This is a genomic window from Pseudomonas sp. UBA6562 (genome assembly GCF_002434265.1).
In the GTDB taxonomy this organism is placed as follows: Bacteria; Pseudomonadota; Gammaproteobacteria; order Pseudomonadales; family Pseudomonadaceae; genus Aquipseudomonas.
In genome coordinates this window covers 85,757-178,781 of the sequence record NZ_DJJS01000009.1, presented here as the reverse complement: position 1 = coordinate 178,781, position 93,025 = coordinate 85,757, and the positions used below count along the sequence as shown (strand labels likewise).

Below are 93,025 nucleotides of genomic sequence, written 5' to 3'. Positions count from 1 at the left end.
CGACAAGGTCGTCGTCGTGGCTACATCAGTAATGGCTGTCGTAACTGGCGATTGGTCAGCAACCAAGTTTTCAAAATTACCACCCGTAGCCCCAGTGATGCTGACGCTGACCGGAGCCTGACCGGCGTAGGCATCGTCGGCCGGGGCCGGAGCATTGATGCTGGCGGTGGCTTGGCCCGCCTGGATGACCAGTGTCTGGCCATTGGACAGGGTGACGGTGACTGGGGTCTGCGCTGGGTTGTCCAGCGCCACGGTATAGGTGATCACGCCGCCTTCGGTCACGCTGGGCGTAGCGCTCAGGGTAAGCGTAGTGGTGTCGATGGTGTCGAGAATCTGTGTCACGGCCGGCGTGGTATCGGCCAGCACGGGTTCGCCGCCACCGCTGCCGCTGACGATGCTGGCCGAGACGTCGCGGTCGTCAATGTAGACGGTGTCGCCTGGATTGACGTTGACGTTGACGGTGCCTTGGCTTTGCCCGGCCGGGATGAGAATCACGGCGCCGTTGGACAGCGTCAGGCTCAGGTCCGAAAGTGGAGGGCGGTTGACTGTGGCGGTGTAGACGATCACACCGCCGGCTTCGCTAACGGTGGGCGTTGCGGCCAGCGTCACGGTAAGGGTGGTGGCGTCCGTACCGGTATTCCCGCTACCAGTGGTTCCCGTTCCGCCCCCAGTCCCGGTTCCTGCATCGGTCCCGGTTCCAGTCCCGCCCCCGGTCCCAGTCCCTGCATCCGTTCCAGTCCCAGTCCCGCCCCCAGCTCCGGTCCCTGCATCGGTTCCAGTCCCAGTCCCGCCCCCAGCTCCGGTCCCTGCATCGGTTCCAGTTCCAGTCCCGCCCCCAGCTCCAGCCCCTGCATCGGTGCCAGTTCCAGTTCCCACCCCAGCCGCATTCCCCGCGCTGGTATCCTGCCCGCCGGTTTGCACATCATCGGCGGCGGCTGCGAACTGCAGCGGTTCGGTCGGGTAGCCAATGGTCGGATCGACCTCGCCACCCACCTCGCTCAGCAACACGAAGCTATGGCCGCCACCCGCAGCGCCACCTGGGTTGCCGGTCTGTCCGGCGGCGGGCGCTTCCAGCTCGGTGGTCGGGTCGAGACCCGCGGCGATCGCTTGCTGCAACTCTTGCACCGACGGCGCGGACTGCGCGGTGGCCTCGCTGAGTTCGGCAGCCTGGTCGGGCACATTGGCGGACCATTGCGTGTCGCGGCCAAGGTCCAGCATGCGGCCATCGGTGAATTCGAGCGTGACGGCACCCGCTTCGCCCGTAAGGATCTGCTCGCCGGTATAGATCCGGTCGCCCTCGATCAAAAACCGCCGTACACCTTCTGCCGAGACGGCGACAACTTGACCCACGATGGTTTTGACGATGGCGACGACACTGCTCATTGGACCTTCTCCGGTTGGATCCCCTGTCGGCCGGTAGGCCTCGCACGTCCGCGTGCGCGTATGAACAGAAGAGAGTTGCAATGCCGCCGATAGCGGCAAACTGCTAAAAGTGTGGTTAACGCACTAAATAAGCGTGTCGTAGAAAAAAGCGTGACCGAGTCGAAATTTCACGCAAATTGGGAACATGACATATCGAAAATCTGGTAGCTGCCAATTCTTACTTTTGCACCTGCTCGGATGCAATAGCTCGGAGGGTGTAATCGGTAAGTAAATGACCCCCGCCAGCGCGCCAGGTTTCCCAGCATAGCCGCTCTGCAACGGGGCGTAAGGGCAGAATCGCTCGATATTATCAGCATGATGCCTCTATGATGGCCCTTGCAGGTGCGTTGCGTCGCGGTGAGATTGCGCACTCCCGAAAAAAATCGCCTTGCATCCAACCGATCTACGGTTAGGCTTGAGGCATTGCGTGACGGATATCTCATATCTCGGCATCGGCGCCTTGAAGTTTAGGCGCTCATAAATGGGCCCGCCTTTGCGCTTGGCGAGCCGTGGCGAGGTTTGAACTTTGCCGTAAAACGCAGCGTCTGCACTGTGCAGTCGTAATATGTCATGAGCCGAACCCTTAGGTGCTCGTGATTGGTGCGGTCCCCCTTTTTAAAGTCCCAGATTTCGCCGCACGTATTGCTCCGGCGTCTGGTCGAACCCCGCAAGCTTGGAGAGAGTGCCCGCGTGGAATCCGAAGTCAGTCGAGTGCACCTCAGCCATGACCCCCGCAGCCAACATGACGATCCGCTGCTCGACAGCCTGTTGACGCTGTGCGTCCTGCATCAGAAACCCGCCAGCCGCGCCATGCTCACTACCGGGCTGCCGCTTCCCGCGCAGCGCCTGAGCCCCGAGCTGTTGCCACGCGCTGCGGCCCGCGCCGGGCTGCAAGGGCGTCTGTTGCAGCGCAAGCTCCAGGACATTCCAACGATCGCCATGCCTGCCATGCTGCTGCTCAAGCGCGGGCGCAGCGCCGTGCTGTTGGGGTGGGAAGGCGAAGACACGGCCCGCTTGCTGCTCAGCGAGAGCGACGGCGGCGAAGTGCGCATCGCTCGGGAAGCACTGGAAGACGACTACAGCGGAAAAGTGTTTTTCGCCCAGCCCCAGCACAAATACGACGTCAACCACGGCAACCTCATCCCGCGTGCCAAATCCTGGTTCCGCGACACCCTGCTGCGCAGTAAATGGCTCTACGCCGACGCCATCGCCGCCAGCCTGATCATCAACATCATCGCCATGGCGGCGCCGCTGTTCGTGATGAACGTGTATGACCGCGTGGTTCCCAACCAGGCCACTTCGACCCTCTGGGTACTGGCGGTGGGCATCGGCCTTGCCTATGTCTTCGACCTGGTCCTCAAAGGGTTGCGCAGCCTGTGCCTGGACCTGGCCGGCAAGAAGACCGACTTGATCATTTCCGCCACGTTGTTCGAACGCATCGTCGGCATGGCCATGAAGTATCGTCCTGCGCGGGTCGGCAGCTATGCGCAGAACATCCACGAGTTCCAGGGGCTGCGCGACTTTCTGGCATCCTTGACCCTGACCAGTCTGATCGACCTGCCGTTCACCCTGCTGATCCTCATGGTGATCGCCATCATCGGCGGGCACCTGGTGTGGATTCCCGTCCTGGCCTTCCCGCTGGCGCTGGGCATCGGCTACGCCTTGCAAAAGCCGTTGATGGCGACCATGGAACGCACCATGGCGCTGGCCTCCGAGCGTCAGTCGAGCCTGATCGAAACCCTGGCGGGCCTGGACGCGATCAAGGTCAACAACGCCGAGAGCGAACGCCAGTACCTGTGGGAGCAGACCCTGGGCACGCTCAGCCGGCTCGAATTGCGGGTCAAAGTGCTGTCGGGCCTGGCCATGAACATCACTATGCTGATTCAGCAACTGGCCGGCGTGGCGATGATCTGTGTGGGCGTCTACCTGATCATCGCTGGCGATCTGAGCATGGGCGGCCTGGTGGCTTGCTACATGCTCAGCGGCCGTGCGCTCGGCCCGCTGGGCCAGCTCAATGGGCTGCTGGCGCGTTACCAGCAGGCCAAGGTCACCATGACTGCCACTGACCAGATGATGAGCCTGCCGCAGGAGCGCAATTTCGAAGAGCGTCCACTGAGCCGCCAGGTGTTGCAAGGCGCCCTGGAGTTCCGCGGTGTGGACTTCACCTACCCCAATCAGCAGAACAAGGCGCTCAAAGGCATCAACCTGATCATCCGCCCGGGCGAGAAGGTCGGCATCATCGGCCGTAGCGGTTCCGGCAAAAGCTCGCTGGCCAAGCTGATCGTGGGCCTGTACGAGGCCGAAAACGGCTCGTTGCTGGTCGATGGTGTGGACATTCGGCAGATCGATGTCAGCGAGCTGCGCCACAACGTCGGCTATGTGCCGCAAGACATCCAACTGCTGGCCGGCACCCTGCGCGACAACCTGGTCAGTGGCGCGCGCTACATCGAGGACGAGCTGATCCTGCAAGCCGCCGAGCTGTCGGGCGTACACGAATTCGCCCGCCTGCACCCGGACGGCTACGAGCTGCAAGTCGGCGAACGTGGGCAAAACCTGTCCGGTGGCCAGCGCCAGAACGTCGCCCTGGGCCGGGCGCTGTTGCTCAGCCCGCAAATCCTGCTGCTCGACGAGCCCACCAGCGCCATGGACAACACCGGCGAGGAACGCCTGAAGCAGCGGCTGCAGGCGGTCATCGAAGGACGCACCGTCTTGCTGGTCACCCACCGCGCTTCCTTGCTGTCGCTGGTGGACAGGCTGATCGTCATCGACCGTGGCAGCGTAGTGGCCGACGGTCCGAAAGCGGCTGTCATGGACGCACTGAAGAAGGGGCAGATCAGTGTCGCTTAAGTTCGATATCGGCCAGTTCAAGAACGGCCTGCGCGAGTACTTCAAAGGCAAGCGCTCGCTCGCCGGGCAGCCTCTTCCGGAGGTCAACAAGGCACTGATCGAGGATGCCCCTCGGGTGGTGCGTCTGACCATCTGGGGCATCCTGCTGTTCTTCCTGTGCTTCGTGCTGTGGGCCTGTTTCGCGCCCATCGACGAGGTGACCCGCGGCGAAGGCAAAGCCATCCCTTCCTCGAAAATCCAGAAGGTGCAAAACCTCGAGGGCGGTATCGTCGCCGAAATCTTCGCCAAGGAAGGCGAGGTGGTGGAAATCGGCCAGCCTCTGCTGCGCCTGGACGAAACCCGCTTCGTCTCCAACGTCGGCGAGACCGAAGCCGAGCGCGTGTCCATGGCCTTGCGCGTCGAGCGCCTGAGCGCCGAAGTCGAAGGTCGGCTGTTGCAGATCGACGAGAAGCTGCGCCAGGCCGCTCCGAGCCAGGCGGCCAGTGAAGAATCGCTGTACCAGAGCCGTCGTCAGCAACTCAACGACGAGTTGGGCGGTTTGCAGCAACAGCTTGTGCAGCGCCAGCAGGAGTTGCGCGAGTACGGCTCCAAGCGCGCCCAGTACGCCAACAGCTTGCAGCTGCTGCGCCAGGAGATCGGAATGTCCGAGCCTCTGGTCGCCAAGGGTGCGGTGTCGCCGGTGGAAATCCTGCGCCTGCGCCGCTCGGAGGTGGAAATCCGCGGTGAGATGGACGCCACCGCGCTGGCCATTCCCCGTGCGGAAGCTGCCATCAAGGAAATCCAGAGCAAGGTCGAGGAAACCCGCGGTAAATTCCGCAGCGATGCGCTCACCCAGCTCAACGAAGCGCGCACCGACCTGAATAAAGCTACCGCGACCAGCAAGGCGCTCGACGACCGGGTCAACCGCACCATGGTGACTTCGCCCGTACGCGGGATCGTCAAGCAGCTGCTGATCAACACCATCGGCGGGGTGATCCAGCCGGGCAGTGACATCGTCGAGATCGTACCGCTGGACGATACTTTGGTGATCGAGGCGAAGATCCTGCCCAAGGACATCGCCTTCCTGCATCCGGGGCAGCATGCCACGGTCAAGTTCACGGCCTACGACTACACGATCTATGGCGGGCTGGATGCGACCCTCGAACAGATCGGCGTCGACACCATCACCGACGAAGACAAGAAAACCACCTACTACCCCATACGCCTGCGTACCGAACGCAGCCACTTGGGCAGCGACGCCAAGCCGCTGCTGATCATCCCCGGCATGGTCGCCACGGTCGACATCAAGACCGGTAAGAAGACCATCATGAGTTACTTGCTCAAGCCGATCATCAAGGCGCGTGACGAGGCGTTGCGCGAACGTTGATGATGTCGTGAAGCGTCACAGTGAACGCCCCTGGATTGGGGCGTTTTCTTTTTCACCGGTATTGTTGGGTCGGTGCGATGTCGGCGTAAGTCCGGCTCAAGTGCCTGGTCGATATTGCAATGCCTCGCCCAGATGCGAGCGGGCAATGTGCGAAGCTCCATCGAGGTCCGCCAGGGTACGCGCCACCTTGAGCAAGCGATGCGCTGCGCGCAGCGACAGGGTCAGGCGCTCGCAGGCGTTTTCCAGCCAGGCCTGGTCGTCGCTGGCCAAGGCGCAATGGGCGTGCAGGCCCTTCATGTCGAGAAAGGCGTTGGCGCGGCCCTGACGCTGCTGTTGCAGGTCGCGCACTTCGGCCACCCGCTTGGCGATGTCGGCGCTGCGCTCGCCGCTGGGGGCTTGGCTGAGCACGGTGCTCTCGCGGGCGACGGTGAGGTGCAAGTCGATGCGGTCGAGCAAGGGGCCGGAAAGCTTGTTGCGGTAGCGCTGGACCTGCTCGGTGCTGCAACGGCAGCGACCGCCAGGGTCGCCCAGATAGCCGCAGGGGCAGGGGTTCATCGCCGCCACCAACTGGAAGCGCGCTGGAAAGCGGGTCTTGTCGCGTGCCCTGGCGACCACGATCTCGCCCGATTCGAGCGGCTCGCGCAACACCTCCAACACGCGCCGCTCGAACTCGGGCAACTCGTCGAGAAACAGCACGCCATGGTGCGCCAGGGTGATTTCGCCGGGCCGTGGCCGGCTACCGCCGCCGACCAGCGCCGGCCCTGAAGCGGAATGGTGCGGATGGCGGAACGGACGCTGTGGCCAGGCGTTGAGCGGGCCATGGCCGCTGACTGAGCGGATGGCCGCCACTTCCAAGGCCTCCTGCTCGTTGAGGGGCGGCAACAGGCCCGGCAGGCGGCTGGCCAAGAGGGTCTTGCCGGTGCCGGGCGGGCCGGTGAACAACAGGTTGTGCGCCCCGGCCGCCGCCACGGTGAGCGCCCGCTTGGCCGCCACTTGCCCTTGCACGTCGCACAGGTCGGGGTAGGGGTGGCTGTGCAGGATCAGACCGTTGGCGGCATAGGGCGTGAGCGGTGTCTGGCCTGTCAGATGACCGACCAACTCCAGCAAATGGCCGACCGCATAGACCACCAGGCCACTGGCCAGGCTCGCTTCCTCGGCGTTTTCCCTGGGCACCACCAACGCGCGTCCGGCCTCGCGCGCGGCCAGCGCTGCCGGTAGCACGCCCTGCACCGCACGCAATGCGCCCGACAATGCCAGCTCGCCGAGGCATTCGTATTCCCCCAGATGAGTGACCGGCACCTGGCCATTGGCGGCGAGAATGCCTAAAGCGATGGCCAGGTCGTAGCGGCCGCCATCCTTGGGTAGGTCGGCGGGGGCAAGGCTGAGGGTGATGCGCCGAGCCGGGTATTCCAGCTGGGAGTTGACGATCGCGCTGCGCACCCGGTCTTTGCTCTCTTTGACCGTGGCTTCCGGCAGACCCACCAGAGTGAGGGTGGGCAAGCCGTTGGCCAAATGGGTTTCGACACTGACGGCAGGCGCCTGGACGCCCACTTGGGCGCGGCTGTGGACGAGGGCTAGGGCCATGGACACTCCGTTGTCGCTGTAGGGAACCGCTTCCTGCGGCAGGGCAAGCATAGGCGGCGGAGCGATCGCAGGAGGGGAGCAATCGAGACAAGATTTTGCGCGTCTGCCGCAGTGCCTGGTCGAAGCGGGGCCGCTGCTCGATCAAGGCTGACCCATCGAGCGGCACCAGCGCGCCGGTGAGACGCCAAAGGCTTTCTTGAAGTGCCTGGCCATATGGCTTTGATCGAAAAAGCCCGCCTCCACCGAAGCATCGACCAGGGATGTGCCTGCGAAAACCGCAGCCTTCACGCGATCGAGGCGGCGCATGGTCAGGTAGCGGTGGGGGCTCGTCCCGAAATAGACGCGGTAATCCTTGGACAGGCTCCATTTATCTCGACCTGCGCACTCTGCCAGATCGTCCAGGCTGATCGGCCGTTGAAGATTGTCGAGCATGTACTCACGCGCGCGGTCCGCGGCCTTGAAACAACTGGCGCCCGTGATGGAACGTTCGCCGCATACCGCCTGCAGCGTGGTGAACAGTTGGAAAATGGCGTCGTCCTCTTCCAGCGGATCGAGCGGCTCATCCAACGCGCAGAGGAGGTTGTCGGTCGCGGCGGCGAACCGAGGATCGCTGGAAATGCCGCCTTTCAAGAAAGGCAGGGGCTTGCCATGCAGCACCTGCTGAGCCAGTTCGGGCGTGATGTACAGCATCCTGTAGCGGAAACCCGAATCGTTGCCGGCGTGACCGTCGTGCTCCTCATCGGGGTGCAGAACGAGGGTTTCTCCAGGCAGGCTGTTTCGCTGCTCGCCGCGATAGCGGAAGCTTTGTACGCCCGACAACGTTCGACCGATGGCATAGGTATCATGTCGATGGGGATCGAAACCGTGCGCGCTGAAAAACGCCTCCAACCGCTCGAGCTTCGAGGTGTGAGGCGCATGTCGTACCCAGTCCTTGGCGGAGGGAAGCTCGATCACGATGGTTTCTCCAAGCGTTCGAATGCTCTGGCAGGGCGACGATCGCCAGCCTGGCCGGATGTCAGGCAGTGTGGATTTCCCGCATTCAAACATGAATCCAGAAATCGTAGAGCATCAACGCCGCGCATATCGCCAACACCATACCCATCAAGCGATTGAACACATTGAAATAGGCCACCTCGGTGATCCGCTTGCCAAGCATGGCACCCAACAGCGAGTAGCTTCCGGGCGCGCCGGCGCCGCCAAGCGCAATCATCATCGATACCAACGCGAGGGTCGCCCCGGTGATGTGGGCAGCCGGAAACATCACGGTAGTGATCGGCAGCACCACCATCAGACCTTTGGGATTCAACGCCTGGAGCAGAAAACCGTTCCAGAACGTCAGTGGTTTTTCCGTCGACCCCATCCGCTCGGTGTCGCCAGGCAATACCACGTTCGAAGTGAACACCTTGAATGCCAGGTACAAGGTGTAAAGGCCGCCGACGAGTGCCAGGAAGGGCAATGCGCTACGCGACAACAAGGCTTCGCCGGTATAGCCGAACACCAGAAGCAACATGAACATCGCACAACCGACGCCCATGAAAAATCCGACGGTTCGGCGCAATTGCCCCGTCAATCCAGCGTTCAGCCCCATCACATTGACGGGTCCTGGGCTGTACATGACGCTGAAGGCGTACAGAAATAGTTCCATGTCGTGCTGTCCTGGTCGAGTGTCGTGCGCACACCTTAGGACGAGGCATCGAGCCTTTCTTGTACGTTCTTGGGTCGGGTGGGCAAGTTCGAGGAACTGCCGATACAGACTCGTCGCTAGACGGGCTTTGGTTTGGCAGGCGCTATGGCAACACACTCATCGGAGCGAGCACGATGCAACCTGTCAGTCCTGTTTCGGCGTGATGGGCGCGAAGCGTGCCTCGAGTTCGGCCACTTGCTGCTCCAGCTGCTCGAGACGGGCCCGCGTGCGTGCGAGCACCACCATCTGGCTGTCGAATTCTTCGCGACTGACCAGATCCAGCTTGCTGAACGCGCCTTGCATCAGCGCCTTGAACTGGCTTTCGATTTCGCCGCGAGGTTGTGTGGCGTCGCCGCTGAACAGGCGTGAAGCCTGGTCGCTGAGCGCATCGAGAAAGGCTTTGGGCGCGAGCATGATCGAGCTGTCCGTGAAGAGGAGAAGAGGCGCGAGTGTACCATGGCGAATTCCACGGCCCGGGCTGCACTGTTTTTGCGCGCAGGTGCTCTTCACCCTGCACCGCAATTGTGCATGTTCGGCCTCAGTCGCCAGCGGTCTTCTTTAGGTTTTGCGCCGCAATGCTCCTAACTCAAGGGCTTGGTCGATTTGGCAAGGTTTCTGCAACGCCTTCCCACGACAGGCACCGAAGTAGGCCTAATACGACGTCAATCGGTTACTGAGTCGGCAGTGAACAGGACGACGCCATCGACGCGTTACAAAGCCAGGCGCTGCGCTTAGACTTGAGACGGGTTTGTTTTCCTGGGGCAAGTCCATCACATCGGGAGAGAGTTGCATGAAACTAGTCACTGCCATCATCAAGCCGTTCAAGCTGGACGACGTCCGCGAATCGCTGTCGGAAATCGGCGTACAGGGCATCACCGTCACCGAAGTCAAAGGTTTCGGTCGGCAAAAAGGCCACACCGAGTTGTACCGCGGCGCCGAATACGTCGTCGACTTCCTGCCCAAGGTCAAGATCGACGTCGCCATCGACGACAAGGACCTGGACCGGGTCATCGAAGCCATCACCAAGGCCGCCAACACCGGCAAGATCGGTGACGGCAAGATCTTCGTGGTCAATCTGGAACAGGCGATCCGTATCCGTACCGGCGAAACCGATACCGACGCGATCTAACGCCGCAGCACCGCCTCAGCAAACCCCAACGCCCCAGGAGATAACAACATGACTCTGCGTCAGATCGCAGGGCTTGGCGCCCTGTTGCCGCTCGTAATACCAGGCCTTGCCTTGGCCGACGAAACTGCCCCGGTGCTTAACTCCGGCGACACCGCCTGGATGCTCACCGCCACGGCCCTGGTACTGTTCATGACCATTCCGGGTCTGGCGCTGTTCTACGGCGGCATGGTGCGTTCGAAGAACGTGCTGTCGGTCATGATGCAGTGTTTCGCCATCACCGGCCTGATCAGCCTGCTATGGGTCGTCTACGGCTACAGCATGGCGTTCGACACGACGGGCATGGAAAAAGGCGTGACCAACCTCAGTTCCTTCGTCGGCGGCCTGTCCAAGGCGTTCCTGAGCGGCGTGACCCCCGCCAGCCTGACCTCGGCCACGGCGCTGTTCCCGGAAGCGGTGTTCGTCACCTTCCAGATGACCTTCGCCATCATCACTCCTGCGCTGATCGTCGGCGCCTTCGCCGAGCGCATGAAGTTTTCCGCCATGCTGATCTTCATGGCCATCTGGTTCACCCTCGTCTACGCACCGATCGCGCACATGGTCTGGAGCGGTGACGGTGCGCTGATGTGGGACTGGGGTGTGCTGGACTTCGCCGGCGGCACCGTGGTGCACATCAACGCTGGTATCGCCGGCCTGGTCTGCTGCCTGGTGCTGGGCAAGCGCAAAGGCTACCCCACCACGCCCATGGCGCCGCACAACCTGGGCTATACCCTGATCGGCGCGGCCATGCTGTGGATCGGTTGGTTCGGCTTCAACGCAGGTTCCGCCGCCGCCGCCAACGGCACCGCCGGCATGGCCATGCTGGTCACCCAGATCGCCACTGCCGCCGCGGCGCTGGGCTGGATGTTCGCCGAGTGGATCGGCCACGGCAAACCAAGCGCCCTGGGCATCGCCTCCGGTGTGGTGGCAGGCTTGGTCGCCATTACCCCGGCAGCCGGTACCGTCGGCCCGATGGGCGCCCTGGCGATCGGTCTGATCTCGGGTGTGGTGTGCTACTTCTGCGCCACCAGCCTGAAACGCAAACTGGGCTACGACGACTCCCTCGACGCTTTCGGCGTACACGGTGTGGGCGGTATCGTCGGCGCGATTCTGACCGGCGTGTTCGCAGCACCTGCCCTGGGCGGCTTCGGCGCGGTCACCGACATCGCCGCGCAAGTCTGGGTGCAGACCAAGGGCGTGCTGTTCACCGTGGCCTACACCGCCGTGGTCACCTACGTGATTCTGAAAGTGCTGGACAAGGTGATGGGGCTGCGGGTCAACGAAGAAGAAGAGGCAGTCGGTCTCGACCTGGCTCAACACAACGAGCGCGGCTACAACCTGTAAGCGCGGCGCCACAAAAATCAGCCCGGCTCGCCGGGCTTTTTTTTGTCGGAGTGTTCAACAATCCGGATTGCGCTGCGCTGTGTGTCCCACTGCGCTCGTATAGTCAAAAAACTTACAAGTCATGGTGCCTTCAGAGCGCTTTGCTTTTTCTACGGGCGCGCTAGAATGCGCGCCACAGTGCATTTCGCGGTCCAGGCGAATGGTGTTGGCCAGTGCGCATCGGACGTTGAAGCGGGCGCTTCGAGCAGCCCCGAACGCCACGGCGATACGCATGCGCCATCTGAGACGAACACACCCCTTTTGCGAAAAAACCACCGCTCAGCGCCGTGCGCCCAACAAGTGCTGCTGACCGGGCAAATCGGACCGCACTGCGCGGAATTATTTCTGTGGATCGCCGGTCTACGGCGTCAACAGGCGAAAAAACCAACTACATCTGCTTTTCGCAAGTCATGAGGCACATATGAGCGACGACGATCTGGAAAACGACGAACTCGAAGTAGGCGACGAAGACGAGGCTGACGAGGGCCTCGAATCCGCTGCCGAAGATGGCGCAGAAGACGCGGCCGGCGACGACAGCCCCGCACCGGCTGCCAAAGGCAAGGCCAAAGCCGTTACGGTAGAAGAACTGCCTAGCGTCGAAGCCAAGCAGAAAGAGCGCGATGCGCTGGCCAAGGCCATGGAGGAGTTTCTTTCCCGTGGCGGCAAGGTGCAGGAGGTCGAGGCCAACGTGGTCGCCGATCCGCCCAAGAAGCCGGACAACAAGTACGGCAGCCGCCCTATCTGAGCCGTGCTGCACCCGAAAAGCCCGCCGTCGCTGCGGGCTTTTTCATGCCTGCCAGCTCTATGCCCGTCAGGCCCAGCGCGCAAGCACGTCCGGCAACTGCGACAGGCGCTGGATCTGCGCATCCGGCGCGACCGGCCCTGCCCAGGGCAAACCCCGTGGGTTGAACCATACCGCCTTGAGCCCGGCGCGCTGCGCCCCACCGATGTCGTCACCAGGGTGGTCACCCACGTGCACCGCGCCCGAAGCGGCCACGCCGCTACGGCGCAAGGCCTCGAGAAAGGGCGCCGGGTCGGGTTTGCCGATGCCGACGTCCTCGGCGCACAGGGCGAAATCGAAATAATCCGCCAGGCCCAGGCGCCGCACATCGGCGTTGCCGTTGGTGACCACACCCAAGGTGTAACGCTGGCCGAGCAGCTCCAGCATGGGCTGCACCTCGGGAAAAATCTCCAGTTGGTGCCGTGCGTGCAGGAAGGTTTCGAAACCCTCGGCGGCGAGTGCTTCGGCGGTCTGCTCGTCGTATCCGGCATCGGCCAGGGCATGGAACAACACCCGCCGCCTCAGCTCGCTGATGCGATGCTTGAGGCCAGGCTCGGCCAGCACCAGCCGAGCGCGCACGTCTTGCAAGTGCTCGACCGGCATTGCCGCAAGTTTGGGCGTGTTGGCCTGCAGCCAGTCGCGCAGGACGACTTCGGCGCTGGCGATCACCGGGGCGGTGTCCCATAAGGTGTCGTCGAGGTCGAAGGTGATCAGCTGGATGCTCATGGGTCTGTGCCTTTCGTGCGTTTGGCCCGGGGGTGGGCGCTGTCGTACACCGAGGCCAGGTGCTGGAAGTCCAGGTGGGTGTAGATCTGCGTGGTGCTGATGTCGGCGTGGCCGAGCATTTCCTGTACGGCGCGCAGGTCTTGGGACGATTCCAGTACGTGACTGGCGAAGGAGTGGCGGAGCATGTGCGGGTGCAGGTGTTGGCCCAACTCGCGCTCGCCGGCGAGCTTGAGGCGCATCTGGACCGCGCGCGGGCTGAGGCGTCGACCCTGGCGGGTGATGAACAGCGCGTCGTCCAGCGGAGCGCCGAGCCCGCGCAGTTTCAGCCAGATGTGCAGTGCTTCCCGGGCTTTGCGGCCCACCGGCAGGATGCGCGTCTTGTTGCCTTTACCGAGCACCTGGACCAGGCCGTCGCCCAAGTCCAGGTGGGCACGGTCCAGCTGGATCAGCTCGGACAGGCGCAGACCGGAAGAATAGAAGAGTTCGAGGATCGCTTGGTCGCGACGGGCGATGAAGGTGTCGTCGACGCCGCCGTCGAGCAGTTGCACGGTACGGTCGGTGTCCAGCGTCTTGGGCAGGCGCCGTTCGCCTTTGGGCGGCGACAGGCCGGCGGCGGGGTCGTGCTGGCACAGGCCCTCGCGCACCAGGTAACGGTACAGCCCGCGTATGGCCGACAACAGCCGGGCCAGGCTGGCGGACGACTGTCCGTCATGGTGCAGCCGTGCCACGAGCTGGCGCACCTGCTGTAACTGCAGGTCGGTCCAGCGTTCGATGCCGTGCTTGGCGCAGTAGTCGAGCACCTTGTGCAAATCGCGTCGGTAGGCCAGGCGGGTGTGTTCCGACACCTGACGCTCATTGCGCAGGTGTGCGCAATAGGCGTCCAGTTCGGCGTTCATCAGCGCACCGAGCGCAGGGTTTGGGTGAAGCGCGGGATCACGCGGCCCAAGACGTCGGCGATGTGGCTGAGAAACAGCGAGCCGACACTGCTCTTGTAATGCTGGGGGTCGCGGCTACCGATGGCCAGTACCCCATGCAGGCCCTGGTGCTCGAGGGTAGCGACGGCGCTGGAGCCGACGTCCTTGCGCTGTTGCTCGCCGAACAGGAACGCCAGCTCGTGCTCGCGCAGGTTGCCGCTGACCGGCTTGCCACCGCCCATCAGCGCGCCGATGGCCACCTGCGCTTCGCTGCTGGAGACCCAGCGACCCACGGGCGTGGCGTGCTCGCTGAACAGGATCAGGCTGACGAAGGGCACCTGGAAGTCCTGGCGCAGGCTGTCTTCGACGGCGATCACCACTTCTTCCAGGCTACTCGCGTCGAGCAGGTCGAGGATCAGGCGGCGAGTCTTGTCGAACAGCCGGTCGTTGTCGCGGGCCACGTCCATCAAATGCGACAGCCGATGACGCATCTCGATGTTGCGCTCGCGCAGCAGCTTGAGCTGGCGCTCCACCAGCGACACGCTGTCGCCGCGCTGGTGGGGAATATGCTGTTCGAGCAGCAGTTCGTCGTGCTCGGCGAAGAACGTCGGGTGTTCGCGCAGGTAGGCGATCACCGCTTCGGTATCGAGGCTGGCGGCCTGGGGTACTGGCTGATCGGTCATGGGCGCTTACTCGGTTAGAGGCGAACCTGTCCTTCATAGACACGCACGGCGGGGCCGGTCATGCGCACCGGCAGGCCCGGCCCGGCCCATTCGATGTGCAGGCGGCCGCCGGGCAGGTCGAGGCTTACCGGCGAATCCATCCAGCCCTGGTTGATCGCCGCTACGGCGGCGGCGCAGGCGCCCGTACCGCAGGCTTGGGTTTCGCCGGCGCCCCGTTCCCAGACCCGCAGGTTGGCATGGTGGCGGTCGACGACCTGGAGGAAGCCGGCGTTGACCCGTTGCGGGAATTGCGGATGGTGTTCGATCTTCGGCCCCAGGCTGTGCACCGGCGCGTTGTCGATGTTTTCGACGCGCAGCACCGCATGGGGGTTGCCCATCGACAGCGCGGCGATCGGATACGCCTGGCCGTCGATCTCCAGCGGGTAGCTCAGCGCCTGGGCCGGTGCCACGAACGGGATGTCGGCCGGCACGAAGCGCGGTGGCCCCATGTCGACGCACACCTGGCCGTCGTGCTGTACGTCGAGCTCGATGATGCCGCTTTTGGTTTCCACACGGATCAGCTTCTTCGCGGTCAGGCGCTTGTCCAGCACGAAGCGGGCGAAGCAGCGCGCGCCGTTGCCGCACTGTTCGACCTCGGAGCCGTCGGCGTTGAAGATCCGGTAGCGGAAGTCCACTTCCGGATTGCTCGGCGCCTCGACGATCAGCAGTTGGTCGAAGCCGATGCCGGTGTGTCGATCACCCCATTGCCGGGCATGCTTGGGCTGGATGTGCGCGTGCTGGCTGACCAGGTCGAGGACCATGAAGTCGTTGCCCAGGCCGTGCATTTTAGTGAAACGCAGCAGCATGGGTTCACTCCGGCAGCAGGCTTTCGCCGGCGAACAGTTCGGGGATGGTTTCACGGCGGCGCACTTCGAAGGCCCGGTCGCCATCGACCAGCACTTCGGCGCAGCGGCCACGGGTGTTGTAGTTCGAGCTCATGACGAAGCCATAGGCGCCTGCCGAACCTACGGCCAGCAGGTCGCCTTCGGCCAGGGCCAGGGTGCGCGATTTGGCGAGGAAGTCGCCGGTTTCGCAGATCGGCCCGACGATGTCGTAGTCGCGGCCCGGCTCCGCACGCGGAGCGACGGCGCTGACGTCCATCCAGGCCTGGTACAGGGCCGGGCGGATCAGATCGTTCATCGCCGCGTCGATGATGGCGAAGTCCTTGTGCTCGGTGTGCTTGAGGTATTCCACGCGGGTCAGCAGTACGCCGGCGTTGGCCACGATGTAGCGGCCCGGCTCGAACACCAGGGCCAGGTCGCGCGCGCCGACGCGCTCGCGCACCGCTTGGATGTAGTCGGCCACCAGCGGCGGCTGCTCGTCGCGGTAGCGCACGCCGACGCCGCCGCCGAGGTCGAGGTGGCGCAGGTGGATGCCGCACTCGCCCAGGCGGTCGATCAGCATCAGCAAGCGGTCGACCGCGTCGAGGAAGGGTTCCAGCGTGGTCAGCTGCGAGCCGATGTGGCAGTCGACGCCGACCACTTCCAGGTTCGGCAACTGCGCCGCACGCACGTACAGCGCTTCGGCATCGCCGATGGCGATGCCGAACTTGTTTTCCTTGAGGCCGGTGGAAATGTACGGGTGGGTACCAGCGTCGACGTCGGGGTTGACGCGCAGCGACACCGGCGCCTGCTTGCCGAGTTCGGCGGCGACCACTTGCAGGCGCTCGAGCTCGTCGGCCGACTCCACGTTGAAGCAGTGCACGCCCACTTCCAGGGCGCGGCGCATGTCGTCGCGGGTCTTGCCGACGCCGGAGAACACCACGCGGTCGGCGCGCCCGCCGGCGGCCAGCACCCGCTCCAGCTCACCGCCGGAGACGATGTCGAAGCCTGCGCCCAATCGTGCCAGAACGTTCAGCACGCCCAGGTTGGAGTTGGCCTTGACCGCATAGCAGACCAGGTGCGAAGTGCCTTGCAGGGCATCGACATAGCTGCGGTATTGCGCTTCGATGTGCGCACGCGAATAGACGTAGGTCGGCGTGCCGAAGCGCTCGGCGATGGCCGACAGCGCCACGTCTTCCGCGAACAGTTGGCCGTCGCGGTAGTTGAAAGCGTCCATGGAAATCCCTTAGTGCTGGTGCGACGTGTGCTTGCCTTGACCGTCTTTGCTGTCGTCAGGCAGGTACAGAGGACCTTTCTGACCGCAGGCCGAAACGAGGCAGGCCACCGCGACCAGCGCCGCGAGGGAGGAAATCAGACGCTTCATGGGCGAAATCCTTTGAAATAAGCAGTATTTGCGCCCGAGTATACCCAGCGCCCGGCACCTTGCCTATGTGAGCGCCCGTCGGTCTGACGGCCTGATCCGTGGCCAACGGCGCTATTCTTTGCATTCCCGGCAAAGCGTCCGTATCTTGCCCGGCTTGCCTGTCAGCCGCCCTTTCCGAGGTTCCCGCAATGAGTTTGAGCGAAGCACGTTTCCACGATCTGGTCGACGCCACGCAGCAGGCGCTCGAAGACCTGTTCGACGAAAGCGACATGGACCTGGACATGGAAAACTCCGCGGGCGTACTGACCGTGAAGTTCGAAAACGGCAGCCAGCTGATCTTCAGCCGCCAGGAGCCGCTGCGCCAACTGTGGCTGGCCGACCGTTCCGGTGGTTTCCATTTCGACTACGACGAAGAAACCGGCAAGTGGACCTGCGAAAAAAGCGAAGAGCTGTTGGGCGAGATGCTCGAGCGCATCGTCTGCGAGCGGGCCGGCGAGAAACTGGACTTCTCCGAGATCTGATATGAGCATGCCCGCCCGTCCACCCAAGCCCCTTTACAGCAACGTCAGCCCGGCAGTGAAGTCGCCGTGCATCAGCATCTGCCGGCTCGACGAACACAAGGTGTGCACTGGCTGCCAGCGGCCGGTGGAGCACATCCGCGAGTGGCGTTCGGCCGACGACGCCCGGCGCCGGGAGATCTGCCGCCAGGCCGAGGCACGCCGTCAAGCCTGAGGCGCGGGCTTGAGTATTCGCCCGGCTGTGTTAGGGTCGGTCGATGCGTCGCCGACGCCACACACTTCCACAAACCCCGCCCTTGGGCGGGGTTTTGCTTTATTCGCCGGATGATATTTCCGTTCAAAGGAGCCTGACTGGATCATGAGCACCAAACCTTCCCTCATTCTTACCCGACTGGACGTACAGCGTCTGGAGCAACTCATCGACAGCCTCGACGAATCCGTGCCGGGCGTGCTCGCCCTGCAAGAAGAGCTCGACCGCGCCGAGCAGGTGGTGGGGCATGGGGAAGTGCCGAAGGGTGTGGTGACCATGAATTCCCGGGTGCATTGCCAGGAGCAGGGCAGCGGCAAGGACTATCACCTGACCCTGGCCTACCCCAAGGACGCCGGCAAGGAACACCACGTGTCGGTGCTCGCGCCTATCGGCGGAGCGTTGCTGGGGTTGTCGGTGGGCGATGAGATCGACTGGCCGGCACCTGGTGGCAAGACCTTGAAGCTCAAGCTGCTGGCAGTGGAATACCAGCCGGAAGCGGCGGGCGATTTCGAGCTGTGACGGCGTAAGCGGCCCCGGTAGAAGGGCCGCCCCCGGCCAACCGCTTAGCCGCCGCTGAGCGACCGCGCGCGCAGCCGGCAAGCGTGGACACAGTTGTCGACCAGCCGGCTGCGCAGTGTCCAATCGGTGTTGATGATGGCGAATTTCTGGATATAGCTTTCCAGATCTCGGGATTCGAACCACAGGTCGACCTTGTCGCTGAAGTCGTCAGGGGTAAACACGACCTTGTTGTACTTGGCGCATTGGATCGACCAGAGCTTGCCACTGCGACTTTCGCTCGCCGCCTTGTCCATGAATGCCTTGAGCTCGTCGGTGGAAGGCGTGTTTTCGCCCATCCACACTTGCTCCACACCTGGCCAATGCTCACCGCGTTTGGCGTGGTGATAGGCGATGACCACGGTTTTTCCAGGGTGCTCGCGCCATAGTTGGTCCAGCGTGAGGTCGTGCAACGCATACGGGATCAGGCGTTGACCCATGTACTTTCGCAGCATGTCCTGCAGCCAGGTGTGTTCGCTGTCGCTGAAGTGGTCCAGTTCGTGGAAATCGAGGATGACGATTTCCCGTTGGTTGGCGACGTCGTCGTAAAAATGGTTGAGGCGGTTGATCACATCGCCGAGCACCGTGCGCCCTGAAGGGTTGGCGTGGTAGAGCTTGTAGCGGCCGATTTCGTCCGGCGTGTACTCATGGTTGGCGCGCACGCGCAGATCGAGCACCCGGACGCCTTTCTGGATCTGTTCGATACACGGCACGTCCTGGGTCACTTCCTGCGGGACGGTAAAACTGTCTGCCTCTTTGTCCATGCCCGAGTCGTGGCTGCCGGGCAAAATCAGTTGATCGATGCGCAAGCAGCCTATTTCGGGCGAGTCGCCCATCCAGTGTTGGTAATTCATGTAGCGCTCCTCAAGGATCTATGAAGGCGCAAGCATTGGGCTTCGCTCGGCAGAGGTGCAGCAGGAAACGGCACAAGGATAGCGTCCACTGCGTATGCTGCTGGCCAGCATGAGAGACTCAATGGGGGGCGTTCGGTGGCCGCCTGTGTGCGGGCCGCTACCCGAGCCCGAGGCTGTCTAGCAGCGCTGCGAGGCGATGTTCGAGGGTCTCTGCATGTGGATCACAGAAGCAGCGTACGTTCACACGCGGCCGCCGTCGGTCCTGCGTGCGCGCCTCGTGCAGGTCATGCAGGCATTGCGCAAGAGCACCCACGCCGTCATAGCGCTGCACCAGCACTTCGTTCCAGCTGTTGAGGGTGAGCCGATCGAGGCTCAGCACCCACTGCTCGAGTGCGCCGGCATTGTCCAGCGCGTCGAGTCGCGGGCTCGTCATCGGCACTTGGGAGGCGCGATCTGGATGCAGCGGGTCGCCCCCGACATTGACCAGCAATAGCACCTCGTTCGCCACGCTGGGCTGTAGCAGATCGGTGTCGCTGATGGCCGGCAGTGGCAGCGGTAGATGCTGGCGCAGACAGTCCAATACATCGGACAGCGTCCGCTCGTTCAGATCGTTGATGCCAGGGTGCAGCGTCAGGCGTGTGCTGCTGTCGATCACGCCGTTGCGGTGAGCCCAGGTGAGCAGTTCGACCAGCTCGTGGTTGCGTTTGATCGGTGTGGCGGCGGGCCATGCATGTACCGTTAGGTTGCCGGGATACAGCGTCCAGTGATGGCTGCCGGGCGCTTGTCGATCGGGCGAATGCGCCAGGGTCAGGGCGTCTTCGGCCAGGTCCGGCGCGATGCCGGGGTTGATGACTTCGATCTTGCCGGCGCGGCGTTCGAAGGCGGCGTACAGGCGGCGCCCCAGCACATCCAGGTCACGTTGTTCGGCATGGCTGTCGGCCGTGCTGTCGCGGGCATAGCGGGCCAGAAAGCGGTACGCATGGTTCAGCTCCATCACCAGTTCGCGGCGCGATTGCAGGACCTGGCCGACCTTCCACTGGCTGCGGCTGTCGAGCAGCCGTAGTGTGCGCTCGTCCCAGCCCCATTGTTCGGTCAGGCGCCGCAGCAGGCTGCGCTGCCAGCCGCTGCGGCCCTGTTCGGCGCTGCCGAGCTTCTGGTTGACCTTGAAGTAAAGGCTGCGCCGCACCAGTTCCAGACGCCGGGTTTCGCCACGTCGCAGCAGGTAGTGCTCGATGCGCCTGTACACCATCACGTAGGGGTCGAGCTCGTCCAGGTCGAGACGGTTGGCGTGCACCGCGGCCTTGAAGTCCAGGCTCAGGCAGCGCAAGGCGGGATGGTCGCTGGCATAGGCTTCGGTCAGGAGCAGTTTGAGCAATGACTTGTATGGCGATTCGAGGCCTTTGTAGAGCTGCCAGAGCCCGGCGCCGACGAACTCCTTGGGTGGAATCCGTGCCAGGTGGCCCAAGTCGAAATGTTCGTGGGGATGGATGAAGCGCTTGTCGAGCAGTGCCTGGACGTAGGCCTGGTAGCGGTCCTCCTCGTACACCGGTACCAGCCACCATACAGGTGTCTGCCCGGCCAGCCAGATGGCCGTGCGGTAGAACTCGTCGAGCAACAGATAGTGCTGGGTATGGCCGCAATCGTCGGAGCTCAACGTGCCCGTGCGCTCGCCACGGGCAAAGCCGGCGCTGTCGATCAGAAACAGGTGGGCGTCGGCGCCTTGGGTCGCGGCCCAGTCTTCCAGCGCCTGGCATTTGCGCCTCAGCTCAGCCAGCGCGCCGCCATCGAGGTCGGTGCGGTGACACACCCATACGTCCATGTCGCTTTGCTCGGCTTGCGCCAGGGTGCCGAGGCTGCCGATCAGGTAAAGGCCTAGAAGTGGGCGAGGGGCATCGTCGCGCTGCGGCCTGTATGTGAAGGCGCGGGTCAGGCGCTGGGCCTCGACCAAGGCGCCGAGGTCCGGCTCGAAGCCGGCGATGCCTGCGGGTGTGGTGCCCGACACGTAGCCGGGCAACCCTGGATGGTTGATGTGCAGCAGGAGCGGCAGCAGGGTCAACACCTGCTGCTGGCGGCTCGACAAGCCCTCGCGGGCACGCCACAGGCGTCCCTGACTGAGCTGTAGGAAGCGTGCGCGCAGAGTAGCCAGCACCTTGCGGTCGATGCCTTGGGCAAGGTCTGGGCGAATCTCGTGGCGATGATTCATTGCGCACTCGGCGGCGGGGGCTGCGCGAGTTTAGCCTGAGTGGCAGGTGGGAATAAGGGTCTGATGAAAAATTGGCGTCATTTTTACATCGATACGGGCCAGGCCGCTGTTGGCCGGCTTGGCCCGTTTTGCAGAGTGGCCCGTCAGGCCGGCTGCGCCACGCCCAGGATGGTCAGCAGTTGCTGCGCGCTTTGCGCGGCGTCGATGCCAAGACTGGTCAGATAACCGCCATCGGGCTGACTGAGCAGTTGCTTGTCATGCAGGCGCTGGGCTGCGCCGATCAGATCGGGGGACGCGTTGCTGTGAACTTTGATGCCTTCTTGAGTGCTATCGAGGTTGAACAGGGCGAGGACTTCGAGTTCAGCGATCAGGTCAGGGGTAAAGGACATGGCGACTCCAGACTTCCGAGGGTGGAGAGCGGCGCCGCCTACGGTTGGGCGGCGCCTGAGCCTGGAGTGTAGTCACAGTTATTCGTCGTCGCCTTGATCCATCGCAGCGGCCAGTTCCGGGGGCAGTTCGGGCAGTGCGCGCAGGGCCTGCTCATACCAGGCGGTGTCGAATGGGCGGTCGTCGGCGAGCATGTTCTCGATCTCGAAGGCCAGCACCATGGCCATCAGCATGAGGCTGTCTTCGCGCGGCACACCGACGAGGGTCAACTTGTTCAACGTGGCCTTGGTCGCCGGCGGTTCGCCGCTGGCGATCTGGTTTTCGATGACTTCGATCAGCGCGTCCTGTGCGGAGGATGGGTCGTCGTCGTTGTCGAAGTCGTCGGACTGGTTCATGGCGGTGCTCCTCAAAGGTGAAGGCACAGTCTGCCATGCCTGTCCTGGCAATGTCCGCCCATCGACCGCAGGCATGACGCTGGTCAGCGCCACGGCGGCGGGCTATAAACCCCCGATCCAACCCCACACGGCCTGGAGGCTGTTCCAATGCTCAAGCTGCATGGTTTTCCGGTAAGCAACTACTACAACATGGTCAAGCTGGCATTGCTGGAGAAGGGCGTGCCCTTCGAGGAAGTGCAGTTCTTTCCGGGGCAGACGTCCCAGGCGCTGTCGGTGAGCCCACGCGGCAAGGTGCCGGCGCTGGAGACCGAGCACGGGCTGCTCAGCGAGACCAGCGCGATCCTCGACTACATCGAACGCACCCAGAACGGCACGCCGCTGCTGCCGAGCGATCCCTTCGCCCAGGCGAAAGTGCACGAATTGATGAAAGAGGTGGAGCTGTACATCGAGCTGCCGGCACGGACCTGCTACGCCGAATCCTTCTTCGGCAAGCCGGTGGAGCCGCTGGTGAAGGAAAAAGCCCGTAGCGAACTGCTCGCGGGCTTCTCCACGGTCGAGCGCAATGGCAAGTTCGCCCCGTATCTGGCAGGCGAACAACTGACCCTGGCCGACGTGATGTTCGCGTTTTCCGTGGACCTTGCGGTCGCGACCGCGAAGAAGGTGCTGAACCTCGACCTGCTGGCCGATTTCCCGAAAATCGCCACTCTGCTCGCGAAACTGGGCGAACACCCGCACATGGCGAAGATCCAGGCCGACAAGGACGCCGCCATGCCCGGGTTCCTGGAGATGATGCGCAACAAGAAGTGACGCACCGCGCAAGCGTTGCGAGGGCGGGGGCGCTGGCGCCCCCGGGCTTCAACGCGCTGCCAGCAGCTCGCGGCCACGTGCGGCGGCGGCGCGCACCTGCGCAGGTGCGGTACCGCCGATGTGGTCACGGGCATTGACCGACCCTTCCAGGGTCAGGACCGCGAACACGTCCTGCTCGATCTGGTCGCTGAACTGGCGCAGTTCGTCGAGGCTCATCTCGGCCAGGTCCTTGCCGCTGTCGACACCGTACTTGACCGCATGGCCGACGATCTCGTGGCAGTCGCGGAACGGCAGGCCGCGGCGCACCAGGTAATCGGCCAGGTCCGTGGCGGTGGAGAAACCGCGCAGCGCCGCCTCGCGCATGATGGCATGGCGCGGCTTGATCGCCGGGATCATGTCGGCGAAGGCGCGCAGCGAGTCGCGCAGGGTGTCGGCGGCGTCGAACAGCGGTTCCTTGTCTTCCTGGTTGTCCTTGTTGTAGGCCAGCGGCTGGCCTTTCATCAGGGTCAACAGGCCGGTCAGGGCGCCGAACACGCGGCCGCTCTTGCCGCGCACCAGCTCCGGCACGTCGGGGTTCTTCTTCTGCGGCATGATCGAGCTGCCGGTGCAGAAACGGTCGGGCAGTTCGATGAACTGGAATTGCGCGCTGGTCCACAGCACCAATTCTTCGGAGAAGCGCGACAGGTGCATCATCGCCAGGCTGGCCGCCGCGCAGAATTCGATGGCGAAGTCGCGATCCGAAACGCCGTCGAGGGAGTTGCCCGACACCGCTTCGAAGCCCAGCAGCGAGCAGGTCAGGTTGCGATCGATGGGGTAGGTGGTGCCGGCCAGCGCGGCGCTGCCCAGCGGCATGCGGTTGGTACGCTTGCGGCAGTCGACCAGGCGCTCGTAGTCGCGGCTGAGCATTTCGAACCAGGCCAGCAGGTGATGGCCGAACGTCACCGGTTGCGCGGTTTGCAGGTGGGTGAAGCCCGGCATGATGGTGTCGGCTTCGCGTTCGGCCTGCTCCAGCAGACCCTGTTGCAGGCGGGTGATTTCCGCCAGGATCAGGTCGATTTCGTCACGCAGCCACAGACGGATGTCGGTGGCGACCTGGTCGTTGCGGCTGCGTCCGGTGTGCAGCTTCTTGCCGGTGATGCCGATACGGTCGGTCAGGCGCGCTTCGATGTTCATGTGCACGTCTTCGAGGTCGACGCGCCAGTCGAACTCGCCGGCCTCGATTTCGCCCTGGATGGTCTGCAGGCCGTCGACGATGGTGTCGCGTTCGGCGTCGGTCAGCACGCCGACTTGCGCCAGCATGCTGGCGTGGGCGATTGAACCCATGATGTCGTGGCGGTACAGGCGCTTGTCGAAGTCGACCGAGGCGGTGAAGCGGGCGACGAAGGCGTCGACCGGCTCGCTGAAGCGGCCGCCCCACGACTGATTGGTCTTGTCGATGGTCATGGATTCACTCATTGCAGGCGTGAAGAAAAGTGCCGCCGATGATATCAGGGGTTATCCGACCTGTCGCAGGACGCCGGGGGCGAACAATGATCGGCATTTATAGGGACCGACTTCACAACGATCGATTCATGGATTGAACGGCAGCGTTCCAGGGAGCGTCTACAGTTGCACAGAGGCTCGGCAGAAACTGTCCGGCCACTGAATCTTTGGCCATTGCATCGGTCTAGAGCGTGATTACGGTGGCGGTCCACCGCCACCTGTCTACGCCACCGCCCGTGCGAGACTCACTCAGGAATCCAGCGTAATCATGAATGTCCTGATCGTTGATGATGAATCCCAATCCCGCGACCGTCTCAATCGGTTGTTAGGTGAATTAGAGGGTTATTCCGTGCTGGAGCCGAGCGCCACGAATGGCGAAGAGGCCCTGGCGCTCATAGACAGTCTCAAGCCTGACGTCGTACTGCTCGACATCGGCATGAAAGGGCTCGACGGCCTGCAAGTGGCGGCGCGCCTGTGCGAGCGCGAAGCACCGCCCGCGGTGGTGTTCTGCACAGGCGATGACGAATACGGCAGCGAGGCGTTTTCCGACAGTGGTTTGAGCTATGTCACCAAGCCCGTCGAATTGGCCGCACTGCGTGACGCCCTGCGCAAGGCCGAACGGCCGAACCGCACGCAGTTGGCCGCGCTGACCCGCCCGGCCAACGAAGCGGGCGGCGGTCCGCGCAGCCACATCAGCGCGCGCACCCGCAAAGGCATCGAGCTGATTCCGCTGGCGCAAGTGGTCTATTTCATCGCCGACCACAAATACGTGACCTTGCGCCATGAAGGCGGCGAAGTGCTGCTGGACGAGCCGCTCAAGGCGTTGGAAGACGAATTCGGCGACCGTTTCGTACGCATCCATCGCAATGCGCTGGTGTCGCGCGAGCGTATCGAACGGCTGCAACGCACGCCGCTCGGCCATTTCCAGCTTTACCTCAATGGCCTGGATGGCGATGCACTGACCGTCAGCCGACGGCATGTCGCCGGCGTGCGCAAGATCATGCCGCAGCTCTGACGGTCGCAGCCTAGGGCCCCTCATGCGCCAAGGAAGGCGTGCCATGACCTGGGTCTGCTGGCCCAGTCAGGTGATTTGCTATCATCGGCAGCATTTCCTTTGCTTCGGTGTGCTCCATGTCTATTCGCGAAATCCGCATTGCCACCCGTAAGAGCGCGCTTGCCCTTTGGCAGGCCGAGTATGTGAAGGCGCGTCTGGAGCAGGCCTACCCCGGGTTGCACGTGTCCCTGGTGCCCATGGTCAGCAAGGGCGACAAGCTGCTCGACGCGCCGCTGGCGAAGATTGGCGGCAAGGGCTTGTTCGTCAAGGAGTTGGAAACAGCGTTGCTGGAAAACCAGGCAGACATCGCCGTCCACTCCATGAAGGACGTGCCGATGGATTTCCCCGAGGGCCTGGGCCTGTTCTGCATCTGCGAGCGCGAAGACCCACGCGACGCTTTCGTTTCCAACCGTTTCGACAGTCTGGATGCCTTGCCGGCCGGCAGCGTGGTCGGTACGTCCAGCCTGCGGCGCCAGGCCCAGTTGTTGGCACGTCGCCCCGACCTGCACATCCATTTCCTGCGCGGCAACGTCAATACACGCCTGGCCAAACTCGATGCCGGCGAATACGACGCCATCATCCTGGCGGCGGCGGGCTTGATCCGCCTGGGCTTCGAAAGCCGCATCACCTCCACCATCAGCGTCGAAGACAGCCTGCCGGCCGGTGGCCAGGGCGCGGTGGGTATCGAGTGCCGCAGCGAAGACACCGAAATCCATGCCTTGCTGGCGGCGCTCGACCACACCGACACGGCCGACCGGGTCATCGCCGAGCGCGCCTTGAACAAGCGCCTCAATGGCGGCTGCCAGGTGCCGATCGCCTCTTATGCCGTGCTCGAAGGCGATCGACTGTGGTTGCGCGGGTTGGTCGGCCAGCCCGATGGCGGGCAGTTGCTCACCGCCCAGGCCCACGCGCCGCGCGCCGATGCCGAAGCGCTGGGGGTGCAGGTGGCCGAGGCACTGCTGGCCCAAGGTGCCGGTGACATCCTCAAGGCCGTTTACGGTGAGGCCGGCCAACCTTGAGCGGCTGGCGTCTGCTGCTGACGCGCTCGCGCGAAGACAGCCAGGCGATGGCCGATCACCTGCGTGCGGCCGACATCTTTTGCAGCAGCCTGCCGTTGCTCGACATCGAGCCGGTGGCCCTGGCCGCCGCGCAACGGGATTGTCTGGGCAGGCTGCACGACTATCGCGCGTTCGTCGTGGTCAGCAAGCCGGCAGCGCGACTGCTGCTGCAGCATCTGCGCAGCGCTGGGCTGCAAGCGCCCATCCAGGCCTGGTTTACCGTGGGCGAAGCGACCGGGCGCGTCCTACAGTCCCATGGGTTGCAGGTCAGTTGGCCGAGCGATGGCGACGACAGCGAAGCGCTGCTGGCATTGCCGGCGCTGGCTCAGGTACTGGCGCAGGACCGGCCGCAGGTGTTGATCGTACGCGGGGTGGGAGGTCGCGAACTGCTGGCCGAGCGTCTTGCCGAGCAAGGTGCTAGGGTCGATTATCTGGAACTGTATCGCCGTAGCCTGCCGGCCTACGGCCCCGGTGTGCTGGCCGAACGGGTCGACGGGGAACGCCTCAATGGCCTGGTGGTCAGCAGTGGGCAAGGTCTTGAACATTTGCACCGACTGGCGGGCGTCGATTGGCCTCGTCTGTCACGAATGCCGTTATTCGTGCCCAGCCCCCGTGTCGCCCAACAGGCGCGCGAGCTGGGTGCGCAACAGGTTGTGGAATGCCGTGGCGCCAATGCCGCGGCCTTGCTGGCAGCCGTGCAGCACAGTGCTGTACCTGCCTTGTCAGGGCGCTAAGCCATGCGCGGCGCCCCTCTGCGAAGGATGGATACGTGAGCGAAACTGTCTTGTCCAAGAACGATCAGCCCTCGGCGCCGGAAACGCCGAAAGCCCCGCCGGTCAAGCCTGCCAAACCTGCCAAGCGTACGGGCGCAGGCGTTGCGACCCTGGCCCTGTTGTTGGGGGTGGCAGGCGTCGCCGCTGGCGGTTGGAGCGTATGGCAAGTGCGCCAGTTGCAAGGCAGCGAACAAGGGCAGGGGCAGAGCCTGCAAGCGCTGAACGAGCGCGCCAATGCCCTGCAGCAGCGCGAGCAGCAGATCACCACGCAGTTGGCCAGCCTGCCGGCGGCCAATGTCCTGGAAGATCAGCGCCGCCTGGTAGCGCAGCTTCAGGGCGACCAGCAGCGGCTGGGGCAGCGTGTCGAGACCGTGCTGGGCGAAAGCCGCAAGGAGTGGCGCCTGGCCGAAGCCGAGCACTTGCTGCGCCTGGCCACCCTGCGCCTGTCGGCCTTGCAGGACATCAACAGCGCCCGCGCTCTGGTCGAAGGCGCGGACCAGATCCTGCGCGAGCACAGCGATCCTGGCGCATTCGCCGCCCGTGAGCAGCTGGCACGCAGCAAGGCCGCGCTCGACAGCCTCGAACAACCCGACCGCACTGGCCTGTTCCTCAAGCTGGCCGCACAGCGTGAGCAAGTGGCGCAACTGAGCGCGCAGACGCCCGAATTCGACGCCAACGCCGATGCCATGGGCGCCCTGAAGGGCGAGGGCGACGTGGCGACCCGCCTGTCACGCTGGGGGCAGCAGGTTTCGAAGTATTTCCAGGTCGAGTTCGATGCCGACAAGAACGTCAAGCCGCTGCTCGCCGGACAGTCGCTGAACCAACTGCGCCTGGCTTTGAGCCTGACTCTCGAACAAGCCCAATGGGCTGCGCTCAATGGCGAGGCCAGCGTGTATGACAAGGCCCTGGACGAGGCACGCAGCGTGCTGGTAGCCAACTTCAACCCCGACAACCCGCAAAGCAAGGCCATGCTCGAAAGCCTCAACCAATTGGCCGAGCAGCCCGTGGCAGTCAAGGTGCCCGACCTGAGCGAAAGCCTGGCGGCTGTGCAGACCTACATCCAGCGTCGCAACCAGCCAAGCGAAAACGAAGGGGCCAAGCCATGAAGCGCGTCTACCTGCTGGCGGTCTTCGCGATCGTCGTTGCGGCGGCGCTGGGCATCGCCATCGCCAAGCACAGCGGCTACGTGATGATCGCCTACGGCGGTTTCCGTTACCAGTCCGGCCTGTGGGCGGCGTTGGGCGCGCTGTTGGTAGTGGTGCTGGTGCTCGGCTTGCTGCGCTATCTGATCGGTTTGCTGCTGACTTCCACTGGCGTGATCAACCCTTGGTCGCGGCGTAACCGCAGCCGTCGCACACGCGTCGCCATCGAGCAGGGTCAGTTGGACCTGGCCGAGGGCCGCTGGGCCAGTGCCCACAAGCACCTACGCCGCGCCGCCGAAGCCGAGCGCCAGCCCCTGCTGTTCTACCTCGGCGCCGCTCGGGCCGCCAACGAATTGGGCCAGACGCAGGAGAGCGACAACCTGCTCGAGCGTGCGCTGGAACGTCAGCCCCATGCGGAACTGGCCATCGCCCTGGCCCATGCGCAACTGCAAATGGACCGCGCCGACAACGACGGCGCGCTCGACACGCTGCAGGCCATGCAGGAACGCCACCCTAACAACGTGCAGGTACTGCGCCTGTTGCAGCGGTTGTACCTGGAGCGTGGCGACTGGCCTGCTCTGGTTCGCCTGCTGCCCGACCTGCGCAAGCACAAGGCGCTGCCGGCCAACGAGCTGGCTCTGTTGGAGCAACGCGCGTGGGGGCAGAACCTGGGCCTCGCGATCACCCGCGGCGAAGAGGGCAACACGGCGCGCCAGTCACTGGAACGTACCTGGCAGCAACTGACCGCCGCGCAGCGCCAGGAGCCACAACTGGTACTGGCCTATGCCGAGCAGATGCGTCAGGCCGGTGCCCAGGACGAGTCGGAGCGGGTACTGCGTGCCGCCATCAAGCGTCAATACGAAAGCCATCTGGCGCGCTCATACGGGCTGGTCCGCGGCGAAGATCCGGTGCGTCAGTTGCACACGGCCGAAGGCTGGCTCAAAGACCATCCGCAAGACCCCAGTCTGCTGCTGACGCTGGGCCGGTTGAGTTTGCAGAACCGCTTGTGGGGCAAAGCGCGCGACTACTTCGAAAGCAGCCTGCGCCTGGAGCGCAACCCCGAAGCCTGTGCCGAGCTCGCCCGCTTGTTGGGTGCCCTGGGCGAAACCGAGCGCAGCAATCAGTTGTTCCAGGAAGGGCTGAACCTGTTGGACGAGCGCCTGTTGGCGTTGCCACTGCCCGAAACGGTACGCGCCTGAGCGACCCTCCCGGCTCCCCAGGCCAGGGGAGTCGGGGCTTGTTTATTTTTCCTAGGCGTAACGCAATGAGTTACGTATTGTCCTAGGCCACTTCCTACATTTTCTTACCTCCTTTCTCGGAGATTAAGCGACTTGTCTGCTCTGTAGCGCCTTGAAACAGAGGACATCTTTCCTTACCGTCTCAAGCCACTATTTCATCTCCGGGAATGTCACCTGTCATGTCGCTGTCTCGGCTGCGTACTTTGTTCTTTCCCGCTGTACTAGGCTCGCTGATGCTTCTGGTCGGCTCGTTGAGCCTGCTTCCCCAAGCCGGTCTCGAACGATGCGCATTGTGCTACAGCCAGCGTTTCCTGCTCGTGGGCTACCTGCTGTTGGGTGTCTGCGCGCTGATCCATGCGCCGGGCTGGCGCGGCGCGCGGCGCTATGCGCTCGGATTGTCGGGGTGTGCGGCACTAGGGGGCTGGTTGGCGGCGCGCCAGGTCTGGTTGCAAGGCAGCTATGAAACGGCGCAGGCCTGCTCGGTACCGCTCACGGCGCTGCTCGACCTGCCCCTGAAGCAACTGCTGCAGCAGTTGTTGCTGGGTGTGCCGAGTTGCTCGCCGATCCGTTGGAGTTTTCTCGACCTGACCTTGCCGGAGTGGAGCCTGCTGGCGTTCCTCGGCTTGGCATGCCTACCGCTGTCCTACCTGCTGAGCTACCGCTTTCGCCGTTTGACCAACCAGTTCACCTGAGCCGTCCAGACCAGAGCGGTCGACCGGCGGTGCCTTGCGTGCGGATTAAACGCTTGTATGAAGTTAGTGCCCTGCGTACCTTGATGGCCGCGACGCGCGGGAATAATCTCCCACATCGCACACTGAAAAATACACGTGCTCGATGCCCTTCTACTGATGTCATTCATGTGCTGCACGGTGGCAGCGCCTGGTGCGGGGGCATCCATCCACAAGGGACGAGACCGCCATGTTAGAGAGTTGTCAGAATGCCCAGGAACGCTGGGGCGGGGTTCACCAGCTGATCGATCGCTGGTTGGAAGAACGCCATGAGCTGGTCAAATCCTTCAGAGCGCTGCGCGACGCCAAACCGGCTTTCGCCGACAAACAGCACAACACCGGTTTCTGCGAAATCCTCGTCGACTACGTGTCCGGTTGGCACTTCGGTATCTGCGAACAGTTGATCAACGAAGCCAAGGCATTCGGTGACGACCGCGCTTTGCGTCTGGCCGACGAGATCAACCCGCGCATCGACGAAATCACCCAGATCGCCCTGGCGTTCAACGACCACTGCGAGCAGGCCAAATGCACGGACAACGAGCGTTTCGCCAAAAAGCTGGGTGAGCTGGGCAGCCTGTTACGCGAACGCTTCGAGCTCGAAGACTGCCTGATCGAAGTGCTGCACAACGCGCACAAGGAAGAAGAAGCGTTGAAGGTGTAGCGTTAGGCCGCGACATCCAGCAATTCGATTTCGAACACCAGCGGTGTGTAGGGCGCGATGAGGTCTCCCGCGCCTTCGGCACCGTAGGCTAGGGCCGAAGGCACGACCAAGCGCCACTTGGCGCCCACCTTCATGGCCGGAAGCGCCAGCTGCCACCCCTCGATCACCGAGCTCAGGTTGAACCACTGCGCCGCTTTGCTCCGATCGAACACACTGCCGTCCGGCAGCATTCCCGCATAGCGCACCTGAACCCGCCCGTTGGGCTGCGGCTGCGCGCCCGTACCGGGCGCCAGCACTTCATACAGCACTCCTTTGGCCAGCGCCTGCGCGCCGGGGCGGGCACGCTGCTCGGCCATGAAGCGTTGCTCGCTCGCCTGGGCCTGGTCGATCTGCGCCTGTTCGGCCAACGCGGCGGTCTGTGCTTCGTGCCGTTCGAGCAGCACTTGCATGCGCGCTTGGTCGAGTTTGGGCGGCTGTCCACGGTATGTGTCACCAAGCCCTTCGAGCAGCGCCTCGATCTGCAGATCGGGCACTTCCTGGCGCAACCGCTCGCCCAGGCTGGCGCCCAGGCTGTAGGCCAGGTCGTGCCGATCGGTTTGCTGGGTATCGGCGGCGAACGCTGCCAGCGGTAGGCACAGGCACAGAGCGAACATCAGATGACGGGACACGGCAAGCTCCTCGAATCGAGCGGCAAGTATGCCAGCGTTACTCCCTATTGAGTGCAAGCCCATTGATGCAGGGCTCTAGCAGGCCAGGCAGCAGAGGCTTAGTATGAGTCGCACTTTCGTCAGCCAGGATGTCCATCATGTCGGCAAAGAAAAAACCCGTCAGTACGCCGTTGCACCTGCTTCAACAACTGTCGGACAGTTTGTTGGAACACTTGGAAGAGGCCTGTGCGCAAGCCCTGGCCGATGCCGAGAAACTGCTGAGCAAACTGGAGAAGCAACGGGTCAAGGCCCAGGACAAACTCCACGACGCGCGCGCGAAGTTGCAGGATTCGGCGAAGGCGGGCAAAGCCAAGGCACAAGGCAAGGCGCAGAAAGTCGCTGGCGAACTGGAAGAACTGCTCGACTCGCTCAAGCAGCGCCAATCGGAAACCCGTACGTATATCCAGCAACTCAAGCGCGATGCGCAAGAAAGCCTGAAGTTGGCCCAAGGGGTCGGCAAAGTCCGCGAAGCGGCGGCCAAGGCTTTGGAACAACGCACTACCGATGCCAAAGCCGGCCCTGCCGACGCTCCGAACAAAGCCGCGCCGGCACCGGGCAAACCCACGCCTGCCAAGCCGGTGCCGCGCAAGCCGGCCCCTGGCAAGCCGGCAGCCGGCAGAACGACCGCCAGCACGCCGGCCTCCAGCGCCGCCGCGGTGCCAGCCGCAGGTCAACCGGCACCGCGCAAGCCTGCGGTGAAGCGCGTACCGCGTCCTGCGCTCGAGACGGTGAGCGAAGCCGGCGGCCCATCCGTAGGGACTGCGGGCCAAGCTGCCGCAAAGCCGGCGCCACGTAAGCCGGCACCGCGCAAGCCTGCCGTCAAGCCGGTCGCAGCAGAAGCGGAGCCCAAACCAGCTGACGGCCAAGCCGCCCCGCCTGCGGGCGCGGCTCAGTCGTCCGACGCGTAAAGGGTTTGCGCCGCGACGCGCAGCAGCGCTAGCGCGTCGTGGTGCTGGCTGGCTGGCGGTGCCAGCCATGCCAGCCAATCGCCGCCATCGCCCACCGGCCATTGGGCGGTGCAGGACGCCAGACGCTGCAACAGCGTCCGTTCGGCGTCCAATTCCAACTGTTTGACGCGCTCGCGCAGGCTGGCCAGCGCCGAGTCGTCCTGCGCCATCGCTTTCCAGCTTCGCCGCAGTTCGCGTAGCGGCGCCACCACCTGCTCCTGCCATGGCGTGCAGACCGCGCGCAGTGCCTGCGCACGCCCTTCGCTCGGCGCCACGCGGCGCGCCTGCAACCAGGTCGCGCACAGCAGCAGGCAGACGTCGGCGCCCTGTTCCTGCAACGCCAGACAAGCCGTTTCGACGCCGTTCAGGCCGTACAACGCCAGGGCGAAATTCCATAGATCGGTAGGCATGCTGGGGCTCGCACTAAAGGGCCGAGGAAGCTGGTAGACTCCGCGACCATCATGATCAGACTATCGAACCTCACTTTACAGCGTGGTCCTCAGCGCCTGCTAGACAGCGCCGAAATGACCCTGCACACCGGCCACAAAGCCGGCCTGATCGGTGCCAACGGCGCCGGTAAATCCAGCCTGTTCGCCTTGCTGCGCGGCGAACTGTCGCCCGATGGCGGCGACTGCCAGGTGCCGGGCGACTGGCGCATCGCGCACATGCGCCAGGAGGTCGACACCCTCGACCGTGTGGCCGTGGACTACGTGCTCGATGGCGACTTGCGCCTGCGCCAGGTCCAGCGCGAGCTGGAGGCCGCCGAGCAGGCCCACGACGGCACCGCCCTGGCGCGCCTGCACAGTGAACTCGACAGCGCCGACGGCTATACCGCCGATGCCCGTGCGCGCAAGCTGCTGGCGGGCCTGGGCTTCAGCAACGAGCAGATGGACCGGCGCGTCGGCGACTTTTCCGGTGGCTGGCGGATGCGCCTGAACCTGGCGCAAGCGCTGATGTGCCCGTCCGATCTGTTGCTGCTCGACGAGCCGACCAACCACTTGGACCTCGACGCCATCCTCTGGCTCGAAGACTGGCTCAAGGGCTACCCCGGCACGCTGTTGCTGATTTCCCACGACCGCGACTTCCTCGATGCGGTGGTCGACCATGTGCTGCACGTCGAACAGCGCAAGCTCAACCTCTACAAAGGCGGCTACAGCGCGTTCGAACGCACCCGTGCCGAACGCCTCGTACAGCAGCAACAGGCCTACGAGAAACAACAGGCCCAGCGCGCGCACATGGAAAAGTACATCGCCCGCTTCAAGGCCCAGGCCACCAAGGCCCGCCAGGCGCAGAGCCGGATCAAGGCCCTGGAGCGCATGGAAGAGTTGTCCGCCGCCCATGTCGATTCGCCGTTCGACTTCGTCTTCCGCGAATCGCACAAGCTGTCCAACCCGCTGCTCGACCTGTCCGAAGGCCAACTCGGCTATGCCGACAAAGTGGTGCTGGCCAAGGTCAAGCTGCAACTGGTGCCCGGCGCGCGCATCGGCCTGCTGGGCCCGAACGGGGCGGGCAAGTCGACCCTGATCAAGAACCTGGCTGGCGAGCTGCAACCCATCGCCGGCCGCCTGGTGCGCGGCGAGAACCTGGCCGTGGGCTACTTCGCCCAGCATCAGCTCGACTCGCTCGACGACAAGGCCAGCCCCTTGCTGCACCTGCAACGCCTGGCCCCCAGCGAGCGCGAGCAGACCCTGCGCGATTTCCTCGGTGGCTTCGACTTCCACGGCGGTCGTGTCGACGAGCCGGTGCTGAACTTCTCCGGTGGCGAGAAGGCGCGCCTGGCCCTGGCCCTGATCGCCTGGGAACGGCCCAACCTGCTGCTGCTCGATGAGCCGACCAACCACCTCGACCTGGAAATGCGCCTGGCCCTGACCATGGCCCTGCAGGAATTCAGCGGCGCCGTGGTGGTGGTCTCTCACGACCGGCATCTGCTGAAGAGCACCACCGACGACTTCCTGCTGGTGGCCGAAGGCAAGGTCGAGCCGTTCGATGGCGATCTGGACGATTACAGCCGCTGGCTGCTCGACTACCGCCAGCGCAGTGCTCCGGCCGTGTCCGGCACCGTCAACCCGGACAAGACCGACAAGAAAGCCCAGCGCCAGGCCGCCGCCGCCCTGCGCCAGCAGCTGGCGCCGCACAAGAAGGCCGCCGACAAGCTGGAGGCCGAGCTGGGCAAGGTGCACACCCAGCTCGCCGAGATCGAAACCGCGCTGGGCGACAGCGGCCTCTACGAGGCGGCGCGCAAGGACCAGTTGCGCGAGCTGCTGGCACGCCAGACCACGCTCAAGCAGCGTGAGGGCGAACTGGAAGAGGCGTGGATGGAAGCCTTGGAAACCCTGGAGTCGATGCAGGCCGAACTCGAAGCCTTGTCGTGAAATCCACCCCGTGCCGCTGCGGTCGGCGGGACGGGGGCCGGCAGGCGCTAAAACACTGGCGGTTTTCTCCACGCCCGCTTAGCGTAACGGCCTGTAAAAATTTCAGACGAGGTGTGCGATGTCCATTGAAACCTGGTTGGCGTTCTTCGCCGCATCCTGGGTGATCAGCCTTTCGCCGGGCGCCGGTGCCATCGCCTCGATGTCCAGTGGCCTGCAATACGGCTTCTGGCGCGGTTACTGGAACGCGCTGGGCCTGCAACTGGGGCTTTTGATGCAGATCGCCGTGATCGCCGCCGGCGTGGGCGCCATCCTCGCGGCTTCGGCCACCGCGTTCCAGGTGATCAAGTGGTTCGGCGTGGGGTATTTGGTTTACCTCGCCTACCGCCAGTGGCGCGCCTTGCCGATGGACATGGGCGACGATACCGGCGTCCGCCCGCTGGGCAAGCCGCTGGTGCTGGTGGCACGTGGCTTTTTGGTGAATGTCAGCAACCCCAAGGCGCTGGTGTTCATGCTGGCCGTGCTGCCGCAGTTCATCGACCCGCACGCCGCACTGCTGCCGCAGTACCTGACCATCGCCGCCACCATGGTCTGTGTCGATCTGCTGGTCATGGCGGGCTACACGGGGCTGGCCTCGCGGGTCTTGCGGCTATTGCGCACGCCGCGTCAGCAGAAACGCCTCAACCGCACCTTCTCCGGGCTGTTCCTGGGCGCCGCGGCCTTCATCGCAACCCTACGCCGCGCACCCCTCTGAGCTGTCCGGTCGGCTATCGAGCGGAAGATTTCAGGAACCTGCGCCCAGTGCGCCGCTGTCTACGTTGAAGTGGGTGTGGCAATCGCCCGCCTCGACGTCAACCAGCCGGCGTATTCCGACCTTTCGGGCCGGCGCAGAGGAGGCAACATGGACGCACCAATTCATCCCTTTTCCGAAATCTTCCAACAACTGGGCTTGAACGATGACCCCGTCGAAATCGACCGTTGGCTGACCACCCACGGCCCGCTGGACAACGACGTCAAGTTGGTCGACGCGCCGTTCTGGACCGATGCCCAGCGCGCGTTTCTGAAGGAAAACTACATCGCCGATTCGGACTGGATCGTGATGATCGACCAGCTCAACGTGGCGCTGCACAAGCACAAAGACTGAGTCTTTACCCATATGTCGATCCATTAGCGCCGTGATGGCTCAAGCGTGATCAACCTGTGGGAGCGACTTCAGTCGCGATGGGCGGCAAAGCCGCCCTGATCCAAACGAAATCACTTATTGCTGTAAAACTGCACCCGCCGCCACTTTCAATCACCGCGAATATACTGCTCCAACTGCGCGATCAACCCCGCCTGCTCGGCAATGGTCTCCTTGACCAGGTCACCGATCGACAACAGCCCCAACAACTCCCCGTTGCTCACCACCGGCAAGTGGCGAAGATGACGATTGGTCATCAAGTTCATGCAGTATTCGAGATTCTGCTTGGGCTCCACCGTCACCACAGGCGAACTCATGATTTCGCGTACCGGCGTCGCGGCCGACGAACGCCCCTTGAGCACCAGCTTGCGCGCATAGTCCCGCTCACTGAAGATGCCGACCACCTGACCGTCTTCCACCACCGGCAGCGCACCGATGTTCTTCTCCGCCAGCAGCTTGAGCGCCTCGAGCACGGATTCATCCGGGCCGATGGTGTAGGCGGTCTGGTGCTCGGATTTGGCCTTGAGGATTTGTTCGACGTTTTTCATGGGAGCCTCTGCGGAAGTGGGGTCGACGAGCGCGCGCCGGTTGCGCAAGCATCGTGCACGGCGCGCCAGGGCACAACGCAGAAAACGGCATCGACCCGATTGAAAAACGCCATGGGGTTTCGATTGCCGGTTTCTGTCTTCGAGCGCCTTAAGCATCACCGCTCAGGTGAAGATCAGACTGAACACGATCATCAGCAGCAACCCGCCCAGCATGATCAACCCCTGCCTCAGCACAGGGCCACTGAGCGGCACATGCCGCCATACGCGCTGGAGCCAGGCGGCAGGCGAATCGCCGCGCGTCACCACATCGACGAAGCGGATCGCGCCGAGCAGCGTCAACGGCCCCAGCACCCAACCCACAGGCGGCAGCTGCAGGGACCAGACGGACACCAGTGCAGCCAGCAGCAGGCAGGGCAGCAGGTGGCGCAACAAGAGCACGCCATTGCCCTGGCGCACCAAGCCTCCAGGCAGCAGACGCAAGCTGAGCCCGACATCGGCCAACACCCGTGCGCGTGCCACTTTCGACCACAGTCGCCACGCGTAGTGGCCCACCCCCACCAGCAACAGGGCAAGCGCCAGCGGCATGCCGACCGTCAACAGCAGGCTGTCGTCTCCGCGCGTGTTCCGGTGCGTCAGCATCGTCACGCTCAACACGGACCACAGCAGCAACATCGTGTACACGTGCGCCCAGCCCCAATAACCGCGCGGCGACCAGGCGCGCCAGTCGACGAAGGGGGGGCGTTGCAGGCGCTCCGGCAGCTGCGGATGGATCGCCAACACCTCTTCGAGCCCTGCACAGGCTTGCCAGTCTTCGAGCGTGAAACGATCGGCCCACTGCCGACGTTGTGCCGGCGCAAGGTCGGCGAACAGGAACCAGGCGGCTCGCTGCGCTGCATCGGCAGGCGGCAGGGCCAGGCGCTCGCGCAACGACGCCTCCCACTGGTAGCTAGCCTGGCGCTGGCTCAAGACCTGCCATTGGCTGGCATCGCCAGGCAGATGGCCGAGGGTTTCGTCCCAGCCGTTCAGCGCGCAGACCTGCTCGAAGAAAGCGGGTGGCCAGTGTTCGGCGTGCAGCAGCAGGTCGGCGATGCGTGCCTGGAAACGCGTACGGCGGTCCAGTGGCGCCAGCCAGACGCTGGCCAGAGCCGTGTGCATGAGTTCGAGCGCGTGCGAATGCTGAGCTTGCGCCATTGCCTCGCGCAGCTGACCGAGCGCGCGCGTGGCCAGCCGGTCGGCGAGCACTTCCAGCTCGCCCGTGGGCAGGTGAGGCGCCTGTGCGGCGCTCAGCCAGCCCAGCCTGGACTGTGCCCAGTCGAGCACTGCAAAGTCCGTACGTTGCACACAGCGGCGTAGGAGGTGGCGCTCGAATGCCTCTTCCAAACCGGCTTGACGGGCCTGGGCCAGACCCTGGTCGAGGTCCCCGTCGAGCAGTGTCTCGACCGATGCCGCGATGTCCGGCGCAGCCGTGGCCATGGGTGGTCCTGCGGACAGCGGCTCATCGGCGTCACCCATCGTTTCGATGGGGTGGACGGGGGTGGGCGACGTTTGCGGTACGTCTGCATCCGTGGCGCTGTCGTCAGGGCACGGTAGCACACCCTCGACATCGTCCTCGTTCTCGGTACATTGCTCGCGCCAGCGGGCATGCTCCAACGCGCCTTCGTAGGCTTCGCGCAGCCGCTGAAACGCAGCCGGGTCTTCGTCGGGGCGGTGGACTTTCAGCAGCCGCGCGTAGGCGCGCTTGATGGCGCGCTCGTCGGCATCGTGGGCCAGCCCCAGGGTTTTCAGATGCATGATCAGCCCTCACAGACGGCGTTCGAGGTGTTCCAGACGCTCCACCAGCGCAACCCGCGCTTCACGCAACGCACGCTCGTCCTGCCGCTCCAGCGCATGCTGGAACTGCTTGGCCAGCTCGGCGACGTATTCGCGGGTATCGCCCAGGCTCTCTTGGTACAGGCGCTCCAGGCGCGCCATCAACAGGCTGTTCACCTGTTGCTCGCGTGGGTGCACCTTGAGCGTCGCCAGGGCATCGAGGCGTTGGGCGATCTCCTCGGGGCTGAGCACGCCGGGATTATTCTCGATCACCAGGGTGCGCTGCTCGCCGGTCAGCGGAATGTGCACCTGGGCTTCGAGCAGGCCGTTGATGTCATAGGTGAAGCGCACTTCGATGCCGACATCGCCCCCTTTGCGTGGCGGCACGGGCACTTCCAGTTCGCCGAGGAAGATGTTGTTGCTCACCAGGCGGCTCTCGCCCTGGAAGATGCGGACCCTGACCACCGTCTGCGCTTCGTCGATGGTGTACACGGTCTGTTCGCGGCTGACCGGCACCACGCTGTTGCGCTCGATGATCGGCAGGTACAGGCCGCCGATGCGGCGCTGGCCTTCACTGGACGTCGTCTCGATGCCCAAGGTGTAAGGGCTGACATCGGTCAGCACCACCTCTTCGAGCGAAGCGTGCCGGGCTTTGAGCGCTGCCTGGATGGCCGCGCCCTGGGCCACCACCTCGTCGGGGTTGAGCTGCATGGCCGGAAAGCGTCCGAACAGGCTGGCCACCAAACGTCGCACCAGTGGCATGCGCGACGTACCGCCGACCAGCAATACCTCGTCCAGATCGGCAGCCTTGATGCGCGCATCGCGCAAGGCCCGTTCGATCGGCGCGCGCAGGCGATCGAGCAAGGGTTGGTAGAGGCGGGCAAGATCGTCCTGGGTGATCGGCAGGCTCCATTCGCGCTCGCCGTCGCGTACCGTGAAGGTGATATGCGGTTGCTGGCCGAGCGCATGGCGCACCCGCTGCGCCTCACGGCGCAGACGTTGGGCCAATGCGCCTTCGGTTGCCGTCGGCAAGGGCTGGGCATGCGCGGCGGCGCACACGTGGGCGACCAGCAGGTCGTCGAAGTCCTCACCGCCGAGGAAGTTGTCCCCGGCGCTGGCGCGCACCTCCATGACCCCCTCGAATAGCTCCAGCACCGACACGTCGAACGTGCCGCCGCCCAGGTCGAAGACCAGAAACGTGGCCTCTCCCTTGTGGTGCAGCCCATAGGCAAGCGCCGCTGCCGTGGGTTCGTTGATCAGCTTCTCGACCTTCAGCCCGGCCAACTGGCCGGCGACGCGCGTGGCCTTGCGCTGGGCATCGCTGAAATAGGCCGGCACGCTGATCACCGCTTCGGTCACCGGCTCGCCCAGGTAGCGCTCGGCATCTTCCTTGAGGCTGCGCAGCAGCAGGGCCGACAACTCTTCGGGACGGTAGGCGCGTTCGCCCAATAGGGTTTCCCGGGCGCTGCCCATGTGCCGCTTGAACAGCGCGGTGGTGGCTTGCGGGTGTGTCTGCAAGCGCTCGCGGGCGACGTCGCCGACGATCAGTTCGCCACGGTCGTCCAGGCCGACCACGCTGGGCGTCAGCAGCTTGCCGAGGGCATTGGGAACGAGCTGCGCGGTTTCTGCGTTCCAGACCGCTACCAGGCTGTTGGTGGTGCCCAGGTCGATGCCGATGATCATGTCCATCTACTCCTTGTTGATACACGGCACATGAGCGGTGACGCGTCGACATGGGGCATTAGAGCAGCAGGAAGACAAAGGTTCGATGCGCAAGGACGACGTTTGCGCAGGCATGCAAAATCTTCATGGTTGATAGCATTAAGTCATCACTGCTGTGGTCTGAAGTGGAATCCTTTCGTTCCCATTGGTGCAACATGCTCGCCCTCGTCCCCGACAGCCCTCGCCCGCAAAACCTGGAAGTCCTCAAGGCGGTCGAGCGCAGAATCACTTCGGGCGGCATGCGCCTGCGTTTCGACGATGAGCTGGAGCGTCGCTACGACATGGACACACGCAAGCGACGCTTGCGCTTCCTGACGGCCGTCGGTATCGGCGGTGCGTGCGTCTACAACCTGTTTCTCATCAGCGACTGGCTGGCACTGAACGACCTGTTCACCTACGTCGCACTGGGGCGGGTGGGCCTGATCACGCCGATGATCGTGCTCATGCTGCTGATCAGCCAGCGCTTGACCGCCCGTTGGGCGTTGGAGACGGTCTCGGCCACCGGTACGGTCCTGGCGTCGCTCATGCCGCTGTTGGTGATGATCCACAGCGCCAGCCCCTATCGGCTCCACTACCAGCTGGGCATGTCGTTGCTGATGGTCTACTGCACCGTGATCCAGCAATTGCCCGTGCGCTACGCGGCTGCCGCGCTGGGGTGCATGCTGGTCATCCAGCTGGTGACCACCTGGGTAGCCGGGTTCATGGACACGGTGATCTGGCAGGCCAATGCGATTTTTTATGTCTCGACGGCGGTGTTGCTGTTGATGGCTTCTTATTTTCTGGAGCGGGGTAGCCGTTTGAGCTATCTGTTCGCCTTGCGCGGACGGTTGCTGCAGGAACAGCTGACCGAAATGGCCCGAACCGATCCGTTGACCCAGCTGTTCAACCGGCGCTATCAAGGCGAATTCATCGCTTCGGTCTGGGAACGGGCGCTGCACACACCTACCCGCGTGGCCGTGATCCTGCTGGATATCGACCACTTCAAAACCTACAACGACAGCTATGGGCACATGCAAGGCGACACCTGCCTCAAGCTGTTGAGCCGCACCATCCACCAGACCGCGCAGGCGGCGGGGGCGCTGGCGTTCCGCTTCGGCGGTGAGGAGATGCTGATTCTGATGGTAGATGCCGATGTGAACCAAGCCCGTAACTTGGCCGAGGCGCTTCGCGCAGCGGTACACGAGCTGAACGTGCCTCATCCGGTGCTGGGCAACCAAGCGAGGGTGAGCATCAGCCTGGGCCTGGCCGAGGGCGTGGCGCCATCCGTCAGTGCAGGCGCCTTGATAGGGTCGGCTGATACCGCGCTATACGAGGCCAAGCGTGCTGGGCGTAATTGCTTGAGGTGTGCGTAGTCCGATCGTTGCCGGTCCTGCCGTGCTCAAAGCTGGGCGATACCTGGCAAGACGGCAGGGCAGACTGGGCGGGGATGCTGTCGAAAACGCTGACCCCTTGTGACACAAGGGGAGGAAAGATGGCGCACTCGGCGGGATTCGAACCCACGACCACTGCCTTCGGAGGGCAATACTCTATCCAGCTGAGCTACGAGTGCAACGGGGCGCAATCATACCCATGTCTGCCGATGACGTCCATTGCCTTGATTCGTGGGTCTTTTCCCTTGTCTTTGTCAGGCGCAGGCTTCAAGCCCTGCCCGTAATACGCTCATGCGCATACCCTCAACACCTCCTGCTCGGTAGTGATGCCAGCGGCCACCTTGTCTTCACCGCACTGACGCAGGCTGCGCAGCCCTTCGCCGGCCGCCAGCTGGCGCAGGCGTTGCACGTCCGCGTCGGCGTCGATGTGCTGGCGTAGCGGGTCGCTCATCACCAGCAGTTCGAACAGTCCGGTGCGCCCGTGAAAGCCAGTGCCGCGGCACTGAGGGCAGGTGCCGCTCCCTCGCCGCGCCTGGGCCAGACACTGCTGGCAAAGCGTACGTACCAGCCGCTGGGCCATGACGCCGGCCAACGTGGCCTTGATCAGGTAGGTGGCCACGCCCAGTTCCTGCAAGCGGGTGATGGCGCTGCACGCGTCATTGGTGTGCAGCGTCGAGAGCACCAAGTGCCCGGTGAGCGCAGCCTGGATCGCCACCTGGGCGGTCTCCTGGTCGCGTATCTCGCCGATCATGATCACGTCAGGGTCTTGGCGCAGCAGGGCGCGTACACCGCTGGCGAAACCCAGATCGAGCGCGGCGTGCACTTGCAGTTGATTGAGCGCCGGGTACAGGCGCTCGATGGGGTCTTCGATGGTGCATAGGTTGATCTGTGGCGAGGCCAGGCGGTCGAGGCTGGCGTACAGGGTTTGGGTCTTGCCCGAGCCGGTCGGGCCGGTGACCAGGATCATGCCCTGGCGTTGTCGCAGCAGGTGTTCCCAGCGTTGCAGCGTCGCGCCTTCCAGGCCCAGCCGGGTGAAGTCTTGTTGTAACTGTTGCGGGTCGAACAGACGCAGCACCAGCTTTTCCCCGAACGGCGTGGGCAGGCTCGACAAGCGCAGCTCGATCTCCTGCCCGCTCGGCAGCCGGCTGTGCAGGCGGCCGTCCTGCGGGCGCCGCTTCTCCGCCACGTTCATCCGCCCCAGGTGCTTGAGGCGGCTGGTGACGGCCAGGGTGACGCCCGTGGGGAAGGCATAGACCGGGTGCAGCAGCCCGTCGATGCGGTAGCGCAACTGGCCTTTGTCGCGCCGCGGCTCCAGGTGGATGTCGCTCGCGCGTTGTTCCACGGCGTACTGCAGCATCCAGTCGACCAGGGCCACGATGTGCGCGTCTTCGGCGCTGGCGGTGTCGAGGGTGCGGTTCTTGGCGAGCAGTTGTTCGAGTTGCGCCACGCCTGCGCCGTGCTGATGGTTGGCACCGGCCACTTGCCGTGCCAGTTGCCCGCAAGCCGCCCCGATCTGGCGGATCGACACCGGGTTGGCCATCACCCGATGGATCGGCCGGCCCAGGCTGCGCAGCAGGTCGGCCTCCCACTCGCGTTGATAGGGTTGGGCGCTGGCGATGGTGATGCCGCTGGCGTCGGCGGCGACCGGCAGGATGCCGTGGCGCTGGGCGAAGGCCGTGGAAACCAGGCCCGCGGCGTGGCTCAAGTCGAGTTGCAGCGGGTCGAGGTGCTGGTAAGGCTGGCCGACCTTGGTCGCCAGCCACTGGCACAAACCTTCGAGGTCCAGGGTGGCGCTCGGGTCGTCCTGCGCCAGGCTGGCGATCAGTTCCAGCGGATGCGTCCGTGCTTGGTGCTTGGCGGCGTCGAGCACCGCCAGGGCGGTGGTGGCCGACAGGCGCTGCTCGGCCAGCAGGGTATCGAGCAGGCGGTTGAGGTCGAGATTGTGGTCGGGCGTGGAGAACATCGTGGGCATCCTTGCCGGGGAAGAGTCGCCCAACGGTAGCCCGCCTCATGCGGTCACATGGCGCAATGGCTTTGCTGAATCTTGCCGGATTCCTGAAGGGTCACCTCAGCCACGCAAACGAGGTTACGCATCTTCTGTGCGATCAGCTCGGCACGCGGCCAGCTCAAGCCGCCCACCTCGATGCCCACGGTGAGCAGATCGTCCTGCTGGCTGGCCTGGAGCGCGTGGGGCGTCAGCGATTGCAATGCGAACAGGTTGAGGATGCGGCACAGGCTGTCGGGCTCGGCTTCGACCTTTATGCGGTAACTCACGCACAGGGGGGCGGGGCTGGGCGCGAAATGGTCGGGGCGGGCAGGGGTGTCGAGTTGGACGAATGCGTTCATGGCGATCTCCAGAAGTCGAAAGCATTCTGGCATGCGTCCGTTGCGATTATTTCGCTATGATTCATCTCTTTCAGGGTATCGATAGATCGTTTTATTCGTAGAAAAGCGTTTGGAGAATTGATCATGCAAAGCGAGCTGGATGCCTACGACCGCCGCATCCTCGAGGTGCTGCAAGAAGACGCTTCGCTGTCCAGCGCACAGGTGGCCGAACGCGTGGGCTTGTCGCAATCGCCCTGCTGGCGGCGTATCCAGCGCTTGAAGGAAGAGGGGGTGATCCGCGCGCAGGTGACCCTGCTGGACCGCAAGAAAGTGGGGCTGAACACGCAGATCTTCGCCGAAGTGAAGCTCAACGCCCATGGTCGCTCGAACTTCACCGAATTCACCGACGCGATTCGGGAATTTCCGGAAGTGCTGGAATGTTATGTGCTGATGGGCTCGGTGGACTTTCTGTTACGCATCGTGACCTCGGACATCGAGGCCTACGAACGTTTCTTCTTCGAAAAGCTGTCGAACGTGCCGGGCATCCAGGAGGTGAACTCGATCGTCGCGCTGTCGGAGATCAAGTCCACCACCTGCCTGCCGTTAGCGCGTTGAGGCGGATTTGAGCAGGTACTTCCAGCCGCGGCTCTGATCGACCGCGCGGGCCTGTTCGATGCGGGCTTCGAGCAATTGCTCGCGCACCTCGGCTTCGTCGTCGCCCAAAGGTTGCTCGGCCAGTTGCTGCAGCTTGTTGAGGTCGCCGTACAGGCGGTCGAGCTGCGGCGCTTCGAGCACCTGGCGGGCATGGTGCAGCCAGCTCTGCAGGCGCTCGATGCGCGGCAATTGTTCGCCCAAGTCTTCGGGACGCTGGACGTACAGCGCCAGTTGCAGATCGCGGCCTTCTTCGCCCAGCAGGTGCATCAGCCAGCTGGCCAATTGCGCCTTGCCCTGGCGCTCGCCGCGCTTGCTGCGCTCGACGGTCCAGCTGCGGGCCAGCAACCAGCGCGAGGTGTCCAGCGAGAACTGGCCCCAGCGTGGGTCTTCCAGCTCTTCGGCGAACTGCTCGGGCGCGGCGCGGCGGATGTCTTCGTCGTCGTTGCCGGCCTGGACCAGCGGGCGCCAGTCTTCCAGCAGTGCGTCGAGGCTGGTGCGCAGCGCGCGCGTGGTGGGGCGCGGCGCGGCTTGGCCGAGGCTGGCGACCAGCGCGCGCAGTTCGGCGAGGCACTTGACCCAGTCCTGCAGCAGGCTCCAGTGGCCGTTGTGGCGGTATTGCTCGGCCAGGCGCTGGCTGCTGCCCAGCAGTTGCCAAGCCAGGGCGGCGAAGGCGTCGTCCAGGGCCATGTCCGGCGTCAGCTCGGTAGCCGGCAGGTCCAGGTCGTAGCTGGCCGGGTCGAGCAGACGGTAGCCGCGCTCGGCCTTGCTGATGTCGCACGGCATCAGGGCATGCGTGGCGGCCAGTTCGGCGGCCAGTTCCAGCAGTGCTTCGGCGTTGCCTTCGCGCAGCTCCAGCTCGACTTCGCAGATGTCCTCCTTGCGCTTGCCCGCCACGACCGAGCCCTGGTCGAGTGCGACTTCGATCACCACTTTCGCCTTGCCGCGACCCCAGGCGATTTCAGCGTATTCGCGGGTGAAATCGGTGCTGAACAGCGGTTTGATGGTTTTCTTGTCGAGCGCGGCCAGCGCCTCGGGCCAGCAAGTAGCGTCGAGCTTTTTCAGGTCGAGCTTGGGTTTGTCCAGCTGCCATTCGAACTCTTGGCGCTCCGACAATCCGGCGACGCTGCGGCCGCGGCACTTGAGGGTCTGGATGATGACCTCGCCGTCGCGGCGCAGGCGCAGCGCCACTTGGGCGGCCGACAGGTCGCCCTCGGCGGTGTCGAAATATTGGTTGGTCAGCTCGCGGGTCTGCCAGCCGGACTTGTTGCGCTTTTTCAGCAGGGGGTGCTCGCGCAGGGCGGCAAGGGTCTCGCGGCTGGCGCGGAGTTTGAGTTCGGTTTCTGTGGGCATGGCGGGGCTCGGAGCAGGGGCGTGAATGTCTGCCAGTCTACAGCAGTCGCGCCTCTACCGCTGCGCCGGGCCGTCGGTCAAGCCGGTAGCCTTGCCCCAGGGCCTGCCGCCGTGGTTATGATGGCCGCAGATCTTGAGGAGAGCGCGCATGCCACTGCCGTCGTTGAAAGAACAGTTCGCCGCGCTGATCGCCGCGCCTTCCGTCAGCTGCACCCAGCCGTCGCTGGACCAGTCCAACCGTCCGGTCATCGACCTGCTCGCCGGTTGGTTGGGCGACCTGGGCTTCGCCTGTGAAATCCAGCAGGTCACCCCCGGCAAATTCAACCTGCTGGCCACCCGCGGCAGCGGCCCGGGCGGCCTGGTGCTGGCCGGGCACAGCGACACCGTGCCGTTCGACGAGCAGCTGTGGCGCACCGATCCGCTCAAGCTGACCGAGCAGGACGGCCGCTGGATCGGGCTGGGCAGTTGCGACATGAAAGGTTTCTTCGCCCTGGTGATCGAGGCCGTGCAGCCCTTGCTGGCGCACGATTTCAAGCAGCCGCTGCTGATCCTCGCCACCTGCGACGAAGAAAGCTCCATGTCCGGCGCCCGCGCCCTGGCCGAAGCCGGGCAACCGCTCGGGCGCGCCGCGGTAATCGGCGAGCCCACCGGGCTGCGGCCGATCCGTATGCACAAGGGCATCCTCATGGACCGCATCGACATCCTCGGGCGCAGCGGCCACTCCTCCGACCCGAGCCTGGGCCACAGCGCGCTGGAAGCCATGCATGCGGTGATGGGCGAACTGATGGGCCTGCGCCGGCAGTGGCAGAACACCTACAGCAACCCACAGTTCTCCGTGCCCACGCCGACCATGAACTTCGGCTGCATCCACGGCGGCGACAACCCCAATCGCATCTGCGGCCAATGTTCGCTGGAGTTCGACCTGCGGCCTTTGCCCGGCATGGACGTCGAGCAACTGCGCGCGGCCATCGGCGCCAAGTTGCGGCCCCTGGCCGAGCGCCACGAGGTGAAGATCGACTACGCGCCGCTGTTCCCGGAAGTGCCGCCCTTCGAGCAGGCCGCCGACACCGAACTGGTGCGCCTGGCCGAGCGTCTGACCGGACACGCTGCCGAAGCCGTGGCCTTCGGTACCGAAGCACCGTACCTGCAACAGCTGGGCTGCGAGACCATCGTGCTCGGCCCGGGCGACATCCGCTGCGCCCACCAACCGGGCGAATACCTGGACATGTCACTTCTGGACCCGACCGTGCGTCTATTGCGGGAACTGATCCAGCACTATTGCCTGCACTAAACCACCCACCACCGTTTTTCGTCTTGCCACAAGGAGCGTACGCGTGACCGCAAGCCTGTTCCGACGATGATCCTGAACGCCGTTCGCATCCCCGTTCTCCGTCCACTTAGCCACAGGCCCCGTCATGCCCGAATACGTCAACTGGTTGCGCCATGCTTCGCCCTACATCAATGCCCATCGCGACTGCACCTTCGTGGTGATGCTACCCGGTGAAGGCGTCGACCACCCCAACTTCGGCAACATCGTCCACGACCTGGTGCTGCTGCACAGCCTGGGCGTACGCCTGGTGCTGGTGCACGGCTCTCGGCCGCAGATCGAAAGCCGCCTGGCCGCCCGCGGCCTGGCCCCGCGCTACCACCGTGGCCTGCGCATCACCGACGCGCCGACCCTCGAATGCGTGATCGACGCCGTGGGCGCGCTGCGCCTGGCCATCGAGGCGCGCCTGTCGATGGACATCGCCGCTTCGCCCATGCAGGGCTCGCGGCTGCGCGTCGCTGGCGGCAACCTGGTCACCGCGCGGCCCATCGGTGTGCTGGAAGGCATCGACTACGTGCACACCGGCGAAGTGCGGCGCATCGACCGCAAGGGCATCGGGCGCCTGCTCGACGAGCGCTCCATCGTGCTGCTGTCGTCGCTGGGCTATTCGCCGACTGGCGAGATCTTCAACCTGGCCTGCGAAGACGTCGCCACCCGCGCCGCCATCGAGCTCGGCGCCGACAAGCTGCTGTTGTTCGGCGCCGAACCGGGTTTGCTGGACGAGGGCGGCAAGCTGGTGCGCGAGCTTCGTCCGCAACAGATTCCGCCGCACCTGGCGCGGTTGGGTAGCGACTATCAAGGCGAACTGCTCGATGCCGCCGCACAGGCCTGCAAGGGCGGCGTGATGCGTAGCCACATCGTCAGCTATGCCGAAAACGGCGCGTTGCTGACCGAGCTGTTCACCCGCGACGGCAGCGGCACCCTGGTGGCGCAGGAGCAGTTCGAGATCGTGCGCGAGGCCACCATCGAAGACGTCGGCGGCCTGCTCGATCTGATCAGTCCGCTGGAAGAGCAGGGCATCTTGGTGCGCCGCTCGCGGGAAGTGCTGGAACGCGAAATCGAGCAGTTCAGCGTGGTCGAGCGCGAGGGCATGATCATCGCTTGCGCGGCGCTGTACCCCATCGCCGATTCACAGGCCGGGGAGTTGGCCTGTCTGGCGGTGAACCCCGAATACCGCCACGGCGGGCGCGGCGACGACCTGCTCGAACGTATCGAAAACCGTGCGCGGCAGTTGGGTCTGGACACGCTGTTCGTGCTCACCACCCGCACCGCCCATTGGTTCCGCGAACGCGGCTTCGCGCCCAGCGGTGTGGAACGGCTGCCGGCGGCGCGTGCGTCGCTGTACAACTTCCAGCGTAATTCGAAGATTTTCGAGAAGTCGATTTGAGGGTGAGAGACGCGAGCTACAAGAGGCGTTGATGCCGTCCGCTCCAGCTCCAGCGAGGACGCTTTGGCAACGCCCTCCACTTTATGCCACACAGCAAAACGCCGCCCCTGAGGGCGGCGTTTTCATTCGTATCAGACCGTGTGCAAGTACCAGTTGTACTCGAGGTCGGAGATGGAGTGTTCGAATTCCTCCAGCTCGCTTTCCTTGCACGCGACGAAGATGTCGATGTATTTCGGATCGATGTACTTGTTGAGGATCTCGCTGTCGTCCAGCTCGCGCAGGGCATCGCGCAGGTTGTTCGGCAGGCTCTGTTCGAGCTGCTCGTACGAGTTGCCTTCGATCGGCGTGCCGGGTTCGACCTTGTTGGTCAGGCCGTGGTGCACGCCGGCCAGCACGGCAGCCATCATCAGGTACGGGTTGGCGTCGGCGCCGGCCACGCGGTGCTCGATGCGTACCGCGTCGGGCGAACCGGTCGGCACGCGCAGGGCCACGGTGCGGTTGTCCAGGCCCCAGCTCGGCGCGTTGGGCACGTAGAACTGCGCGCCGAAGCGGCGGTACGAGTTCACGTTCGGGCAAAGGAAAGCCATGGACGCGGGCAGGGTCTCGAGCACACCGCCGATCGCGTGACGCAGCGCGGCGTTCTGCTCGGGATCCTCGCTGGTAAAGATGTTGTTGCCGTCTTTATCCAGAATCGAAATGTGTACGTGCAGCCCGTTGCCTGCCTGGCCCGGATAGGGCTTGGCCATGAAGGTGGTGTCCATTTCATGGTCGTAGGCGATGTTCTTGATCAGGCGCTTGAGCAGCACGGCGTAGTCGCAGGCCTTGAGCGCGTCGGGCACGTGGTGCAGGTTGACTTCGAACTGCGCCGGGGCGCTTTCCTTGACGATGGCGTCGGCCGGAATGCCTTGTTCCTTGGCGCCTTCGAGGATGTCCTGCAGGCAGTCGGCGTATTCGTCGAGGTCGTCGATCAGATAGACCTGGGTGGACTGCGGACGCTTGCCGGAAATGGGCGAGCGCGGCGGCTGCGGACGGCCGTTCACGTTCTCCTGGTCGATCAGGTAGAACTCCAGCTCGAACGCCGCGCAGATGGTCAGGCCCATGTCGGTGAACTTGCTCACCACTTGGCGCAACACTTCCCGCGGGTCGGCGAAGAAAGGTTCGCCTTCGATTTCGTGCATGGTCATAAGCAGCTGCGCGGTGGGGCGCTTCTGCCAAGGCTCGTTGGAGAGCGTGTCGGGGATCGGATAGCAGATGCGGTCGGCATCGCCGATGTCCAGACCCAGCCCTGTGCTTTCGACGGTCGAACCGTTGATGTCGAGGGCGAAGAGGGAGGCCGGCAGGTTGATGCCTTTCTCGTAAACCTTGTGGAGGCTGGTGCGCTCGATGCGCTTGCCACGCACCACACCATTCATATCTGCAATCAGAAGGTCAACGTAGAGAACCTCAGGATGTTCCTTAAGGAACGCGTTCGCTTCGTTAAGCTGAACGGCACGCGGGGGTACCGACATGATGCAACACCTTTGTTGTTAAAAATATCAATCAAGGGGGGCTTGCCAACTCAGTCAATCGCAAAGCGTTTACCAAGTCAAGCCAGGCCCCTGACGCCCTGAAATGGCTCATCTACGGCAGATTTGCTGCAATTTGGGGCTCGGCATTATGTGCCATTTTAGTCGAGAACGGATATAGCGCCCTCGGCGTATTCTATTTTTTACAGGGCAGTTGTATAAAAAAATGGACACCGCTAAGCTCCGACTCACCCAGAACAGAACAATACGAGGGTGTCATGGTCCGCTCCCGTCGACCTGAAAAATCCGTCTGCCCATCGTCGGCAGCGGGCTGGCACGTATGCGGCGGCACCGTTGCCAGACGAGCGCCAATGCGCTGCGCACTGACCACAATAGTTGACGTTGCCACTCGCTCGCCTCGCATCGAGGGCATGCGCTTTCCCTCTGCCCACAGGCACTACCTCGACGATGGCCCGTCATGCAGGCCGTTTTGCTTTAGCCATGCAGTACAGCCAGAATCAAAACGCAGGCCCGTCCAGGCGGTCTGATGCATCGTGCCGGCCTTCGCCTGCAGCCGCATGACCCCACCCTGCGCGTATTCGCCGGGTCATACCATCCTCTGAGGTATTTATGAGTAACAACCTCGACCAGCTCACCGATTGGTTGAAAGAACACAAGATCACCGAAGTCGAATGCCTGATCAGCGACCTGACCGGTATTACCCGCGGCAAGATTTCACCCACCAACAAGTTCATCGCCGAAAAAGGCATGCGTCTGCCCGAGAGCGTATTGCTGCAGACGGTGACCGGCGATTACGTCGACGACGACATCTATTACGAACTGCTCGACCCGGCCGACATCGACATGATCTGCCGCCCCGACGAGAGCGCCGTCTACCTCGTGCCCTGGGCCATCGAACCCACCGCCCAGGTGATCCACGACACCTACGACAAGAAAGGCAACCCGATCGAGCTGTCGCCGCGCAACGTCTTGAAGAAGGTGCTCAAGCTCTACGCCGACAAAGGTTGGCAGCCCATCGTCGCGCCGGAGATGGAGTTCTACCTGACCAAGCGCGCCGAAGACCCGGACTTCCCGTTGCAGCCGCCGGTCGGCCGCTCCGGGCGCCCGGAAACCGGTCGGCAGTCGTTCTCCATCGAGGCCGCCAACGAGTTCGACCCGCTGTTCGAAGATGTCTACGACTGGTGCGAATTGCAGGAGCTGGACCTCGACACGCTGATCCACGAAGACGGCACCGCGCAGATGGAGATCAACTTCCGTCACGGCGACGCGCTGCACCTGGCCGACCAGATCCTGGTGTTCAAACGCACCATGCGCGAGGCCGCACTCAAGCACAACGTGGCCGCGACCTTCATGGCCAAGCCCATGACCGGCGAGCCAGGCAGTGCCATGCACCTGCACCAGAGCGTGATCGACCTCGCCACCGGCAAGAACATCTTCGCCAACGACGACGGCAGCATGAGCGCGCTGTTCCTCAACCACATCGGCGGCCTGCAGAAATTCATTCCCGAAGCGCTGCCGCTGTTCGCGCCCAACGTCAACTCGTTCCGCCGTTTCCTGCCCGACACCTCGGCGCCGGTGAACGTCGAGTGGGGCGAAGAGAACCGCACCGTCGGCTTGCGCGTGCCGGATGCCACGCCGCAGAACCGCCGCGTCGAGAACCGCCTGCCCGGCGCCGATGCCAACCCCTACCTGGCCATCGCCGCCAGCCTGCTGTGCGGCTACATCGGCATGGTCGAGGGCATCGAGGCCAGCGCCCCGGTGGTGGGCCGCGGCTACGAGCGGCGCAACCTGCGCCTGCCGCTGACCATCGAAGATGCCCTGGAGCGCATGGAAAACAGCCGTGCCCTGGAGCAGTACCTGGGCAAGAAATTCATCGCCGGCTACGTCGCCACCAAGCGCGCGGAGCACGAAAACTTCAAACGCGTCATCAGTTCCTGGGAGCGTGAGTTCCTGCTGTTCGCAGTCTGATCAATCCTGGGCCGCTGCGGCGGCCCGTGGCCCAATGGAGAAGCACATGAGCGTCGTCAACCCGCAAACCCGTGAATGGCAAGCCTTGAGCGGCGAGCACCACCTGGCGCCCTTCAGCGACTACAAGCAGCTGAAGGCCAAGGGCCCGCGCATCATCACCAAGGCCAAGGGCGTGCACTTGTGGGACAGCGAAGGCCGGCAGATCCTCGACGGCATGGCCGGGCTGTGGTGCGTCGCCGTCGGGTACGGCCGCGAAGAGCTGGTGCAGGCCGCCGAAAAGCAGATGCGCGAACTGCCGTACTACAACCTGTTCTTCCAGACCGCCCACCCGCCGGCGCTGGAACTGGCCAAGGCCATCACCGAGGTGGCGCCGGCCGGCATGAGCCACGTGTTCTTCACCGGCTCCGGTTCCGAAGGCAACGACACCGTACTGCGGATGGTCCGCCACTACTGGGCGCTCAAGGGCAAGCCGCACAAGCAGACCCTGATCGGCCGAGTCAACGGCTACCACGGCTCGACCGTGGCCGGCGCGAGCCTGGGCGGCATGAGCGGCATGCATGCCCAGGGCGGCCTGCCGATTCCCGGCATCGTGCACATCGCGCAGCCGTATTGGTTCGGCGAAGGCGGCGACATGACGCCGGAGGCTTTCGGCACCTGGGCCGCCGAGCAGCTCGAGCAGAAAATCCTCGAAGTGGGCGAAGACAACGTCGCGGCCTTCATCGCCGAGCCGATCCAGGGCGCGGGCGGGGTGATCATTCCGCCCGACACCTACTGGCCGAAGATCAAGGAAATCCTCGCCCGCTACGACATCCTGTTCGTGGCCGACGAAGTGATCTGCGGTTTCGGCCGCACCGGCGAGTGGTTCGGCTCCGACTATTACGGCCTCAAGCCCGACCTGATGACCATCGCCAAGGGCCTCACTTCCGGCTACATCCCCATGGGCGGGGTGATCGTGCGCGACGAGGTGGCCAAAGTGATCAGCGAAGGCGGCGACTTCAACCACGGCTTCACCTACTCCGGCCATCCGGTGGCCGCCGCCGTGGGCCTGGAAAACCTGCGCATCCTGCGCGATGAGAAGATCATCGAAAACGCCTGCAGCGAAGCGGCACCGTATTTGCAGAAACGTCTGCGTGAACTGCAGGACCACCCCCTGGTGGGCGAAGTCCGCGGCCTGGGCCTGCTCGGCGCCATCGAGCTGGTCAAGGACAAGGCCACGCGCAGCCGCTACGAGGGTCAGGAAGCCGGGATGATCTGCCGCAACTTCTGTTTCGACAATGGGCTGATCATGCGCGCCGTGGGCGACACCATGATCATCGCGCCGCCGCTGGTGATCAGCCATGCCGAGATCGACGAACTGGTCGAGAAGGCGCGCAAGTGCCTGGACCTGACCTTGCAAGCGCTCAATTGAAGCCAGGCTTTTTCGGGCAGCGCTCAGCGAAATGGCACTAACCGCTTGGATTGCCCGTCTTGGTTGAAACGGCGCTGGTTAACTTGCCAGACTATGTCTGTAAGAAAAGCGCCGAATGAAGGTTGGTAAATACGAAGCTAGGCGCATCGATGCGCCTAGCTTCGAGCCACTCCGACCCTCGCTCGGCGTCTTTTCGGGCAACACCTGGTGACGTAGGGCTGTTGAACCACTGAACACGACAAAAAATCTGGAGCACTACACATGAAGAAAATGGGCAAGACGCTGCTGGCCGCTTCCCTGATGGGTGCCGTGGCCACCGCCGCCATGGCGGACGACAAGGTGCTGCACGTCTACAACTGGTCCGACTACATCGCCGCCGACACCGTGGCCAAGTTCGAGAAGCAGAGCGGCATCAAGGTCGTGTACGACGTGTTCGACAGCAACGAGACCCTCGAAGCCAAGCTGCTGGCGGGCAAGTCGGGCTACGACATCGTGGTGCCGTCGAACAACTTCCTGGCCAAGCAGATCAAGGCCGGCGTCTATCAGGAGCTGGACAAGTCCAAGCTGCCGAACTGGAAGAACCTCGACGAAGACCTGCTCAAGGCCGTCGGTGACGCCAGCGACAAGGGCAACCAGCACGCCTTCCCGTACATGTGGGGTTCGATCGGCATCGGCTACAACCCGGAGAAGGTCAAGGCCGCGCTGGGCGTGGACAAGATCGATTCGTGGGACGTGGTGTTCAAGCCCGAGAACATCGCCAAGCTCAAAAGCTGCGGCGTGAGCTTCCTCGATGCGCCGACCGAGATGATCCCGGCCGCGCTGCATTACCTGGGCAAACCGACCGACAGCAAGGACAAGGCCGACCTCAAAGCGGCCGAAGACCTGTTCCTGAGCATTCGCCCATCGGTGGCCTACTTCCACTCTTCCAAGTACATCTCGGACCTGGCCAACGGCAACCTGTGCGTGGCGGTCGGCTATTCGGGCGACCTGGAGCAGGCCAAGACCCGCGCCCACGAAGCGGGCGACAAGGTCAAGCTGGCCTACAGCATTCCCAAGGAAGGCGCCGGCACCTTCTACGACATGGTCGCCATCCCCAAGGATGCCGAAAACGTCGAGGCCGCCTATAAGTTCATGGACTTCCTGATGCAGCCGGAAATCATGGCCGAAATCACCAACGCCGTACGCTTCCCGAACGGCAACAAGGCCGCGACCCCGTTGGTGGACAAGGACATCACCAGCGATGCAAGCATCTATCCGTCGGCTGACGTGAAAAAGCACCTCTACGCGATCAGCGACCAGGACCAACCCACCCTGCGCCTGATGACCCGCAGCTGGACCAAGATCAAATCGGGCAAGTAGGCCCGTTGGGCACCCTCTGGGCCGGGCTTTTCCGGCCCGAGCGGTGAGCAAGGCACATGAACATTGCGGCAGCCAGCCTACACAGGTAAGTTGCGCGCCGGTTTAGCCTGCGCGGATGCGTTCGCCGTGACCCCAGGCACACTTTGCGAGGACCACCCACTTGTCTATTTCCATGTTGCGCAAGGCCCTGATGGCCGGCGCGGGGCTGACGCTGGCATGCAGCGTCCAAGCGGCGGGCACGGTACACCTGTACAACTGGTCCGACTACATCGGGCCGACCACGTTGGCGGACTTCGAAAAGGCGACCGGCATCAAGCCGGTGCAGGACGTGTTCGACTCCAACGAAACCCTGGAAGGCAAACTGCTGGCCGGCCGCACTGGCTATGACGTAGTGGTGCCGTCCAACCATTTCCTCGGCAAGCAGATCAAGGCGGGCGCGTTCCAGAAGCTCGACCGCAACCTGCTGCCCAACTATGCCAACCTCGATCCGTCGCTGATGAAGCGTCTGGAGAAGAACGACCCCGGCAACCAATACGCCGTGCCCTATCTGTGGGGCACCAACGGCATCGGCTACAACGTCGACAAGGTCAAGGCCGTGCTCGGCGTCGACAAGATCGACTCCTGGGCCATGCTGTTCGAGCCGGAAAACATGAAGAAGCTCTCGCAGTGCGGGGTCGCCTTCCTCGACTCGGCCGACGAAATGCTGCCGGCCGTGCTCAACTACATGGGCCTGGACCCCAACAGCAGCAATGCCAAGGACTATCAGGCCGCCGAGAAGAAACTGCTGGCCGTGCGTCCGTACGTGACCTATTTCCACTCCTCGAAATACATCACGGACCTCGCCAACGGCGACATCTGCGTGGCCGCCGGTTTCTCCGGCGACGTGTTCCAGGCCAAGTCCCGTGCCGAAGAAGCCAAGAAGGGCGTACACCTGGCCTACGCCATCCCCAAGGAAGGCGGCAACCTGTGGTTCGACGTGCTGGCGATCCCCAAGGACGCGCGCAATACCGAACAGGCCCATGCCCTGATCAACTACCTGCTCGAACCCGAAGTGATCGCGCAGGTGAGCGACTATGTCGGCTACGCCAACCCCAACCTCAAGGCCAAGGCCCTGATGGACCAGACGGTGGCCACCGACCCTGCCGTATACCCGGCGCAGGATGTGCTGGACAAGATGTTCGTCAACGCCGAGTTGCCCCCCAAGGTGCAACGTCTGATGACCCGCAGCTGGACCAAGGTCAAGTCGGGCAAGTAACCCTCTGGGCCCGCCCTGAAGTGGCGGGCCGTCACATCCTGTTGGGAGTTTCCATCCATGCCACTCGCCTCCGGCGCCCACAAGAAAGCCCTCGAAGGCGCCCAGCAGCCCAAGCAGGTGCTGGTCAAGATCGACCGGGTAACGAAAAAATTCGACGAGACGGTCGCCGTGGACGATGTGTCCCTGGAAATCCGCAAGGGCGAAATCTTCGCCCTGCTGGGCGGTTCCGGGTCCGGCAAATCGACCCTGCTGCGCATGCTCGCCGGCTTCGAACGCCCCACCGAGGGGCGGATCTTCCTCGATGGCGTGGACATCACCGACATGCCGCCGTACGAGCGGCCGATCAACATGATGTTCCAGTCCTACGCGCTGTTCCCGCACATGAGCGTGGCGCAGAACATCGCCTTCGGCCTGCAACAGGACAAGATGCCCAAGGCCGAGATCGACGCCCGCGTGGCCGAGATGCTCAAGCTGGTGCACATGACCCAGTACGCCAAGCGCAAACCGCACCAGCTCTCCGGCGGCCAACGGCAGCGGGTGGCCCTGGCCCGCTCGCTGGCCAAGCGCCCCAAGCTGCTGTTGCTCGACGAGCCGATGGGCGCGCTGGACAAGAAGCTGCGTTCGCAGATGCAACTGGAACTGGTGGAGATCATCGAACGGGTCGGTGTGACCTGCGTCATGGTCACCCACGACCAGGAAGAGGCCATGACCATGGCCCAGCGCATCGCCATTATGCACCTGGGCTGGATCGCGCAGATCGGCTCGCCGGTGGACATCTACGAGACGCCCACCAGCCGTCTGGTGTGCGAGTTCATCGGCAACGTCAACCTGTTCGACGGTGAAGTGATCGACGATGCCGAAGGCCACGCGCTGATCGCCTCGCCGGAGCTGGAGCGTGCGATCTACGTCGGCCACGGCGTCAGCACCTCGGTGGAAGACAAGCACATCACCTACGCCTTGCGCCCCGAGAAACTACTGATCACCACCACCCAGCCGACCTTCGAACACAACTGGTCGCGTGGCAAGGTCCACGATATCGCCTACCTGGGCGGGCATTCGGTGTTCTACGTCAAGCTGCCCAGCGGCAAGGTCGTGCAGTCGTTCGTGGCCAACGCCGAACGTCAGGGCGCGCGGCCGACCTGGGACGACGAAGTGTACGTGTGGTGGGAAGACGACAGCGGCGTGGTACTGCGCTCATGAAAATCCGCAAGCTCAAGCGAGCCTTCAAGCGCTTGGTGCCGGAGGGCCGGCATCTGGTCATCGGGGCGCCGTTCCTGTGGCTGTTCCTGTTCTTCATGCTGCCGTTCTTCATCGTGCTGAAGATCAGTTTCGCCGAAGCCGACGTCGCCATCCCGCCCTACACCGAGATCTATACCTTCGTCGAAGACAAGATCCAGATCGTGCTGAACCTGGCCAACTACGGCCTGCTCGGTGAAGACGAACTGTACCTGGCGGCCTACCTCGGCTCGCTCAAGGTGGCTTTCATCAGTACCCTGCTGTGCCTGTTGATCGGCTACCCGATGGCCTATGCCATCGCCAATGCGCGCAAGGACATCCAAACGGTCCTGCTGCTGCTGATCATGATGCCGACCTGGACGGCCATCCTCATCCGCGTCTATGCCTGGATGGGCATTCTCAGCAACAACGGGCTGCTCAACAGCTTCCTGATGTGGCTGGGGCTGATCGACCAGCCGTTGCAGATCCTCAACACCAACCTCGCGGTGTACATCGGCGTGGTCTATTCGTACCTGCCGTTCATGATCCTGCCGTTGTACGCCAACTTGGTCAAACACGACCAGAGCCTGCTGGAGGCTGCGTCCGACCTGGGTTCGAGCACCTTCAACAGCTTCTGGAAGATCACCGTGCCGCTGTCGAAGAACGGCATCGTCGCCGGCTGCATGCTGGTGTTCATTCCGGTGGTGGGCGAGTTCGTGATTCCCGAACTGCTCGGCGGCCCTGAGACCCTGATGATCGGCAAGGTGCTGTGGCAGGAGTTCTTCAACAACCGCGACTGGCCGGTGGCGTCCGCCCTGGCGGTGGTGATGCTGGCGATCCTGATCGTGCCCATCTTGCTGTTCAACCGTAGTCAGGCCAAAGAGCTGGAGGGCAGGGCATGAAACGTTTCGGTTTCTCGAAGCTGATGCTGGTACTGGGCCTGGTGTTCATCTACCTGCCGATGGTCATCCTGGTGATCTACTCGTTCAACGCCTCCAAGCTGGTGACGGTCTGGGGCGGCTGGTCGGTGAAGTGGTACGTGGGCCTGCTCGACAACACCCAGCTGATGGGCTCGGTGATGCGCTCGCTGGAGATCGCCCTGTACACCGCCGTGGCGGCGGTGGCGCTGGGCACGCTGGCGGCCTTCGTGCTCACGCGCATCACGCGTTTCAAGGGCCGCACGCTGTTCGGCGGCCTGGTCACCGCGCCATTGGTGATGCCCGAGGTGATCACCGGCCTGTCGCTGTTGCTGCTGTTCGTGGCCATGGCGCAGATGATCGGCTGGCCGCAGGAGCGCGGCATCGTCACCATCTGGATCGCCCACACCACGTTCTGCGCGGCCTATGTGGCCGTGGTGGTGTCGGCGCGCCTGCGCGAGCTGGATCTTTCCATCGAGGAAGCGGCGATGGACCTGGGCGCGCGGCCGTGGAAGGTGTTCCTGCTGATCACCATCCCGATGATCGCACCGTCGCTGGCGGCGGGCGGCATGATGTCGTTCGCGCTGTCGCTGGACGACCTGGTGCTGGCGAGCTTCGTTTCCGGGCCGGGTTCGACGACCTTGCCAATGGAAGTGTTCTCGGCGGTGCGCCTGGGCGTGAAGCCGGAGATCAACGCGGTGGCGAGTCTGATTCTGCTGTCGGTGTCGCTGGTGACCTTCCTGGTCTGGTACTTCAGCCGCCAAGCCGAAGAGCGGCGGCGCAAGGCGGTGCAGTTGGCGATCGAAGAAAACGCTATGGCAAATACCGGTCAGGCAAAGGCCTAGAGGCTGAAGCGGTAGCTGTATCGTCTTGCTCGGAACCCTTCGCGGGCAGGCCTGCGAGGGGTTCGATGCTGTTACCAGACATCTTCCCCCTGGGCAGCACTTCAATGTCTGTTTTTCATGCGCGTCGATATTCCCACCCGAAGTGTTACTGGCATTTTTGCCAGTTTGCATTGACTTGTTTTCAGCTCAGGCTCCCCGTTGAATAAGCCGTCTGTAATGGCGTTGGAAAAATGACTCAGGGTGGGACTGTAATGAGCACTGGGAAAAACAATAAAGCGGGGACTGGGAAGCTTACAAGCTATACGGTTCATGGGTATGCAGTTATCGCTGAGCGTAAGAGTGCCCTTCGTTATGCGGGCGAATATGGGTTGGATCGCGTCTACCTTTTGGGCAACGGTTTTCGAGCCTACAGCCCGACGTTGATGCGTTTTTTTCCTCGGACGCTTACAGCCCCTTCGAATCGGGCGGCGTGAACGCGTACGCTTACTGCTCGGGAGATCCGATAAATTTTTCCGACTCGAGTGGGCAAGCGCGACACAGAATTGCCCACGTACCTAAAGCCAAAAAGGTCGAACCCTCGCTGGGAAGGCCTGGCGGTAACGTGCAGCCACCGACGATTCAGCAAGATCGACTGCCCGCCAGAAATGAACAACCGACGCCTCGTCTTGATCCTGCAGGGCCTCGAAGACGTGGTACGGAAACCGACCCTGTCGACCCAAGAACACGCTACCGCCAGAACATAGGTCTACGGGAGGACAGTATCGACCCGCGAAAAAACAGGCGTGGGCAGGCGGCGATTACAGCGTCCGAAGCCGAGGTTTTGCATGATTTCAATAAAGTGAGTACAAGGGTTTTTGACCACTTAAATATTAATAAAAGCCGACTCGCGCGCTTCATCGTTATCGAGGAAAAACTTAGTGGGGGAAATCCATTTGAGTCGCTACGTAGGGCGTTCCCTAAAATGCCCAACAGAGAAATTGAGTACATAACCAACTCGATAGGGCGTCAATTGGCCCAGATCAGATCGGGGCGGTAACAGTCTGGCATTCTTGGCATGAAACAACTCGGACCGCGCGGGCTGCCAGACCGTATCGCGACGGCGTACGACCCTGCAACTGACGAGTGAGCGGGCGGCGGGCAATTCCCTGCAACCGGCGGCGCGCCCTGGTGCGGCCGGCTGAATACGCTTCGAACAAATTTGGCTCGAAACCTGTGGACGCGGTTTCGAGTCGATCGCCAGCGTGCGGTGGGATTCTGTGACGCACACTGCTTTGAATGCGTAGCCTGTGTTCGGCCTGCATCAAGAGAACGCACGCACTTACAGGGTGCTACGGAATATGCAGTGATCCCAGCGTTTGGCTGATTATTCAAAGAGTTTGAAAGATTCAGCCCCTGATCGAACCGACTCAAGAAAAGCGAGCGTATGAAATTTTCTGGCCTTACCTTATTAAAGGCTTCTGCGCCTTATATTTGAGCTGCTTGCTTGAACACTGGCCGAAACGCTGGGGCCAAAAACCTGTAATTCATAAGCGTTTCCAGAGTTGACAACATCGTGCGACCGACTGTTATGGACTCCTTGATAAGCCGTCGCCTTACGGTATGAGGGCGGTGGAGTTTCTGGGACTACTTCGGTCCTGCTTATAATAGTCCTCGGGTCATTAATAGCTGTTGTATAATCGGGCGGCAAATCGGCCTGTTCTATTTGAGCAGCTCGTATAAAGCTTATTAACCTATTTCTGACTGGGGGTTCAGGTAGGCGTGACCCTGTAAGATAGCGACCTAAAGCCTTAGGATGAATCAATCCCCCCACACCCATCAATCCGAGACCTACGCCGAGTAAAATTTTTGCTGCACTTTTCGAGTCCGACGAATAAGCAATCGTCGCTCCAAAAAGTGTTAAAAACCCCACGCCCATCATCGCCGCTGAGGCAATTTTAAGCTGCCGTCTCGGTAGGAAAAAGTGTCCAGACGGATCGGTTCTATTCAGCGGGTCACCCGCACAATAAACATAATTGTTCAAACCGCCTCGTCCGAACGCGCTCAAGCTGTCCGGGCTGCAGAATCGCCTCAGCGCAGGGCTGAACAGGCGATAACCGTTGCCCAGCAAATAGCCTTCGGCAATCAAATCCAGCCGTTGGCCGTTGAATGCCAAAGGCGCCAGTGACGCGTCCTGAGCGACGGGGTATAGACCATAGGGGTCGTAGGTGCGTTGACATATGCCGTCTTGATTGTATTCAGCCATGACCGAATCGGTATCGCTTACCGCCATGAGGGCAAATGAATGCAGATCGGCAAAGGTGCCTTGCGCCAATAGGCCATGCTTGTGGCGGAAAACGGAGCGTGCCGTCTGCCCATTGAGCTCGGTGATCAGATGATCGTGTTGGTAAAAGCGATGGGTCCGTACGAAGGTCACCGGGGTGCTCCCTGAGGGTCGGGATCTGTTGGAGGAACCGCTTGAGGATCACAATCCTCGATACGTTCCAGGCCAAGCGAGTGTGTGATCGACTCTAAACCGGCCACAACTGGCAAAAGTGATGGGTACTCGATAGATTCGCTGCCTGTGTCGAATATTCTGGCGGGTCGGCCTCAGGGGCAGCGCGGCCATGTTTATCGAACCTTGAACCGGCGTGGCAGTCGCATGCCACGAATCTTTTGCGCGCAAACAAGGAGCGAGCATGGCGGTGATGCGTCCGTTGCTGGTCGTGTGCCTCGGGCTGGCGTTCACGCTGTCCGGCTGTGAACGGGAAGCCGAAACCCCGCAGTTGCCCAGGGTGGGCGTCATGCGCGTCGAGCCGCAGAATTTTGCGGCGTCGGTGGTGCTGACGGGCGACGTGCAGGCACGGGTGCAGACCGACCTGTCGTTTCGCGTAGGCGGCAAGATCGTATCGCGCAGCGTCGATGTGGGCGACCACGTCAAGGCCGGCCAAGTGCTGGCACGGCTCGATCCCAAAGACTTGAAGAACAACGTCGAGTCGGCCAAGGCCGAGGTCTTCGCCGCCCAGGCGCGGGTCGCGCAAAGCTCGGCGGCCTTCGTGCGCCAGGAAAAGCTGCTGCCCAAGGGCTATACCAGCCGCAGCGAATACGATGCCGCGCAAGCCGCCGTGCGCGGCAACCAGAGCGGCCTCAAGGCCGCCCAGGCTCAGTTGGCCAACGCCAATGAGCAGCTGAGCTACACCGCTCTGGTGTCGGCGGCCGATGGCGTGATCACCCAGCGCCAGGCCGAAGTCGGCCAAGTGGTGCAGGCCACGCAACCGATGTTCCGCCTGGCCGCCGACGGCGACCGCGATGCGGTGTTCAATGTCTACGAGTCGCTGCTGATGACCCCGGCCAGCAACGCGAGCTTGACCGTGCAACTGCTGGAAAACCCCAGCGTGCAGGCCCAAGGTGCCGTGCGCGAGGTCACGCCGACGGTGTCGGCGCAAAGCGGCACGGTGCAGGTCAAGGTAGCCCTGCGCGACGTGCCCGCCGCCATGCCGCTCGGCGCGCCGGTGACAACCAACGCCAGTAGCCAGGGCCAGTCGAGCATCGAACTGCCCTGGTCGGCGCTGAGCAAGACCTTGCGCGAGCCGGCGGTGTGGATCGTCGGCGAGGGCGACAAGGTCGAACTGCGCCCGGTGCGCATCGCCCGTTATCTGACCGGCAAGGTGATCGTCAGCGCCGGCATCAAGGACGGCGAAACCGTGGTCATCAACGGTGCGCAACTGTTGCACCCCGGCATGCAGGTCGAACAGGTCGCGGCCAAGGACGGAGGGGCATTGCCATGAAACGGTTGCTATGCATGTTGGCGGGCGTATGCCTGCTGGCCGGTTGCGGCAAGGACGAAGAAAAGCCCGAGCCCGTGCGCCCGGTGCTCTCCACCGTGGTCGAGGAACAGTCCCAGGCGCAGCTTGGGCGTTTTGCCGGCACCCTCCAGGCGCGTTACGAAAGCACCCTGGGCTTTCGCGTATCGGGCCGTATCGCCCGTCGCTGGGTCGATGTCGGCGCTTCGGTGAAGGCCGGCGAGACCCTGGCCACCCTCGACCCCACCGACCAGCAGAACCAACTGCGCGCCGCCGAAGGCGATCTGGCGCGGGTGCAGGCGCAGCAGATCAATGCCCAGGCCAATGCCGGTCGCCAGCAGCAGCTGTACGACCGCGGCGTCGGCGCCCAGGCCCAGTTGGACATCGCCCAGACCGACTTGAAAACCGCCAACGCCTCCATGGCCCAGGCCCGCGCCACGGTCAGCCAGGCCCGCGACCAGCTGGCCTATGGCACGTTGAAGGCCGACCACGCCGCAGTGGTCACCGCCTGGCACGTCGAAGCCGGGCAAACGGTGAGCGTCGGCCAGGAAGTGGTGACGCTGGCCCGCCCCGACGTGAAAGAGGCGGTCATCGACCTTCCCATCGCCCTGGCCGAACGCTTGACGCCTGCCATGACCCTCACCGTGGCCTCGCAACTCAACCCGGCGCTCAACACCACTGCCAGCCTGCGCGAACTCGAACCCCAGGCCGACGCCACCACGCGCACGCGCCGCGCACGCCTGAGCCTCACCTCCACGCCGTCAGGCTTCAACCTCGGCACCTCGGTGAGCGTCAGCCTGACCTCGGCGATCAGCGCCCGCAGCGAACTGCCGCTGACCGCACTGCTCGAGCGCGACGGCAAGGCCCAGGTCTGGGTGGTCGATACCGAACAAAAGATAGTCAATCTGCGCGATGTGACCGTGCTCGAGCGCGGCGAGAAGACGGCAGTGCTGGGCGCCGGGGTCAAGCCCGGCGAGCGGGTGGTGGTCGCCGGCGTCAACAGTCTCCAGCCAGGCCAGAAGGTCACGTTCGACGAGGAAACACGATGAAAGGCGGCTTCAACCTCTCCGATTGGGCGCTGCGCCATCAGTCGTTCGTCTGGTACCTGATGTTCGTCGGCCTGTTGATGGGGGTGTTCTCCTACTTCAACCTCGGCCGCGAAGAAGACCCGTCGTTCACCATCAAGACCATGGTCATCCAGACCCGCTGGCCCGGTGCGACCCAGGACGAAACCCTGTACCAGGTCACCGACCGCATCGAGAAGAAGCTCGAAGAACTCGACTCGCTCGACTACGTCAAGAGCTACACCCGTCCTGGCGAGTCGACCATCATGGTGTTCCTGCGCGACACCACCAAGGCCGGCGACATTCCGCAGATCTGGTACCAGGTGCGCAAGAAGGTCCAGGACATCCGCGGCCAGTTCCCACAGGGCATTCAGGGCCCCTCGTTCAACGACGAGTTCGGCGACGTGTACGGCTCGATCTACGCGTTCACCGCCGACGGCCTGACCATGCGTCAACTGCGCGACTACGTCGAACAGGTGCGCGCCGAAGTGCGCGAGGTGGAGAACATCGGCAAGGTCGAGGTGGTCGGTACCCAGGACGAGGTGCTCTACCTGAACTTCTCGGTGCGCAAGCTGGCGGCCCTGGGCATCGACCAGCGTCAGGTCATGCAGGCCCTGCAAGCGCAGAACAAGGTGACCCCGGCCGGGGTGATCGAGGCCGGGCCCGAGCGCATTTCGGTGCGCACCACCGGCCAGTTCGCTTCGGAAAAAGACCTGCAGAACGTCAACCTGCGCATCAACGACCGCTTCTTCCGCCTGGCCGACATCGCCACCATCGAGCGCGGCTACGTCGACCCCCCCGCGCCCATGTTCCGCTACAACGGCCAGCCCGCCATCGGCCTGGCCATCGGCATGCAGAAGGGCGGCAACGTGCAGACCTTCGGCGAGCAGCTCAAGCTGAAGATGGACGAAGTCACCGGCGAGTTGCCGGTCGGTGTCGGCGTGCACAGCGTCTCCGAACAGGCCGAAGTGGTGAAGAAGGCCGTCGGCGGCTTCACCAGCGCGCTGTTCGAAGCGGTGATCATCGTGCTGGTGGTGAGCTTCGTCAGCCTCGGCGTGCGCGCGGGGCTGGTGGTGGCGCTGTCGATTCCGCTGGTGCTGGCGATGGTGTTCGTGTTCATGGAATACAGCGGCATCACCATGCAGCGGATTTCCCTGGGCGCGCTGATCATCGCCTTGGGCTTGCTGGTGGACGACGCCATGATCACCGTGGAAGTGATGGTCACCCGGCTGGAGGCCGGCGACAGCAAGAAAGACGCCGCCACCTTCGCCTACAAGTCCACGGCCTTCCCCATGCTGACCGGCACCCTGGTCACCGTGGCCGGCTTCGTGCCCATCGGCCTCAACGCCAGTTCCGCCGGCGAGTACACCTTCACCCTGTTCGCGGTGATCGCCGTGGCCTTGCTGGTGTCCTGGGTGGTGGCAGTGTTCTTCTCGCCGGTGCTCGGCGTGCACATCCTCAGCGATGCCAAGGGCAAGCAGCACGAGAACAAACCGGGGCGCATCGCCCGTGGTTTCGAGCACGGCCTGCTGTGGTGCATGCGCCATCGTTGGCTGACGATCATCCTCACCATCGTGCTGTTCGCATTGGCAGTGCTGGGCATGCGCTTCGTGCAGAACCAGTTCTTCCCCTCTTCGGACCGGCCGGAAATCCTCGTCGACCTCAACCTGCCGCAGAACGCCTCGATCGAGGAAACCCGCCGCACCGTCGACCGCCTGGAGGCCACGCTCAAGGACGACAAGGACATCGACCACTGGAGCACCTACATCGGCCAGGGCGCGATCCGTTTCTATCTGCCCCTCGACCAGCAGCTGCAGAACCCCTTCTACGCCCAGTTGGTGATCGTCAGCACGGGCCTTGAGCAGCGCGGCGAACTCATCGCGCGTTTGAAGAAACGCCTGCGCGAAGACTTCGTCGGCATCGGCAGCAACGTGCAGTCGCTGGAGATGGGCCCGCCCGTGGGCCGGCCGATCCAGTACCGGGTCAGCGGCAAGGACATCGACCAGGTGCGCCGCCACGCCATCGAGCTGGCCTCGGTGCTCGACGCCAACCCCAACGTCGGCGACATGATCTACGACTGGAACGAGCCGGGCAAAGTGCTGCGCGTCGACATCGCCCAGGACAAGGCGCGCCAGTTGGGCCTGTCGTCCGAAGACGTGGCCAACGTGATGAACAGCATCGTCAGCGGCGCGCCGGTGACCCAGGTCAACGATGAGATCTACCTGATCGATGTGGTGGCCCGCGCGCAAGACAGCGAACGCGGCTCGCCCGACACCTTGCAGAACCTGCAGATCCTGACCCCCAGCGGCACCTCGATACCGCTGCTGTCCTTCGCCACGGTGCGCTACGAGCTGGAGCAGCCGCTGGTGTGGCGTCGCGACCGCAAGCCGACCATCACCCTCAAGGCCTCGGTGCACGGCGACATGCAGCCCACGGACCTGGTGGCCGAGCTGCAACCGAAGATCGACGAGTTCGCCGGCAAGCTACCCACCGGCTACGAGGTGGCGGTAGGCGGCACGGTGGAGGAGAGCGGCAAGGCGCAAGGCCCGATCGCGAAAGTGATCCCGCTGATGCTGTTCCTCATGGCGACCTTCCTGATGATCCAGCTGCACAGCGTGCAGAAGCTGTTCCTGGTGATCAGCGTGGCGCCGCTGGGCCTGATCGGTGTGGTGCTGGCGCTGGTGCCGACCGGCACGCCCATGGGCTTCGTGGCGATCCTGGGGATTTTGGCATTGGTCGGCATCATCATCCGCAACTCGGTGATTCTGGTGACCCAGATCGATGCCTTCGAGGCTGAAGGCTACACGCCATGGGATGCAGTGGTGGAAGCCACCAACCACCGTCGCCGCCCCATCCTGCTCACCGCCGCTGCGGCCAGCCTGGGCATGATCCCCATCGCCCGCGAAGTGTTCTGGGGCCCGATGGCCTACGCCATGATCGGCGGCATCATTAGCGCCACGCTGCTGACGCTGCTGTTCCTGCCGGCGCTGTATGTGGCTTGGTACAAGATTCGGGAGCCGCAGAAGGCGTGATGTTCGAGGACGGCGGCACGGGTTCGGTGCTGCCATCACCCGCGAGACGGTAGATCGAAACTGGAAGGAAAAAGAAGGAGCCACCTGGCTCCTTCTTTAAAGATGCTGGGCAGTCAGCTTCACGCCCAAAGCATTCACCACTCTGAGCACTGTGTCGTACCTCGGCTTTGCGCCGGGGCCGAGGGCTTTGTAGAGCGACTCGCGGTTAAGACCCGAATCGCGTGCCAACTGGGTCATTCCCCGTACCTTGGCAACTTCCTGCAACGCGCGGAGAAAAACATCAGGGTTGGGATCTTCCAGCGAAATGCTTAAAAATTCGGCGATCTCGGCATCGTTGTTCAAGTAGTCGGAAGCTTCGAAAACCTTCAAATCATTCATTTACCGCCTTCCTTCTCGATCTCGTCGAGGATGGATTTTGCTAGCTTGATGTCGCGCTTTTGTGTGGATTTGTTACCGCCACACAGTCACCAAAATGCCCTTCCTGAGCAGCCATGATGCGACTGATGATCCTTAGACGTGCGGTGACATCCTTAAGACCTTTGAGCCATACATCGAATTCGTGAGTTCGGATTATTGCATTCATGAAAACGATTGTAGCCAGACGGCTACACGTTGACTATCGCCCATCGTGAGGGGTTCGATGCACTGCGGCATAGAATTGCGCTTCTATCGATGGCGCCTACGTTCAGGCCTGAAACCAGAACTGCGAGGTCCGTAACTGCAAAATAGTTATATAAAAATTCTTAAACAGTATTTTTAAGAATAAATCGCTCTGAGTAGTATGGCCCCCACGCCAGGCGCCATTTCCTACGACACTGCCCGGCATTCACGACTGGAGAATAAGCATGAGTGCCAACCTGCGCAGCATCGACGGACAAGACGAAGCCACTCTCCTGCGGGAAATTCAGAATGCCCTGCGCAACCTGCGCTTCGGTGCGGTGGAGATCACCGTGCACAACGCCCAAGTAGTGCAGATCGAGCGCAAGGAAAAATTCCGTCTGCAACAGCCCGGCGGCAAACCGAGCTGATCGCCAATAGCCCTGCCTAAAACAACATGCACAACATGCCTATCGGGAGCTTCACCATGTCCATCCGCCGTTACGCCCTGGCCGCCCTGGCCAGTGCCGTGTTTGCCGGTTCTGCTATCGCCAAGGATTACGAACTGCTCAACGTGTCCTACGACCCGACCCGTGAGCTGTACCAGCAGTACAACGCCGAATTCATCAAGCACTGGCAGCAGAGCCACCCGGACGACAAGGTCAAGATCCAGCAATCCCATGGCGGCTCGGGCAAACAGGCCCGCGCGGTGATCGACGGCCTGCGCGCCGACGTGGTGACCCTGGCCCTGGCCGGCGACATCGACGAAGTCGCCAAGCTCGGCAAGACCCTGCCGGAGAACTGGCAGACCCGCCTGCCGGACGCCAGCACCCCGTACACCTCGACCATCGTGTTCCTGGTGCGCAAGGGCAACCCCAAAGGCATCAAGGATTGGGGCGACCTGATCAAGAAGGACGTCTCGGTCATCACCCCGAACCCCAAGACCTCCGGCGGCGCCCGCTGGAACTTCCTCGCCGCCTGGGCCTATGGCCTGAAGGCCGGCGGTAGCGAAGACAAAGCCAAGCAATACGTGCAGGAGCTGTTCAAACACGTGCCGGTACTCGACACCGGCGCCCGTGGCTCGACCATCACCTTCGTCAACAACGGCCAGGGCGACGTGCTGCTGGCCTGGGAAAACGAAGCCTTCCTGGCGCTGAAAGAAGACGGCGGCGCCGACAAGTTCGACATCGTCGTACCGTCGCTGTCGATCCTCGCCGAGCCACCGGTGGCCGTGGTCGACAAGAACGCCGAGAAGAAAGGCAACACCGAGATCGCCACCGAATACCTCAAGCACCTGTACAGCCCGGCTGGGCAGAAGATCGCGGCGGAGAACTTCTACCGCCCGCGTGACGAGAAGGTCGCTGCCGAGTTCGGCAAGCAGTTCCCGAAACTCGATCTGGTGACCATCGACAAGGACTTCGGCGGCTGGAAAACGGCGCAACCCAAGTTCTTCAACGACGGTGGCGTGTTCGACCAGATCTACCAAGCGCAATGACCGGGTGACCGACTTGACCGCGCACCGCTGGCGCACCCCCTTTCTGTAACCAGCACCGGCCCGGGATCGTCCCCGGGCTTGGTGCGTTCTACCAGGGACTTTTATGTCGCGACGTATTTCCCCCGTCATACCCGGCTTCGGGCTGACGCTGGGCTACACCTTGGTGTACCTCAGTCTGATCGTGCTGATACCGCTGGCCGCCATGTTCATCCATGCCTCGCAGCTGACCTGGGAGCAGTTCTGGGCCATCGTCACCGCGCCGCGGGTCATCGCCGCGCTCAAGCTGAGCTTCGGCACCGCGTTGCTCGCCGCCATCCTCAACGGTCTGATCGGTACCCTGCTGGCCTGGGTGCTGGTGCGTTACACCTTCCCCGGACGCAAGATCATCGACGCGATGATCGACCTGCCGTTCGCCCTGCCCACGGCGGTGGCCGGCATCGCCCTGACGGCGCTGTACGCGCCGGCCGGCTGGGTCGGCCAGTTCGCCACCGACCTGGGCTTCAAGATCGCCTACACCCCGCTGGGCATCACCCTGGCGCTGACCTTCGTCACGCTGCCGTTCGTGGTGCGCACGGTACAGCCCGTGCTGGCCGACATCCCGCGTGAAGTGGAAGAGGCCGCCGCCTGCCTGGGCGCCAAACCCTTGCAGGTATTCCGCCACGTACTGGCGCCGGCCCTGCTGCCGGCTTGGCTGACCGGTTTCGCCCTGGCCTTCGCCCGCGGCGTGGGCGAGTACGGCTCGGTGATCTTCATCGCCGGCAACATGCCGATGAAGACCGAGATCCTGCCGCTGCTGATCATGGTCAAGCTCGACCAATACGACTACACCGGCGCCACCGCCATCGGCGTGCTGATGCTGGTGGTTTCCTTCATTCTGCTGCTGCTGATCAATCTGTTGCAGCGGCGCATCGAAACCCCGTGAAGGAGGCTTGCCCATGTCCGCTTCATCCCTAGGCCACGGCGCCTCCGCCAACGCCAACGCCGCCCGCCGCGGCAGCGCCACCGCTCGCCGCGTGCTGATCGTCTCGGCCTGGCTGGTGTTCGCCCTGTTCCTCCTGCTGCCGCTGTTCATCGTGGTGTCGCAGGCGTTGAAAAACGGCTTCGGCACCTTCTTCGAAGCGATCTTCGAGCCCGATGCCCTGGCCGCGCTGCGCCTGACCCTGCTGGCGGTGGCGATCTCCGTGCCGCTCAACCTGGTGTTCGGCCTGAGCGCCGCCTGGTGCGTGAGCAAATACGATTTTCGCGGCAAGAGCATCCTGGTCACGCTGATCGACCTGCCGTTCTCGGTATCGCCGGTGATAGCCGGCCTGGTCTACGTGCTGATGTTCGGCGCCCAGGGCCTGATCGGCCCGTGGTTGCAGGACCACGACATCCAGATCGTCTTCGCCTTGCCGGGCATCGTGCTGGCGACCATCTTCGTCACCGTACCGTTCGTGGCCCGCGAGCTGATCCCGCTGATGCAGGAGCAGGGCACCCAGGAAGAAGAGGCCGCGCGCCTGCTGGGCGCCAACGGCTGGCAGATGTTCTGGCACGTGACCCTGCCGAACATCAAATGGGGCTTGATCTACGGCGTGGTGCTGTGCACCGCGCGGGCGATGGGCGAGTTCGGTGCGGTGTCGGTGGTGTCCGGCCATATTCGCGGCGTGACCAACACCCTGCCGCTGCACGTCGAGATCCTCTACAACGAATACAACCATGTCGCGGCCTTCAGCGTGGCCAGCTTGCTGCTGATCCTGGCGCTGTTCATCCTGCTGCTCAAGCAGTGGAGCGAATCCCGCATTAACCGTCTGCGCCATAACGCAGCGGAGGACTAATTCATGTCGATCGAAGTTCGCAACGTCAGCAAGCGTTTCAACAGTTTCCAGGCCCTGAACGCCATCAACCTGGACATCCACAGCGGCGAGCTGGTGGCTTTGCTCGGCCCGTCCGGCTGCGGCAAGACCACCCTGCTGCGCATCATCGCCGGGCTGGAAACCCCGGACGACGGCAGCATCGTCTTCCACGGCGAGGACGTCTCGGGGCACGACGTGCGCGATCGCAACGTCGGCTTCGTGTTCCAGCACTACGCGCTATTCCGCCACATGAGCGTGTTCGACAACGTCGCCTTCGGCCTGCGCATGAAGCCCAAGGGCGAGCGCCCCAACGAAAGCCAGATCAAGGCCAAGGTGCACGAGCTGTTGAGCATGGTGCAGCTCGACTGGCTGGCCGACCGCTACCCCGAGCAACTCTCCGGCGGCCAGCGCCAGCGCATTGCCCTGGCCCGCGCCCTGGCGGTGGAGCCCAAGGTGCTGCTGCTCGACGAGCCGTTCGGCGCGCTCGACGCCAAGGTGCGCAAGGAGCTGCGCCGCTGGCTGGCGCGGCTGCACGAGGACATCAACCTGACCTCGGTGTTCGTCACCCACGACCAGGAGGAGGCCATGGAAGTGGCCGACCGCATCGTGGTGATGAACAAGGGCGTGATCGAGCAGATCGGCTCGCCGGGCGAGGTGTACGAGAAGCCGGCCAACGACTTCGTCTACCACTTCCTCGGCGACTCCAACCGCCTGAGCCTCAGCGAGGGCCAGCACGTGCTGTTCCGGCCGCACGAGGTGTCGCTGTCGCGGCACGAAACCGAAGGCCACCATGCCGCGGAGGTACGCGATATCCGCCCCCTGGGCGCGACCACGCGTATCACGCTGAAGGTGGAAGGGCAGAGCGAGCTGATCGAGGCCGAAGTGGTCAAGGACCACGACAGCCTGACCGGCCTGGCGCGCGGCGAGACGCTGTTCTTCCGGCCCAAGGTGTGGCAGCAGGTGCAGGACGTCTGAGGCGGCCGAGCACCCAGTACCGAACGGCGGGCTGCCGAGTCGAACGCAGGTCAGGTGCTACCTGCGCTAGCGCGTAAGCCAGGGGCGGCCAACGTGAGGTTGCCTGCGCAGGGCTCGGCGGTCGTCGCCAGCGACGGAGCGCCGATTCGGTTGAAGCGTTACCGCAGCCATGAATACCAACGCCGGGGCCGCTCACACCGCCCTGGCGTTGGTGCGTTTGGGGTAGGTTCAGTCAGCAGGGGTTTTCGCAACGCTGCGGATTCTGCTTCACTTGACGGCTCATCGCCCACGGACGACAGCCATCATGACCACTGCCCTGCAGCGCATCCACTTCAACCACTCCCATCCGATCCTCACCCGCCCGCACGACCATGACCTGCACGGCCATGTGTCCGGCGCCTCGGTACATGCCTATTTCGAAACTGCCTTGCAGGCCTTCCTGTTGCAGGAGGCCGAACTCGACTTGCGCGAAGGACCGCTGGCGGCGTTCGTGGTCAGCTCGTCGGCGGATTTCTTCGCGCTGCCGGGCTTTCCCGACGTGCTGGAAGTGGCGTTGGGGGTGAGTCGATTGGCGGGGAGCACGGTGGAGTACCGTCTGGGCCTGTTCCGCCCAAGTGAACCGGAGCCCTGTGCGGTAGGGCGGGTGGTGCAGGTGTTCGTCGAACGCGCCAGTGGCCGGCCGGCGAACTTGCCTGAGGCGTTGCAGCAATTGTTGGCGGGTTTGCAGTTGCCCGAGCCCCTGTGAAAAGGCCCCGTTCGTTGGACAGGGCCTGATGTGGACGGCAACCGCCTCCGATCAGCGGTGATGGCGATGGTGCTTGGGACCGTGGTGCTTGCGGTGGCCATAATGGCGACCCCGGTCGTGGCGGCGGTCGTCGTAACCGCGGCGGGCCTCGCGATCGTTGCGATCGGCCCGATTGCCCATGTAGTTGCCCAGTGCGCCGCCCGCGCCGCCGCCTGCCGCCGCGCCGATCAGGCTGCCGGTGCTGCCGCCTACGGTGCGGCCGATGACGTTGCCACCCGCTGCGCCCAGGCCACCACCGATGGCGGCTTCGCCACGCTGGCGCTTGTCCGCGCCCACGGCGCTACCGGCTGCGCCGCCCAGGCCTGCGCCGATGGCAGAGCCTGTGCTGCCACCAACGGACTGGCCGACCACCGAGCCCAATACCCCACCCAGGGCGCCGCCGATGCCGGCTTCGGTGTTTCCGCCAGCTGAGGCGGTGCCACTGAGCAGGCCCAAGGACAACAGGAGCATTACGCAGGACTTTTTCATCGATCTTGTCTCATAGGGATGACGGGGCCGAATGTGCCGCCGGCATCGCCCCTTGGCAATGCAAATCCGACGAATAGCACGCAAGCTAACGATTTACCTAAGTGTTTGTTTTCACTATGAAACTTTGTTCTAAAAACGCTGTCATACGCTACTTGGGAAAAGCCCTGGCCGTTGCGGTCGGGGCTTTTTTGCAACCAGGCCGATAGGCTCCCTGGTAACGTCCAACGCTTCGGTTCGCGGCTCGCCTGCAGGCGCTCCATCAGCATTGGAACCTTCCTCTGTAATCGATACAGCAGGTACCGAAGCGGTCGCCCGGCTCCGTCGCAAGCAGAAAAAGGCCCCGCGATGCGGGGCTTCGTCATGCAGCGACGGTACGTTACCCGATCAGAGGATCCGCCCGTTGTCCCGCGCCCGCTCCAGCTTGATCGCCACGAACTTCGAAGTCGGCGTGTGGCTGCCGTCGCCCACGCTGTCCAGCGGCACCAGAGGGTTCACCTCTGGGTAGTAGGCCGCCGCCTGCCCCGCCGGAATGTCGAACGCCAGCAGCGTGAAGCCGTGCACACGGCGCACATGCTCGTCGCCCCACAACGACACGATGTCGACCTTCTGCCCCGGCTGGAAGCCCAGGCGGACGATGTCGGCTTCGTTGACGAACAGCACGTCGCGCTGGCCGCGCACGCCGCGGTAGCGGTCGTCCATGCCGTAGATGGTGGTGTTGTATTGGTCGTGCGAGCGCATCGACTGCATCACCAGGTCCGGCACTTGGCCGCTGGCCAGCACCCGTGGGTCGATCAGGGTGTCCGGCAGCAGGTTGGCCTTGAAGTTGGCGCGGCCGTTGGTCGTGGCCCAGGCCCGACGCGCGGCGCTGTTGCCCAGGTAGAAGCCACCGGGGTTTTGCAGGCGCAGGTTGAAGTCGGTGAAGCCCGGAATGGTGTCGGCGATCAGTTCGCGGATGCGGTCGTAGTCGGCCACCAGCCAGTGCCAGTCGACCGGCTTCTTGCCCAGGGTCGCGGCGGCGATGCCGGCGACGATGGCAGGCTCGGAGCGCATCTGCTTGGACAGCGCCTTGAGCTGGCCGTTGGAGGCGTGGACCATGCTGAACGAGTCTTCCACGGTCACCGCCTGCGGGCCGTCGGCCTGCAAGTCGATGTCGGTGCGGCCCAGGCACGGCAGGATCAGCGCGTTCTTGCCATGCAGCAGATGGCTGCGGTTGAGCTTGGTGCTGATCTGCACGGTCAGGTCGCAGTTGAGCAAGGCCTGCGCGGTGCGCTCGGTGTCGGGCGTGGCCTGGGCGAAGTTGCCGCCCAGGGCGAGGAACACCTTGGCGCGACCGTCGAGCATGGCCTGGATCGCTTCGACCACGTTGTGGCCATTGTGGCGCGGCACCTGGAAGCCGAAGCGCTGTTCGATGGCATTGAGCAGCGCCACCGGGGGGCGCTCGTTGATGCCCATGGTGCGGTCGCCCTGCACGTTGCTGTGGCCGCGCACCGGGCACAGGCCGGCGCCGGGCACGCCGATGTTGCCGCGCAGCATCTGCAGGTTGACCAGCTCCTGGATGGTCGGCACTGAGTGGCGGTGCTGGGTGATGCCCATGGCCCAGCACATGATCACGCGCTTGCCTTTGCAGTACATGCGCGCGGCCAGTTCGATGTCTTCCAGACTCAGGCCGGACTGCTCCTGAATGTGCGCCCAAGGCGTGGCGTCGACCACCGCCAGGTACTCGTCGATGCCGTGGCCGTGCTCGGCGATGAAGGCGTGGTCGAACACCGCCGGCTCGCCCTTGGCCTGGGCATCGCGCTCCCATTGCAGGGTGAACTTGGCCATGCCGCGCATCAGCGCCATGTCGCCGCCCAGGGCTGGACGCAGGAAAGCAGTGTTGGTCGGCTTGTCGCTGTTGGTGAGCATTTCCAGCATGTGCTGCGGGTGCTGGAAGCGCTCCAGGCCACGCTCTTTGAGCGGGTTGACGCAGACCACCTGGGCGCCGCGCTTCACCGCATCGCGCAACGGGTCGAGCATGCGCGGGTGGTTGGTGCCGGGGTTCTGGCCCCAGACGAAGATCGCATCAGAATGCTCGAAGTCGTCGTAGGTGACCGTGCCCTTGCCGACGCCGACGCTCTGGCCCAAGGCCACGCCGCTGGCCTCGTGGCACATGTTCGAGCAGTCGGGGAAGTTGTTGGTGCCGAAGGCGCGCACGAACAGCTGGTACAGGTACGCCGCCTCGTTGCTGGCCCGGCCCGAGGTGTAGAACTCGGCCTGGTCGGGGCTTTCCAAGGCATTGAGATGCCGGGCGATGAGGGCGAAGGCGCCGTCCCAGTCGATGGGCTTGTAGCGGTCGCTGTCGGCGTCGTAGACCATCGGCTCGGTCAGACGGCCCTGGTATTCGAGCCAGTAGTCGCTCTGCTCGCGCAGCGAGCTGACGCTGTAGCGGGCGAAGAAGGCCGCATCGACGCGGCGCTTGGTGGCTTCCCAGTTGACTGCCTTGGCGCCGTTCTCGCAGAACTTGACCATGCCGCTCTCGGGCGAATCGCCCCACGCGCAGCCGGGGCAGTCGAAGCCGCCGTTCTGGTTGGTCTTGAGCATCGCGCGCAGGTTCTTCAGCGCGTTGTCGCTGCCGATCCAGGCCTTGGTCACGCTGATCAGCGCGCCCCAACCGCCGGCAGGGCCGGGGTAGGGCTTGTAGCGCGGGCTGGACGCAGGGGCGTTGTCGGGAATCTTTTGATGCGAGCTCACGATGGCTACTCCGACGCGGGGCTGTAGACCCGCGGTGCGCTGTGTTTGGGCAAATGGATCAGGTTGAGGTTGTGCTTGCGCGCCCATTGCAGGGCAAGGCCGGTGGGCGCCGAGAGGCTGACCAGGGTCTGGATGCGAGCGCGCAGCACCTTCTGGATCAGTTCCAGGCTGCAGCGGCTGGTGACGATGGCAAGGCCGCCGGAGGTGTCGATGCGCTGGCGCAGCAGGGCGCCGATCAGCTTGTCGAGGGCGTTGTGCCGGCCGATGTCTTCGCGGCCCATCAGCAGTTCGCCGTGGCGGTCCATGAACAGTGCGGCATGCACTGCGCCGCAGTGCTGGCCCAAGGGCTGGAAGGCGTCGATGCGCTTGCGCAGGTCGGCCAGCCAGGCCACTGGCGGCAAGGGGGCGCCGGGCAGCGCGGTCAAGTCGGGCAGCGCCTGTTCCAGGGCCTCGACCCCGCACAGGCCGCAGCCGCTGGTGCCGGCCAGCTGCCGGCGCTGGTCCTTGAGCTGCCAGAAGGCGCGGCTGGCGATCTCGACATCGGCATACAGCGCCGAACCTGTGCCCGACAGCTTGATGTCGTAAATGTCGTCGGTACCGGTGACCAGCCCGCTGCCGATGCTGAAACCGACCACGAAATCGTCGAGGTCGGTGGGGCTGACCAGCATCACCGCCTGGTTCAGGCCGTTGTAGGCGATGGCCAGGGCCACTTCTTCGGCCAAAGGCGTGGCGGCACGCTCGCCATCGTCGAGCTGGGCGTATTCGTAGCGATTGCTGGCGGCAGGCAGGGTGAGCGAGGTGGAGGCCGCGCAGACCGGAGGCTTGCTGTTCATCGAGGCGGATCACCGAGGGGATAGGCTTTCCAGCCTATGCCCATGGGCGGGAAGCGTCTAATCGCTTGATTCGATGTCTTGATAGACCGCGTCGATCAGTCGCACCCCTCCGGCCCGATAGCTGCCTATAGAGCCTCCACCAGCGTGCGTATCTGCTCCTGGCGCTCGCGCTGGTCCAGCCGTGGCCTGAGGTTGAGGATCGACCATTGCGGGTGGGCGCGGGCCTTGTGCAAGGCGGCGGGCAGCTTGCCTTCGCGCCAGGAGCGCTCGGCCGGCGCCGACAACGCGATGCTGCCCTGCGCGGCGTGGCCACGGCTGTCGAGGGCCTGCATCAGTTGCTGCTGACGCAAGGCCAGGAGGCGCAGCACGGTGTCGTCGACGGTCAGCTCGCGCTGGCCCTTGAACTTGCCCATCAGCCGCCCGCCGTAGCTGCGTGCCGTTTGCAACGCGCCACCGGCGATGGCGCCGGCCAGGGCGGCGGCGCCGAGGGTCAGGCCGCCCATCAGCAGGTCGACGCCGGCACCGGCAGCGGCACCCGCGGCGACGCCGCCGCCCACACGCACGCCCAGTTGGCGCAGGGTTTCAGGGTTGAACAGGTCGTCGCCCCAACGCCCGTCCAGCAACGGCACTTCGTCGGCTGCCGCGTCTTCCCGGCGGAAGGCATACAGCGCCAGCAAGGCTTCGACGCACTGCTGCTCGCGCTGGCGCACCGCCTGGCGCAGGGCGGCGGTCGCGGCGGCTTGCGCGGCGGGCTCGGTATCGACGCTGCGCCGGCACGCCGCGCAGTCGATGAGCAGTTCGGCGATCAGCCGCTTGCCGTTGGCCTGGCGTGCCAGGCGCTGCGCCTGCTGGTCGGCGACCAGGCGCTGCAAGGCGGGGCGGGCGTTTTCCAGCAGCAGGGCCAGGCTGTCGTAGAGGCGCTGCTCGCCATCCTGCGGCGGTGCCACGCTGTCGAAACGCACCAGGGCGTGCAGGCCGAGGCGCGCCAAAGCCTCGCGCCACTGCGGCTCGCGGTGCTGTTCGCTGGCGACGAAGTTGAGCACCGGCAGCAAAGGCTTGCCGCAACTGGCCAAGACCTCCAGCTCGTCGCGGTATTTGGCCAGTACCGGCTCGCGGGCGTCGATCACGTACAGCCCAGCATCGCTGGCCAGCAATTGGCGCAGCACCTTGGCTTCCTGTTCGAAACGCTGGCGCGCTTCGCTGCCTTGCAGGAAGCGTTGCAGCCGCGCCGGGCCGTCGAGGCGTTCGCCGGGACGCTCCAGACGCTCCAGGTGTTCGAGCAGGGCGATGGCGTCTTCCAGGCCGGGCGTGTCGTACAGCTCCAGCAAGGGCTCGCCGTCCACCGACAGGCGCGCGCCTTCGACATGGCGGGTGGTGCTGGGGCGGTGCGAGACCTCGCCGAAGGTCACGTCGCGGGTGAGGGTGCGCAGCAGCGAGGTCTTGCCGACATTGGTGTGGCCCACCAGGGCGAGCTTCAGGGGTGCGGTCATGGGTAGGCTCCTGCGGGGCCATGGTAGGCGGCGGCGAAGTCGCGCCCAGGTTGGCGCAGCCCGGTGCGAGCGGTGGTGGGCCTGCTTTCGCTGGGTGGAAGGTCGCGCTGTGACGGGCTCGGCGGTACCGGTCGCTCAGTCATGGCCATGCTCCAGCCAGGCGAGCGGCAAGCGTTCGCTGTGGGCCAGGCCCAGCCGCTCGAGCGCTTCGTGCCAGTCGCCCAGACGCGTGGCGTCCAGGGTTTCGTCGGCGACGGCCGGCAGCAGCCAGATGCGTGTCGCACCTGCGTTGCGCGCCAGCTCCGCGAGCAGCGCCAGGCTACCTCGGTCGGGCGAGCGCTGCGGGTCGCAGGCGATCAGCAGGCGTTCGGGCGGAAACCGCCCGAGCTGCTCGAGCAGGCGGTTGCGCGAGGCACGGCTGTCGAGCAGGCCGGCGTCGCTGACCGTGGCAGGCAGTGTAGGCGGCCAGGGACGTCGGTCGTCCAGCTCCAGGCCGACCAGCAGGGCGCCATGGCTGCCCAACTCGGGTGTGGACAACTCGGCCTGGGGCAGCATTGCGGGGGCCGGGTCCTGTACGCCCAAGCGCTCGCTGCTGGGCATCAGCACGTCGCGCAACTGGCGGTAGGCGGGCAGTTCGAGGTCCAGTTCCAGGCGCGCGCGGCCCTGGCGCCAGCGCCACAGGCACAGCGCCGCCAGCAGCAGGCGCGGCACCAGGCCGTACACCAGGACCACGCCCAGCAGCCAGCTGGCCCAGGCCTGGCGCGCCACCTCCAGCGCCGGCTGGGTCGCGCCGCTGGCACGGATCATCGCCTCGCTGGGAATGCTGAAGCCGAGCAAGGCGGGCAGGGCGCCCAACGTTTGCGTCAGGGCGACGAACGGCTCGGCGGCCAGCAGCGTGGTTTCCCAAACGAAGCCATAGCGCCGCCCGGCCAGCAGGGTCAGTAGCATGCCCAGCGCGCTGAGCATCGCCAGCAGCCACAGGCCATGCACCCACAGCCCGAGCAGCCAGCGCGACAAGCGCCGCCGCTCCAGCATCACCAGTAGCGCCGGCGCCAATTGCGCGGCCTGGGCGTCGCGTGCCAGGCGTTCGGCGAGCCATAGCCACAGGCGCCCAAGCCCCGCGCCGTGTTCGCCCGATAGCCAGAAGCCCACGGCCCAGCCCAGCAGCATCAGCAGGTTCAGGCCCAACAGGCTGCCCAGCGCCCAGAACACGTTGACCGGCCGCGCACCATCGCCCAGTGCGGCGAAGGCAAGGCCCGCACCGCTGAGCACGGCGAACAGCATCAACCCCAGCAGCGCCAGGCGCGCGCCTTGTTTCCAATGGCGCAGGGCCGCGACCATGCCATCGCGCTCGGCCAGCCACAGGGCGCGGCGTTCGATGCGCTGGGCCAGATCGCCGCCGTGTTGGCGGGCCTGGCGGTTGGCCTCCTGGTCGTCCAGCAGGCCGGCGTGTTCCTCTCGCAGACGCACCGCCTCGGTGAGCCAGCGCGTGTCGAATCGGGTCAGTCCAGTCACAGGCTCTTCCAGTGCGCGATTGAGGGTGGAAGCATAACCCAGGCAGGGTTTGCTATCCTCGCCGGCATGACCACACCACTCCCCCTCAGCCTGATCGCGGCCCTCGCCGAGAACCGCGTCATCGGCATCGACAACTCCATGCCCTGGCACCTGCCGGGGGACTTCAAGTACTTCAAGGCCACCACCTTGGGCAAGCCGATCATCATGGGCCGCAAGACCTGGGATTCGCTCGGCCGACCGCTGCCGGGGCGGCTCAACCTGGTGGTCAGCCGCCAAGCGGGTCTGCAGCTCGACGGCGCCGAAGTGTTCGCCTCGTTGGAGCAGGCACAGCGGCGCGCCGAGCAGTGGGCCACCGAGCAGGGCGTCGACGAGGTGATGTTGATTGGCGGCGCGCAGCTTTATACCCAGGCGTTGGCGCAGGGGCTGGTCAGCCGGATGTACCTGACCCAGGTCGAACTGAGCCCGCTCGGCGACGCGTGGTTCCCGGTGTTCGACGAGAGCCGCTGGCAACTGACGTCCAGCGCGCCGCAGCCCAGCGACGGGCCGGGATACCGTTTCGAAGTGTGGGACAAGCGCTAGGCTGCTGTACGAAGACGGCAGCGGTCGCGCCCTGGCCGGTGCAGGGTGGAGAACGTAGCCGATCACTGCCATTTGAGCGCATACAGCCGGCAGACATGCTCACACTGCTGTTCAGCAAACATTGGTTACAGGATCGCCAACGGCGCATCCCGTAACCGGTGACTTGCCACAGGCCATAGTTTCTGTAGGCATTGGCTGAAAAACTGTATGCCAGAAGCTTCGAGCTGAAATCGCTTCGCTGCCCCGACGCTAGTAATGCAACAAACCCCACCACATACTCGATCCTTCGTTGACAGAGGGAGGGCTTTCCATGCGGCGCGCGGTGTTCAATCAGAAAGGTGGCGTGGGCAAATCCAGCATCGCCTGCAACCTGGCGGCCGTCAGTGCCCATGAAGGGTATCGGACCTTGTTGATCGACCTGGACGCCCAGGCCAACTCCACCCAGTACCTCACGGGCCTGACCGGCGACGACATTCCCCTGGGCATCGCCGACTTCTTCAAACAGAGCCTGGCCGGGGGCCCGGCCGCCAAGAAGCACAAGGTGGACATCCACCACACCCCCTACGACAACCTGCACCTGATCACCGCCAACGCGGAACTGGCCGACCTGCAACCCAAGCTCGAGGCCAAACACAAGATCAACAAGCTGCGCAAACTGCTCGACGCGCTCGACGAAGACTACGAGCGCATCTACATCGACACCCCGCCCGCCCTGAACTTCTACGCCGTCTCGGCCCTGATCGCCGCCGACCGCGTGCTGATCCCCTTCGACTGCGACAGCTTTTCGCGCCAGGCGCTATACGGCCTGCTGGCGGAAATCGAAGAGCTCAAGGAAGACCACAACTCAGGCCTGGTCGTCGAAGGCATCGTGGTCAACCAGTTCCAGGCCCGCGCCAGCCTGCCGCAACAGATGCTCGACGAACTGCTCGGCGAAGGCCTGCCGGTGCTACCGGTGTACTTGGCCAGCTCGGTGAAGATGCGCGAGTCGCACCACGCCAGCCAACCGCTGATCCACTTCGATCCCAAGCACAAGCTGAGCCGGCAGTTCGTCGAGTTGCATGATGTTTTGGAGCGGCAAGCCTGATTCATAGGCGCCGCTGCCGAGTGTAGCGTCCAGCTTGTTGGCAGGACGCGACATCGATTGGAACCGCGTCGAGTCATTGCAGTACTCAAGCGCTAAGAGGGGCAGCATAGGAAATGGATACGGTCGTCGAGTCTATTCGGGACGAGGCAGGTATGCAGCGAGCGTTCAGGCGACTTGAGCACATCTTTCAAGCCGAACCGGGAACGCCTGAGGCCAATGAAGTGGAAGCTCTTGTGACACTCATTGAGGCCTATGAGTCGCAAGATCCCTCAATTTCAGAGTTCTTCTTGGCAAAGGTTCGAGAGCCCCTACTTTTTAAACCCCCTCACCCCCTAACCACTGCATCAACGCCTGCAACGGAAACGCCCCCGCCTGCCGCGCCGTTTCGCGGCCGTTCCTGAACAGGATCAGGCTGGGGATGGAGCGGATGCCCAGCTGCGCCGACAGTGTGCGGTTGGCTTCGCTGTCGAGCTTGGCCAGGCGGCAGCGGCCGTGCAGTTGCTGTGCAGCCTGGGCGAAGACCGGGGCGAAGGCCTTGCACGGGCCGCACCAGTCGGCCCAGACGTCGACCAGCAACGGCAGGTCGCCTTTGATCTGGCTGGGGTAGCTCTGCTCGCTCAGGTCGAACGGTGTGGCCAGCAGCACCGGCCGTTTACAGCGGCCGCACTTGGGCGCGTCGACGAGGCGCTCGGCAGGCAGACGGTTGAGGCCGTCGCAGTGGGGGCAGGGGATCAGCAGCGGGTTTGGCATGGTTGCTCCTGTAGAAACGGACGGCCTGTCACGACGAACAACTGATTTCCAGATGCTTGCCCCAATCCGGTGGCCGCTGCGCATAGGCCTGCATTCCGGGCTGTGCCTCGAAGGGCCGACTCAGCACCTGGTGCAGTTCGCGCACCACGCTGTAGTCGCCGGCCTCGGCCGCCTCGATGGCCTGCTGGGCCAAGTAATTGCGCAGGATGTACAGCGGGTTGACCGCATGCATACGGTCACGCCGACCTTCGGCATTGTTCGGTTCGCGCGCGCAACGGGCGCCATACGCCTCGGCCCACTGGTCGAACGCCGCCAGGTCGACGAACTCGTCGCGTACCACCTGCAAGGCCGCTTCCACCGGCTGCTCGCCCAGGTGGCGGAAGAACAGCGTGTAGTCCACGCCACCGCGCTGCATGCAGTGCAGTAATTGCTCGACCAGCGCCATGTCGTCTTCTTCGGCCGTGGTCAGCCCCAGGCGGCGACGCATCAGGTCGAGGTAATGGGCCTGGTACAGCGGCAGGAACAGGCTCAGCGCCTCCTGCAAGGCTTCCACCTCGATGAAGGGCGTCAGTGCCTGGGCCAGCGCACTCAGGTTCCAGTGTGCGATGGGCACCTGGTTGCTGTAGCTGTAGCGGCCGCGGTCGTCGGAGTGGTTGCAGACGAAGTTGGCGTCGAAGTCGTCGAGGAACGCGAAGGGGCCGAAGTCGAAGGTGATGCCCAGGATCGACATGTTGTCGGTGTTCATCACGCCGTGGCAGAAGCCATAGGCCTGCCAGTGGGCGATCAGCTCGGCATTGCGCTCGACGATGCTGCGGAACATCGCCAGGTACGGCAGCGATTCCTCTTGGCATTCGGGGTAGTACTGTTCCAGCACGAAGTCGAGCAGCTGCTGCGCCTGCTCCGGCTGCTTGGTGTAATAGAAGTATTCGAAGTGGCCGAAGCGCACATGGCTCTGCGCCAGGCGCAGGAGCATGGCGGCGCGCTCCTGGGTTTCGCGCCAGACCACGGTGCTGGAGCCGATCACGCACAGCGCGCGGCTGCTGGGAATGCCCAACGCATGCAGCGCTTCGGAACCGAGGAATTCTCGGATCGAGGAACGCAGCACCGCGCGGCCGTCGCCCATGCGCGAGAACGGCGTCTGCCCGGCGCCCTTGAGGTGCAGGTCCCAATGCTCGCCAGCCTCGTTGACCACCTCGCCGAGCAGCAGCCCACGGCCGTCGCCCAGGCGCGGGGTGTAGCCGCCGAACTGGTGGCCGGAATACACCATAGCCCGCGGCTCGGCCCCTTCCCAAAGCTTGTGGCCGCTGAACAGCTCGGCGAACAGCGGCTGTTCGGCGACCGCCGGGTCCAGATCGAGCAGGGCCATGGCGGCGGGGCTGGCCACTACCAGGCGCGGGTCGGCGATGGGGTCGGGCAGCACTTCGACCGAGAACGCATCGCCCAGGCGGGCGAAGCGGGTGTCGAAGCTCAATTGATCGAGGGTTTTCACGCGGCTTCTCCAGGTTGTTCTGGCGTCGGTCTAGGTGTGAGTGCCATCAGTCCGGCGCAGTGCCATCGGACTTGCGCGGATCGAGACCGATCGTCTGTTGCCGCCCGCCTTTGGTGTCCATCAGGAACACCTCCACCTGGCGCACGGAGATCTTGATGCCGTGCTCGCGGAACGCCTTGTCGATGTAGCGGTTGACCTCGTCCAGCGTCGGGTTGCGGTCGCCCAGGTCGCGCACGTGCATGCGCAGTTCGTGCTCCAGGGTCTCGCCGAAGTTGAGGAAGTACACCAAGGGCTCGGGGTCCTTGAGCACTCGCGGGTTCTCTTCGGCGCCCTTGAGCAGCAGTTCGCGCACCAGATCCAGGTCCGAGCCGTAGTCGATGCCCAGCTTGAGGGTAACGCGAGTGATGGTGTCGGTCAGCGACCAGTTGATCAACTGCCCGGTGATGAAGGTCTTGTTCGGGACGATGATGTCCTTGCGGTCGAAGTCGGTGATGGTGGTGGCGCGGATGCGGATCTTGCTCACCGTGCCGGACAGGTTGCCGATGGTGATCGTGTCGCCGATGCGCACCGGGCGCTCGAAGAGGATCATGATGCCCGAGATGAAGTTGGCGAAGATCTCCTGCATGCCGAAGCCCAGGCCCAGCGACAGTGCCGCCACCAGCCATTGCAGCTTGTCCCAGCTCACCCCCAGGGTGGCCAGGGTGCTGACGATGCCGACCCCGACGATCACGTACGACAGCAACGTGGTGATGGCATAGGCGCTGCCCTGGGCCAGGTTCAACCGCGACAGCACCAGCACTTCCAGCAGGCCCGGCAGGTTGCTGGCCAGGGCGATGGTGATGCCGCCGATCACCAGCGCGCCGAGCAGGTCGCCCAGGCTTATCGGCACCAGGCTGGCGGCCGCGCCCGTGCCGCTGCTGTATTCGTAGAGCGTGAAGTTGTTGAGGTAGGCGAACACGCTGAGCAGGTCCGACCACACCCAATACAGTGCAGCCATGAAGCCGCCGAGCAGTGCCAGGCGGATCAGGCGCAGCGACTGCTGGTTGACCTGTTCGATGTCCAGGGCCGGCTCTTCGATCACCACCTCGCCGTCGAGCCCTTCCTTGCTGGCCTGGCGCTTGCTGATCGCGCGCTGGTAGGCCAGGCGCCGCGCCGCCACCGACAGGCCGCGCATGAAGGCCGCTTCGATCACCAGCCAGAACAGCAGCAGGTAGAGGGTGTAGATCAGCCGGTCGGTGAGTTTGAGCGCGGTGTAGTAGTAGCCGAAGCACACCGCCACGAACAAGGCGATGGGCAGGGCGGTGAAGGCCACGCCCACGGCCTTGCGGAACAGCGAGGTGTCGCGGTGCGCCGGGCTGCTCAGCAGCAGGCGGCTGAGCAGCAGCGCCATCAGGGCGTAGCAGGCCAGGACCACGGCGATGCCGAACACGTCGTCGGCCAGCGCCGAGGGTTGGTGTTCGGCCACCGCCACCACGCCGACCAGGGCCAGCACCACGGTGCCCAGGCGCCGCACCCAACCGCGCAGGAACTGCACTTGCGGCTTGTACCAGCGGAAATGCACCTCGGCCACGCCTCCCGGAGAGAGGATGCGGTAGGCGGTATAGAACACCAGCCAAGCCTGCGCCAGTTGCCACAGGGCCGCGCCGAGGTTGCCGTTCTGCCCGCGGGCGTCGATCTGCAAGGCGTAGCTGCACAGCGCCAGGGCCAGGCTCAACGGCATGGCCAACAGAATGTTGATCAGGATCGCCTGGGGTGTGTGCCACTGGCTGTCGCGCTTGAAGTGGCCGATGTCCTGATGGACCTTGTTCAACTGCTCGTACAGATAGCTGCGCCGCCACAGCAGCGCGCCGATGGCCAGCAGCAACGGCAGGAACAGCAGCGGGTGCTGGGCCAGGCCGCTGCCCAGCTCGGTCACGCCGGAGGCCCAGGGCAGGCCGCCGATCTGTTCGACCAGGCGTTCGGGCGCATAGCGCAGCCATTCCACGTCCAGCGCCTTGTTGCTGGGAATCCAGAACATCTGCTCTTCGAGGGTGGTGCGCAGGTTCTGCGCCGTGCTGAACAGCTGTTTCTGATTGAGCTGCAGGGTGATCGATTCGTTGAGCACCGCCGACAGCTCGCGGTTGAGCCGCTCGAGCAGGTCGCTGCGGGTGATGGCCACCTCCAGCAAAGCCTTGCGCAGCGCCGGAGTGACGTTTTCCTGCGGCTGGTCGGCCAGCAGTTTCTCCACGTAGGCGCCCGGCGTGCTCATCTGCTCGCGCTGCTGGTTGACCTCGAACTGGTACAGACGGATGTCGGCGATCTGGTCGGCCAGGTCGCGGTCGAGCTTCAGATGCGGCAGCGCCTGCTTCTGCTTGTAGAGGATCTTGGACAGCAGCAGGCTGCCCTTGAGCACGTTGATCTGCTCGTCCAGGGCCTGGTCGGCCTGAGTGACGTTGTCGAGCTGCTGCTTGACGCGCAGGTTCTGCTGGGTCAGTTCGTTGAGGCGGTCGGTGCTCTTGAGCAGGTAGTCGGACAGCTCCAGGTTGTCGGCGCTCTCGCTGGCCAGCAAAGTGCTGCCACCGGCTTTTTGCGCTTCCAGCGACTGTTGGGTGACGGCCTGTTGCGACTGGGCCAGGCGTTTGCCGTTGATCAGGGTTTGCAGGTCCTGGATTTCCTGCTCCAGGCGTGCGGCCTTTTCGATCAGCAGGTCGTGCTGGGCGTTGCCCAGGTCTTGCAGCAGGCCGTTGCCGGCCAGCTCTCGGCGACGCAACTGGGTCAGGGCATTGAGCGAAGCCAGCTCCGCGTTGAGCTGGTTGCGCTGGTCGGCGCTGAGGGTCTTGCCGTTGTCCTTGCCTTGCTTGAGCAGGTTGTTGATCTGCTGGGTACGGCTTTGCGCGTTGCTGATTTCGGCCTGGGCGCGCTCGGGACGGGTCTGCGAGTTGATGATCAGGCTATTGGCTTCGGACAGCGCCTTTTGCAGGTCACCCTGCTGGGTGCTGCGCTCGCTGAGCAGCTGTTCGAGCTGCGGCACGTCGAGCTTGCTGTAGCGCTGCGCCACCGGCGCCGGCTGGCTGGCCTTGAGCTGGTTGAGCTGCTGCTGGCTGTCGTTGATTTCCTTGGGCGCGTCGGCCAACTGCACGCGCAGGGCGTCGAGCTTCTGCTGGCTGTCGTCGCGGCTGTCGAGCCAGGAAAGGGTCTTTTCCAACAGCTGTTGCAGCGCTTTCTGATCGGCCTCGGGCAGTTTGCGCTCGGCGATCTTGTCGAGGCTTTGCTGGACGCTGTCGCTGGTGGGCGCTTCGGCGGCCACGCCAGCCAGGGGAAGGAGCAGGCACAGCCCGAGCAGGGCTGTGCGGAGTACGCGCGGGAACATAGGCAGAATTCTTGAAATGCCGGGGCAGTGGCGAAGGTTTAGAGGAACAAGCCAGGACCGGGTCGGGCGCCCTCGGGGAATTTGACGCCGACTTTCATGATCTTGTTCCCCTCCATCAGCGCAATGGTCCACAGCGTGCTGTGCCATTCGATCTGGTCGCCCACCACCGGAGCGCCGCCGACCTTTTGGCGGATGAACTGCGCCAGCGGCATGCGGCTGTCCAGCCCATCCAGTTGCAGACCGTACAGCGCGGCCACCGCGCCCAGTTCGGCATCGCCTTCGAGCACGAAGTCGCCGAAGAAGCGCAGATCCAGCCCACGCTGCGGCGCCTGGCTGAACAGTTTGCCGAGGGCCGGCAGGTCGTGTTCGTGGCCGATCACGCAGAGCATGTCGTCGACCTGCAGCACGGTGCTGCCCGAGGGGTGCAGCAGTTCCTCGCCGCGGAACAGCGCGGCGATGCGCGTGCCCGGCGGCATCTTCAGCTCGCGCAGGGCAGCGCCGATGCACCACTTTTCCTGGCCCAGGCGGTAGACGAACAGCTCCCACTCGCTGGTGATGTGCACCTCCAGCGCGGAACGCGAAATCGGCGCCGGGTCGGGCGGCACGGTGACCTTCAGCAGTTTGGCCATCCACGGCAGGCTGGTGCCCTGCACCAGCAGCGAGATGAGCACGATGAAGAACGCCAGGTTGAAGAACAGCTGCGCTTGCGGCAGCCCGGCCATCAACGGGAACACCGCGAGAATGATCGGCACCGCGCCACGCAGGCCGACCCAGGCGATGAAGGCTTTTTCGCGGTCATGGAAGGCTTTGAACGGCAGCAGCGCGGCGAACACCGACAGCGGCCGGGCGACCACGATCATCCATAGCGCCAGGCCCAGGGCCGGCACGGCGATGGGCAGCAGGTCGTGCGGAGTGACCAGCAGCCCCAGCACCAGGAACATGCCGATCTGCGCCAGCCAGGCCATGCCGTCGAGCATGTGCAGGATGCCGTGGCGGCTGCGGATCGGCCGATTGCCCAGCACCAGGCCGCACAGGTACACCGCCAGGAAGCCGCTGCCGTGCAGGGCGTTGGTCAGGGAGAACACCACCAGGCCGCCGGCGATCACCAGGATCGGGTACAGGGCGCTGGCCAGGTGGATGCGATTGACCGCTTGCAGCATCAGCCAGCCGCCGCCCAGGCCCAGCAAGCCGCCGATGCCGAACTCGCGGATCAGGTGGCCGAGCAGGCTCCAGTGCAGGCCGGTCTGGTTGCTGGCGATCATCTCGATCAGGGTGACGGTGAGGAATACCGCCATGGGGTCGTTGCTGCCCGATTCGATCTCCAGCGTAGCGGTGACCCGTTCGTTCAGGCCTTTGCCGCCCAACAGCGAGAACACCGCCGCGGCGTCGGTGGAGCCGACGATGGCGCCGATCAGCAGGCCCTGGATCAGGCTCAGGTCGAACAGCCAGGCGGCGACCATGCCGGTCAATGCCGTGGTGATCAGCACCCCGACCGTGGCCAGCGACAACGCCGGCCATAAAGCCACGCGGAAACTTGCCACCCGCGTGCGCAGGCCACCGTCGAGCAGAATCACCGCCAGGGCCAGGTTGCCTACCAAATACGCGGTCGGGTAGTTGTTGAAGACGATGCCGCCACCGTCGACGCCGGCGACCATGCCTACGGCCAGAATGATGACCAGAATCGGGATGCCCAGGCGCGAAGACAGCGAGCTGACCAGAATGCTCGCACCCACCAGCAAGGCGCCGATCAGGAACAGGCTGTTGATGGTGCTTGCATCCAAGGGCGTGTACTCCAGCGTGTTGCGGGGAAAGGCAGACCTTGAGTGGGCTTTGGCTAGCAGGTCGCGTGCCAATCGATTCTAACCCGATGCCGATGCGGGCTGTAAAGTGATACCGAATGGTTCCCAGTAAAGGCGGTTTCAGTAGCGCACCCCTCACTCAGGTTGCCTATCGCCATGAATCCAAAAGATATTCCTTCCCTTGCCCGAATCACCCAACGCCTGATGGCGCAGTTTCCCGACCTACACGGCCTTGCGCGTCGGGCTGCGGGCCACTTGGTGGAGCGTCAGCTGGGTTACTGGCTCGATCCCGACCGGCTGTACTGGCACACCTTTCCATCCGCTGCCAGCAGCCCGCTGAGCTACACCGGCTGGCGCCACCGTGGGCCGCCGCAGCGTTCGATGACCCTGACCGACCTGGTCCTCCAGCGTTTCAGCGCGCAGCAGCAGGCCGCAGCCGACGAGTTGGGCCTGTATGGCGGTTTCTATCGAGTGGATGCCAGCCACGCCGATTACGACGAGCGCAATGAGGTTCGGCTCAGTGCCGAGCAAGTGCTGCTGGCCTTGTGGGACATGGATTTCGCCGGGCGTTATGCCCAGGCCCTGCAACGCTTCCAGGCGCAGCGCGGCGATGACTACTGCGTATGGGCTCGTGCCCGCTTTCTGGCGGCGGTCGGCCGCAGTGCGTTGAGCGTGGCCGAGCGGCGCGAGGTGCTTGCCGCCACCCTTGTCGTTCCCACGCTGCCCAGTAGTACGGACGCATTGCGGCAGGCTTTCGCATCGACCCAACGCACGGGCTGGTACGCGCTGTCCGCCACGACGCCCTTCGTCCAGCCGCTGTTCGTGCGTCGTCTCAAGAACGGCAGGATGTGCCTGTACTCCACAGACGCGGCCATCGGGCTGGAGATGTTCGAGAGCCGCCAGACACTTGCCGCTTCCCTTGCCGGCAAGGCCGTCGCCAGGCGGTCGAAAGCGGTGCTTGGCGATCTGTTCGTCCACCTGCGTGACAGGCTCATGAGCGAACTGGTCAGCGATGCCCACGAGCGCCTCACAACCAACGCGCAACTGCGCAAAGCCAAGTGGCTGGCAGGTTTGGAGACAGCCGGCGTGCTGATCGCCCCCTTGGCACCGTTTGGTTGGCCTGTCGTTCTCACATCGTTGGGGCTGAGTGCCGCAACCCTTGGCTTGCACCTCGACCGTGCGCTCACAGGGAAGGCGGCGTGGCGCTCGGCGGCCTGGTCGGCTGTGGTGTTGGACATGCTTTTCATCCTGCTCGATGCGGCCATGATGCGTGCCGGCGAGCTGTTCGAGGAAGGACGCCGACCGCTGTCGGTGGGCGGGTCCGAACCCTCGAATGAGGACGCTTTCGACTGGACGCCCTACATGGCGCCAGCGGCCGACGAACTGCTGGCCAGGTCAGATCAGGCATTGGCGCGCCAGCAAGCGCAGCTGACGGAAGTGCCTTGGGCCGATCACGAAGCGGTGGGTGCCGGCGGTGCATACCTGGACGCGTTCAGCGAACCTTATGCCGTCTATCGCGACGAACTGGGCTTCGGCTCCGCCGCCATCAGCGAGTACACCAGCGCGCCGGAGCGCTATAACCGCCTGTGGCAGGGACTGCCCCTGGACGGCACCCGGGCCGAGAACGTTCGGCGCAGCCAAGCGCTGGCACGCGCCCTGGGCCAGATCGGGGCGAGCAGTGAAGTGCCTTTGTACCGGGCGGGGTCGCATGCGCGAGGGTCGGGGATCGTCACGGCAGGCGAGCACGCCATTGGGGCGGGTGACGTGCTGGTGACCACGGACTTCACCTCGTTCACCGAAAATCCCTATGCGCTTTGGGAGGTGTTCAACGATCCGCAGGCGCAGGTCAGCGGCGCCACGGCGTTCGACGATGGCGCAGTGGTCTACGTTCTGGAGCCGGGGCCGTATGTCAAGGCGACGCCCATTGCGCCCTTTTCGAGCCGGCCGGACGAAGCCGAGGCGTTGATGCTGCCTGGGCGCCATCTGCGGGTCAAAAACCTGCGCGCCGTGCAGGCCGACACCTATCGATTCACCGAGGTGCGTCTTGAGGCGTTGGCGCAAGCGCCGGAGGGAGCATCGCTACGCGAGATGCGTAGCGGTGCGGTGTTCGACCGGCAACGGCTGGCCGAACGGTTGGGTACGGACGACGACGCGCTGATGCGCACGTTTTTTGCGCTGCCTACCTGAGCCAGGAGGCGGGAGGGAGCGCGTGGGGGCACTGCCGGACAGCCACCCCGGGTATTGCGCCGTCCTAGTGGGGTGGGCCGGCGTTGCCGGCGACCGGGAGGGCAGCTGATCGCTCTTGCCTGGCCGATCGGCACTGCTCACTCCACGGTCCAGCGCCGGGTATCAGCCCTGCTGGACCTCACGCATCGCTTTACCTTTGACCGGCGCGCCATTGGCCACGTGGTAGGTGGCGGTGCTGCGCGGCAATGGAGCGCGGTTGCGGATCTTGTCGGCGATTTTCTCGGCGATCATGATCGTCGTGGCGTTGAGGTTGCCGGTGATGATGATCGGCATGATCGACGCATCCACCACGCGCAGCCCTTGCATGCCGTGCACGCGGCCCTGACCGTCGACCACCGCCATGTCGTCGTCGCCCATCTTGCACGAGCAGGACGGGTGGTAGGCCGTCTCGGCGTGCTCGCGGATGAACTTGTCCAGTTCCTCGTCGGTTTGCACGTGCTCGCCCGGGCTGATCTCGCGGCCGCGGTACTGGTCCAACGCGGGCTGGGCCATGATCTCGCGAGTCAGGCGGATGCCGTCGCGGAATTCCTGCCAGTCCTGCTCGGTGGCCATGTAGTTGAACAGGATGCTCGGGTGCTGGCGCGGGTCTTTGGATTTGACCTGCACGCGACCGCGGCTAGGCGAGCGCATCGAGCCCATGTGCGCTTGGAAGCCGTGCTCCTGCACGCCCTTGCTGCCGTTGTAGTTGATCGCCACCGGCAGGAAATGGTACTGGATGTTCGGCCACTCGAACTCGGGGCGGCTGCGGATGAAACCGCCCGCTTCGAACTGGTTGCTGGCGCCGATGCCGGTGCCGTTGAACAGCCATTCGGCGCCGATGGCCGGCTGGTTCCACCACAGTAGCGACGGGTACAGCGAGACCGGCTGGGTGCAGGCGTATTGCAGGTACAGCTCCAGGTGGTCCTGCAGGTTCTCGCCGACGCCCGGCAGGTCGTGCACCACAGGGATGTCGTGGCTTTCGAGCAGCGCGCGCGGGCCGACGCCGGAGCGTTGCAGCAGTTGCGGGGTGGCGATGGCACCGGAGCTGACGATCACTTCCTTGCGTGCGCGCACTTCGATGCGCTCTTCGCTGTCGCCGTGCAGGTAGGTCACACCCACGGCACGCTTGCCGTCGAACAGGATGCGGTCGCTCAGGGCATGGGTGACGATGGTCAGGTTCGGGCGCTTCTTGGCCTGATCAAGGTAGCCACGGGCGGTGCTGGAACGGCGGCCGTTCTTGGTCACCGAGCGGTCCATTGGGCCGAAGCCTTCCTGCTGGTAGCCGTTGAGGTCGTCGGTGCGCGGGTAACCGGCTTGCACGCCGGCTTCGACCATGGCGTTGAACAGCGGGTTGTTGTCGGGCTTGGGCGTTGCCACGCTCAACGGGCCGTCGCCGCCGTGGTAGTCGTTCGGGCCGATGTCGCGGGTTTCGGCCTTGCGGAAGTACGGCAGGCAGTCGAGGTAGGCCCAGTCTTCCAGGCCGGGCAGCTTGGCCCAGCCGTCGAAGTCCATGGCGTTGCCGCGGATGTAGCACATGCCGTTGATCAGCGACGAACCGCCCAGCCCTTTACCGCGGCCACATTCCATGCGGCGGTTGTCCATGTGCGGCTCCGGATCGGTCTCGTAGGCCCAGTTGTAGCGGCGGCCTTGCAGGGGGAAGGCCAGCGCGGCCGGCATCTGCGTGCGGAAGTCGAAACGGTAGTCCGGGCCGCCGGCTTCGAGCAGCAGCACGGTGGTGCCGGCGTCTTCGGTCAGGCGGGTGGCGAGGGTGTTACCGGCCGAGCCGGCACCGACGATGATGTAGTCGTATTCCATGAAAAAGCTTCCTCCGGAAGCAATGGCGGGCTTCGCGCTTCAGGCTTCCCGTGGAAGCGGCGCGAAGCTCGCGCGATGAATGGGGATCAGGCGGGTTGCAGGCTTTGAGCGGTGCGCATGGAGGTCGGTTCGAAACCTTCGAGCGCCAGGGTCGGCGATCGGTGTGGGTCTACCGACAGCCGTCCAACGCCAGCCATTGCGCGCGTCCTGCACGTGTGTGCCGGCGG

80 protein-coding genes, 1 tRNA gene and 2 pseudogenes are annotated in these 93,025 nt (G+C 64.1%); 43 read left to right on the top strand and 40 right to left on the bottom strand.

Features of this window, described 5'->3' with window-relative positions; all coding sequences use genetic code 11:
• Positions 1-1,383, bottom strand: a 1,383-nt coding sequence (locus tag B4M43_RS19845; protein ID WP_296269181.1) for a retention module-containing protein, incomplete at its 3' end; no start/stop codon positions are given.
• A 729-nt stretch (positions 1,384-2,112) separates the two neighbouring features.
• Between B4M43_RS19845 and B4M43_RS19840 the strand changes: the two genes are divergently transcribed.
• Both B4M43_RS19840 and B4M43_RS19835 read left to right on the top strand, forming a co-directional pair.
• Positions 2,113-4,269, top strand: a complete 2,157-nt coding sequence (locus B4M43_RS19840) for a type I secretion system permease/ATPase (RefSeq protein ID WP_296269180.1) — start codon at positions 2,113-2,115, stop codon at positions 4,267-4,269.
• Positions 4,259-5,635: an HlyD family type I secretion periplasmic adaptor subunit gene (locus B4M43_RS19835; protein ID WP_296269179.1), complete on the top strand. Its 1,377-nt coding sequence runs from the start codon at positions 4,259-4,261 to the stop codon at positions 5,633-5,635. The genes B4M43_RS19840 and B4M43_RS19835 overlap by 11 nt, the downstream gene beginning before the upstream one ends.
• Positions 5,636-5,731: 96 nt before the next feature.
• Here B4M43_RS19835 and B4M43_RS19830 read toward each other — a convergent pair whose 3' ends face one another.
• The 4 genes from B4M43_RS19830 to B4M43_RS19815 form a co-directional block, all read right to left on the bottom strand.
• Positions 5,732-7,219, bottom strand: coding sequence for a YifB family Mg chelatase-like AAA ATPase (locus B4M43_RS19830; RefSeq protein WP_296269178.1), 1,488 nt, complete (start codon positions 7,217-7,219; stop codon positions 5,732-5,734).
• A 141-nt stretch (positions 7,220-7,360) separates the two neighbouring features.
• The gene (locus B4M43_RS19825) at positions 7,361-8,173 is read right to left on the bottom strand and encodes an AraC family transcriptional regulator (protein ID WP_414707885.1); all 813 of its coding nucleotides are present in this window, start codon (positions 8,171-8,173) and stop codon (positions 7,361-7,363) included.
• An 85-nt stretch (positions 8,174-8,258) separates the two neighbouring features.
• Positions 8,259-8,864 carry a LysE family translocator gene (locus B4M43_RS19820; protein ID WP_296269177.1) on the bottom strand — a complete coding sequence of 202 codons (606 nt, stop codon included), beginning with the start codon at positions 8,862-8,864 and terminating at the stop codon, positions 8,259-8,261.
• A gap of 183 nt (positions 8,865-9,047) precedes the next feature.
• Positions 9,048-9,317, bottom strand: coding sequence for an accessory factor UbiK family protein (locus tag B4M43_RS19815; protein ID WP_296269176.1), 270 nt, complete (start codon positions 9,315-9,317; stop codon positions 9,048-9,050).
• A 376-nt stretch (positions 9,318-9,693) separates the two neighbouring features.
• Here B4M43_RS19815 and glnK point away from each other — a divergent pair, with 376 nt between their 5' ends.
• The 3 genes from glnK to sutA all read left to right on the top strand — a co-directional run bounded on the left by glnK (position 9,694) and on the right by sutA (position 12,196).
• Positions 9,694-10,032, top strand: coding sequence for a P-II family nitrogen regulator (gene glnK, locus B4M43_RS19810; RefSeq protein WP_002555808.1), 339 nt, complete (start codon positions 9,694-9,696; stop codon positions 10,030-10,032).
• A gap of 48 nt (positions 10,033-10,080) precedes the next feature.
• Positions 10,081-11,412, top strand: coding sequence for an ammonium transporter (locus B4M43_RS19805; RefSeq protein WP_296269175.1), 1,332 nt, complete (start codon positions 10,081-10,083; stop codon positions 11,410-11,412).
• Positions 11,413-11,872: 460 nt separating this feature from the next.
• Positions 11,873-12,196 (top strand): transcriptional regulator SutA, encoded by a 324-nt coding sequence (gene sutA / locus B4M43_RS19800; protein ID WP_296269174.1) that lies wholly within the window; start codon positions 11,873-11,875, stop codon positions 12,194-12,196.
• Positions 12,197-12,262: 66 nt separating this feature from the next.
• On the opposite strand, the gene B4M43_RS19795 is transcribed toward sutA, so the two are convergent.
• The 6 genes from B4M43_RS19795 to lptM are packed head-to-tail and all read right to left on the bottom strand — an operon-like array spanning position 12,263 to position 16,799.
• Positions 12,263-12,958: an HAD family hydrolase gene (locus B4M43_RS19795; protein ID WP_296269173.1), complete on the bottom strand. Its 696-nt coding sequence runs from the start codon at positions 12,956-12,958 to the stop codon at positions 12,263-12,265.
• Complete coding sequence (gene xerC, locus B4M43_RS19790) at positions 12,955-13,854, bottom strand: tyrosine recombinase XerC (protein WP_296269172.1); 900 nt, start codon at positions 13,852-13,854, stop codon at positions 12,955-12,957. Before xerC ends, B4M43_RS19795 begins: the two co-directional genes overlap by 4 nt.
• Positions 13,854-14,555: a DUF484 family protein gene (locus tag B4M43_RS19785; RefSeq protein ID WP_296269171.1), complete on the bottom strand. Its 702-nt coding sequence runs from the start codon at positions 14,553-14,555 to the stop codon at positions 13,854-13,856. Before B4M43_RS19785 ends, xerC begins: the two co-directional genes overlap by 1 nt.
• Before the next feature lie 14 nt (positions 14,556-14,569).
• Entirely contained in the window at positions 14,570-15,400 is an 831-nt protein-coding gene (dapF, locus tag B4M43_RS19780; RefSeq protein ID WP_296269170.1) for a diaminopimelate epimerase, read from the bottom strand.
• A 4-nt stretch (positions 15,401-15,404) separates the two neighbouring features.
• A complete protein-coding gene (gene lysA, locus B4M43_RS19775; protein WP_296269169.1) occupies positions 15,405-16,652 on the bottom strand; it encodes a diaminopimelate decarboxylase in 1,248 nt (415 codons plus the stop codon).
• Positions 16,653-16,661: 9 nt separating this feature from the next.
• Complete coding sequence (gene lptM, locus B4M43_RS19770) at positions 16,662-16,799, bottom strand: LPS translocon maturation chaperone LptM (RefSeq protein ID WP_296269168.1); 138 nt, start codon at positions 16,797-16,799, stop codon at positions 16,662-16,664.
• A gap of 188 nt (positions 16,800-16,987) precedes the next feature.
• Here lptM and cyaY point away from each other — a divergent pair, with 188 nt between their 5' ends.
• From cyaY to rnk, 3 genes are all read left to right on the top strand, one after another.
• The gene (gene cyaY / locus B4M43_RS19765; protein ID WP_296269167.1) at positions 16,988-17,320 is read left to right on the top strand and encodes an iron donor protein CyaY; all 333 of its coding nucleotides are present in this window, start codon (positions 16,988-16,990) and stop codon (positions 17,318-17,320) included.
• A gap of 1 nt (position 17,321) precedes the next feature.
• On the top strand, positions 17,322-17,531 hold the full coding sequence (locus B4M43_RS19760; protein WP_296269166.1) for a DUF1289 domain-containing protein: 210 nt from the start codon (positions 17,322-17,324) through the stop codon (positions 17,529-17,531).
• A gap of 144 nt (positions 17,532-17,675) precedes the next feature.
• Entirely contained in the window at positions 17,676-18,086 is a 411-nt protein-coding gene (rnk, locus tag B4M43_RS19755) for a nucleoside diphosphate kinase regulator (RefSeq protein ID WP_296269165.1), read from the top strand.
• 44 nt (positions 18,087-18,130) lie between these two features.
• On the opposite strand, the gene B4M43_RS19750 is transcribed toward rnk, so the two are convergent.
• The 4 genes and pseudogenes from B4M43_RS19750 to B4M43_RS19735 form a co-directional block, all read right to left on the bottom strand.
• Positions 18,131-18,976: a hypothetical protein gene (locus tag B4M43_RS19750; RefSeq protein ID WP_296269164.1), complete on the bottom strand. Its 846-nt coding sequence runs from the start codon at positions 18,974-18,976 to the stop codon at positions 18,131-18,133.
• Between the two features lie 163 nt (positions 18,977-19,139).
• Positions 19,140-21,179: pseudogene (locus tag B4M43_RS19745) on the bottom strand (class I adenylate cyclase); the annotation flags it as partial.
• 143 nt (positions 21,180-21,322) lie between these two features.
• Positions 21,323-21,568, bottom strand: a complete 246-nt coding sequence (locus tag B4M43_RS19740; RefSeq protein ID WP_296269163.1) for a TIGR02647 family protein — start codon at positions 21,566-21,568, stop codon at positions 21,323-21,325.
• Between the two features lie 78 nt (positions 21,569-21,646).
• Positions 21,647-21,961 (bottom strand): hypothetical protein, encoded by a 315-nt coding sequence (locus B4M43_RS19735; RefSeq protein WP_296269162.1) that lies wholly within the window; start codon positions 21,959-21,961, stop codon positions 21,647-21,649.
• A 147-nt stretch (positions 21,962-22,108) separates the two neighbouring features.
• Here B4M43_RS19735 and B4M43_RS19730 point away from each other — a divergent pair, with 147 nt between their 5' ends.
• Positions 22,109-22,768: a glutathione S-transferase family protein gene (locus tag B4M43_RS19730; RefSeq protein WP_296269161.1), complete on the top strand. Its 660-nt coding sequence runs from the start codon at positions 22,109-22,111 to the stop codon at positions 22,766-22,768.
• Between the two features lie 48 nt (positions 22,769-22,816).
• Here B4M43_RS19730 and argH read toward each other — a convergent pair whose 3' ends face one another.
• On the bottom strand, positions 22,817-24,211 hold the full coding sequence (gene argH, locus B4M43_RS19725; RefSeq protein WP_296269160.1) for an argininosuccinate lyase: 1,395 nt from the start codon (positions 24,209-24,211) through the stop codon (positions 22,817-22,819).
• A gap of 307 nt (positions 24,212-24,518) precedes the next feature.
• Here argH and B4M43_RS19720 point away from each other — a divergent pair, with 307 nt between their 5' ends.
• The 7 genes from B4M43_RS19720 (at position 24,519) to rsd (ending at position 30,904) form a co-directional block, all read left to right on the top strand.
• Entirely contained in the window at positions 24,519-25,265 is a 747-nt protein-coding gene (locus B4M43_RS19720) for a LytR/AlgR family response regulator transcription factor (RefSeq protein ID WP_296269159.1), read from the top strand.
• 116 nt (positions 25,266-25,381) lie between these two features.
• A complete protein-coding gene (gene hemC / locus B4M43_RS19715; protein ID WP_296269158.1) occupies positions 25,382-26,323 on the top strand; it encodes a hydroxymethylbilane synthase in 942 nt (313 codons plus the stop codon).
• Positions 26,320-27,096: a uroporphyrinogen-III synthase gene (locus B4M43_RS19710; RefSeq protein ID WP_296269157.1), complete on the top strand. Its 777-nt coding sequence runs from the start codon at positions 26,320-26,322 to the stop codon at positions 27,094-27,096. The genes hemC and B4M43_RS19710 overlap by 4 nt, the downstream gene beginning before the upstream one ends.
• A 35-nt stretch (positions 27,097-27,131) precedes the next feature.
• Entirely contained in the window at positions 27,132-28,241 is a 1,110-nt protein-coding gene (locus tag B4M43_RS19705; protein ID WP_296269156.1) for a uroporphyrinogen-III C-methyltransferase, read from the top strand.
• Positions 28,238-29,476 (top strand): heme biosynthesis HemY N-terminal domain-containing protein, encoded by a 1,239-nt coding sequence (locus B4M43_RS19700; protein WP_296269155.1) that lies wholly within the window; start codon positions 28,238-28,240, stop codon positions 29,474-29,476. The genes B4M43_RS19705 and B4M43_RS19700 overlap by 4 nt, the downstream gene beginning before the upstream one ends.
• Before the next feature lie 218 nt (positions 29,477-29,694).
• On the top strand, positions 29,695-30,207 hold the full coding sequence (locus tag B4M43_RS19695; RefSeq protein WP_296269154.1) for a disulfide bond formation protein B: 513 nt from the start codon (positions 29,695-29,697) through the stop codon (positions 30,205-30,207).
• A 226-nt stretch (positions 30,208-30,433) separates the two neighbouring features.
• Complete coding sequence (gene rsd / locus B4M43_RS19690; RefSeq protein ID WP_296269153.1) at positions 30,434-30,904, top strand: sigma D regulator; 471 nt, start codon at positions 30,434-30,436, stop codon at positions 30,902-30,904.
• A 2-nt stretch (positions 30,905-30,906) separates the two neighbouring features.
• Here rsd and B4M43_RS19685 read toward each other — a convergent pair whose 3' ends face one another.
• On the bottom strand, positions 30,907-31,572 hold the full coding sequence (locus B4M43_RS19685) for an FKBP-type peptidyl-prolyl cis-trans isomerase (RefSeq protein WP_296269152.1): 666 nt from the start codon (positions 31,570-31,572) through the stop codon (positions 30,907-30,909).
• A gap of 137 nt (positions 31,573-31,709) precedes the next feature.
• Here B4M43_RS19685 and B4M43_RS19680 point away from each other — a divergent pair, with 137 nt between their 5' ends.
• Positions 31,710-32,519, top strand: coding sequence for an AlgP family protein (locus B4M43_RS19680; protein ID WP_349681660.1), 810 nt, complete (start codon positions 31,710-31,712; stop codon positions 32,517-32,519).
• Here the strand turns inward: B4M43_RS19680 and B4M43_RS19675 are convergent.
• Positions 32,501-32,968 (bottom strand): TIGR02444 family protein, encoded by a 468-nt coding sequence (locus B4M43_RS19675; RefSeq protein ID WP_296269151.1) that lies wholly within the window; start codon positions 32,966-32,968, stop codon positions 32,501-32,503. The genes B4M43_RS19680 and B4M43_RS19675 overlap by 19 nt on opposite strands.
• Before the next feature lie 51 nt (positions 32,969-33,019).
• Here B4M43_RS19675 and B4M43_RS19670 point away from each other — a divergent pair, with 51 nt between their 5' ends.
• From B4M43_RS19670 to B4M43_RS19660, 3 genes are all read left to right on the top strand, one after another.
• Positions 33,020-34,930, top strand: a complete 1,911-nt coding sequence (locus B4M43_RS19670) for an ATP-binding cassette domain-containing protein (protein WP_296269150.1) — start codon at positions 33,020-33,022, stop codon at positions 34,928-34,930.
• 118 nt (positions 34,931-35,048) lie between these two features.
• Positions 35,049-35,681 (top strand): LysE family transporter, encoded by a 633-nt coding sequence (locus tag B4M43_RS19665; RefSeq protein WP_296269149.1) that lies wholly within the window; start codon positions 35,049-35,051, stop codon positions 35,679-35,681.
• A 147-nt stretch (positions 35,682-35,828) separates the two neighbouring features.
• Positions 35,829-36,071 (top strand): DUF2789 domain-containing protein, encoded by a 243-nt coding sequence (locus tag B4M43_RS19660; RefSeq protein ID WP_296269148.1) that lies wholly within the window; start codon positions 35,829-35,831, stop codon positions 36,069-36,071.
• Between the two features lie 146 nt (positions 36,072-36,217).
• Here B4M43_RS19660 and B4M43_RS19655 read toward each other — a convergent pair whose 3' ends face one another.
• From B4M43_RS19655 to B4M43_RS19645, 3 genes are all read right to left on the bottom strand, one after another.
• Positions 36,218-36,655, bottom strand: a complete 438-nt coding sequence (locus B4M43_RS19655; protein ID WP_296269147.1) for a CBS domain-containing protein — start codon at positions 36,653-36,655, stop codon at positions 36,218-36,220.
• Positions 36,656-36,817: 162 nt separating this feature from the next.
• The gene (locus B4M43_RS19650) at positions 36,818-38,446 is read right to left on the bottom strand and encodes a hypothetical protein (protein WP_296269146.1); all 1,629 of its coding nucleotides are present in this window, start codon (positions 38,444-38,446) and stop codon (positions 36,818-36,820) included.
• Positions 38,447-38,455: 9 nt separating this feature from the next.
• The gene (locus tag B4M43_RS19645) at positions 38,456-40,147 is read right to left on the bottom strand and encodes an Hsp70 family protein (RefSeq protein ID WP_296269145.1); all 1,692 of its coding nucleotides are present in this window, start codon (positions 40,145-40,147) and stop codon (positions 38,456-38,458) included.
• A gap of 194 nt (positions 40,148-40,341) precedes the next feature.
• Here B4M43_RS19645 and B4M43_RS19640 point away from each other — a divergent pair, with 194 nt between their 5' ends.
• The gene (locus tag B4M43_RS19640) at positions 40,342-41,538 is read left to right on the top strand and encodes a GGDEF domain-containing protein (protein WP_296269144.1); all 1,197 of its coding nucleotides are present in this window, start codon (positions 40,342-40,344) and stop codon (positions 41,536-41,538) included.
• Between the two features lie 120 nt (positions 41,539-41,658).
• On the opposite strand, the gene B4M43_RS19635 is transcribed toward B4M43_RS19640, so the two are convergent.
• From B4M43_RS19635 to B4M43_RS19625, 3 genes are all read right to left on the bottom strand, one after another.
• Positions 41,659-41,735, bottom strand: a tRNA-Arg gene (locus B4M43_RS19635).
• 110 nt (positions 41,736-41,845) lie between these two features.
• On the bottom strand, positions 41,846-43,519 hold the full coding sequence (locus tag B4M43_RS19630) for a GspE/PulE family protein (protein WP_296269143.1): 1,674 nt from the start codon (positions 43,517-43,519) through the stop codon (positions 41,846-41,848).
• Positions 43,520-43,572: 53 nt separating this feature from the next.
• Positions 43,573-43,902: a hypothetical protein gene (locus B4M43_RS19625; RefSeq protein ID WP_296269142.1), complete on the bottom strand. Its 330-nt coding sequence runs from the start codon at positions 43,900-43,902 to the stop codon at positions 43,573-43,575.
• Positions 43,903-44,025: 123 nt separating this feature from the next.
• Between B4M43_RS19625 and B4M43_RS19620 the strand changes: the two genes are divergently transcribed.
• Positions 44,026-44,496, top strand: coding sequence for an Lrp/AsnC family transcriptional regulator (locus B4M43_RS19620; protein ID WP_296269141.1), 471 nt, complete (start codon positions 44,026-44,028; stop codon positions 44,494-44,496).
• On the opposite strand, the gene B4M43_RS19615 is transcribed toward B4M43_RS19620, so the two are convergent.
• Positions 44,485-45,885, bottom strand: a complete 1,401-nt coding sequence (locus B4M43_RS19615; RefSeq protein ID WP_296269140.1) for an inorganic triphosphatase — start codon at positions 45,883-45,885, stop codon at positions 44,485-44,487. The genes B4M43_RS19620 and B4M43_RS19615 overlap by 12 nt on opposite strands.
• A gap of 148 nt (positions 45,886-46,033) precedes the next feature.
• On the opposite strand from B4M43_RS19615, the gene argE reads away from it, so the two are divergent.
• Together argE and argA are read left to right on the top strand one after the other, a co-directional pair.
• Positions 46,034-47,176, top strand: coding sequence for an acetylornithine deacetylase (gene argE / locus B4M43_RS19610; protein WP_296269139.1), 1,143 nt, complete (start codon positions 46,034-46,036; stop codon positions 47,174-47,176).
• A 124-nt stretch (positions 47,177-47,300) separates the two neighbouring features.
• A complete protein-coding gene (argA, locus tag B4M43_RS19605) occupies positions 47,301-48,599 on the top strand; it encodes an amino-acid N-acetyltransferase (protein WP_296269138.1) in 1,299 nt (432 codons plus the stop codon).
• A 131-nt stretch (positions 48,600-48,730) separates the two neighbouring features.
• On the opposite strand, the gene B4M43_RS19600 is transcribed toward argA, so the two are convergent.
• Entirely contained in the window at positions 48,731-50,107 is a 1,377-nt protein-coding gene (locus B4M43_RS19600) for a glutamine synthetase family protein (RefSeq protein ID WP_296269137.1), read from the bottom strand.
• A 627-nt stretch (positions 50,108-50,734) separates the two neighbouring features.
• Between B4M43_RS19600 and B4M43_RS19595 the strand changes: the two genes are divergently transcribed.
• The 7 genes from B4M43_RS19595 to B4M43_RS19565 all read left to right on the top strand — a co-directional run bounded on the left by B4M43_RS19595 (position 50,735) and on the right by B4M43_RS19565 (position 59,092).
• Positions 50,735-52,093: a glutamine synthetase family protein gene (locus B4M43_RS19595; protein WP_296269136.1), complete on the top strand. Its 1,359-nt coding sequence runs from the start codon at positions 50,735-50,737 to the stop codon at positions 52,091-52,093.
• A 46-nt stretch (positions 52,094-52,139) separates the two neighbouring features.
• Positions 52,140-53,501, top strand: a complete 1,362-nt coding sequence (locus B4M43_RS19590) for an aspartate aminotransferase family protein (protein ID WP_296269135.1) — start codon at positions 52,140-52,142, stop codon at positions 53,499-53,501.
• Positions 53,502-53,762: 261 nt separating this feature from the next.
• Positions 53,763-54,860, top strand: a complete 1,098-nt coding sequence (locus B4M43_RS19585; protein WP_296269134.1) for a polyamine ABC transporter substrate-binding protein — start codon at positions 53,763-53,765, stop codon at positions 54,858-54,860.
• Positions 54,861-55,020: 160 nt separating this feature from the next.
• Positions 55,021-56,115 (top strand): polyamine ABC transporter substrate-binding protein, encoded by a 1,095-nt coding sequence (locus tag B4M43_RS19580; RefSeq protein WP_296269133.1) that lies wholly within the window; start codon positions 55,021-55,023, stop codon positions 56,113-56,115.
• Between the two features lie 57 nt (positions 56,116-56,172).
• Positions 56,173-57,315: a polyamine ABC transporter ATP-binding protein gene (gene potA, locus B4M43_RS19575; protein ID WP_296269132.1), complete on the top strand. Its 1,143-nt coding sequence runs from the start codon at positions 56,173-56,175 to the stop codon at positions 57,313-57,315.
• Between the two features lie 35 nt (positions 57,316-57,350).
• Entirely contained in the window at positions 57,351-58,232 is an 882-nt protein-coding gene (locus B4M43_RS19570; RefSeq protein WP_296269185.1) for an ABC transporter permease subunit, read from the top strand.
• Positions 58,229-59,092 carry an ABC transporter permease subunit gene (locus B4M43_RS19565; protein ID WP_296269131.1) on the top strand — a complete coding sequence of 288 codons (864 nt, stop codon included), beginning with the start codon at positions 58,229-58,231 and terminating at the stop codon, positions 59,090-59,092. The genes B4M43_RS19570 and B4M43_RS19565 overlap by 4 nt, the downstream gene beginning before the upstream one ends.
• Before the next feature lie 1,447 nt (positions 59,093-60,539).
• Here B4M43_RS19565 and B4M43_RS19555 read toward each other — a convergent pair.
• Positions 60,540-61,505, bottom strand: a complete 966-nt coding sequence (locus B4M43_RS19555) for an RHS repeat-associated core domain-containing protein (RefSeq protein ID WP_296269130.1) — start codon at positions 61,503-61,505, stop codon at positions 60,540-60,542.
• A gap of 262 nt (positions 61,506-61,767) precedes the next feature.
• Here B4M43_RS19555 and B4M43_RS19550 point away from each other — a divergent pair, with 262 nt between their 5' ends.
• The 3 genes from B4M43_RS19550 to B4M43_RS19540 are packed head-to-tail and all read left to right on the top strand — an operon-like array spanning position 61,768 to position 66,967.
• The gene (locus B4M43_RS19550) at positions 61,768-62,856 is read left to right on the top strand and encodes an efflux RND transporter periplasmic adaptor subunit (protein WP_296269129.1); all 1,089 of its coding nucleotides are present in this window, start codon (positions 61,768-61,770) and stop codon (positions 62,854-62,856) included.
• Positions 62,853-63,920, top strand: coding sequence for an efflux RND transporter periplasmic adaptor subunit (locus B4M43_RS19545; RefSeq protein ID WP_296269128.1), 1,068 nt, complete (start codon positions 62,853-62,855; stop codon positions 63,918-63,920). The genes B4M43_RS19550 and B4M43_RS19545 overlap by 4 nt, the downstream gene beginning before the upstream one ends.
• Positions 63,917-66,967, top strand: a complete 3,051-nt coding sequence (locus B4M43_RS19540; RefSeq protein ID WP_296269127.1) for an efflux RND transporter permease subunit — start codon at positions 63,917-63,919, stop codon at positions 66,965-66,967. The genes B4M43_RS19545 and B4M43_RS19540 overlap by 4 nt, the downstream gene beginning before the upstream one ends.
• A gap of 96 nt (positions 66,968-67,063) precedes the next feature.
• On the opposite strand, the gene B4M43_RS19535 is transcribed toward B4M43_RS19540, so the two are convergent.
• Together B4M43_RS19535 and B4M43_RS19530 are read right to left on the bottom strand one after the other, a co-directional pair.
• Positions 67,064-67,345, bottom strand: coding sequence for an addiction module antidote protein (locus B4M43_RS19535; protein WP_296269126.1), 282 nt, complete (start codon positions 67,343-67,345; stop codon positions 67,064-67,066).
• Positions 67,342-67,550, bottom strand: a pseudogene (locus B4M43_RS19530) (hypothetical protein). Before B4M43_RS19530 ends, B4M43_RS19535 begins: the two are co-directional and overlap by 4 nt.
• A gap of 262 nt (positions 67,551-67,812) precedes the next feature.
• On the opposite strand from B4M43_RS19530, the gene oscA reads away from it, so the two are divergent.
• The 6 genes from oscA (at position 67,813) to B4M43_RS19500 (ending at position 72,611) form a co-directional block, all read left to right on the top strand.
• The gene (gene oscA, locus B4M43_RS19525) at positions 67,813-67,995 is read left to right on the top strand and encodes a sulfur starvation response protein OscA (RefSeq protein ID WP_296269125.1); all 183 of its coding nucleotides are present in this window, start codon (positions 67,813-67,815) and stop codon (positions 67,993-67,995) included.
• A gap of 56 nt (positions 67,996-68,051) precedes the next feature.
• Positions 68,052-69,059 carry a sulfate ABC transporter substrate-binding protein gene (locus tag B4M43_RS19520; RefSeq protein WP_296269124.1) on the top strand — a complete coding sequence of 336 codons (1,008 nt, stop codon included), beginning with the start codon at positions 68,052-68,054 and terminating at the stop codon, positions 69,057-69,059.
• Between the two features lie 103 nt (positions 69,060-69,162).
• Positions 69,163-69,981: a sulfate ABC transporter permease subunit CysT gene (gene cysT / locus B4M43_RS19515; RefSeq protein WP_296269123.1), complete on the top strand. Its 819-nt coding sequence runs from the start codon at positions 69,163-69,165 to the stop codon at positions 69,979-69,981.
• Between the two features lie 13 nt (positions 69,982-69,994).
• Positions 69,995-70,873 carry a sulfate ABC transporter permease subunit CysW gene (gene cysW / locus B4M43_RS19510; protein WP_296269122.1) on the top strand — a complete coding sequence of 293 codons (879 nt, stop codon included), beginning with the start codon at positions 69,995-69,997 and terminating at the stop codon, positions 70,871-70,873.
• A gap of 3 nt (positions 70,874-70,876) precedes the next feature.
• Positions 70,877-71,866, top strand: coding sequence for a sulfate/molybdate ABC transporter ATP-binding protein (locus B4M43_RS19505; protein WP_296269121.1), 990 nt, complete (start codon positions 70,877-70,879; stop codon positions 71,864-71,866).
• A gap of 304 nt (positions 71,867-72,170) precedes the next feature.
• Complete coding sequence (locus B4M43_RS19500; RefSeq protein WP_296269120.1) at positions 72,171-72,611, top strand: acyl-CoA thioesterase; 441 nt, start codon at positions 72,171-72,173, stop codon at positions 72,609-72,611.
• A gap of 51 nt (positions 72,612-72,662) precedes the next feature.
• Here B4M43_RS19500 and B4M43_RS19495 read toward each other — a convergent pair whose 3' ends face one another.
• From B4M43_RS19495 to B4M43_RS19470, 6 genes are all read right to left on the bottom strand, one after another.
• Positions 72,663-73,139 carry a glycine zipper domain-containing protein gene (locus B4M43_RS19495; RefSeq protein ID WP_296269119.1) on the bottom strand — a complete coding sequence of 159 codons (477 nt, stop codon included), beginning with the start codon at positions 73,137-73,139 and terminating at the stop codon, positions 72,663-72,665.
• Positions 73,136-73,405: a hypothetical protein gene (locus B4M43_RS19490; RefSeq protein WP_296269118.1), complete on the bottom strand. Its 270-nt coding sequence runs from the start codon at positions 73,403-73,405 to the stop codon at positions 73,136-73,138. The genes B4M43_RS19495 and B4M43_RS19490 overlap by 4 nt, the downstream gene beginning before the upstream one ends.
• Positions 73,406-73,523: 118 nt before the next feature.
• The gene (locus tag B4M43_RS19485; RefSeq protein ID WP_414707886.1) at positions 73,524-75,851 is read right to left on the bottom strand and encodes an FdhF/YdeP family oxidoreductase; all 2,328 of its coding nucleotides are present in this window, start codon (positions 75,849-75,851) and stop codon (positions 73,524-73,526) included.
• Positions 75,852-75,874: 23 nt separating this feature from the next.
• Complete coding sequence (gene fdhD / locus B4M43_RS19480; RefSeq protein WP_296269116.1) at positions 75,875-76,702, bottom strand: formate dehydrogenase accessory sulfurtransferase FdhD; 828 nt, start codon at positions 76,700-76,702, stop codon at positions 75,875-75,877.
• 125 nt (positions 76,703-76,827) lie between these two features.
• The gene (locus B4M43_RS19475; RefSeq protein ID WP_296269115.1) at positions 76,828-78,192 is read right to left on the bottom strand and encodes a GTPase/DUF3482 domain-containing protein; all 1,365 of its coding nucleotides are present in this window, start codon (positions 78,190-78,192) and stop codon (positions 76,828-76,830) included.
• Between the two features lie 135 nt (positions 78,193-78,327).
• Positions 78,328-79,719: a DUF2868 domain-containing protein gene (locus B4M43_RS19470; RefSeq protein ID WP_296269184.1), complete on the bottom strand. Its 1,392-nt coding sequence runs from the start codon at positions 79,717-79,719 to the stop codon at positions 78,328-78,330.
• A 54-nt stretch (positions 79,720-79,773) separates the two neighbouring features.
• Between B4M43_RS19470 and B4M43_RS19465 the strand changes: the two genes are divergently transcribed.
• Both B4M43_RS19465 and B4M43_RS19460 read left to right on the top strand, forming a co-directional pair.
• Positions 79,774-80,286, top strand: coding sequence for a dihydrofolate reductase (locus B4M43_RS19465; RefSeq protein ID WP_296269114.1), 513 nt, complete (start codon positions 79,774-79,776; stop codon positions 80,284-80,286).
• A gap of 310 nt (positions 80,287-80,596) precedes the next feature.
• Complete coding sequence (locus B4M43_RS19460) at positions 80,597-81,370, top strand: ParA family protein (protein ID WP_296269113.1); 774 nt, start codon at positions 80,597-80,599, stop codon at positions 81,368-81,370.
• A gap of 315 nt (positions 81,371-81,685) precedes the next feature.
• Here B4M43_RS19460 and trxC read toward each other — a convergent pair whose 3' ends face one another.
• The 4 genes from trxC to B4M43_RS19440 are packed head-to-tail and all read right to left on the bottom strand — an operon-like array spanning position 81,686 to position 88,739.
• Positions 81,686-82,120, bottom strand: coding sequence for a thioredoxin TrxC (gene trxC, locus B4M43_RS19455; protein ID WP_296269112.1), 435 nt, complete (start codon positions 82,118-82,120; stop codon positions 81,686-81,688).
• Positions 82,121-82,148: 28 nt separating this feature from the next.
• Positions 82,149-83,609 carry a protein adenylyltransferase SelO gene (gene selO, locus B4M43_RS19450; protein WP_296269111.1) on the bottom strand — a complete coding sequence of 487 codons (1,461 nt, stop codon included), beginning with the start codon at positions 83,607-83,609 and terminating at the stop codon, positions 82,149-82,151.
• 46 nt (positions 83,610-83,655) lie between these two features.
• Positions 83,656-86,958 (bottom strand): mechanosensitive channel MscK, encoded by a 3,303-nt coding sequence (gene mscK / locus B4M43_RS19445; RefSeq protein WP_296269110.1) that lies wholly within the window; start codon positions 86,956-86,958, stop codon positions 83,656-83,658.
• Between the two features lie 38 nt (positions 86,959-86,996).
• Positions 86,997-88,739 carry a potassium/proton antiporter gene (locus B4M43_RS19440; RefSeq protein ID WP_296269109.1) on the bottom strand — a complete coding sequence of 581 codons (1,743 nt, stop codon included), beginning with the start codon at positions 88,737-88,739 and terminating at the stop codon, positions 86,997-86,999.
• Between the two features lie 174 nt (positions 88,740-88,913).
• Between B4M43_RS19440 and B4M43_RS19435 the strand changes: the two genes are divergently transcribed.
• A complete protein-coding gene (locus B4M43_RS19435; RefSeq protein WP_296269108.1) occupies positions 88,914-90,944 on the top strand; it encodes a dermonecrotic toxin domain-containing protein in 2,031 nt (676 codons plus the stop codon).
• Between the two features lie 162 nt (positions 90,945-91,106).
• On the opposite strand, the gene betA is transcribed toward B4M43_RS19435, so the two are convergent.
• The gene (gene betA, locus B4M43_RS19430; RefSeq protein WP_296269107.1) at positions 91,107-92,798 is read right to left on the bottom strand and encodes a choline dehydrogenase; all 1,692 of its coding nucleotides are present in this window, start codon (positions 92,796-92,798) and stop codon (positions 91,107-91,109) included.
• Positions 92,799-93,025 lie beyond the last annotated feature (227 nt).

Coding starts and splice junctions, on each gene's coding strand:
- B4M43_RS19640 (WP_296269144.1), top strand. CDS start 40,342: ATGCTCGCCCTCGTCCCCGACAGCCCTCGCCCGCAAAACCTGGAAGTC.
- lysA (WP_296269169.1), bottom strand. CDS start 16,652: ATGGACGCTTTCAACTACCGCGACGGCCAACTGTTCGCGGAAGACGTG.
- B4M43_RS19595 (WP_296269136.1), top strand. CDS start 50,735: ATGAGTAACAACCTCGACCAGCTCACCGATTGGTTGAAAGAACACAAG.
- B4M43_RS19590 (WP_296269135.1), top strand. CDS start 52,140: ATGAGCGTCGTCAACCCGCAAACCCGTGAATGGCAAGCCTTGAGCGGC.
- B4M43_RS19650 (WP_296269146.1), bottom strand. CDS start 38,446: ATGCATCTGAAAACCCTGGGGCTGGCCCACGATGCCGACGAGCGCGCC.
- B4M43_RS19600 (WP_296269137.1), bottom strand. CDS start 50,107: ATGTCGGTACCCCCGCGTGCCGTTCAGCTTAACGAAGCGAACGCGTTC.
- B4M43_RS19680 (WP_349681660.1), top strand. CDS start 31,710: ATGTCGGCAAAGAAAAAACCCGTCAGTACGCCGTTGCACCTGCTTCAA.
- argA (WP_296269138.1), top strand. CDS start 47,301: ATGCCCGAATACGTCAACTGGTTGCGCCATGCTTCGCCCTACATCAAT.
- B4M43_RS19490 (WP_296269118.1), bottom strand. CDS start 73,405: ATGCTGATGGAGCGCCTGCAGGCGAGCCGCGAACCGAAGCGTTGGACG.
- argE (WP_296269139.1), top strand. CDS start 46,034: ATGCCACTGCCGTCGTTGAAAGAACAGTTCGCCGCGCTGATCGCCGCG.
- B4M43_RS19750 (WP_296269164.1), bottom strand. CDS start 18,976: ATGAATTACCAACACTGGATGGGCGACTCGCCCGAAATAGGCTGCTTG.
- B4M43_RS19460 (WP_296269113.1), top strand. CDS start 80,597: ATGCGGCGCGCGGTGTTCAATCAGAAAGGTGGCGTGGGCAAATCCAGC.
- B4M43_RS19550 (WP_296269129.1), top strand. CDS start 61,768: ATGGCGGTGATGCGTCCGTTGCTGGTCGTGTGCCTCGGGCTGGCGTTC.
- betA (WP_296269107.1), bottom strand. CDS start 92,798: ATGGAATACGACTACATCATCGTCGGTGCCGGCTCGGCCGGTAACACC.
- B4M43_RS19675 (WP_296269151.1), bottom strand. CDS start 32,968: ATGCCTACCGATCTATGGAATTTCGCCCTGGCGTTGTACGGCCTGAAC.
- cyaY (WP_296269167.1), top strand. CDS start 16,988: ATGAGTTTGAGCGAAGCACGTTTCCACGATCTGGTCGACGCCACGCAG.
- B4M43_RS19700 (WP_296269155.1), top strand. CDS start 28,238: ATGAAGCGCGTCTACCTGCTGGCGGTCTTCGCGATCGTCGTTGCGGCG.
- B4M43_RS19435 (WP_296269108.1), top strand. CDS start 88,914: ATGAATCCAAAAGATATTCCTTCCCTTGCCCGAATCACCCAACGCCTG.
- dapF (WP_296269170.1), bottom strand. CDS start 15,400: ATGCTGCTGCGTTTCACTAAAATGCACGGCCTGGGCAACGACTTCATG.
- B4M43_RS19630 (WP_296269143.1), bottom strand. CDS start 43,519: ATGTTCTCCACGCCCGACCACAATCTCGACCTCAACCGCCTGCTCGAT.
- cysT (WP_296269123.1), top strand. CDS start 69,163: ATGTCGCGACGTATTTCCCCCGTCATACCCGGCTTCGGGCTGACGCTG.
- B4M43_RS19785 (WP_296269171.1), bottom strand. CDS start 14,555: ATGACCGATCAGCCAGTACCCCAGGCCGCCAGCCTCGATACCGAAGCG.
- B4M43_RS19795 (WP_296269173.1), bottom strand. CDS start 12,958: ATGAGCATCCAGCTGATCACCTTCGACCTCGACGACACCTTATGGGAC.
- B4M43_RS19760 (WP_296269166.1), top strand. CDS start 17,322: ATGAGCATGCCCGCCCGTCCACCCAAGCCCCTTTACAGCAACGTCAGC.
- B4M43_RS19820 (WP_296269177.1), bottom strand. CDS start 8,864: ATGGAACTATTTCTGTACGCCTTCAGCGTCATGTACAGCCCAGGACCC.
- B4M43_RS19815 (WP_296269176.1), bottom strand. CDS start 9,317: ATGCTCGCGCCCAAAGCCTTTCTCGATGCGCTCAGCGACCAGGCTTCA.
- B4M43_RS19585 (WP_296269134.1), top strand. CDS start 53,763: ATGAAGAAAATGGGCAAGACGCTGCTGGCCGCTTCCCTGATGGGTGCC.
- B4M43_RS19565 (WP_296269131.1), top strand. CDS start 58,229: ATGAAACGTTTCGGTTTCTCGAAGCTGATGCTGGTACTGGGCCTGGTG.
- B4M43_RS19730 (WP_296269161.1), top strand. CDS start 22,109: ATGCTCAAGCTGCATGGTTTTCCGGTAAGCAACTACTACAACATGGTC.
- B4M43_RS19830 (WP_296269178.1), bottom strand. CDS start 7,219: ATGGCCCTAGCCCTCGTCCACAGCCGCGCCCAAGTGGGCGTCCAGGCG.
- xerC (WP_296269172.1), bottom strand. CDS start 13,854: ATGAACGCCGAACTGGACGCCTATTGCGCACACCTGCGCAATGAGCGT.
- B4M43_RS19620 (WP_296269141.1), top strand. CDS start 44,026: ATGCAAAGCGAGCTGGATGCCTACGACCGCCGCATCCTCGAGGTGCTG.
- B4M43_RS19475 (WP_296269115.1), bottom strand. CDS start 78,192: ATGACCGCACCCCTGAAGCTCGCCCTGGTGGGCCACACCAATGTCGGC.
- B4M43_RS19660 (WP_296269148.1), top strand. CDS start 35,829: ATGGACGCACCAATTCATCCCTTTTCCGAAATCTTCCAACAACTGGGC.
- B4M43_RS19540 (WP_296269127.1), top strand. CDS start 63,917: ATGAAAGGCGGCTTCAACCTCTCCGATTGGGCGCTGCGCCATCAGTCG.
- cysW (WP_296269122.1), top strand. CDS start 69,995: ATGTCCGCTTCATCCCTAGGCCACGGCGCCTCCGCCAACGCCAACGCC.
- B4M43_RS19505 (WP_296269121.1), top strand. CDS start 70,877: ATGTCGATCGAAGTTCGCAACGTCAGCAAGCGTTTCAACAGTTTCCAG.
- B4M43_RS19665 (WP_296269149.1), top strand. CDS start 35,049: ATGTCCATTGAAACCTGGTTGGCGTTCTTCGCCGCATCCTGGGTGATC.
- oscA (WP_296269125.1), top strand. CDS start 67,813: ATGAGTGCCAACCTGCGCAGCATCGACGGACAAGACGAAGCCACTCTC.
- mscK (WP_296269110.1), bottom strand. CDS start 86,958: ATGTTCCCGCGCGTACTCCGCACAGCCCTGCTCGGGCTGTGCCTGCTC.
- B4M43_RS19720 (WP_296269159.1), top strand. CDS start 24,519: ATGAATGTCCTGATCGTTGATGATGAATCCCAATCCCGCGACCGTCTC.
- trxC (WP_296269112.1), bottom strand. CDS start 82,120: ATGCCAAACCCGCTGCTGATCCCCTGCCCCCACTGCGACGGCCTCAAC.
- B4M43_RS19655 (WP_296269147.1), bottom strand. CDS start 36,655: ATGAAAAACGTCGAACAAATCCTCAAGGCCAAATCCGAGCACCAGACC.
- B4M43_RS19695 (WP_296269154.1), top strand. CDS start 29,695: ATGTCGCTGTCTCGGCTGCGTACTTTGTTCTTTCCCGCTGTACTAGGC.
- B4M43_RS19500 (WP_296269120.1), top strand. CDS start 72,171: ATGACCACTGCCCTGCAGCGCATCCACTTCAACCACTCCCATCCGATC.
- rsd (WP_296269153.1), top strand. CDS start 30,434: ATGTTAGAGAGTTGTCAGAATGCCCAGGAACGCTGGGGCGGGGTTCAC.
- B4M43_RS19545 (WP_296269128.1), top strand. CDS start 62,853: ATGAAACGGTTGCTATGCATGTTGGCGGGCGTATGCCTGCTGGCCGGT.
- B4M43_RS19670 (WP_296269150.1), top strand. CDS start 33,020: ATGATCAGACTATCGAACCTCACTTTACAGCGTGGTCCTCAGCGCCTG.
- argH (WP_296269160.1), bottom strand. CDS start 24,211: ATGACCATCGACAAGACCAATCAGTCGTGGGGCGGCCGCTTCAGCGAG.
- B4M43_RS19520 (WP_296269124.1), top strand. CDS start 68,052: ATGTCCATCCGCCGTTACGCCCTGGCCGCCCTGGCCAGTGCCGTGTTT.
- B4M43_RS19465 (WP_296269114.1), top strand. CDS start 79,774: ATGACCACACCACTCCCCCTCAGCCTGATCGCGGCCCTCGCCGAGAAC.
- sutA (WP_296269174.1), top strand. CDS start 11,873: ATGAGCGACGACGATCTGGAAAACGACGAACTCGAAGTAGGCGACGAA.
- potA (WP_296269132.1), top strand. CDS start 56,173: ATGCCACTCGCCTCCGGCGCCCACAAGAAAGCCCTCGAAGGCGCCCAG.
- B4M43_RS19740 (WP_296269163.1), bottom strand. CDS start 21,568: ATGTCCTTTACCCCTGACCTGATCGCTGAACTCGAAGTCCTCGCCCTG.
- B4M43_RS19625 (WP_296269142.1), bottom strand. CDS start 43,902: ATGAACGCATTCGTCCAACTCGACACCCCTGCCCGCCCCGACCATTTC.
- B4M43_RS19615 (WP_296269140.1), bottom strand. CDS start 45,885: ATGCCCACAGAAACCGAACTCAAACTCCGCGCCAGCCGCGAGACCCTT.
- glnK (WP_002555808.1), top strand. CDS start 9,694: ATGAAACTAGTCACTGCCATCATCAAGCCGTTCAAGCTGGACGACGTC.
- fdhD (WP_296269116.1), bottom strand. CDS start 76,702: ATGAACAGCAAGCCTCCGGTCTGCGCGGCCTCCACCTCGCTCACCCTG.
- B4M43_RS19535 (WP_296269126.1), bottom strand. CDS start 67,345: ATGAATGATTTGAAGGTTTTCGAAGCTTCCGACTACTTGAACAACGAT.
- hemC (WP_296269158.1), top strand. CDS start 25,382: ATGTCTATTCGCGAAATCCGCATTGCCACCCGTAAGAGCGCGCTTGCC.
- lptM (WP_296269168.1), bottom strand. CDS start 16,799: ATGAAGCGTCTGATTTCCTCCCTCGCGGCGCTGGTCGCGGTGGCCTGC.
- B4M43_RS19735 (WP_296269162.1), bottom strand. CDS start 21,961: ATGAACCAGTCCGACGACTTCGACAACGACGACGACCCATCCTCCGCA.
- rnk (WP_296269165.1), top strand. CDS start 17,676: ATGAGCACCAAACCTTCCCTCATTCTTACCCGACTGGACGTACAGCGT.
- B4M43_RS19495 (WP_296269119.1), bottom strand. CDS start 73,139: ATGAAAAAGTCCTGCGTAATGCTCCTGTTGTCCTTGGGCCTGCTCAGT.
- B4M43_RS19645 (WP_296269145.1), bottom strand. CDS start 40,147: ATGATCATCGGCATCGACCTGGGCACCACCAACAGCCTGGTAGCGGTC.
- B4M43_RS19805 (WP_296269175.1), top strand. CDS start 10,081: ATGACTCTGCGTCAGATCGCAGGGCTTGGCGCCCTGTTGCCGCTCGTA.